This window comes from Halopseudomonas pelagia CL-AP6 (assembly GCF_000410875.1).
Lineage (GTDB): Bacteria > Pseudomonadota > Gammaproteobacteria > Pseudomonadales > Pseudomonadaceae > Halopseudomonas > Halopseudomonas pelagia.
Genome location: NZ_AROI01000004.1, coordinates 1 through 115035 on the forward strand (window position 1 = coordinate 1; position 115035 = coordinate 115035).

Annotated in this window: 114 protein-coding genes, 1 tRNA gene, 1 pseudogene and 1 riboswitch (1 of these 117 only partly in view); of the genes and pseudogenes, 47 read left to right on the plus strand and 69 right to left on the minus strand. The window is 57.9% G+C overall.

What is annotated here, in order from left to right; genetic code table 11:
* Positions 1–139: 139 nt before the first annotated feature.
* From K787_RS0102730 to K787_RS0102790, 13 genes are all read right to left on the minus strand, one after another.
* Positions 140–487: a Na+/H+ antiporter subunit G gene (locus K787_RS0102730; RefSeq protein ID WP_022961253.1), complete on the minus strand. Its 348-nt coding sequence runs from the start codon at positions 485–487 to the stop codon at positions 140–142.
* 39 nt (positions 488–526) lie between these two features.
* Entirely contained in the window at positions 527–796 is a 270-nt protein-coding gene (locus K787_RS0102735) for a K+/H+ antiporter subunit F (protein WP_022961254.1), read from the minus strand.
* Positions 781–1284, minus strand: a complete 504-nt coding sequence (locus K787_RS0102740; RefSeq protein ID WP_022961255.1) for a Na+/H+ antiporter subunit E — start codon at positions 1282–1284, stop codon at positions 781–783. The genes K787_RS0102735 and K787_RS0102740 overlap by 16 nt, the downstream gene beginning before the upstream one ends.
* Entirely contained in the window at positions 1284–2807 is a 1524-nt protein-coding gene (locus K787_RS0102745) for a monovalent cation/H+ antiporter subunit D (protein ID WP_022961256.1), read from the minus strand. Before K787_RS0102745 ends, K787_RS0102740 begins: the two co-directional genes overlap by 1 nt.
* Positions 2804–3133 carry a Na+/H+ antiporter subunit C gene (locus K787_RS0102750; RefSeq protein WP_022961257.1) on the minus strand — a complete coding sequence of 110 codons (330 nt, stop codon included), beginning with the start codon at positions 3131–3133 and terminating at the stop codon, positions 2804–2806. The genes K787_RS0102745 and K787_RS0102750 overlap by 4 nt, the downstream gene beginning before the upstream one ends.
* Positions 3133–5925, minus strand: coding sequence for a monovalent cation/H+ antiporter subunit A (locus K787_RS0102755; RefSeq protein WP_022961258.1), 2793 nt, complete (start codon positions 5923–5925; stop codon positions 3133–3135). Before K787_RS0102755 ends, K787_RS0102750 begins: the two co-directional genes overlap by 1 nt.
* 141 nt (positions 5926–6066) lie before the next feature.
* Positions 6067–6429 (minus strand): monovalent cation/H(+) antiporter subunit G, encoded by a 363-nt coding sequence (mnhG, locus tag K787_RS0102760; protein ID WP_022961259.1) that lies wholly within the window; start codon positions 6427–6429, stop codon positions 6067–6069.
* Positions 6426–6758 (minus strand): MrpF/PhaF family protein, encoded by a 333-nt coding sequence (locus K787_RS0102765; RefSeq protein WP_022961260.1) that lies wholly within the window; start codon positions 6756–6758, stop codon positions 6426–6428. The genes mnhG and K787_RS0102765 overlap by 4 nt, the downstream gene beginning before the upstream one ends.
* The gene (locus tag K787_RS0102770; RefSeq protein WP_022961261.1) at positions 6755–7240 is read right to left on the minus strand and encodes a Na+/H+ antiporter subunit E; all 486 of its coding nucleotides are present in this window, start codon (positions 7238–7240) and stop codon (positions 6755–6757) included. Before K787_RS0102770 ends, K787_RS0102765 begins: the two co-directional genes overlap by 4 nt.
* On the minus strand, positions 7240–8730 hold the full coding sequence (locus K787_RS0102775) for a proton-conducting transporter transmembrane domain-containing protein (RefSeq protein ID WP_022961262.1): 1491 nt from the start codon (positions 8728–8730) through the stop codon (positions 7240–7242). Before K787_RS0102775 ends, K787_RS0102770 begins: the two co-directional genes overlap by 1 nt.
* Entirely contained in the window at positions 8727–9128 is a 402-nt protein-coding gene (locus tag K787_RS0102780) for a sodium:proton antiporter (RefSeq protein WP_022961263.1), read from the minus strand. Before K787_RS0102780 ends, K787_RS0102775 begins: the two co-directional genes overlap by 4 nt.
* Entirely contained in the window at positions 9128–11851 is a 2724-nt protein-coding gene (gene mbhE / locus K787_RS0102785; RefSeq protein WP_022961264.1) for a hydrogen gas-evolving membrane-bound hydrogenase subunit E, read from the minus strand. Before mbhE ends, K787_RS0102780 begins: the two co-directional genes overlap by 1 nt.
* 287 nt (positions 11852–12138) lie before the next feature.
* Complete coding sequence (locus K787_RS0102790; RefSeq protein ID WP_022961265.1) at positions 12139–12600, minus strand: outer membrane lipoprotein; 462 nt, start codon at positions 12598–12600, stop codon at positions 12139–12141.
* A 282-nt stretch (positions 12601–12882) separates the two neighbouring features.
* Between K787_RS0102790 and K787_RS0102795 the strand changes: the two genes are divergently transcribed.
* Positions 12883–13158, plus strand: a complete 276-nt coding sequence (locus tag K787_RS0102795; protein ID WP_022961266.1) for a hypothetical protein — start codon at positions 12883–12885, stop codon at positions 13156–13158.
* On the opposite strand, the gene K787_RS0102800 is transcribed toward K787_RS0102795, so the two are convergent.
* Entirely contained in the window at positions 13126–14295 is a 1170-nt protein-coding gene (locus tag K787_RS0102800; protein WP_022961267.1) for a 1-acyl-sn-glycerol-3-phosphate acyltransferase, read from the minus strand. The two genes, K787_RS0102795 and K787_RS0102800, sit on opposite strands and share 33 nt — an antisense overlap.
* Before the next feature lie 117 nt (positions 14296–14412).
* Here K787_RS0102800 and K787_RS0102805 point away from each other — a divergent pair, with 117 nt between their 5' ends.
* The 3 genes from K787_RS0102805 to K787_RS21970 are packed head-to-tail and all read left to right on the plus strand — an operon-like array spanning position 14413 to position 15500.
* Positions 14413–14607, plus strand: a complete 195-nt coding sequence (locus K787_RS0102805; RefSeq protein ID WP_022961268.1) for a CPXCG motif-containing cysteine-rich protein — start codon at positions 14413–14415, stop codon at positions 14605–14607.
* A complete protein-coding gene (locus K787_RS0102810; protein ID WP_022961269.1) occupies positions 14608–14850 on the plus strand; it encodes a putative signal transducing protein in 243 nt (80 codons plus the stop codon). It abuts the gene before it with no gap.
* Complete coding sequence (locus K787_RS21970) at positions 14850–15500, plus strand: SOS response-associated peptidase (RefSeq protein WP_022961270.1); 651 nt, start codon at positions 14850–14852, stop codon at positions 15498–15500. The genes K787_RS0102810 and K787_RS21970 overlap by 1 nt, the downstream gene beginning before the upstream one ends.
* Here the strand turns inward: K787_RS21970 and K787_RS0102820 are convergent, their stop codons facing one another.
* Positions 15501–17636 (minus strand): methyl-accepting chemotaxis protein, encoded by a 2136-nt coding sequence (locus K787_RS0102820; RefSeq protein WP_022961271.1) that lies wholly within the window; start codon positions 17634–17636, stop codon positions 15501–15503.
* Between the two features lie 168 nt (positions 17637–17804).
* Here K787_RS0102820 and K787_RS0102825 point away from each other — a divergent pair, with 168 nt between their 5' ends.
* From K787_RS0102825 to K787_RS0102835, 3 genes are all read left to right on the plus strand, one after another.
* A complete protein-coding gene (locus tag K787_RS0102825) occupies positions 17805–18611 on the plus strand; it encodes a M48 family metallopeptidase (RefSeq protein ID WP_022961272.1) in 807 nt (268 codons plus the stop codon).
* A gap of 77 nt (positions 18612–18688) precedes the next feature.
* On the plus strand, positions 18689–19003 hold the full coding sequence (locus K787_RS0102830; RefSeq protein WP_022961273.1) for a BON domain-containing protein: 315 nt from the start codon (positions 18689–18691) through the stop codon (positions 19001–19003).
* A 258-nt stretch (positions 19004–19261) separates the two neighbouring features.
* A complete protein-coding gene (locus K787_RS0102835) occupies positions 19262–19525 on the plus strand; it encodes a PepSY domain-containing protein (protein ID WP_028614526.1) in 264 nt (87 codons plus the stop codon).
* Positions 19526–19661: 136 nt separating this feature from the next.
* Here K787_RS0102835 and chrA read toward each other — a convergent pair whose 3' ends face one another.
* The 7 genes from chrA to hrpB form a co-directional block, all read right to left on the minus strand.
* Positions 19662–21023 (minus strand): chromate efflux transporter, encoded by a 1362-nt coding sequence (chrA, locus tag K787_RS0102840; protein ID WP_022961275.1) that lies wholly within the window; start codon positions 21021–21023, stop codon positions 19662–19664.
* Positions 21024–21081: 58 nt separating this feature from the next.
* Complete coding sequence (locus K787_RS21975; protein ID WP_022961276.1) at positions 21082–21897, minus strand: class II glutamine amidotransferase; 816 nt, start codon at positions 21895–21897, stop codon at positions 21082–21084.
* Positions 21898–21903: 6 nt separating this feature from the next.
* On the minus strand, positions 21904–22755 hold the full coding sequence (yghU, locus tag K787_RS0102850; protein WP_022961277.1) for a glutathione-dependent disulfide-bond oxidoreductase: 852 nt from the start codon (positions 22753–22755) through the stop codon (positions 21904–21906).
* Between the two features lie 125 nt (positions 22756–22880).
* The gene (locus tag K787_RS0102855; protein ID WP_022961278.1) at positions 22881–23693 is read right to left on the minus strand and encodes a DODA-type extradiol aromatic ring-opening family dioxygenase; all 813 of its coding nucleotides are present in this window, start codon (positions 23691–23693) and stop codon (positions 22881–22883) included.
* 148 nt (positions 23694–23841) lie between these two features.
* Entirely contained in the window at positions 23842–24423 is a 582-nt protein-coding gene (locus K787_RS0102860) for a TMEM165/GDT1 family protein (RefSeq protein WP_022961279.1), read from the minus strand.
* An 88-nt stretch (positions 24424–24511) separates the two neighbouring features.
* Positions 24512–24635: riboswitch (yybP-ykoY riboswitch) on the minus strand.
* 26 nt (positions 24636–24661) lie between these two features.
* Positions 24662–25681, minus strand: coding sequence for a methyltransferase (locus K787_RS0102865; RefSeq protein WP_022961280.1), 1020 nt, complete (start codon positions 25679–25681; stop codon positions 24662–24664).
* Positions 25682–26401: 720 nt separating this feature from the next.
* Positions 26402–28936 carry an ATP-dependent helicase HrpB gene (gene hrpB / locus K787_RS0102870; RefSeq protein ID WP_022961281.1) on the minus strand — a complete coding sequence of 845 codons (2535 nt, stop codon included), beginning with the start codon at positions 28934–28936 and terminating at the stop codon, positions 26402–26404.
* Positions 28937–29058: 122 nt separating this feature from the next.
* On the opposite strand from hrpB, the gene K787_RS0102875 reads away from it, so the two are divergent.
* The 7 genes from K787_RS0102875 (at position 29059) to K787_RS0102905 (ending at position 34548) form a co-directional block, all read left to right on the plus strand.
* Positions 29059–29469 (plus strand): hypothetical protein, encoded by a 411-nt coding sequence (locus tag K787_RS0102875; RefSeq protein ID WP_022961282.1) that lies wholly within the window; start codon positions 29059–29061, stop codon positions 29467–29469.
* On the plus strand, positions 29469–30353 hold the full coding sequence (locus K787_RS0102880) for a cation diffusion facilitator family transporter (protein WP_022961283.1): 885 nt from the start codon (positions 29469–29471) through the stop codon (positions 30351–30353). Before K787_RS0102875 ends, K787_RS0102880 begins: the two co-directional genes overlap by 1 nt.
* Before the next feature lie 367 nt (positions 30354–30720).
* Positions 30721–31209, plus strand: coding sequence for an Lrp/AsnC family transcriptional regulator (locus K787_RS0102885; RefSeq protein WP_022961284.1), 489 nt, complete (start codon positions 30721–30723; stop codon positions 31207–31209).
* A gap of 82 nt (positions 31210–31291) precedes the next feature.
* Complete coding sequence (locus K787_RS0102890; RefSeq protein ID WP_022961285.1) at positions 31292–31492, plus strand: DUF2788 domain-containing protein; 201 nt, start codon at positions 31292–31294, stop codon at positions 31490–31492.
* Between the two features lie 88 nt (positions 31493–31580).
* Positions 31581–32222, plus strand: coding sequence for a TetR/AcrR family transcriptional regulator (locus K787_RS0102895; RefSeq protein WP_022961286.1), 642 nt, complete (start codon positions 31581–31583; stop codon positions 32220–32222).
* A complete protein-coding gene (locus tag K787_RS0102900) occupies positions 32219–33865 on the plus strand; it encodes an acyl-CoA dehydrogenase family protein (RefSeq protein ID WP_022961287.1) in 1647 nt (548 codons plus the stop codon). Before K787_RS0102895 ends, K787_RS0102900 begins: the two co-directional genes overlap by 4 nt.
* Before the next feature lie 41 nt (positions 33866–33906).
* Positions 33907–34548, plus strand: coding sequence for a pseudouridine synthase (locus tag K787_RS0102905; protein ID WP_022961288.1), 642 nt, complete (start codon positions 33907–33909; stop codon positions 34546–34548).
* A gap of 62 nt (positions 34549–34610) precedes the next feature.
* Here the strand turns inward: K787_RS0102905 and K787_RS0102910 are convergent, their stop codons facing one another.
* On the minus strand, positions 34611–35033 hold the full coding sequence (locus tag K787_RS0102910) for an Mpo1 family 2-hydroxy fatty acid dioxygenase (protein WP_022961289.1): 423 nt from the start codon (positions 35031–35033) through the stop codon (positions 34611–34613).
* A gap of 143 nt (positions 35034–35176) precedes the next feature.
* On the opposite strand from K787_RS0102910, the gene K787_RS0102915 reads away from it, so the two are divergent.
* Genes K787_RS0102915 through K787_RS21985 form a run of 5 tightly spaced genes read left to right on the plus strand, consistent with a single transcriptional unit; the run spans position 35177 to position 39190 of the window.
* Positions 35177–35977 (plus strand): hydroxymethylpyrimidine/phosphomethylpyrimidine kinase, encoded by an 801-nt coding sequence (locus tag K787_RS0102915; RefSeq protein ID WP_022961290.1) that lies wholly within the window; start codon positions 35177–35179, stop codon positions 35975–35977.
* Positions 35974–36609 (plus strand): thiamine phosphate synthase, encoded by a 636-nt coding sequence (thiE, locus tag K787_RS0102920; RefSeq protein WP_022961291.1) that lies wholly within the window; start codon positions 35974–35976, stop codon positions 36607–36609. Before K787_RS0102915 ends, thiE begins: the two co-directional genes overlap by 4 nt.
* 12 nt (positions 36610–36621) lie before the next feature.
* Complete coding sequence (hemL, locus tag K787_RS0102925) at positions 36622–37902, plus strand: glutamate-1-semialdehyde 2,1-aminomutase (RefSeq protein ID WP_022961292.1); 1281 nt, start codon at positions 36622–36624, stop codon at positions 37900–37902.
* On the plus strand, positions 37899–38567 hold the full coding sequence (locus K787_RS24215) for a hypothetical protein (protein WP_022961293.1): 669 nt from the start codon (positions 37899–37901) through the stop codon (positions 38565–38567). Before hemL ends, K787_RS24215 begins: the two co-directional genes overlap by 4 nt.
* Positions 38564–39190, plus strand: a complete 627-nt coding sequence (locus tag K787_RS21985; RefSeq protein ID WP_022961294.1) for a tetratricopeptide repeat protein — start codon at positions 38564–38566, stop codon at positions 39188–39190. The genes K787_RS24215 and K787_RS21985 overlap by 4 nt, the downstream gene beginning before the upstream one ends.
* Positions 39191–39237: 47 nt before the next feature.
* On the opposite strand, the gene K787_RS0102940 is transcribed toward K787_RS21985, so the two are convergent.
* On the minus strand, positions 39238–39564 hold the full coding sequence (locus K787_RS0102940; RefSeq protein WP_022961295.1) for a DUF1820 family protein: 327 nt from the start codon (positions 39562–39564) through the stop codon (positions 39238–39240).
* 138 nt (positions 39565–39702) lie between these two features.
* Between K787_RS0102940 and miaB the strand changes: the two genes are divergently transcribed.
* From miaB to lnt, 5 genes are all read left to right on the plus strand, one after another.
* Entirely contained in the window at positions 39703–41043 is a 1341-nt protein-coding gene (gene miaB, locus K787_RS0102945; RefSeq protein WP_022961296.1) for a tRNA (N6-isopentenyl adenosine(37)-C2)-methylthiotransferase MiaB, read from the plus strand.
* A 128-nt stretch (positions 41044–41171) separates the two neighbouring features.
* Positions 41172–42200, plus strand: coding sequence for a PhoH family protein (locus tag K787_RS0102950; RefSeq protein ID WP_022961297.1), 1029 nt, complete (start codon positions 41172–41174; stop codon positions 42198–42200).
* Positions 42190–42687 (plus strand): rRNA maturation RNase YbeY, encoded by a 498-nt coding sequence (gene ybeY / locus K787_RS0102955; RefSeq protein WP_022961298.1) that lies wholly within the window; start codon positions 42190–42192, stop codon positions 42685–42687. Before K787_RS0102950 ends, ybeY begins: the two co-directional genes overlap by 11 nt.
* Positions 42684–43523: a CorC family transporter gene (locus K787_RS0102960; RefSeq protein WP_022961299.1), complete on the plus strand. Its 840-nt coding sequence runs from the start codon at positions 42684–42686 to the stop codon at positions 43521–43523. The genes ybeY and K787_RS0102960 overlap by 4 nt, the downstream gene beginning before the upstream one ends.
* Before the next feature lie 20 nt (positions 43524–43543).
* Complete coding sequence (gene lnt / locus K787_RS0102965) at positions 43544–45070, plus strand: apolipoprotein N-acyltransferase (RefSeq protein WP_022961300.1); 1527 nt, start codon at positions 43544–43546, stop codon at positions 45068–45070.
* On the opposite strand, the gene K787_RS24985 is transcribed toward lnt, so the two are convergent.
* A complete protein-coding gene (locus K787_RS24985; RefSeq protein ID WP_152486777.1) occupies positions 45005–45289 on the minus strand; it encodes a hypothetical protein in 285 nt (94 codons plus the stop codon). The two genes, lnt and K787_RS24985, sit on opposite strands and share 66 nt — an antisense overlap.
* A 307-nt stretch (positions 45290–45596) precedes the next feature.
* Between K787_RS24985 and leuS the strand changes: the two genes are divergently transcribed.
* Genes leuS through holA form a run of 3 tightly spaced genes read left to right on the plus strand, consistent with a single transcriptional unit; the run spans position 45597 to position 49823 of the window.
* Positions 45597–48203, plus strand: a complete 2607-nt coding sequence (leuS, locus tag K787_RS0102975) for a leucine--tRNA ligase (RefSeq protein ID WP_022961302.1) — start codon at positions 45597–45599, stop codon at positions 48201–48203.
* 19 nt (positions 48204–48222) lie between these two features.
* Positions 48223–48780: an LPS-assembly lipoprotein LptE gene (locus K787_RS21990; RefSeq protein ID WP_022961303.1), complete on the plus strand. Its 558-nt coding sequence runs from the start codon at positions 48223–48225 to the stop codon at positions 48778–48780.
* Positions 48777–49823 (plus strand): DNA polymerase III subunit delta, encoded by a 1047-nt coding sequence (gene holA / locus K787_RS0102985; protein WP_028614532.1) that lies wholly within the window; start codon positions 48777–48779, stop codon positions 49821–49823. The genes K787_RS21990 and holA overlap by 4 nt, the downstream gene beginning before the upstream one ends.
* Before the next feature lie 46 nt (positions 49824–49869).
* Here holA and pmrG read toward each other — a convergent pair whose 3' ends face one another.
* The 8 genes from pmrG to K787_RS25185 form a co-directional block, all read right to left on the minus strand.
* The gene (pmrG, locus tag K787_RS21995) at positions 49870–50472 is read right to left on the minus strand and encodes a lipopolysaccharide core heptose(II)-phosphate phosphatase PmrG (RefSeq protein WP_052185297.1); all 603 of its coding nucleotides are present in this window, start codon (positions 50470–50472) and stop codon (positions 49870–49872) included.
* Between the two features lie 88 nt (positions 50473–50560).
* The gene (locus K787_RS25805; RefSeq protein WP_084671918.1) at positions 50561–50773 is read right to left on the minus strand and encodes a TraR/DksA family transcriptional regulator; all 213 of its coding nucleotides are present in this window, start codon (positions 50771–50773) and stop codon (positions 50561–50563) included.
* Positions 50774–50843: 70 nt separating this feature from the next.
* A complete protein-coding gene (locus K787_RS0102995; protein WP_022961308.1) occupies positions 50844–51701 on the minus strand; it encodes a universal stress protein in 858 nt (285 codons plus the stop codon).
* Positions 51702–51721: 20 nt separating this feature from the next.
* A complete protein-coding gene (locus K787_RS0103000; RefSeq protein WP_040640765.1) occupies positions 51722–53206 on the minus strand; it encodes a SulP family inorganic anion transporter in 1485 nt (494 codons plus the stop codon).
* 49 nt (positions 53207–53255) lie between these two features.
* Positions 53256–54767 carry a sodium/proton antiporter NhaB gene (gene nhaB / locus K787_RS0103005; protein ID WP_022961310.1) on the minus strand — a complete coding sequence of 504 codons (1512 nt, stop codon included), beginning with the start codon at positions 54765–54767 and terminating at the stop codon, positions 53256–53258.
* Positions 54768–55089: 322 nt separating this feature from the next.
* Positions 55090–55692, minus strand: a complete 603-nt coding sequence (locus K787_RS0103010) for a hypothetical protein (protein ID WP_022961311.1) — start codon at positions 55690–55692, stop codon at positions 55090–55092.
* Positions 55689–56984, minus strand: coding sequence for a sialidase family protein (locus K787_RS0103015; RefSeq protein ID WP_028614536.1), 1296 nt, complete (start codon positions 56982–56984; stop codon positions 55689–55691). Before K787_RS0103015 ends, K787_RS0103010 begins: the two co-directional genes overlap by 4 nt.
* A gap of 92 nt (positions 56985–57076) precedes the next feature.
* Positions 57077–57250 (minus strand): hypothetical protein, encoded by a 174-nt coding sequence (locus tag K787_RS25185; RefSeq protein WP_022961313.1) that lies wholly within the window; start codon positions 57248–57250, stop codon positions 57077–57079.
* Between the two features lie 447 nt (positions 57251–57697).
* Here K787_RS25185 and K787_RS0103025 point away from each other — a divergent pair, with 447 nt between their 5' ends.
* Together K787_RS0103025 and lipA are read left to right on the plus strand one after the other, a co-directional pair.
* Positions 57698–58993, plus strand: coding sequence for a lytic murein transglycosylase (locus K787_RS0103025; protein ID WP_022961314.1), 1296 nt, complete (start codon positions 57698–57700; stop codon positions 58991–58993).
* Between the two features lie 214 nt (positions 58994–59207).
* The gene (gene lipA, locus K787_RS0103030; protein WP_022961315.1) at positions 59208–60257 is read left to right on the plus strand and encodes a lipoyl synthase; all 1050 of its coding nucleotides are present in this window, start codon (positions 59208–59210) and stop codon (positions 60255–60257) included.
* 18 nt (positions 60258–60275) lie between these two features.
* On the opposite strand, the gene lipB is transcribed toward lipA, so the two are convergent.
* The 11 genes from lipB to K787_RS0103085 form a co-directional block, all read right to left on the minus strand.
* Positions 60276–60902: a lipoyl(octanoyl) transferase LipB gene (lipB, locus tag K787_RS0103035; RefSeq protein WP_022961316.1), complete on the minus strand. Its 627-nt coding sequence runs from the start codon at positions 60900–60902 to the stop codon at positions 60276–60278.
* Positions 60902–61177, minus strand: coding sequence for a DUF493 family protein (locus K787_RS0103040; RefSeq protein WP_022961317.1), 276 nt, complete (start codon positions 61175–61177; stop codon positions 60902–60904). The genes lipB and K787_RS0103040 overlap by 1 nt, the downstream gene beginning before the upstream one ends.
* 17 nt (positions 61178–61194) lie before the next feature.
* A complete protein-coding gene (locus K787_RS0103045; RefSeq protein ID WP_052185301.1) occupies positions 61195–62346 on the minus strand; it encodes a D-alanyl-D-alanine carboxypeptidase family protein in 1152 nt (383 codons plus the stop codon).
* Between the two features lie 85 nt (positions 62347–62431).
* On the minus strand, positions 62432–63349 hold the full coding sequence (locus K787_RS0103050; protein ID WP_040640757.1) for a septal ring lytic transglycosylase RlpA family protein: 918 nt from the start codon (positions 63347–63349) through the stop codon (positions 62432–62434).
* Positions 63339–64385 (minus strand): lytic murein transglycosylase B, encoded by a 1047-nt coding sequence (mltB, locus tag K787_RS0103055; protein WP_052185298.1) that lies wholly within the window; start codon positions 64383–64385, stop codon positions 63339–63341. The genes K787_RS0103050 and mltB overlap by 11 nt, the downstream gene beginning before the upstream one ends.
* Before the next feature lie 27 nt (positions 64386–64412).
* A complete protein-coding gene (gene rodA / locus K787_RS0103060) occupies positions 64413–65570 on the minus strand; it encodes a rod shape-determining protein RodA (RefSeq protein WP_022961321.1) in 1158 nt (385 codons plus the stop codon).
* Positions 65567–67435, minus strand: coding sequence for a penicillin-binding protein 2 (gene mrdA / locus K787_RS22000; RefSeq protein ID WP_022961322.1), 1869 nt, complete (start codon positions 67433–67435; stop codon positions 65567–65569). Before mrdA ends, rodA begins: the two co-directional genes overlap by 4 nt.
* Before the next feature lie 3 nt (positions 67436–67438).
* Positions 67439–67906, minus strand: a complete 468-nt coding sequence (rlmH, locus tag K787_RS0103070) for a 23S rRNA (pseudouridine(1915)-N(3))-methyltransferase RlmH (protein WP_022961323.1) — start codon at positions 67904–67906, stop codon at positions 67439–67441.
* A 5-nt stretch (positions 67907–67911) separates the two neighbouring features.
* On the minus strand, positions 67912–68271 hold the full coding sequence (gene rsfS / locus K787_RS0103075) for a ribosome silencing factor (protein WP_022961324.1): 360 nt from the start codon (positions 68269–68271) through the stop codon (positions 67912–67914).
* A 22-nt stretch (positions 68272–68293) separates the two neighbouring features.
* Positions 68294–68932 carry a nicotinate-nucleotide adenylyltransferase gene (nadD, locus tag K787_RS0103080; protein ID WP_022961325.1) on the minus strand — a complete coding sequence of 213 codons (639 nt, stop codon included), beginning with the start codon at positions 68930–68932 and terminating at the stop codon, positions 68294–68296.
* Between the two features lie 7 nt (positions 68933–68939).
* Positions 68940–70205 carry a glutamate-5-semialdehyde dehydrogenase gene (locus K787_RS0103085; protein WP_022961326.1) on the minus strand — a complete coding sequence of 422 codons (1266 nt, stop codon included), beginning with the start codon at positions 70203–70205 and terminating at the stop codon, positions 68940–68942.
* Positions 70206–70321: 116 nt separating this feature from the next.
* Here K787_RS0103085 and K787_RS22005 point away from each other — a divergent pair, with 116 nt between their 5' ends.
* Positions 70322–71719 (plus strand): DedA family protein, encoded by a 1398-nt coding sequence (locus K787_RS22005; RefSeq protein ID WP_152486778.1) that lies wholly within the window; start codon positions 70322–70324, stop codon positions 71717–71719.
* Here the strand turns inward: K787_RS22005 and K787_RS0103095 are convergent.
* Positions 71648–72232 carry an LON peptidase substrate-binding domain-containing protein gene (locus tag K787_RS0103095; RefSeq protein WP_022961328.1) on the minus strand — a complete coding sequence of 195 codons (585 nt, stop codon included), beginning with the start codon at positions 72230–72232 and terminating at the stop codon, positions 71648–71650. The two genes, K787_RS22005 and K787_RS0103095, sit on opposite strands and share 72 nt — an antisense overlap.
* Positions 72233–72455: 223 nt before the next feature.
* Here K787_RS0103095 and K787_RS0103100 point away from each other — a divergent pair, with 223 nt between their 5' ends.
* Positions 72456–72914 (plus strand): MaoC family dehydratase, encoded by a 459-nt coding sequence (locus K787_RS0103100; protein ID WP_040640769.1) that lies wholly within the window; start codon positions 72456–72458, stop codon positions 72912–72914.
* 58 nt (positions 72915–72972) lie between these two features.
* Here the strand turns inward: K787_RS0103100 and K787_RS0103105 are convergent, their stop codons facing one another.
* The 3 genes from K787_RS0103105 to mpl are packed head-to-tail and all read right to left on the minus strand — an operon-like array spanning position 72973 to position 75417.
* Positions 72973–73461, minus strand: coding sequence for a hypothetical protein (locus K787_RS0103105; RefSeq protein ID WP_022961330.1), 489 nt, complete (start codon positions 73459–73461; stop codon positions 72973–72975).
* Complete coding sequence (locus tag K787_RS0103110) at positions 73458–74063, minus strand: flavin prenyltransferase UbiX (protein WP_022961331.1); 606 nt, start codon at positions 74061–74063, stop codon at positions 73458–73460. Before K787_RS0103110 ends, K787_RS0103105 begins: the two co-directional genes overlap by 4 nt.
* On the minus strand, positions 74053–75417 hold the full coding sequence (mpl, locus tag K787_RS0103115) for a UDP-N-acetylmuramate:L-alanyl-gamma-D-glutamyl-meso-diaminopimelate ligase (protein WP_022961332.1): 1365 nt from the start codon (positions 75415–75417) through the stop codon (positions 74053–74055). Before mpl ends, K787_RS0103110 begins: the two co-directional genes overlap by 11 nt.
* A 175-nt stretch (positions 75418–75592) precedes the next feature.
* Between mpl and K787_RS0103120 the strand changes: the two genes are divergently transcribed.
* The 3 genes from K787_RS0103120 (at position 75593) to ppa (ending at position 78154) form a co-directional block, all read left to right on the plus strand.
* Positions 75593–76852, plus strand: a complete 1260-nt coding sequence (locus K787_RS0103120) for a 6-phosphofructokinase (RefSeq protein ID WP_022961333.1) — start codon at positions 75593–75595, stop codon at positions 76850–76852.
* A gap of 144 nt (positions 76853–76996) precedes the next feature.
* Entirely contained in the window at positions 76997–77443 is a 447-nt protein-coding gene (locus K787_RS0103125; protein WP_022961334.1) for a GNAT family N-acetyltransferase, read from the plus strand.
* A gap of 183 nt (positions 77444–77626) precedes the next feature.
* Positions 77627–78154: an inorganic diphosphatase gene (gene ppa, locus K787_RS0103130; RefSeq protein ID WP_022961335.1), complete on the plus strand. Its 528-nt coding sequence runs from the start codon at positions 77627–77629 to the stop codon at positions 78152–78154.
* 131 nt (positions 78155–78285) lie between these two features.
* Here the strand turns inward: ppa and K787_RS0103135 are convergent, their stop codons facing one another.
* Complete coding sequence (locus K787_RS0103135) at positions 78286–79038, minus strand: outer membrane beta-barrel protein (protein ID WP_022961336.1); 753 nt, start codon at positions 79036–79038, stop codon at positions 78286–78288.
* 166 nt (positions 79039–79204) lie between these two features.
* Between K787_RS0103135 and K787_RS0103140 the strand changes: the two genes are divergently transcribed.
* Positions 79205–79981, plus strand: a complete 777-nt coding sequence (locus K787_RS0103140; protein ID WP_022961337.1) for a methyltransferase domain-containing protein — start codon at positions 79205–79207, stop codon at positions 79979–79981.
* A 21-nt stretch (positions 79982–80002) separates the two neighbouring features.
* Here K787_RS0103140 and K787_RS0103145 read toward each other — a convergent pair whose 3' ends face one another.
* The 3 genes from K787_RS0103145 to K787_RS0103155 are packed head-to-tail and all read right to left on the minus strand — an operon-like array spanning position 80003 to position 81909.
* Positions 80003–80374, minus strand: a complete 372-nt coding sequence (locus K787_RS0103145) for a translation initiation factor Sui1 (RefSeq protein ID WP_022961338.1) — start codon at positions 80372–80374, stop codon at positions 80003–80005.
* 15 nt (positions 80375–80389) lie between these two features.
* On the minus strand, positions 80390–80911 hold the full coding sequence (locus tag K787_RS0103150) for an NUDIX domain-containing protein (RefSeq protein WP_022961339.1): 522 nt from the start codon (positions 80909–80911) through the stop codon (positions 80390–80392).
* Between the two features lie 2 nt (positions 80912–80913).
* Positions 80914–81909 carry a DUF2333 family protein gene (locus K787_RS0103155; protein ID WP_022961340.1) on the minus strand — a complete coding sequence of 332 codons (996 nt, stop codon included), beginning with the start codon at positions 81907–81909 and terminating at the stop codon, positions 80914–80916.
* Positions 81910–82174: 265 nt separating this feature from the next.
* Between K787_RS0103155 and dsbD the strand changes: the two genes are divergently transcribed.
* From dsbD to K787_RS0103210, 11 genes are all read left to right on the plus strand, one after another.
* Positions 82175–83962 carry a protein-disulfide reductase DsbD gene (gene dsbD / locus K787_RS0103160; RefSeq protein ID WP_028614547.1) on the plus strand — a complete coding sequence of 596 codons (1788 nt, stop codon included), beginning with the start codon at positions 82175–82177 and terminating at the stop codon, positions 83960–83962.
* 134 nt (positions 83963–84096) lie between these two features.
* A complete protein-coding gene (gene aroQ, locus K787_RS0103165; RefSeq protein ID WP_022961342.1) occupies positions 84097–84549 on the plus strand; it encodes a type II 3-dehydroquinate dehydratase in 453 nt (150 codons plus the stop codon).
* 23 nt (positions 84550–84572) lie between these two features.
* Positions 84573–85028, plus strand: coding sequence for an acetyl-CoA carboxylase biotin carboxyl carrier protein (accB, locus tag K787_RS0103170; RefSeq protein WP_022961343.1), 456 nt, complete (start codon positions 84573–84575; stop codon positions 85026–85028).
* Between the two features lie 19 nt (positions 85029–85047).
* Complete coding sequence (gene accC, locus K787_RS0103175) at positions 85048–86388, plus strand: acetyl-CoA carboxylase biotin carboxylase subunit (RefSeq protein ID WP_022961344.1); 1341 nt, start codon at positions 85048–85050, stop codon at positions 86386–86388.
* A 117-nt stretch (positions 86389–86505) separates the two neighbouring features.
* Positions 86506–87393, plus strand: coding sequence for a 50S ribosomal protein L11 methyltransferase (gene prmA, locus K787_RS0103180; RefSeq protein WP_022961345.1), 888 nt, complete (start codon positions 86506–86508; stop codon positions 87391–87393).
* A 69-nt stretch (positions 87394–87462) separates the two neighbouring features.
* Positions 87463–89046, plus strand: a complete 1584-nt coding sequence (locus tag K787_RS24220; RefSeq protein WP_022961346.1) for a DUF3426 domain-containing protein — start codon at positions 87463–87465, stop codon at positions 89044–89046.
* A gap of 174 nt (positions 89047–89220) precedes the next feature.
* Positions 89221–90219: a tRNA dihydrouridine synthase DusB gene (gene dusB / locus K787_RS0103190; RefSeq protein WP_022961347.1), complete on the plus strand. Its 999-nt coding sequence runs from the start codon at positions 89221–89223 to the stop codon at positions 90217–90219.
* Positions 90216–90542 carry a DNA-binding transcriptional regulator Fis gene (gene fis, locus K787_RS0103195; protein ID WP_022961348.1) on the plus strand — a complete coding sequence of 109 codons (327 nt, stop codon included), beginning with the start codon at positions 90216–90218 and terminating at the stop codon, positions 90540–90542. Before dusB ends, fis begins: the two co-directional genes overlap by 4 nt.
* Before the next feature lie 82 nt (positions 90543–90624).
* On the plus strand, positions 90625–92232 hold the full coding sequence (gene purH / locus K787_RS0103200) for a bifunctional phosphoribosylaminoimidazolecarboxamide formyltransferase/IMP cyclohydrolase (RefSeq protein ID WP_022961349.1): 1608 nt from the start codon (positions 90625–90627) through the stop codon (positions 92230–92232).
* A 21-nt stretch (positions 92233–92253) separates the two neighbouring features.
* A complete protein-coding gene (gene purD, locus K787_RS0103205; protein WP_022961350.1) occupies positions 92254–93540 on the plus strand; it encodes a phosphoribosylamine--glycine ligase in 1287 nt (428 codons plus the stop codon).
* Positions 93541–93714: 174 nt separating this feature from the next.
* Positions 93715–96450, plus strand: coding sequence for a hybrid sensor histidine kinase/response regulator family protein (locus tag K787_RS0103210; protein ID WP_022961351.1), 2736 nt, complete (start codon positions 93715–93717; stop codon positions 96448–96450).
* A gap of 381 nt (positions 96451–96831) precedes the next feature.
* On the opposite strand, the pseudogene K787_RS22015 reads toward K787_RS0103210, so the two are convergent.
* The 8 genes and pseudogenes from K787_RS22015 to rnr form a co-directional block, all read right to left on the minus strand.
* A pseudogene (locus K787_RS22015) lies at positions 96832–99012 on the minus strand (YgiQ family radical SAM protein); the annotation flags it as partial.
* Positions 99013–99026: 14 nt separating this feature from the next.
* A complete protein-coding gene (dnaB, locus tag K787_RS0103225; protein ID WP_022961354.1) occupies positions 99027–100430 on the minus strand; it encodes a replicative DNA helicase in 1404 nt (467 codons plus the stop codon).
* 160 nt (positions 100431–100590) lie between these two features.
* Positions 100591–101037 carry a 50S ribosomal protein L9 gene (gene rplI, locus K787_RS0103230; RefSeq protein WP_022961355.1) on the minus strand — a complete coding sequence of 149 codons (447 nt, stop codon included), beginning with the start codon at positions 101035–101037 and terminating at the stop codon, positions 100591–100593.
* A gap of 18 nt (positions 101038–101055) precedes the next feature.
* Positions 101056–101955 carry a YybS family protein gene (locus tag K787_RS0103235; RefSeq protein ID WP_022961356.1) on the minus strand — a complete coding sequence of 300 codons (900 nt, stop codon included), beginning with the start codon at positions 101953–101955 and terminating at the stop codon, positions 101056–101058.
* 38 nt (positions 101956–101993) lie between these two features.
* The gene (gene rpsR, locus K787_RS0103240; protein WP_022961357.1) at positions 101994–102224 is read right to left on the minus strand and encodes a 30S ribosomal protein S18; all 231 of its coding nucleotides are present in this window, start codon (positions 102222–102224) and stop codon (positions 101994–101996) included.
* Positions 102225–102266: 42 nt separating this feature from the next.
* Entirely contained in the window at positions 102267–102701 is a 435-nt protein-coding gene (gene rpsF / locus K787_RS0103245) for a 30S ribosomal protein S6 (RefSeq protein ID WP_022961358.1), read from the minus strand.
* A gap of 283 nt (positions 102702–102984) precedes the next feature.
* Positions 102985–103728 (minus strand): 23S rRNA (guanosine(2251)-2'-O)-methyltransferase RlmB, encoded by a 744-nt coding sequence (rlmB, locus tag K787_RS0103250; RefSeq protein ID WP_022961359.1) that lies wholly within the window; start codon positions 103726–103728, stop codon positions 102985–102987.
* Positions 103729–103737: 9 nt separating this feature from the next.
* Entirely contained in the window at positions 103738–106305 is a 2568-nt protein-coding gene (rnr, locus tag K787_RS0103255) for a ribonuclease R (RefSeq protein WP_022961360.1), read from the minus strand.
* 178 nt (positions 106306–106483) lie between these two features.
* Here rnr and K787_RS0103260 point away from each other — a divergent pair.
* A tRNA-Leu gene (locus K787_RS0103260) sits at positions 106484–106570 on the plus strand.
* Positions 106571–106771: 201 nt separating this feature from the next.
* On the opposite strand, the gene K787_RS0103265 is transcribed toward K787_RS0103260, so the two are convergent.
* The 9 genes from K787_RS0103265 to mutL form a co-directional block, all read right to left on the minus strand.
* Positions 106772–108061 carry an adenylosuccinate synthase gene (locus tag K787_RS0103265; RefSeq protein ID WP_022961361.1) on the minus strand — a complete coding sequence of 430 codons (1290 nt, stop codon included), beginning with the start codon at positions 108059–108061 and terminating at the stop codon, positions 106772–106774.
* A 48-nt stretch (positions 108062–108109) separates the two neighbouring features.
* Entirely contained in the window at positions 108110–109300 is a 1191-nt protein-coding gene (locus tag K787_RS0103270) for an ATP phosphoribosyltransferase regulatory subunit (protein WP_022961362.1), read from the minus strand.
* Positions 109301–109348: 48 nt separating this feature from the next.
* Positions 109349–109534, minus strand: coding sequence for a DUF2065 domain-containing protein (locus tag K787_RS0103275; protein ID WP_022961363.1), 186 nt, complete (start codon positions 109532–109534; stop codon positions 109349–109351).
* A gap of 148 nt (positions 109535–109682) precedes the next feature.
* Positions 109683–110555: a protease modulator HflC gene (gene hflC / locus K787_RS0103280; protein ID WP_022961364.1), complete on the minus strand. Its 873-nt coding sequence runs from the start codon at positions 110553–110555 to the stop codon at positions 109683–109685.
* Positions 110555–111766, minus strand: coding sequence for an FtsH protease activity modulator HflK (hflK, locus tag K787_RS0103285; protein WP_022961365.1), 1212 nt, complete (start codon positions 111764–111766; stop codon positions 110555–110557). Before hflK ends, hflC begins: the two co-directional genes overlap by 1 nt.
* A gap of 114 nt (positions 111767–111880) precedes the next feature.
* Positions 111881–113182 carry a ribosome rescue GTPase HflX gene (hflX, locus tag K787_RS0103290; protein ID WP_022961366.1) on the minus strand — a complete coding sequence of 434 codons (1302 nt, stop codon included), beginning with the start codon at positions 113180–113182 and terminating at the stop codon, positions 111881–111883.
* A 17-nt stretch (positions 113183–113199) separates the two neighbouring features.
* Positions 113200–113454: an RNA chaperone Hfq gene (gene hfq / locus K787_RS0103295; protein WP_022961367.1), complete on the minus strand. Its 255-nt coding sequence runs from the start codon at positions 113452–113454 to the stop codon at positions 113200–113202.
* Positions 113455–113598: 144 nt separating this feature from the next.
* Positions 113599–114537, minus strand: a complete 939-nt coding sequence (gene miaA / locus K787_RS0103300; RefSeq protein ID WP_040640774.1) for a tRNA (adenosine(37)-N6)-dimethylallyltransferase MiaA — start codon at positions 114535–114537, stop codon at positions 113599–113601.
* A gap of 93 nt (positions 114538–114630) precedes the next feature.
* On the minus strand, positions 114631–115035 hold the final stretch of the coding sequence (gene mutL / locus K787_RS0103305; RefSeq protein WP_022961369.1) for a DNA mismatch repair endonuclease MutL. The gene runs 1446 nt beyond the window's last position; only the last 405 of its 1851 coding nucleotides appear in the window; its start codon lies off the right edge, out of view; the stop codon is at positions 114631–114633.

Sequence of the window (115035 nt, forward strand, 5' to 3'; positions counted from 1 at the left end):
ATTCCGGACAGTAGTGCGCGTACGCGGGAATGACTGGTTTTGGGCTGGGAATGACGGGGTTGGGGCTGGGAGTGAAGAGCGCGGAAGTCGGAATGACGCGCGTTGGGGCCGGATACGTTCCGCTACCCTCTGCACAACCTTACTCCCAAGGCTGCCCTTTGGTCCGCTCTACCCGCTTCAAACGTTCGTGCATCGCCGCTTTGGCCAGCATGTTGGCGCTGACCGGGGCGGTCATGAACAGGAAGATGGTGATCAGCAGTTCATGCATACTGAGCCCCTCTCCCCGAGTGCTGAAGTAGATCAGCGAGCCAATCACCAGAGCGCCTACGCCCAGGGTCGTCGCTTTGGTAGGCCCATGCAGGCGCATAAAGAAGTCGGGCAGTTTCCACAGCCCAATGGAGCCGATCAGCGCAAAAACACTGCCCAGCAGAATCAGCGAAGCGACAATCCACTCCACTACTGTAGCGCTTTGAATGGCCTCTAGCATGTCAGCTCCGGTTCTTTGTTCAGCTTCTTATTCCACTTATTACTCAATGATGTCACCCCGCAGCAGGTGCTTGGCGATGGCGACCGTGCCGACAAAGCCCATGACCGCAATCAGCAATGCTGCCTCGAAGAACAGATCCGAACTCAAGTACAGACCCAGCAGAATAATCAGTGCAATCGCATTGATATAAAGAGTATCGAGCGCCAGGATACGGTCCGGCAGGTCCGGCCCCTTGAGCAGGCGCAGCATGTTCAGCACCACTGCCACAGACATGATGCCCAGGCACAGGAGAATTACGGTGTGGAGCATTCGAACACCTCCATGAGCGGCCGCTCGTAACGCTGCTTGATGGTTTCAATCAGTTCCTGCTCATCTGCCACGTCAAGCGCGTGGATCAGTAGCGTTCGGCGATCATCGCTGATGTCCGACGAAACCGTACCCGGCGTCAGCGAGATGGTACTGGCAAGCAAGTGGATGGCAAAATCATGGGTCAGCTCAACCGGGTACTCGACGAAAGCCGGCCGCAGCTTATTGCTGGGTCCGAGGATGAGCTTGGCCACATCCAGATTCGCCGTGAGAATATCGCCCAGCACCCGCAGGGTGAAGCGCAGCAGCACCAGCGGTCGGCGCATGGTTGGCGGGTCCGGCCAGAATACATGGGTAATCAGCGGTATGCCCCAGGCCAGAAAGAACCCCATGATCAAGGAGCCTGGGGACAGATCATTCATGATCAACTGCCAGACCACCACCAGGAACAGGCTCAGCCAGGGGTGAGGCAGCAAAGATTGGCGGTTCATTATGGCTGGCCTCCGGGGGTAAACGGCTGCGTGGTCAGCACCTGCTGAATATACTCGCTTGGGTGGAGTAACTGTGCCGCCGTGGCGTCCAGGTACGCCAGCACAGGCGCGGCAAAGTAGACCAGCAATGGGCTGGTCAGCAACAATACCGTCATGGCCAGCATACGCAGCGGATCGAGCGGTTCACCGGTGTCAGGCGCGGCATCACGCCGCCAGAACAGCGTACTGCCGGCGCGGCTGAGCGCTACCAGGGTAACCAAACTGCTGCCCAATACCACCGCGTAGAGCCAGGCGGCCATCACCCCACTTCCTACGGCGCTGAGCAACAGCAGTTTGCCGATAAAACCCGACAGTGGCGGCATACCTGCCACTGAAACAGCCGCGACAAAGAACAGGCCACTGAGCATCAACGCGCCGGGCATATCAGGCCCGGGCACCAGGCGCGCGGCGAAGCGCGGGCCGCGAGAGCGGCTGATAATGCCGGCAAACAAAAACAGTCCGCCGCTGATCCAGGTGCTATGCATCAGATAATACAGGCTAGCAGCCAGCGCTTCCTGGGTACCCAGCGAGATCCCCGCCAACAAGGTGCCCACCGACACCACCACCAGATAGGCCACCAGGCCGTTCAGGCTACTGGCCGCCAATGCCCCAATCGCGCCCAGTACAATGGTGACCAGGGCAATCGGCCAGAGCCAGTCCTGGGCCATAGATGCGAGCATACCGGCGTCGTCACCGAACATCAGGGTATAAACGCGCAAAATCGAATACAGCCCGACCTTGGTCATCACCGCAAACAATGCGGCAACTGGCGCGCTGGCGGCCGAGTAAGCTTTGGGCAACCAGAAATACAGCGGAAAGATCGCCGCCTTGAGCCCGAACACCACCAGCAGCAACATGCCCGCCGCTCCGACCAGAGGCGCATCGGCTACGGGTACCTCAGCGATCTTGACCGCCAGATCAGCCATGTTCAGCGTGCCGGTCACGCCATACAAGGTGCCCACAGCAATCAAAAACAATGCCGAGCCGAACAGATTGAGCAGCACATAATGCAACCCGGCCCTGACCCGTGCAGACCCCGCGCCATGCAGCAACAAGGCATAGGAAGCGATCAACAGAATCTCAAAGAACACGAACAGGTTAAACAGGTCGCCGGTCAGAAAAGCGCCGTTAATGCCCATCAACTGAAACTGGAACAACGCATGGAAATTGCGCCCCAGACCGTCATCACCGCGCATTGCGTACAGAACCGCAGCACCGGCAAGCACAGCAGTGACCAACAACATCAAGGCGGCCAAGCGGTCGACTACCAGCACAATACCAAAGGGCGGCACCCAGTTACCGGCAGCATAGACGCCGATACCTTCGCCCGCCTGGCTCATCAGGATCAAGGCCAGCGGTATCTGCAAGATAGTCGCGCCAAGCGACAGACTGCGCTTGACCGACATCTGGCTGCGCGCGATCAACAATAGCAAGGCACCCATAAACATCGGCAGCAGTATAGGAAGCACCGGGAGATGATTCATTCGCGATCTCCCTTGCCATCAACATGGTCGTTGTCCAACTCGCCCTGGCCGCGCAACGCCAGCACCAACGCAAAGGCGGTCATCGCAAAGCCAATCACGATGGCCGTCAACACCAGCGCCTGCGGCAACGGGTCAGCGTGTTCGGCGGCGCGGCCGATCACCGCGGGCATACCGGTATTCAGCCGGCCCATGGCAAACAGGAACAGATTGACCGCATAGCCGATCAAGGTCAGCCCGACCACCACCGGAAAGGTGCGCGCCCGCAATAGCAGATAAACACCGCAGGTCGTCAGCAGGCCCAGGGTCAAAGCGAAAAGCAGCTCCATTAGTTGGCCTCCTGGGTCGCGCGGCCGGACGAGAGTTTGCCCAGGTTAGCCAGAATCAACAGTGTCGCTCCTACTACCGTTAGATAGACCCCGAGATCGAAGAGCATGGCCGTAGCCAGCTCGGTCTTGCCGATCAGCGGAATATCGAAATAACCGAAAGCGCTGGTCAGGAACGGATAGCCCCAGAACAAGCTACCCAAACCAGTCAAGCCAGCGATAATCACGCCCCAACCGGCAAGGTGGTGATAGTTCACACCCCAGCGCGCGGTGGTCCATTTCTCGCCGCTGGCCACGTACTGCAGGATCAGCGCCACAGCGGTGATCAAGCCGGCGATAAAGCCACCGCCCGGCAGATTGTGGCCACGCAGGAAGATATACGCAGAGACCATCAACGCCAGCGGCAGAATCACCTGTGACAGGTTGACCAGCATGAACGGATGGGAATCCCTGTTCCAGGCTCGGCCCAGCGCATCGGTCTGAGGTATGCGCAGGCGCAAACCGTCAATCAGCGCATAAATCGCTACGCCAGCAATCGCCAGTACGGTGACCTCACCCAGGGTGTCGAAGCCACGGAAATCCACCAGGATCACATTGACCACGTTGGTACCGCCGCCGCCGGAGACGCTGTTCTCGAGAAAATAGCCGGCAATGGTTTCATACGGCCGGGTCATTACCGCAAAGGACAGACCCGTGACCAACAGGCCGGCCATACCTGCCAGGCCCAAATCACGAGTGCGCCTTAGCCCGGAAGACTCTGCCGGGGTCAACCGGGGCAAGAAGAACAGGGCCAGCATCAGCAGAATGATGGTCACCACCTCGACCGACAGCTGGGTCAAGGCCAGATCCGGAGCCGAAAAGCGCGCAAAGGCCAGCGCCACAAACAGCCCCACCACGCTGAGCATCACCAGCGCGACAAGCCGCTGCTTGTGCCAAATCACCGTGGCCACCGCCGCGATCATCAGCATCAAGGCACCGACTGCCGTGACCGCGTCGACCGGGCTCAGCGCCAGCTCGCCGCGCAACGACGGCAAACGCAACAGCCAATAACCGCTAACCACCAGTGCAGCAGCCAACATCCAAGCCAGGTAGCGTTGCAGCGAGGCGTTCTCCAGCAGCAGGGTAAACTGCCCGGCCCGGCGCACAAGGCTTTGCACTAGCCTCTCAAAGACCAATTTGCCATCCAGCTCGGGCAGACGCTCGTACAAATCAAAGATGCGGCCGCGCCCCGCATAGACCAGCACACCTAGTACCAGTGCCACGATGCTCATGATCAATGGCAGATTGAAGCCATGCCAGATGGCCAGACTGTAATAAGGCAACTCGCCGCCAATGGTCGCACTGGCGGCGACCGCCAATAGGCTGGCGACGGTAATGGCCGGCAGCAGGCCGACCAGCAGGCACAGTGCAACCAGAATTTCGACCGGCACCTTCATGTAGCGCGGCGGCTCATGCGGCGGGTACTTGGGCAGATTGCGCGGTTTGCCGTTAAAGAACACGTCGTGAATAAAGCGCACCGAATAGGCCACCGAGAAGATCCCCGCCAGGGTCGCGACCAGCGGAATCACCCAGCTGAAATCACCAAACTGATTGCGCACCAGCGTTTCGGTAAAAAACATTTCCTTGCTCAGGAAACCATTCAACAAGGGCACGCCGGCCATCGCTGACGCCGCCACCATCGCCAGTGTCGCGGTATGCGGCATAAATCGCCACAGACCGTTGATGCGGCGCATGTCCCGCGTGCCGGTTTCGTGATCGATGATGCCTGCCGCCATAAACAGTGACGCTTTGAAGGTCGCGTGATTGATGATGTGGAATACGGCAGCGACTGCGGCCAATGGCGTACTCAGACCAAACAGCAGGGTAATCAGCCCCAGATGGCTGATGGTCGAATAGGCCAGCAGACCCTTGAGATCGTGTTTGAACAGCGCAGTACAGGCACCCAGCAGCAGAGTGATCATGCCGGTGATACTGACCAGAAAGAACCACAAATCGGTATCCGCCAGCGCCGGATAGAAGCGCGCGAGCAGAAACACGCCGGCCTTGACCATGGTCGCCGAGTGCAGATACGCCGAGACGGGCGTGGGCGCCGCCATCGCATGCGGCAACCAGAAATGGAACGGAAACTGTGCCGACTTGGTAAAAGCGCCGAGCAATACCAGCACCAGCACCACCGGATACAACGCATGACTGCGGATCAGATCGCCCGCCGCCAGCACATCGGTGAGCTCGTAACTGCCGACAATCTGACCCAGCAGCAGCACGCCAGCCAACAGTGCCAAGCCGCCGCCGCCGGTTACCGCCAGGGCCATACGCGCGCCCTTGCGCGCATCCGTGGAATGCGACCAGTAACCGATCAGCAGGAAGGAAGACAGGCTGGTGAGTTCCCAGAAGAACATCATCAGCAGCATGTTTTCCGACAGCACTACACCCAGCATCGCGGCCATAAACAACAGCAGGAACGCAAAGAAGCGGCCCATCGGGTCGCGTTTGGAAAGGTAATAGCGCGCGTAGAGGATCACCAGAATGCCGATCCCCTGGATCAGCAAGGCAAACAGAAAGCCCAGGCCATCAAGGCGGAAGCTCAGATTCAAGCCAATCTGCGTCAGCCAGGGCCAGCTCTGGACCACGACGCCACCATCGAACACCACTGGCGCCAGTTGCCATAGCAAAAACAGACCGATGACAGGTGCCAGCATAGTCGCCAGCGCGCACAATGAACGGCCATAACGAACCGTCATTAAAGGTAACAAGCTCCCCAACAAGGGAAGCAACACAATCAGCGCCAGGGTCATGCAGGACTCACTCCGTCAATGGCCTTTCAGGCTTCTTACATGCTGTTATTCCGGGCTTACGGCCCGGACAAGCCATCCATTATCCACACACAGCCTTGCACTGTCATGAATTCAGCCGATTGATTGAATAAGAGTGATCTATTATTGCGGGTCCTTGGGCTGATCCAAGCCGCGATCCTTGGCCCGCTCCAACGCATCCCCCAATGGGCCGACCTTGGGTCTGACGCCAGCCATGTGCCCAGCGCGTGAGATCGCATGAGCGGCCATGGGCGCGGTGACCAATAGCACCGCAATCGCCAGTAGCGTCTCCAGCCATGCCATGCCGGAGGTTGCGAACAGCACCCCGAGCAGTACCAATATCGCGCCCAACGCACCCGCTTTACTGGCCGAGTGCATGCGCGTATAGGCGTCGGGTAGGCGCCAGACGCCCAGCGCGCCAAGCAGACTGAACACCGCGCCGAGCAAAACCAGCGCCGAACCGGCTATTGCGAGAAAGTCGTTCATGGCTCGCCTCCTTCTTCCCGGCGCTCAGGCTGCCCATGGGGGTTGTCGCTGCTATGAGTACCGGTGAACAACAGGGCGAAGGCGACACTACCGAGAAAGCTGACAATCGCCAACACGATGGCCACGTCCAATAGCACGGCCTGCTCACTCATCAGCGCCAGTACCGACACCCCGGCCACGCCAATCATGGTCAAGGCATCTACCGCGACCGCGCGATCCGGCCTACTCGGCCCCACCAACAGGCGCCACATGATCAGCAGCGTGCTGATCACCAGCATGCCGCCCGCCAGCGGCAATACCCAGTCAGCTCCAGCCAATGTCACGTTCATTTTTCACCTCCCAGCGGCTGCACCCAGCGCATCAGACGCCGCTCGATATTGCCAATGGCAGCGGTGACTGAGTCCACCGAACGGGTATCCAATACATGTACGAACATTTCCCCGGTGCGCGAACGATAGTCCAGTGCCAGGGTCCCCGGCGTTAACGTCAGCAGACAACCGAGCAGCGTAATCAAGCGTTTGTCGCGGGTATGCACCGGAACGCGCACCACGGCGGATTCGACCTGGTAGCGCGGGTTCAGGACAATCTTCGCCACGTCCAGCGAGGCGCTGAATACCTGCCAGGTAAACCAGGGAACGAATACCAGCCCGGCCTCTATGCGCAACGCATACACACGGCTGGGGTGATGAAACAACCCACCTAGCCTGAACAACGGGTAAAGCGCGGCAAACGCGATCAGCCAGTACAGCGGGCTGAGCGACGCCAGAACCGCGGCCAGTACGCTAGCGAGCAGCAAATGCACATACACCATCACTCGCCCCTCCCATTCAGCAGTTGTAGGTAGGCGGGCGCTTCGATCAACTGCAGAGATGCTGCCATGGCGTAATTCATCACCGGCCCTGCGCCCAGGCCAATGGCGACCGTAATCAGCGCCAAAGCGGTCACCGTGATCCAGGCACCCCGCGGCCCGCTCCCCGCGGCACCCAGCAGCTCGGGTTGCGGGTGAGCCTTGAGAAAGCTCTCATTCCAGATCTTGCTCATCGATAGCAAGGTAAATATCCCGGTAAACAGGGCGAAGAACGCAGCCACCCAGACTCCGGCGTCCAGACTCGCCTTGACCAGCACAAACTTGGCCCAGAAGCCCGACAACGGCGGTATACCTGCCAACGACAAGGCCGGTATGGCAAACAGAATGGCCAGCATTGGGGTACGGGCATACAGCCCGCCCATTCCCGCCAGGCGCTCGGACCCGGTAATCCGCGCAGCGATCCCGCCGACAAAGAACAGGTTAGCTTTGACTACGATATGGTGGATCAGATAAAACACCGCGCCCGCCAGCGCCAGCGGCGTGGCCAAAGCCAAGCCCAATATCATGTAGCCGACCTGACTGACGATATGAAAGGACAGTATGCGCCTCACCTCGGTCTGCGCAGCCGCTCCCAGCACGCCGATAATCATGGTCGCGCAGGCCACCCATAACAACACCGAATGCACTATGCCCGGTTCAGGCCAAAGCAGCGTCACCAAGCGGATCAGCGCATACACCCCAACTTTGGTCAGCAAGCCGGCAAAGAGAGCCGAGACCGGAGTCCAGGCGACGTGATAGCTGGCCGGCAGCCAACCGAACAAGGGGAATAGTGCGGCCTTGATCGAGAAGGATACCAGCATCAGAATCACGCCTAGCCAGGCGCCATCGCTGGCTTCATCAGCGCGGAACAGCAGCGCCAGTTCACCCATGTTCAAGGTGCCAGTGGCGCCATAGACCAACCCCGCGGCAAGCAGAAACAGCAGAGTCGCGAGCATGTTCAAGACCAGGTAGGTCATGGCCCCGGACAACCGCCGCTCACCACCACCCAGCGCTATCAGCGCAAAGGAGCCAATCAACAGCACCTCGAACCAGACGTACAGGTTGAATACATCAGCGGTAATGAAGGCCCCGCAGATACCGGCCAGCAGCCCGTGCACAAACAGATGCGTATCACGCAGAAAATCAGCAGGCATCGGTTGGCGAAAGCAGTAGATCAATGTAGCGAAGCCGATGACCCCGGTAATCGCGACCATCACCGCCGACAAGCGATCGATCACCAGGCTGATACCGTAAGGCGCGGCCCAGCCGCCCATCTGCGCGCTCAGCACCGTACCCTCAGCAGCGATGAGGACCAGATAAACACCGGTCAGCAGCAGCAGGAGTGCGCCCGTCAGGCTGATGGCCGTGACCCAGGCATGATGGCGCTTGACCAGTAACGCCAGCAACAGCGTGGCAAGCGGAATGAGGATCGGCAAGACGATCAACGTATTCATGCTTTACCCTCCTCGGCCGGCGGATGCGCGTGCTCTTCATCCTTGTCCGGGGCCGGCTGCTCGGTCACCTGACTAACCCGGTCGGTGTCCTTGTCGCCGTGCAATTCATGGGTGCGCTTGAGCACCGAGAGGGCAAATACGAAGAGTGCAAAGCCGATGACAATGGCGGTCAAGACCAATGCCTGGGGCAAGGGGTTGGCCGCGTCCTGCGCGCTCTGACCGGCAAAGGTGAAGGCGGCTTGGCTGCCGGAAAAGCGGCCTGCAGTGAGCACCCCGAGGTTGATAGCGTTACCCAGCACCGCGATGCCGAGCACCACCCGCATCAGATGCCGATCAAGCATCATCCATACCCCCAGCGCAGCCATGATGCCTGCGGTAATGGCGCCTATCCATTCCATCAGGCAGCCCTCCCGATCAGATTGCGCAGCATGTGCATGACCGAACCAAAGACTGTCAGAAAGACCCCCACATCAAAGAGTAATGGCGTGCCCAGCTTCAGACCAAAGGGCTCAATCCAGAGACCGGTCATGAACGACACCTGTGAGACCAGCCCGAACAGACCGGCGCCTACCGCGCAAGCCAAACCCAAGCCGATTATGGTGGGCGGCGCGATACGCGCCAGCCCACGTTGAATACCGCGCCCGAAGGTGACCACCATCAAGGTGAAGCCCGTCGCCGCGACCAAACCACCGATAAAACCGCCGCCAGGCAAATTATGCCCGCGCCAGAGAAGCGCCAGCGATACCACCAGCAAAATGGTCGCTAACGGACGCATGCCCTGGCGTAGCAGCAACGAACCGAACTCAGGCAGGCCCCGCGGTTTCTCCTGCTGCAACTGGCCTGCGCCGAGCAGCGTCGAAGCCGCCAGCGCGGCAATCGCCACCACCAGAATTTCGCCCAGGGTATCTACCGCACGGAAGTCCACCAGAATGACGTTAACCACATTGCTGCCGTGACCGCCGGGCAGGCTGTTGGCCAGGAACCAGTCAGCCAGATCGCCGGGCAGAGGTTGGCTCACCGCCGTCATGATCAGCAAGCTGACGGCCAGTCCGAAGAGGATCGCCACCCCGGCGTGCCAGAGATTCAGAGCCTGGGTTCTAGCGCCGCTGGCCGGTACCATCGGCATGCGCCGCAGCACCATCGCCAGGAATACCACCGTCAGGGTCTCGACCATTAATTGCGTCAATGCCACATCCGGCGCATTGATTGACACGAAGAACAACGCCAGGCCTAGGCCACTGGCGCCCAGCGAGGCCACCAGGGCCAGGCGACCGGCCATAAAGGCTGCGCCCGCTGCACCGCCCAGCGCCAACAGACAGCCAATCACACCCGGCAAAGTCACCTCGGACAGCGCATGGCCATCGAAAGGCTGCGCATTCAACAACAGCAGCCCGCCAAGTACGCTGACGCTCACTACCAGTGTCATCAACGCCATATGCAGGCGCAAGGATCCATGCTGGAACAACGCCGCCACTGCGCCAGCGAATTGGAACAGGCGCTTGAGAAATCTGTCCCAGAGCAGATCACCACCGAACTCCCACACGCTACCCAGGCGTTTTGCCAAGGTGCGCACCGCATCGGCATGGAAGTAGAAAAACGTACCCAGCCCCAACGTCAGGGCACTGGCGATAACTGCAGGGGTGATGCCACCCCACAGGTACAGGTTGACGTCCACCTCACCACTGGCCACCGCCTGCACAGCCGTATTGACCAACCAGGTCTCCGGCCACTTGTTCCACGCGCCCAGGCCAAAGCCGCCGATCGCCAGCAACAACGGACCAGCCCACATAAAGGGGCTGACCTCGTGCGCTTTTTTGCTCCAGGTACCACGTGCGCCAAAGAAGGTCTTAAAGAAAATCAGGCCTGCGGCAGCTACCAACAACGCATTGGTCAGCACCATCACTAGCGTCACCGTCCAGCCAATCGTGCCCATTTCAATGAGCCCGGCGTACTTGAATTCCTTGGCAATAAAACCGAAAAAGGGCGGCAAGCCCGCATTGGAAAAGGCCGCCAGCCCGACGGCAATACCGGTGAGAGGCATCAGTGCAAAGAGCCCTCCGAGCCGGCGGATATCACGCGTGCCGGTGGAGTGATCGATAGCCCCCACGGCCATAAATAGCGCGCCCTTGTAAAACGAGTGCGCCACCAGGTAGAGCACAAACGCCTGCAGACCATAACTGGTATTGGTGCCTATCAGCATGGTCAACTGGCCGAGTACCGTTACCGTGGTGTAAGCCAACATGCGCTTGAGGTCATATTGCCGGATAGCCAGAATCGCCCCCAGCAACGCCGTCACCGCGCCCAGGGTAATCAGTATCGTACTCCAGCCAGTGCCGCCGCCCAGCGTCGGGTTAAGCCGCGCCAGCAGATAGATACCGGCCTTGACCATGGTCGCGGAATGCAGGTACGCCGATACCGGCGTAGGCGCATTCATGGCGTTGGGCAACCAGAGATGAAACGGAAATTGCGCCGACTTGGTGAAGCAGCCGATCAGCACCAACACCATGATTGCCGGAAACAATGCATGCGCCTGCACCAACTCAGCCTGCAACTGGGAGAATTGCCAGGTGTCAGCAGCAATACCCAGCAGCACCAAACCGGCGAGCAAAGCCAGACCGCCGCCGCCAGTGATCAGCAACGCCTGCAGGGCGGCACGGCGTGATTCTGGCTTTTCATGGTTGAAACTGATCAACAGATAACTGGCTATGCTGGTCAGCTCCCAGAACACGAACATGGCAATCAGGTCATCCGCCAGTACCAGTCCGAGCATGGCCATCATAAACACCAGCAGGTAGGCGTAAAAACGGCCAAGCTGCGGATGATCGTGCAGGTAAGCACCGGAATAGAGCACAATCAGTGCGCCAATACCGGTAATCAGCAGCGCAAACAGCAACGCCAAACCATCCAGCCGCAAGCCCAGCGCCACATCCAGCATGGGCACCCAGGCAAAGCTCTCAAAAAGCGCAGTTCCCCCGGCCACCTCAGGGATCTGCAAGGCAAACCAGGTAAAACAAGCAGCAGGCACAATCGCCAGTAGCAGGCCCGCGTGGCGCCGGGAAAGCCGCCATATAAAGGGCGCGCACAAGCCGTTGATAAGGATGGCTAACAGGCTGGCCAACATATCAGTGCGGTCCTGTCAGAGGGTGAACTGGCATTGAAATCTGCACTCCGTCAAATCGTAGACGGTCCAATTTACACATTTAGCCGGTGCAGTAACATCTTGACAGAGTCAGGCGAACTAATAGCCCTGACCTATTGGAAGGGACCTATAAATAAGAAGGAGAACCCCAAAGCTCTGTAGCAATTTGAATCATATTGCCCGGCAAAGACGACTGGAGGTCATGCCGCCGCCCCAGGTCAGACAAGCACAGGAGTACTTATCTGACGCCGAGGCCGTCAGGATGAGGATTATTTACTGACGCGCGACTCACCATTTACTGTGAGCACGCGCACACGATCACCAGGGGCAAAGGTGACATTATCAACCGCTTGCTGGACAAAGGCTCGGGTCTGACCGTCGTCTTCTCTGACGGTAATCTCAACGCCCTGTCTACGGGTAACTCCCTCTTCAGTGGCTGCGCCCGCCATACCACCGGCGACAGCACCAATAACCCCAGCAATCATGCTGCCACGGCCGCCACCTACGGTGCTACCGGCGATACCACCGACGGCGGCACCCGCTGCCGGCCCAATGATCGTTTTGGTGCCCTCAATCTGAACCGGGCGTACCGCTTCAACCGTACCCATGCGAACCGTCTGCGGGGCGCGTGCTTCATCCCGGCTGTAGGTGTCTCCGGTCAGTTTGGACGCGCAGCCACCCAGCACCAGCAATGAGCCGAGCAGGCAGGTAAGAACAATGTGTTTTCTCATAATGAACCCCGTTTAAGTAAACTCATGATATTGGACGCCGTTTCGGCGTAAATGTTGCGTTGAATCCCTCGACCCGTTCCGTGTGTTAAAGGGATTTTCAGACAGAATGTATCGGTCAGGCTCGAAAAGCCAAGTGCGCGGCGCTATAATAGCGCCCGTTTTCAGTCGGGATTGGTATAGGCCGATACCCTGTCTTTCCATTTTATGTTTTGACGTCACCCAGTCAGAAAAACAATAAAACCACGCCGGTTGCCCGAACAAACAGTGCCCGGAGATACACGCATGCCCGTTTTGCAGGCAGCCTGGATGTTTTATTTGCACCACAGCGCCCTGGTCATCAACGCTCTGGGGCTGTTCTACGCGCTGAGCGGCAGTTGGCTGCTGATTGCCACGCAGATCAGGGTCAGCCGCAGTATAAGCCAGTTAGCCACCAGCCCGACGGCCACTGAAGAAGAACCAGCCCCGGCAAGCCAACGCATCAACCGCCTGTTCAATCGCGTTGGTGCCATCTGCCTTGGCGCTGGCCTACTGCTCAGCCTGATCAGCACTCAGTTGTAACGTTCGCGCACGACTGATCACCGGATTAGCGTATTGCAGCAGCCACCACGGCCGTTGCGCCTCCGGGCAGGCGGCCAAGCGCTGCTCAAAGCGGTGCTGCTCCATAGCCAGGGTTGCGGAATCGAACTCTTCTCGCCACGGGCCGATATCGATCTGCGGCGCGTTCGGCAGTTGTTCAAACGCCAGATAGTTGCTCGGATACAGTCGGTAGTTGGACAGAATTTGCCGATCCACCTCTCTGGCCACCGCCTTGGCATCAACCATGGGTTCCTCCAGCGGTGACCCGAAGGCCACGTGCACGCGGCCCTTATAGCCGGTCAGCCCCATGGCGATGGAGCGATCATCTTCACCGGGTTCCTTGCTGTAACTGCCTGTACGCTCACGCTGTTCCAGCTCACGCGCCTTCATCTGGTCGCAGGGATCCCATTCGTAGGCAATGGACACCGGCACCAGGTTCAGCGACGCCAAGACCTCACTGAAGGGCTCAGCCTTGCGGCTCATGCACAGCATCTTGATGATCGCGGTATCCGTTTCATCCTGCCCGTCCTTGGCTCGCCCTTCCGCCTGCGCGATCCAGACCGAATGGCCGGTGGCAATCGAATGATTGATATAAGCCGACAAAGACTGGTACACCGCGAGCTTCTCCCGGCGCCCGCTAACCGAACGGTGCACGATAAAGCTCTTGTTAAGACGCATCAGGTCGCTCACGAAGGGCTTTTGCAGCAGGTTATCGCCAATCGCAATGCGTGGTGTCGGGTGCCCGGCATGATAGAGCGCATAATTGACAAACGCCGGATCCATGACGATATCGCGGTGATTGGCCAGAAACAGATGCGGGCGATCCTTGCTCAGATGCTCCAGACCACTGTAGGTAACCTGGATGGCACTGCGCTCGATCAGCCGGGTCATATAGGGCTCGAGCTTATGCTGCAGCGCATCGACGCTGGCAATGCCCCTGGCTTCGCGGCGCAACCCTAAGCCGACCAGCTTCGCCATCAACGCCGGCATCCAGCGATTCAGTAGCGGAAAGCGATACCGCGCCAGCATCTCAAGCAGCTCACGATCATGCAGCAGGCGCTGCAGTACGGCGGGCACCTCTGCATCGGAGTAGGGTCGTATCGAGTCAAACTCGCCCATAGGGTCCTCATTTACACCGGATTGAGCCGCGCATTATGCGGCCCTACGGACAGTTTCGCCAGATTGACGATGAGGCTACACTGACAGTCACACTCCCGGCAGCTAACAGGCACCCCCATGCAGGCCATCGAAGAAGCCGTTCTAGAATGCCCCCACTGCGGCGAACCCATCAGTCTGCTGCTGGATTTGACCGGCGGCACCCAGTCTTACGTGGAGGACTGTCAGGTTTGCTGCCAGCCCATTCTAGTCAGTCTTCGGATCGACCCCAACGAAGACGATTACCGTGTCGATTTGCGTCGGGAGCAGGACTGAATGCTCTGCGCCTACCACCCGCAAGACATGGCCGAAGGCCAACTGATCAGTCAGTTACTCAAGGACCATCATATTGGTTGCCATATGAGCGGCCAATACCTGCAGGGCGCCATAGGTGAGCTGCCGGCGCTGGACCTGCTGGGCATCTGGGTCACACCCGAGGATCTGGGCCTGGCCCGCGAACTGATCAATGACTGGCAAAATGCGACACCGATCATGCCTGACATGGACTTGGAAGACTGATGAGCGGCCGTCTCGCCCAATTCACCGCCCCAATAACCGCTGTGCCCGAAGGTTGGCAACCCTGCTGGAACCTCGCACCCGGCAAACGAATATTGATTCTGCGCAAGGCTGAAGGCCGATTGGAATGCGCCAGCGTGTTGTGGAATCTGACCCCAGCCTGGCTCAGACAACTGGATAGGGCCGCCTTCAGCGCCAAAGCCGAGCACCTGCACGAGAAGCCCATGTTCGGCCAAGCGCTGGCGCAGCGGCGCTGCCTGATTCCGGTAGATGGCTTCTTCGTGTGGCAGACCCAGGGCAAGCGCAAGCAGCCCTGGTATCTGCGCAACCAGAAAGGCGGATTGGCCCTGGCTGGACTATGGGAGAGATACAGCCTTGATGACGGCAGCTACTGGGACAGTTGTGCGCTGATTACCGTGCCAGCCAAGGGTTTGCCCGCCCGACTCGGTGAACGTATGCCGGTCACCCTCAATAGCGGCGAACAGGCGATATGGCTGGCCGCCGCGACCGCCGCCAGCCATCTGCAGCCGCTGTTGCTCAATGCCAGTTCACAGGCGAGCATGATGCACCCGGTCAACCCAGCGATGAGCAGCCCGACCACCCAGGGTGCGCAGTGCTGCACGCCCAGTGGCAGGGTTGTAGTCGAAGACTGATCAGACCTTGAACTGATTGATCAGACGACGCTGGTGCTCGGCCAGCTTGGTCAAGCCAGCACTGGCCTCGGACGCTTCCTGAGCGCCTCCGGCAACTGACTTGGCCACCTGGTCAATCGTCGACACGTTACGGTTCACGTCTTCGGCCACCGCACTTTGCTGCTCTGCTGCGCTGGCGATTTGGGTATTCATCTCGGTAATGATCGACACCGCCTGGGTGATCGAGGTCAAAGCGGCATCCGCTTCCTCAGCCTGCAGCACGCTCTGCTCTGTGCGAGCACGGCTCTGCTCCATCACCTTAACCGTATCGCGCGTGCCTTTTTGCAGTTGTTCGATCATGGTCTGAATTTCTTCCGTCGAACGCTGGGTTTTTTGCGCCAGATTACGCACCTCATCCGCGACAACGGCAAAACCGCGACCCTGCTCACCCGCCCTGGCAGCTTCAATTGCGGCATTCAGCGCCAGCAGATTGGTTTGCTCGGCAATGCCGCGGATGGTTTCCAGAATACCGGTGATGTTGTCGCTATCCCGGGCCAGGGACTGCACGCTGGCCACGGCTTGCTGGATATCCCCGGACAGTGCCTGAATCGCCGTCGCAGTGGATTTGACCACCTCGCGACCATGATGCGCCGAACCATCGGCATTGTTCGCCGCCTCCGCCGCCTGCGCAGCATTGCGTGCCACATCCTGGGCGGTGGCGGTCATTTCGGTGACCGCAGTGGCGACCATATCGATTTCGCTGAGCTGACGCTGGATACCGTCATTGGTACGCATGGCGATGTCTGCGGTATTTTCTGAGGCGTCGGTGACCTGCTGCACTGAGCTGACCACCTCGCGAATCATCCCCTGCAGCTTGTCCAGAAAGGCATTGAAACCGCGGGCGATATCGCCTAGTTCGTCGTTTCGATCAACCGCCAGGCGCTTGGTCAAATCACCATCGCCCCGGGCGATATCATCCAACATGGCCACCAGGCGGCGTGCCGGCCGCGACAGACCCAGACCCACCAGTACCATCACCAGCAACCCGATCAGAGCCACTACCAAACCAATAATGGTCATCATCACGGCATCGGCAGACTGGCGCTGCTCCATCTCCGCACCCAGGACGTTCAGCTCCTGCATCACCACGTCGATCGGCAAGGTGATCATCAGAACCCAGCGGCTGCCGGTATCACCTATCGGTATAGGCATTATCAACTCAATGTGCCCGCCCGCCTCATCAAGGTCATATAACAAGCTATCGCCCAGGCTGGCAATATTCGCCACCTCATTGGCATCCAGTATCTGGCTAGCCGGGTCGCCTGCCCCGGCGTTACTCCCGGTATAAGCCACAATGCGATTGTTGCTGCTGATCAGCGCCTGCTCGCCCTGGCCGCCAAACAAATTGGCGTTGCTCTTAACCAGCATGTCCTGAATGAAATCCAGAGACAGATCAGCGCCGACAATACCCTTGAAAACACCATCGGAAATAATCGGCACCGTGAAAGCAGACAGCATGACCTCGGTATCGCCCAGCTCATAGGGCGCCGGATCACTGACACAGGGGGCCAGGGTGTCGCGAGGGCAGAGGTAATATTCGCCCATACGCACCCCGGTTTCGCTGATGGTTTCACTTTCCAGATCACTCAGCGAGTCAAGCTGCAGACTGCCATCGGCGCTGCGAAACCACCAGGGCATAAAGCGGCCGGTGCCATCATAGCCGTCGGTTTCCACACCCTCGAAATATTGGTCAAGGTCATCGAATGCTTCAGGCTCCCAGCCAACATACACGCCGAGCAAATCCTCGTTCTCGACCAGGGTCTTGCGGATCACCCGATTCATTTCTTCCCGGCTCATCATCAAGCTGGGCAGCCCGTCGTCCTGGAGCTCATCCAGCAATTGGTTCAACTGCGCCAACTGCTGGGCGACCACAAAAGGATACTCCAGCCGCCGACGGATACGCTCGCTCTCCCCGGAGGCCAGTTGCGTCAAGCGCCGCTCGACCTGAGCCTCGAGCAACTGCTGGCTTCTGACCTGCATGAAATCCTGGCTGCGCTCGGCCGCATAGAGGCTATACAGCGTCATGATGCCAACAGCTATAAACAGACTAGCGCCTGCCAGTGTTGCAATGGCGAACTGGATAGACTTGAATTTCATACATGACCTCAGTTTGATATTTTGCGACATCTCGCTATCGGCAGATTGCACAAAATCTGCAGGGCAAATTGGCAAATCGTGAATACTTTTACCGAAGCAGCAATCAAAGCGTGCTACCCACGCCGCAACAAGCAATACTGACAGCAATGACTCAAAGGACTAAACACCATGCGTACTCGTTTTCTGATGTGCTTGCCTCTACTCTTCCTGGTCGGCTGTGAAACGGTCCAGACCACTCAGGGAGGCGCAGTTGGCGTCGATCGGGAGCAGCGGATGTTCAGCGCGCTATCCAGCGCCGAAGTCGACAAAATGGCCGCCGACTCCTACAACAAGATGCTTGCCGAGGCGCGCAGCAAAAACCTGCTTAACACCGACGCCGCAATGATTCAGCGCCTGCGCAGGATTTCTAACGACTTGATCCCTCAGGTCAGTCACTTTCGGCAGGATGCACGGGCCTGGAACTGGGAGGTCAACCTGATCAAGAGCGATCAAATCAATGCCAGCTGCGCCCCTGGTGGCAAGATCATATTCTACAGCGGCATCGTTACCAAATTGAAACTGACCGATGATGAAATCGCCCAGATCATGGGCCATGAAATTGCCCACGCGTTGCGTGAACACGGCCGCGAGGCCATCTCGCGAGCCTACGTCACTCAAACTGGCACGCAGTTGGCCGGGGCATTATTTGGTTTGGGCCAGGCTGGCCAGCAAATGGCTGACCAGGCAGTACAAGTCGGCTTGATGCTGCCCAACAGCCGCTCGAACGAGTCGGAAGCTGATCTGATCGGTCTGGAATTGGCCGCGCGCGCGGGCTATAAACCGGAGGCAGCAGTTACCCTATGGCAGAAAATGGCCAGTGCGTCCAATGGTGGGCCGCCGGAGTTTCTCAGCACTCACCCGAACTCCGGAGGGCGCATCCAGGCTTTGCAAGCAGCTATCCCCAGGGTGCAACCGCTGTACGAAGCGGCAAAATAACAATAGTCCGGGCCCGTAATTTAGCGTTCCCGGCTAATCTTACTTGAACAACTGAATGCTCTAACAGGGATACGATCATGACTGCCTTACACAAATATGTTTCCACGCTGTTTATGGCTTTTGCTCTCTTGGCCCTGGTGGGCTGTTCAGTCGCTTCGGGGCAGAAGTCGGCAGGCGAGTTTGTTGATGACAGCGTTATTACCACACGCATCAAGGCCGCCTTTATTGAAGACCCTGAACTGAAAGTCACCGAAATACAGGTAGAGACATTCAAAGGCGTGGTGCAGCTGAGCGGCTTTGTCAGCTCGAATGCCATGGCGCAGCGGGCGGTTGAAGTCGCTCGTGGCATCAATGGCGTAAAGTCGGTCAAAAATGATATGCGCTTGCGCTGACCGCGTCCGTTCTGGTCCGGCAGCCCTGTCGGACCAGGTTGTATCCCTCTCCCCCGCTGTTTGTGTTGTACACCGCCTCACCTGTGCTGATCTTTCTCCGGGCAAGCGGCCGGGAACCACCGTCAAATCAGATCCATTGCAGGCCCGGTGCACCGCCAGCATGACCAAGCACTGAAAAAGCGCACAGAGGGAGCAAAAATGAACCTTGCCTGCCTTTTTGGCTCTATAACGTTACTCATATTGATAACAGGAGTTCCAATCATGAAAAAATCGTTTAGCGCCGCTCTCGCCACTGCCACTCTCCTTGCCGCTGGCACTGTTATGGCTGATAGCCCCAAGGCTGACTGGATCAGCATTGAACAGGCTATCGAAACCGCTAAAGCAGCTGGCTATACCGAAATTCACAAGGTTGAAGCCGACGATGAGTACTGGGAAGGCGAAGGCATGAAAGCCGATGGCAACAAGTACGAATTCAAGATCAATGGCCAAACCGGCACCATTGAGAAAGATAAAAAGGACTGATCATCGTCCTGACTGATTTGGTTAGAAGCCGTATCAGCGAAAGCCCACCTTCAAGGTGGGCTTTTTTGTGGGTGCTCGCTCTGCCCGTCCTGGCTGAATTCAAGGAATCCGAGCGGTAACGCCAGCATTACTTTATCTACATCAACCACTGCACCAGCAACCCCGCCAACGCACATAGCCCCAGTGTTTTCATCACGGACAGCTTCAAGCCGAACAGTGCACCTGCCGCGCCTAGAGCGATCATTGCCGAGGGCCAATCCATTTCCCCGTCAAATCCCTCAGGCCAGAGCACGTGGTAGCCGAAGAACAGTGCCAGATTGACTATCACGCCGACGACCGCGGCGGTAACGCCAGTTAGGGGGGCGGTGAAGCCCAATTGCCCGTGGGTGGACTCAACCAAAGGACCGCCACCGAGAATAAACAAAAAAGACGGCAGGAAAGTAAACCAGGTAACCAATATGGCCGCCATTGCACCGGCGAGAAAAGCCTGGTCCGGACCGAATATCTCAAGCACATAACCGCCGATAAAGGCCACAAAGGCAACGACCATGATCAGCGGGCCCGGCGTAGTTTCGCCCAGCGCCAGACCATCCATCATATGCCCCGGCGTCACCCAGCCGTAGTCGCTCACTGCACCTTGGTAAACGTAGGGCAGTACCGCGTAAGCGCCGCCAAACGTCAGCAACGCGGCCTTGGTGAAGAACCAGCCCATTTGCGTCAGGGTGCCGTCCCAACCAAAGAACAGATACAGCGCCAGCATTGGCACCAGCCAGAGTACGGCACCTACCATCAGCAATAGAGCCAGGCGAGCCCAGGTGAACCGGGCATGTTCCGGTGTGGGGCTATGGTCATCTACCAGCGCGGGGCCGTAGGACTTTCCTTCAGCGCCATGCCCACCACCCGGTTGAAAGTACTGCGGCACCCACCGCCCGCCCAGATAGCCCGCCAAGCCTGCGCCAAGCACAATCAGCGGAAACGGCAGACTAAAAAAGAAAATGCCGATAAAGGCCACCACCGCTATCGCCCACAGCCATTTGTTCTTCAGCACCTTGCCGCCAATTCGCCAGGCAGCCTGAAACACGATGGCGGTGACCGCCGGTTTAATACCGTAAAAAATGCCCGCTATCACTGGCACCTCACCGTAGGCTATATACACCCAGGCCAACCCAATCAGTATCAGCAGCGAAGGCAGCACGAAGAGCACACCAGCCACTACCCCACCCCAGGTGCGGTGCAGTAGCCAACCGATGTAGATAGCCAACTGCTGGGCCTCCGGGCCCGGCAGCAACATGCAATAATTCAGCGCATGGAGAAAACGCCGCTCGGAAATCCAACGGCGTTTTTCTACCAACTCCTGATGCATGATTGCAATCTGCCCGGCTGGCCCGCCAAAACTGATCAATCCCAGCTTGAGCCAGAATAGCAGCGCTTCGTAGAAAGGTATCGAGCCTGAATGGGCCGATGTGGCGCCAGTTAACTGCGGACGTTTGGGTCTCATAAGCTCGGGGTCTGTTGTGTCATGATCACGGTATATCACAGATCACCCATACGTTTAATTAACCACCTGGGATCAAACGCGCGGCCTCTCCATCGCACTGTATAACAATACCTTGCAACAGCGTTTCACCGCCCTGCCAGAGACGCCACTCACCGGGCGCATAAGTGTGCCAGGACTCATTACGGGTCAGCGGCGCCGTGGCAATCACCGTAACTACATCATTCGGCGTGGTGTGCTCCTTGAAATCGACCGCCAGCTCTACGTCACTCAACTGCGCGGGACCGAAGGGCGCACGCCGGGTGATCCAGGCCAGCTTGCTGGTGCACAGGGTGAATAGCCACTCGCCGTTGCTGATCAGCAGGTTGCATACACCCTGCCTGGCATACAGCGCACAAGCCCTGGTGATGTAATCCATCAGTTGTTCCAGCGGGGGTCGCTGCTCGAACTCAGCGCGCAGCCGGTTCAATAGATCACAGAAAATCGCTTCGCTATCGGTACTACCCACTGGCTGAAAAGGACCCGCCTGAGGAATGAAAGCGTGCATCTGGCCGTTGTGGGCGAAGGTCCAGTACTGCCCCCACAGCTCGCGGCTAAACGGGTGGGTGTTGGCCAGGCTGACCCGCCCAACATTGGCCTGACGGATATGGCAGATAACGTTTTCGGACTTGATCGGATAGCTCTCGATCAATTGGGCGATGGCCGAGCTGTGACAGGGCTGCGGGTCGTGAAAGCAGCGTAGCCCTCCGCCTTCATAGAAAGCCACACCCCAGCCATCACAATGCGGCCCGGTCCGGCCGCCGCGTTGCATCAGCCCGGAAAAGCTGAAGCAGATATCCGTTGGCACATTGGCGCTCATGCCCATCAATTCACACATTGTTGCTCACTTTTCCGCCGCGTCGAAGTCACTGGCGTCGTGGCGTTCCGGCAACTGCTCGGCCGCATCGCCCCAGGTGCGATTGACCATGCGCCCCCGTTTGACCGCCGGGCGCTGGCCAACCTGTTCTACCCAGCGCAGCACATGGGTATAGGTATGCGCTTCGAGAAACTCTGCGGCGCCGTATACCTGGTTGGTTACCACGCCGCCATACCAGGGCCAGATGGCCATATCGGCAATGCTGTATTCGTCGCCGGCAATATAAGGGTGGTCGGCCAATTGCCGATTGAGCACATCCAACTGCCGCTTCACTTCCATGGTGTAACGGTTGATCGGGTACTCGAACTTCTCCGGCGCATAAGCGTAGAAGTGGCCAAAGCCGCCACCCAGAAAGGGCGCGCTGCCCATCTGCCAGAACAACCAGTTCAAGCATTCAGCACGCCCGGCCACGTCCTGAGGAATAAAGGCGCCAAACTTGTCTGCCAGGTAGAGCATGATCGAACCCGATTCGAACAAGCGCAGCGGCGGGTCCATGCTTCGATCCATCAGCGCAGGAATCTTCGAGTTTGGGTTGATGTCGACAAAACCGCTACCAAACTGATCGCCCTCGCCGATGTTGATCAGGTACGCGTCGTACTCCGCCTCTTTAATACCCAAGGCCAGCAATTCCTCAAGCAAAATGGTGACCTTGACGCCGTTCGGCGTAGCCAACGAATAAAGCTGCAGTGGATGCTTGCCTACCGGCAGTTCCTGATCATGGGTCGGGCCGGCAATCGGCCGATTGATATTGGCAAACTTGCCACCACTAGCCTGATCCCAGGTCCAGACTGTCGGTGGCGTATAGGCTTGATCGGTCATCATAATCCCCTGTCCGGCTGATCTTATTTAACGATATTAACCGGCTCATAGTGGACTATTTGCTGGCAAATGTTTACCCACCGTTGCACGCGAATGCAGCGTGCGGGCTTCTGGCAGCAAAGCGTTCAATCCCACCAATAACAACTACCGTGACGGTTGAGCGCGGTGAAACGCCACTCCTGCGTGACCGGTTTACCAGCAGCGGCGGCGCAGACATGAATTGGCAGCAGGTGTTCTTCTCGTGGATGGCAGAAAGCGGCACCGGGCGCTTGCTTCCACTTCAGCAAACAGCGCTCGCGTTCCCGCTCATCCTCGAGGCGCAAGGTGACTTCCAACCAGTTTTCAAAGGCAAGATTCAACGCCGCCTCCTGCTGCGTAACCGGGTCGAAAAAAGCGCGCATATTGTGAAAGGAAAAGCCCGAGCCGATGATCAGCACATTCTCGTTTCGTAGCGCACGCAATGCGTGCCCCAGCTGCAAATGTGCAGCGGCATCCAGCGAATCAAACAGTGACAGTTGCAGGCAAGGGATGTCCGCCCGTGGAAACAGCAACATGCCAGGCACAAAAACGCCATGGTCCAAACCGCGCTCGCTATCAAGATGGGCTGTCCATCCCCATTTTCCGAGCTGCTCGGCCAGGGTTACGGCCAGTTCCGGTGCGCCAACTACCGGGTAACGCAATTGGTAGCTTTGCGGTGGGAAGCCGTAATAATCAAACAACAATGAGGGCTGGGCAGCAGCGGTCAGCGTCGGCTCTCTGGTTTCCCAGTGGGCACTAATAAACAGCAAGGCCGACGGCGAGTGTGGCAAAGCATCGAGCTTATGGCGGATCAACGCATAGGTCAGCAATAACTCGGCGTGCGCGGGATCATCAAGCAGAGGTAACGGACCTCCCCCATGGGAAAGAAAAAGCACCGGTTGGATGGCAAGGACCTGCATCGGCATCTCCAATAACGTGGCTCACTACTCAGCCTACAGCATAGCCCGCGCTTACCCACCGGGATACGCTACTGTGGACCACCGGACAACTGCGATGGCAGACGATCGGCGTCCAGTCCGGCTACAGTACTGCACGGAGCAGGTCCGATCATCCGCCCTGAAAAGCCAGGAAGGCCAGCCACGCGGCATACAGACCCATCAACAGGAAAGCGCCGGAGGCAACGCGTCGAATAAGATCCAGCGGCAGCTTGCCGGCCGCAGCGTTGCCCATAAAGACCACCGGCACGTTGGCCAGCATCATGCCTAGCGTCGTGCCCATCACCACCCACAGGTACGCATCGAACTGCGCCGCCAGCACCACCGTGGCTATCTGGGTCTTATCGCCCATTTCAGCGATAAAAAAGGCAACCAGTGTCGCGAAAAAAGCACCATACCGGCTGATGGCAGGGGTTTCATCCTCGTCGAGCTTGTCAGGAATCAACGTCCAGCCAGCGACAGCAATAAAGGAAATGGCCAGAAGGCTGTAGAGCCAGGTATCACTGAGGAAATTGCTGACCAGTTGGCCCAGAGCGCCAGCCAGCGCGTGGTTAGCCACGGTGGCAACAAAAATACCCAGCACGATAGGCCAGGGGCGACGGAAACGCAGGACGAGCAGTAAGGCAAGGAGTTGGGTTTTGTCGCCGATCTCTGCCAGCGCAACAATACCGGTTGAAACAAGAAAAGCTTCCACGGAGGTTCCATAAGAGGGCGGATCAACAAACCAATGACATACGTCCACCTCCGCCCTCGGCTGGTGTGCGTATGTCATAGGTCTCGTCAAACCGGAGCCGCTGACGCGGCCGCAGGTCGCAAACGCCATGGTCTGTGGACCAAGTATGTTGACGTTTGCCAGTGCAGGCAGCGGTGGCCTGCATAGAGAGACTACTCCCCTAAGACGGGCGGGAATATACCCTGCAGTTCTAGCTTGGTCAACCTGGTGCGATGGCCGAATAGACCTTGAAGCGATTATTCTCGCGCAGCACCTCGCAGGGGCCGATATGCGTCTCAATCAAGGCCGGGTACTTGAGAAAACCGTTGGCGACAATGCGCAATTCGCCGCGCGGCAACAGGTTACGCGTGACCTGCTCGAAGAAGCGTTCGGCGATGCTGGTGTCATGTTTGATACCGGTATGGAACGGCGGGTTGCTGACCACTGCAACCAATCGACCATGCACGTCACTCAGGCCATCGGAAGGGTAGACCTCAGCTTCGACCTTATTCCGCTGCAAGGTCTGCGTTGCGCAATACAGCGCCAGCGCATCCACGTCCACCAGCTCAAATTGACTGCCTGGATTACGCCGCGACAACACGGTAGCCAGTACCCCTGCCCCACAACCGAAATCCAGTACCTTGCCCTTCGGCAGCGACTTGGTCTCTTCCAGCAGCAACTGACTGCCTTCATCCAGCCGGCCATGGCTGAAGACCCCAGGCAAGCTTACCAACTCGACCGATTGGTCGTTGAATTCGAGGGTGAACTGCTTTTGCCAGTCGGCCAGGGCGAAGGGGGCCGATTGACCACTTACCTGCGCACGCCACAGCTGACAATGCCTGGCCGAGTCGAGCTTTTCTGCGTGGTCCGCGTATGGCTGTACGAGTTTTTCCGCGCGGGTAATGCCGCCCTTCTTTTCCCCAACCAGGTACAGCGGGCAACCGGCCCGCAACAACGGCGCGATTTGCGCCAGCGCATACTCGGCACGCTCCAGCGCCTTGGGCATGACCAGCACCGCCGCATCCAGATCGCTGACCGCCGGACACAGGTGCGAGAAGCTCAGATGCGCTTCATCCAGTTGCCCGTTAAGACTGCGCCACACCGCATAATCCCAGGTCCAGAGGTGCCATTGCGCAGGCAACTGCACTGTAAGGCTATCTGCGGTCGGATTGACCAGCAGCACACGCTTGCCGGCAAACAGCTCGGCGCTGCGTTCGAGAATCTGACTGGTATTGTCCATCGACGGTTCCGGGTGGTGGGCGGGGTGAGGATTGTACGTTCTCCCTCCCGCCCTGCAAAGCGCGCACGCTACCTCGCCCCGGGAAGACCGAGCTTCACCCCGACCAGCGGCGCTGCGGCGGGCGCTGTTGTGTCGAGATGAAACTCGACACTCCCGGTAAACACGACCCCTGGGAAGGCCGAGTTCCACCTCGGCCAGCGGCGCTGCGGCGGACACTGTTGTGTCGAGATGGAACTCGACACTCCCGGCAAACACCACCCCTGGGAAGGCCGAGTTCCACCTCGGCCAGCGGTGCTGCGGCGGACACTGTTGTGTCGAGATGGAACTCGACACTCCCGGCAAACACAACCCCTGGGAAGGCCGAGTTCCACCTCGGCCAGCGGCGCTACGGCGGGCACTGTTGGGTCAAGGTGGAACTCGACTCTCCCGGCAAACACGACCCCTGGGAAGGCCGAGTTCCACCTCGGCCAGCGGCGCTGCGGCGGGCACTGTTGTGTCGAGATGAAACTCGACACACCCGGCAAACACAACCCCTGGGAAGGCCGAGTTCCACCTCGGCCAGCGGTGCTGCGGCGGGCGCTGTTGTGTCGAGATGGAACTCGACACTCCCGGCAAACACGACCCCTGGGAAGGCCGAGTTCCATCTCGGCCAGCGGTGCTACGGCGGGCACTGTTGGGTCAAGGTGGGCCTCGACACTCCCAAATGAGCACTTCGAGCACTCAAGCTTTGCGTGGCTTGGCCCGGCGCGTCGGCTCGGCCTGCAGCGGATCATCCGGCCAGTAGTGTTTGGGGTAGCGACCCTTCATATCCTTCTTGACCTCGGCATAGCTGCCGCGCCAGAAGCCGGCCAGATCCTGGGTGATCTGCACCGGACGCTGGGCCGGGGATAGCAGATGCAGTTGCAGCGCCTGGCGGTTCTGTGCGATGCGCGGGTTGTCGGTGCTGCCGAACATTTCCTGTAGCCGCACGGCCAGTACTGGCGGTGTTTCGCTGTAATCGATGCGGATCTGCGAGCCGGTGGGGACGCTCCAGTGGGTCGGCGCCTGCTCGTCAAGCTGCCGCGGCAAGGGCCAGGGCAGAAGCCCGGCGAGGATCGAAGACAAATCCAGATTGGCAAAATGCGCCAGGCGCCGGACCTTGCCCAGATAAGGAGCCAGCCAACTTTCCAGCGTGTCCAGCAAGGCCACATCGCTGATGTCAGGCCAATCACTGCTGCAGGCCGTATTCATATCCAACTGCCGCAGCAAGACGACCCGCGCCTGCCACTGCCGCAACGCTGGCGTCCAGGGCAGCAGATTCAACCCCTGCCTGCGCACTACTTCGCAGAGCGCTCGATTGCGCGCCTCCGGATCCATGTCCGGCAGGGGCTGACGGCTGAAGACCAATGCACCCAAGCGCTGCTGACGCTCGGCAATCAGGCTTTCACTGCGCGCATCCCATTCCAGGGTGTCCTGTTGGCTAAGCAGTTCAGGCACATACCTGGCCAGTAAAGACGCGTCCAATGCGGCGGCCATAAAGATTCTGACGTTGCGCTGCGCGGCATGGCCGCCCAACGCTGACACCACCAACCACTCATGCTTTTGCAGGGCATCGGTTTCGCCGAAAGCCGCCGAACGGCCGTTGGCCAGGCGATACTCCATGCCCTCGGCGCGCCGCTGGGCAATGCGATCCGGATAGGCCATGGCCAGCAGCACACCTTGCCAGACCTCATCATCGGGGTTGTTGACCGGGTTGTCCGCTGCAGTACCCAGCAGGCGCTGCCACTGGCCGGCCAGTTGCCTGGCACGCTGCAAGGCGCCGCGATCAACGCCCGCATCCTCCTTGGGATGGTCAAACAGGGCAATCCGCCTGGCTACATCAGCATCTTGCACGCCGCGCAGCAGATCCCGCTCGCCGGCAATCGCCGCCAGCCGACAGGCCAACAGCCCCAACCCCATGGCTTGCCCACGCAACAGCATGTGCGCCAGTCGCGGATGCATGGGCAAGGTAGTCAGGGCCAGGCCATGCTCGGTCAGCCGCCAGCCGTCGTCGCTACGCTGCAGCGCGCCCAACATCTCGAGCAATTCCCGACCCTGCTCTAATGCCGCAGCAGGGGGCTGATCAAGCCAGCTGAGCTCGCTCGCCTGCTGAATACCCCACTGCGCCAATTGCAATGCCAGGGGTGCGAGATCAGCTTGCAGGATTTCCGGTTGATCCTGCGCCGCCATCTGCTCCTGCTGCGTAGCCGACCACAATCGATAACATACACCGGCCTCCAGGCGCCCCGCACGCCCGGCCCGCTGCTCGGCAGCAGCCTGTGAAACTCGACAGGTCTGCAGCCGAGTCAGACCGGAAACCGGATCAAATAGCGGCTGACGGATCAGTCCCGCATCGATGACCACGCGAATACCTTCAATGGTCAGCGACGTTTGAGCAATTGAGGTGGCCAGCACGATCTTGCGCTGCCCCTGCGGCGCGGGGCTGATGGCCCGGCGCTGGGCGGCCAGATCCAGCTCTCCGTAAAGGGGTGTGACGAGCACGTCGGCTCGCTGCTCGAGTTGCGCCTCAAGCTGGGTCTGCACGCGGCGGATTTCCGCCACCCCGGGCAGGAAAACAAGCTGACTGCCGCCTTGATCAGCCAGCGCCTGCAGTGCAGCCTGCACCACCCTCGGCTCAATCGGCTGCCGCGGTTCAGCCGTACCCACATAACGCACATCCACCGGATACTGCCGGCCCTGGCTGCTGATCATCGGCGCGTTGTCCAGCAACTGGCTGACCGCTTGTGCGTCCAGTGTTGCAGACATCACCAGCAAGCGCAGTGGCGGATCCTCTCGCAGGTATTGTTGAGTCTGGCGACACAGCGCCAAACCCAGATCGGCATCCAGGCTACGCTCGTGAAACTCATCGAAGATGACCAGGCCGATTCCCGGCAGCTCGGGGTCATCCTGCAGCAATCGCTGCAAAATACCCTCGGTCACCACCTCGATGCGCGTTGCTGAGCTGACCCGGCTTTCCAGGCGTATGCGGTAGCCAACCCGCTGCCCAACAGGCTCACCCAGCAGTTGGGCCAGACGCTCTGCCGCAGCCCGTGCAGCCAAACGGCGCGGCTCAAGCAGGATGATTTTCTGCCCTGCCAGCCAAGCGCTATTCAACAGTGCCAGTGGTACCAGCGTGGTCTTGCCGGCACCGGGCGGCGCCTGCAGCACCGCGCAGGGATGGTTGGCCAACGCCTGATCGAGCTCATTCAACACGCTGGCAACAGGTAAATCCATCATGGTATTCAAGCACTCGGAGCAAAGGCGCTATTATAGCCGCTCTGCTATGCTCAGCACCTAACCGAGCTGGCCAGCAAGCCCATGCTCAACGCAGTTCTTTAAACCGGAATGAGACCTTAACCATGCGCCTGAAACCCCTAGCTGCCATTCTGCTGACCACCGCTCTAACCACCCAGCTGGCCGCCTGTGGCACTATTTTCTACCCAGAACGCCGCGGTCAAATCACCGGTGAAATTGATTCTGGCGTCGCCATACTCAATGCCATCGGTCTGCTGTTTTATGTCATTCCGGGCGTAATCGCCTTTGCTGTCGACTTCGCGACTGGTGCCATCTATCTGCCAGACGCTCGCTACACGCTGGCCCCCGAACGTCTGAACGACGCACTCGACGCGCAGGGCCAGGTAGACCCGCTGAAACTCAAGGCGATTCTCAAACAGGATCTGAACCTGGACCTGCCGCTGGAGCAGGCTCGGCAAATCAACCAGCCTGATCATCAGCAACTGGCCTCGCTGGGTTTGCCGCCGAGGGCGTAATGAACAATTCAACACCATTGAAGCCCGCTGAACGTGATCGACTGCTGAAGCTGGCCACGTACGCTTCAGTGGCGGTGGCGCTAGTACTGATCGCATTGAAAAGTAGCGTCTGGCTAATGTCGGGCTCGGTCAGCCTGCTTGCCTCGCTGATCGACTCACTGATGGATGCTGGCGCATCCATTATCAATCTGTTCGCGGTACGCTATGCGTTGAAGCCAGCCGACCATGAACACCGTTTTGGCCATGGCAAAGCCGAGGCCCTGGCGGGGCTTGCGCAATCAGCGTTTATTAGCGGATCTGCAGTACTGGTACTGCTGCAGGGCATTGATCGCCTACTGCACCCCAGGCCACTGGACAGCGCCTGGCTAGGCATTGCCGTCATGGTCTTTGCCATCGTCGCAACCCTCGCCCTGCTCATGATTCAGCGCCACGTCATCAAACGCACGGGCTCCACCGCGATTCGCGCAGATTCGCTACACTACCGCTCCGATTTGCTGCTCAATGCCAGCATCATCGTGGCCTTGCTGCTGGCGGCTTATGGTATTCATCGGGCCGATGCGTTCTTCGGCTTGGCCATTGCGCTGTATATCGCCTACAGCGCCGTACAGATCGGCCGCGATGCAATACAAATTCTGATGGACCGAGAACTCTCTGATGAGGTGCGCGACGAGGCGCTCAGCCTTGCTCGATCGGTAGAGGGTGTGGTCAATGTGCATGATTTTCGCAGCCGCCAATCGGGCCACGACTGGTTTATCCAGATGCATCTGGAAATACCCGCACAAACACCACTGCTGCAAGCGCATGACCTGGGAGAACGGGTGCGGGCCCGCATCGTCGAACGCTTTCCCCAGGCCGACGTCTTGATTCACACCGATCCGGTCTGAACCGTTAGCCCGTGACACCTCGTCGGCCGCACCTAGCCGGTCGCACCTAGCCGGCCGCACACAAAAACGGCCGAGCCCTGTTGAGCTCAGCCGCTTTTGTATGTCTCTGGCGCATCCGGATGGGAGCGTGCCTTACCCCTGGGCTTTGTGAGCTGGGTGACCGGTTGGCGACAAATCCGGTAGGATCAGTGGCCGCCTGCTCCCCTTGTGGGGGGGCGGGCTGGACAAGCCGGCCTTGGCTTCGAACGTGGAACCATCATAGCCTGCTCGCCCCGCCATTTCTTGCCTAAGATTGCAGATATAGCGCACAGTAATGCAATAATATCCTGAAAATAAGTGTATTTGAGCAATTAAACAGGAGCGCTTCATGAATGAGCACAATCTGGACCGCTATGATCTGAAAATTCTCGCGGCACTGCAGCACGACGCCACCGTCAGCAACCAGGAGCTGGCCGAATACATCGGCCTGTCACCATCACCCTGTTCCAGACGCGTCAAGCAGCTGGAAGACAGTGGCTATATCAGCCGTCAGGTCGCCCTGCTCAATCCGAAAAAAATCGGTCTGACACTGACTGCCTTTGTCATGATTGGTATGGATCGTCATACCCCAGAGCGTTTTGCCGGCTTTGAAAGCGCCATTCGCGACTGCCCCGAAGTACTCGATTGCTACCTGGTCACGGGCATGGACGCCGACTATCAACTGCGTGTTGTGGTGCCGGACATGGAACACTACCAGCAATTTCTATTGGGTCATCTGACCCGAATCGACGGCGTATCCAGCGTAAGGTCCAGCTTCGTGCTGAATCAAATCATCAGCAGCACCGAGCTACCGTTAGGGCATCTGCACCGAAGCTGAGCAGTACCACTGCGACGACCTGTCACACGGCGGCGAGTGTGTAGCAGGTATAATGACGCCACAAACACACTTGGAGAACTCCTTGGATTACCAGCAATTTGAAGCTCTCGCCATGCCGCTGATGATTTTCGCTCTGGTGGCTTTTATGGGTTACATCGTCTGGGATCTGGCAAAAAGATCCAAAGCCGGACGCTACGGCACCATGGTGCTGTTTTTTGGATTGGGCCTGGGTGTTGTCGGCTTTGTGATCAAAGCGATTATCATCGGTAATGTCGAAGGCTGAAAAAGCCTTATCTGTGACCGTTTTACCCCCTGCGTCAAGATCTGAATCCTGATTCACTGATCTTATAGTGGATATCAGGACTCAAACAATGGCCTATCGCACCACCCATGCCCGCCTGGAACGCGACCAGGTATTACGCGAGCATATTCTCGGCTGCGCCCTGGAAATGGTCGCCGAAGGCGGCTTTTCCACGCTTAGCATGAACCGCCTGGCAAGTACCGCAGGTATCGCCACGGGCAGCCTGTATCGCTATTTCCCAGGCAAAGGTGCGCTGGCTACAGAAGTATTTACCCGCGCAACGCGTATAGAAATCGATGCACTGAAAGAGCAATTCTTCGGCCAAGGCAGCGCCGCCGAGCGTTTGCGTCAGGGTATTGCTCAATTCGCCGCTCGCGCCTGGCATAGCCGCCAGCTCGCTCACGCGCTGATTGCCGAACCCCTCGAACCTGACGTCGATACCGCACGCCTGCGTTACCGGGCAGCCTATGCTGAACTCTTCCACAAGCTGATCAAGCAGGGCAATGAGGACGGCAGCTTTCAGGTTGATAACATCCCTATCACCTCCGCTTGCCTGGTCGGGGCGATCGCCGAATCCTTGATCGGCCCCTTGTCGCCCCAGGCTCGCGCATTACGCGCCAGCGGGCTGCCCAGTGAAAGCCTGGAAAGCTATACCCGCGCCCTCACCCGATTCTGTCTGCGCGCCCTTGGCGCCAAGGAACCTACATCATGAAGTTGCATCAATACGCGGAAACACATGAAGTGACCAACCAGGTACCGCCCCTGGACGGCATCAATCTGTACCACACGGATCTACCGCTGAAACAATGGGTACATCGATTCAAAGGCGACTGGGCTGACGCCGAACTGGCCGCTTACGGTCAGTTGGCAGGTGGTCCACTGATGGCGGCGGGCTTTCTGGCCAATGAAAACAAACCGCTATTCAAGAGCCATGATCGCGCTGGCAACCGTATCGATCTGGTTGAGTTTCATCCGGCTTATCACCAGTTGATGAGTGCCGGCATTGCCCATGGAATAACCTCTGCGCCCTGGACCAAGCCCGGCCCAGGTGCCCATGTGGCGCGCGCGGCGAGCATGTACCTGCACAACCAGATCGAAGCAGGCACCTGCTGCCCGATGACCATGACCTACGCGTGCGTTCCAGCGCTCAAGCTACAGCCCGATCTGGCCGAGAAATGGCTGCCGAAAATTCTCTCGCGCCAATACGACCCACGCAATCTACCCATAGAACAAAAAACCGGTGCCACCATCGGTATGGCCATGACCGAAAAGCAAGGCGGCACTGATGTACGCGCGAACTCCACCCGCGCCTATGCCGTGGGCCTCGGAGGCCCCGGCCAAGCCTATGAATTGGTGGGTCACAAATGGTTCTGCTCAGCGCCCATGTGCGATGCTTTTCTGACCCTGGCGCAGACGGATAAAGGGCTAACCTGTTTCCTGCTGCCGCGCCATCGCCCCGACGGCACCCGCAACCAGTTCTATATCCAGCGCCTGAAAAACAAGCTGGGCAACCAGGCCAACGCCTCCAGCGAAGTCGAGTTTCGCGGCGCACTGGCATGGATGGTCGGTGAGGAAGGTCGCGGGGTGCCGACGATCATCGAAATGGTCGCCATGACCCGCTTTGACTGCATGATTGGCTCCAGCTCTTTGATGCGCCAGGCCCTGACCCAGGCCAGTCATCATTGCGCCTATCGCAAGGTCGGTGGCCGAGTGCTCGCCGACCAGCCACTGATGCAGAACGTACTGGCCGATCTGGCCCTGGAAAGCGAAGCCGCGCTGGCCTTGACCATGCGCATGGGCAAGGCGATCGACAATACCCATGACGAGCATGAAGAAAAATTTGCCCGGCTGGTCACGGCCATTGGCAAATACTGGATCTGCAAGCGCGCGCCAGCCATGATCAATGAGGCTCAGGAGTGCCTGGGTGGCGCTGGCTATGTGGAGGAAAGCATTTTGCCGCGCCTATACCGGGAGGCTCCGGTCAATTCCATATGGGAAGGCTCGGGCAATGTGCAGTGCCTGGATGTACTACGCGCGCTGTCCAAAGAGCCGGGCGTACTGGAGGTACTGTTCAGCGAATTAGGCGACGGTCACGCAAACGCCCATCTGAAAGCGCAAATCGAGCGGATCAAAACCGACTTCCGGGATACCGATGATATCCAGTATCGCGCACGCCAGTTGACCGAAGATGTGGCTGTCGCGCTGCAGGCGAAATTGTTGCTGGAAGCGGGCAATGAGCTAGTGTCCGACGCCTTTATCGCCAGCCGTATCGTCGGACGCGGCCGGGTCTATGGCACGCTGCCACGCGGCATTGATGTGGCTGCGCTGGTCGCCCGCTCCACACCCAATAGCTAAACGGCTATTATCAGCCGCCAGCCACCACCTCAGGCCCCAGCATGAAAGCAACCAGACCCCGCGCCCTAACGGGCAAACCGCCACGTGCGCAGAGCGCCAGGCCCCGTCGCCAGCCGGCTGCAGCACCAGCCAATCCGAGATTGATTGCACTGAATAAGCCATTCGATGTACTCACACAGTTCACTGACGACCAGGGCCGCGCCACTCTCAAGGACTTTGTCGACCTACCCGGCATCTACCCGGCCGGCCGGCTGGACAGGGACAGCGAAGGACTGCTGTTACTGACCAACGATGGGCGTCTACAGGCGCGCATTACCGATCCACGGCACAAACTGGCCAAGACCTACTGGGTTCAGGTGGAGGGTACGCCGACGCCAGAGCAGTTGGCGCAATTACGTGCCGGGCCGACGCTCAACGATGGCCCTACCCGGCCAGCCGAAGTAGACCATATGGGCGAGCCGAGCCTCTGGCCGCGGCATCCTCCCGTACGTTTTCGCGCCAGCATTCCGACCCATTGGCTGAGCATTACCATTCGCGAAGGCAGAAACCGACAGGTAAGACGTATGACCGCCGCCGTAGGCCTGCCCACACTACGTTTGATTCGTGTGCGCATTGGTGACTGGACCCTGGCCGACCTGCAACCGGGGCAGTGGCGAGAGCTGGAGATCCAGGCGCCCGACTAGGCAGCTATCTGCCGGCGCCTGCCACAGCGCCTGGCTATCTATGCCTGCCTATGCAGCCAAGCCTAGTAGCGCATGCCGAGCAGGCGAAATACAAAACCGAGCAGCCAGATGGGGCCTATCAGCAAAAACTGCAGATCCTTGAAAAAGGAAGGCTTTTTCCCCTCCAGGTGATGACCGATAAACTGACCAACCCAGGCCAGAATGAAGATCGCCACGCAGGGAATCAAGACGTAGGTCATCATGCTCAATATCAACAGCATAATCAGACTCAGCACCAACATCGCGGCGGTGATACGCCAGGACAAAGTCGCATAGAACGCCAACGCCAGGGCGACGGCCAGAACCGACACCCAAGGATGAATGGCCCACAGGATACCCAACACGCTAAACGTGATCAGCGGCACACAGATCCAATGCAGCAATTTGTTGGTCGGGTTGCGATGGCTTTCACCGTACTCATCGAACCATTGATCGATCGCTTTCATGCCTGACACCTCTGGTATTGTCTTTTTAGAAAAATCGTTTTTAACCAACAGACAGTATCCTCCGCCCTTTACGGCTATGCCATAGCTTTGAAAGCCAGACGAGTCCCCTGCCGGTGCGCAGCGCTTAATGTTAAGCTTAGCGCATGAAAACACTACTTCCTTTTCGTCCCGTTGTACTCTGCCTCTCGGGGCACGACCCGAGCGGCGGGGCTGGCCTGCAGGCCGATATAGAAGCGTTGATTGCCCAGGGTTGCCACGCGGCCCCGACGGTTACCGCGCTGACCGTGCAAAACACCGTGGATGTCAGCGATTTCAGGGTACTGGACCGCGACTGGGTGATGGCCCAGGCCAACGCCGTGTTAACCGATATGCCGGTCTCAGCCGTCAAGCTCGGCATGCTCGGCAATCTGGCGATGGTTGATACCGTTGTCGAGCTGATGCAAGCACACCCCGAGCTGCCATTGATTTGCGACCCGGTGTTACGGGCTGGCGGTGGTGGCTCGCTGGGCAAGGATGACGTGGCCTTCGCCATGCGTGAGAAACTGCTGCCCCTGGCACTGATTGCCACACCCAACCTGCCCGAGGCGCGTCTGCTGGCCGAGCTGCCTGACGGCAGTGCCGACGAGTGTGCGGCCAAACTATTACCCTATTGCCGCAACGTGCTGATTACCGGCGGCCACGGCGAAGAACGCGAGATTCACAACCGGCTATATTGCCGCAGCGGTGAGGAACACACCTTTATCTGCCAGCGCCTGCCTGGCAGTTACCACGGCTCCGGCTGTACCCTGGCCAGCGCGCTGGCCGGCCGGTTGGCGCTCGGGGAAGAACTGGTCAGTGCAGTGAAATCCGCGCTGGATTACACTTGGCGCACCCTGCGCGATGCCGAGCAACCCGGGCTCGGCCAGTATGTACCCAGACGCCTGCCTTTGGATTTTTGCTCTTGAGCGCCCTGCCGCGCGGCTTGTACGCGATCACCGACAGCCAGCTGTTGGCCGGTGATCGCCTGCTGCCCTGGGTCGATGCGGCACTGGCAGGTGGAGCACGCCTGCTGCAGTACCGTGACAAGTCTGCCGACCCGGGGCGCCGCCGAGATGAAGCCCTGCAATTGAAATCCATTTGTGATTATTACGCGGCGCAGCTAGTCATCAATGACGACTTGGCCCTCGCTAGCGAACTGCATGCCGGCCTGCATTTAGGCCGTGATGACGGCAGCCTGCGCGAGGCTCGCCAGCAACTGGGCGAACAGGCGATTATCGGCGCTACCTGCCACGCCAGCCTGGCGTTTGCCAGCGAGGCGCAAGAGGCGGGCGCCAGCTATATTGCCTTCGGCCGCTTCTTCCAGTCGGTGACCAAACCCGGCACACCGGCCGCAACGCCGCTGTTGCTAGAGCAGGCCAGCAAGCAATTCAACTTACCGATTGTCGCCATCGGTGGCGTCACCCTGCACAACGCACCGCAACTGATCAGCTCCGGCGCCAGCCTGCTAGCCGTAGTCAATGGTCTGTTTGCCGCGCCCTCGCCTGCCGAAGTCGAACGACGCGCGCGCGGCTTCAGCGAATTGTTCCAAATCCTTTGAGAGAATGCCTTTATGTCCCGCTCTGAAATGCTCTTTGCCAATGCTCAAAAACACATCCCAGGCGGCGTCAATTCGCCGGTTCGCGCGTTCCGCAGCGTGGGCGGCACTCCGCTGTTTTTCAAGCATGCCGAAGGCGCCTACGTGACCGATGAAGACGACAATCGCTATGTCGATTACGTCGGTTCCTGGGGTCCGATGATTCTCGGCCACAGCCATCCGGCCGTTCTCGACGCGGTGCGCAATCAACTACAGCACGGCCTGTCCTATGGCGCTCCAACGTCAATGGAAACCGACATGGCGGATCTGGTCTGCGAGCTAGTACCCTCCATGCAAATGGTGCGCATGACCAGCTCCGGCACCGAAGCGACCATGAGTGCGATTCGCCTGGCGCGCGGCTACACCGGTCGGGACAACATCATCAAATTCGAGGGCTGTTACCACGGGCATTCCGATAGTTTGCTGGTCAAGGCCGGTTCAGGCGCACTGACCCAGGGAGTACCCAGTTCAGCCGGCGTACCGGCCGACTTCGCCAAACACACCCTGACCCTGCCATTCAACGATATTGACGCGGTAAAAGAGCTGCTGGCTAAGGCCGGCAAGGATGTAGCCTGCATCATCGTCGAACCCGTGGCCGGCAACATGAACTGCGTGCCGCCGGCGCCGGGATTTCTCCAGGGGCTGCGCGAGCTGTGCGACGAGCACGGCGTAGTGCTTATTTTCGACGAGGTCATGACCGGCTTCCGGGTGGCCTTGGGCGGCGCGCAGGCTTACTACGGCGTGACCCCTGACTTGACTACCTTCGGCAAGATCATTGGTGGCGGCATGCCAGTGGGCTGCTTCGGTGGCAAACGCGAGATCATGCAAGTCATCGCCCCGCTCGGCCCGGTTTATCAGGCGGGCACCCTGTCAGGCAATCCGCTGGCTATGGCCGCAGGCCTGACCACGCTGAAACTGATCAGCCGCCCCGGCTTCCATGACGAACTGACCGACTACACCAGCCGCTTGCTGGCCGGCTTGCAGGAGCGCGCCGACGCGGCCAGTGTGCCCTTTGTCACCACCCAGGCAGGCGGCATGTTCGGTCTGTATTTTTCCGGTGCCGATGACATCGTCACCTTCGACGACGTGATGGCCAGTGACGTAGAACGCTTCAAAGGTTTTTTCCATGGCATGCTGAATAACGGCGTGTATCTAGCTCCGAGCGCCTTTGAAGCCGGGTTCACTTCGATCGCGCATGGCGAAGCAGAGCTAAAACTGACGCTGAACGCGGCGGAAAAAGCGTTCTCCGCGCTATGACCGCCCTGAGCTACCTGCTGCTCAGCGTCGCTGCCGCAGGCCTGTGTTACTGGCTTTGGCAGCGCAAACCGCGGCTGCATGCCGAAGCCCAGGGCGCGCTCAAAGCCAGCCTGGTGGCACTGCTACTGACCGCCAGCAGCGCGCTGTTACTCGGCCTGGCCAATTGGGGAGCAAGCCATGCCAGCGTTGAGCACGCCCAGCGGATCATGGGGCTGGCCGCGCAACATATGAGCCTGCCCCTACTTGGCCTGGCTTGCCTGCTGTTGGGCCGGGGGCTGCGCTGGAAGCCAGTAATCTGGAGCCAGATCATTCTCGGCCTGCTGGCCTTCTATGAGCTGTCACGTTATCTGGAATGGCAGGCCGGCTATCAATGGCTGGTGAACCTGATCGGTGCCGCATGCCTGGCCCTGATCGCATTCCTTTATCGGCGCCAGGACTTGCGCGTCAGCGTACTGTGTCTGATAGGGTTGGTCAGCCTGCTAACCCCGGCACTGATCAACAGTACGTTACCCTTGGCCAGCCTGCTCAACAGCAGCCTGCAAGCCAGTTGGCTGTTACCCGGTTTTGTCGCCTGCGCGCTGGCAGTTGGCCTGCTGGCAGAACAGGCGCACAATAGCCAAACTGACAGCCATCGTAGCGGACCCAAGGCCGCCTCAGACTCATGAATATTCGACTGCCTAGCCGTATAACCCGTTATTGCCTGCTGGCGACACTGCTCTGCCCTGCACTGGTTAGCGCCCAAACCGGTAGCAACCCGTTGTTGGTCAGTACGGAAGAACGTTGCGCCATTAATAGGGTAGACGATGAAAGCCTCGCACTGGCGATCGAAGCCTGTGAAGCCGCGGCCACCAGCGGGGATCTGCAAGCGCAGTTCGAGATGGGCGAGCTGTATTACCGCGGCGAACGAGTGGAGAAGGACGTCGAACAGGCGTTGAACTGGTTTGAGCAAGCATCCGTTCAAGGCCATCCCGCAGCGCAGTATCAGTTGGGCTTGATGCACTACCAGGGCGAGGGCGTTACACGCAATTTGCCTCAAGCCTATATCATCCTCAAGATGGCCGCGGTCAACGGCAAGGATGAAGCAATGGATGCCAGCGATCAGGTCGCGCTGCAGATGAATGCCGATGAGCTGGATGTCGCTACCCAGGTACTGGGCACCTTGTTTCGCAATTATCTGGCGCAAATTCGGGAGGAACAACTAAAAGGCACGCCTGCCCTGTCGCCGAACAATGAACCGCGAGACCCGCAACTGGACTCCACCTTCGGGCCGGTCCAGTCGCTCGACTGAACAGGCTAGCCCCAGATCACGCTAGTCATTTTCAGCCCGGCTAGTCTTCAGCTCGGCTGCGGCGGCATCGGAAAATTCATCACGTTACCGCCGCCCTTGGCCTCGCTGATCTTCGCTTGGCCGATCCGCTCGACTTCATCAATCCGCACGATCGACTGCAACGGAATGAAGCTGCGCTCTACCCCTTCAAACTGGGTTTTGAGCTTTTCCTCGGCGGGATCGACAAGAACCTGCGAGCGCTCGCCAAACAATAGCTCCTCTATTTCCAGAAAGCCCCAGAGATCACTCTGGAAGATATGCCGAGCATAGAGCTCGTATACCTGACCCTGGTTGAGGAAAATAACGCGGAAAATAGGCTGCTTGTCTTTGCTCATCGTGGAACCATCAAACCTGTATCTTGGGCGAGCCGAACAGGCAGGTTCGGCGGTCGCGGATGATAGCACAGCACGGGACACGCGCTGCCCCATCCGTGTATAATTCCGCTTTTCACAAGGTTACGCTTAGCACATCCCATGGCCAAGAAACTCTTTATTCAGACCCACGGTTGCCAGATGAACGAGTATGACAGCTCGCGTATGGCTGACCTGCTCGGCGAAAATCAGGCAATGGAGCTGACCGACCGCCCCGACGAGGCGGACGTTATTCTGCTCAACACCTGCTCAATTCGTGAAAAGGCCCAGGAAAAGGTCTTCTCCGAGCTGGGTCGCTGGCGGCCGCTGAAAGACAAGAACCCCGATCTTATTATTGGCGTGGGCGGGTGTGTGGCCAGCCAGGAAGGCGCCGCCATCCGCGACCGCGCACCTTACGTGGATGTGGTGTTTGGCCCGCAGACCCTGCATCGCTTGCCGGAAATGATCAACGCCGCACGCACCACGAATAAACCCCAAGTCGACGTATCATTCCCGGAAATCGAGAAATTTGACCGCTTACCTGAGCCGCGAGTTGATGGCCCTACCGCGTTTGTATCGATCATGGAAGGCTGCAGCAAGTACTGCAGCTTCTGCGTGGTGCCTTACACCCGCGGTGAAGAGGTCAGTCGCCCATTCGATGATGTACTGGCTGAATGCATTCATCTGGCTGAAAATGGCGTGCGTGAAGTGACTCTGTTAGGTCAGAACGTCAACGGCTATCGTGGCCAGACCCACGATGGCCAGGTTGCCGATCTGGCTGACCTGATCCGCGTGATTGCCGAGATCGACGGCATTGACCGCATCCGCTACACCACATCGCACCCGCTGGAGTTCTCCGACAGCCTGATTCTGGCCCATGCCGAAGTCCCCGAACTGGTCAAATACCTGCACCTGCCGGTGCAGTCGGGCTCGGACCGCGTCCTGGCCGGCATGAAGCGCAATCACACGGCATTGGAATACAAATCGCGCGTACGCAAACTGCGCGCTGCCGTGCCGGATATGATTCTCAGCTCGGACTTCATCATCGGCTTCCCGGGTGAAACCGATAAGGATTTTGAGCAGACCATGAAGCTGGTAGAAGATGTAGGCTTTGATTTCTCCTACTCGTTTATCTACAGCGCACGGCCTGGCACCCCAGCCTCCGACCTGGCAGACAACACGCCCACCGAGGTCAAGAAACAACGCCTGCAGATCCTTCAGGCCCGTTTGAACCAGCAAGGTTTCGACAATAGCCGACGCATGGTGGGGACCACGCAGCGAATTCTGGTTACCGATTATTCGAAAAAGGACCCCGGCATGCTTCAGGGTCGTACCGAGCATAATCGCATTGTCAATTTCCGTTGCGACAACCCGCGGTTGATTGGGCAATTCGTCGATGTGCTGGTCGATGAAGCACTCCCCCATTCCTTGCGTGGCAGCCTGTTAGCGGACACTGTTCACTAAGCGATGCAGCACAAGCTTTCGCACGGCCGTCTGGCCGTGCATTTCAACTCATCTGCCTTCTTTGCATCGCGCGCTTTGCGCGCTATGCTGTTATTTCCTGAATGCCACGAGGCGACTGACAGATCACTTTGAACGCTCCCCTGCACATACATCGTTTTACTATCGAACCCGTTGATTCCCGCCGCTTTGCCAGCCTCTGCGGCCAGTTTGACGAACACTTGCTACTGATCGAACAGCGGCTGGGCATTGAAGTGCGCAACCGGGGTAACCAGTTCGAATTGATTGGTGATGCCGAACTAACCCGCTCCGCCGAAGCGGTGTTGCGTCAGCTGTACCGTGAGACCCGCGATAATGGTGAGCTGACGCCCGATACCGTACATCTGTTTTTGCAGGAATCGGGACTGGAAAACCTCAGCGCCGCGCTGCACCAGGAAGGCACCGGCAAGCCGGTCATACTGCGCACTCGGCGCTTGACCATTCAGCCGCGCGGGCCTAACCAGCAAAGTTATGTGCGCTCAATTCAAGAGCACGATATCAATTTCGGTATCGGCCCTGCCGGTACGGGCAAAACCTATCTGGCGGTAGCCTGCGCGGTAGACGCCCTGGAACGCGAGCAGATCCGCCGTATCCTGCTGGTACGCCCGGCAGTTGAAGCCGGCGAGAAACTCGGCTTTCTACCCGGCGACCTGTCACAGAAAATCGACCCCTATCTGCGCCCACTGTATGACGCACTCTATGAAATGCTCGGCTTCGAAAACGTCGCCAAACTGATCGAGCGTCAGGTGATCGAAGTTGCGCCGCTGGCCTATATGCGCGGCCGCACGCTGAACAACAGCTTTATCATTCTGGATGAAAGCCAGAACACCACACTGGAACAGATGAAGATGTTCCTGACCCGTATCGGCTTTGGCTCCACCGCGGTGATTACCGGCGACGTGACCCAGGTCGATCTGCCGCGCGGCACCAAGTCCGGCCTGGCCCACGTGGTCGAGGTGCTGAAAGACGTCAAGGGTATCGGCTTTACCCACTTCAAATCCAAGGACGTGGTACGCCACCCCTTGGTGCAGCGCATTGTCGAGGCCTATGACATGTTCGAGCTGCGCCAGGAAGGTCAGCGTCAGGAAAGCCAGCGCCGGGAAAACAAGAATGAATCCTGACACCGGCATCGAACTGGATTTGCAGCAAGCCAGCAGCGCCTCCAATCTGCCTGACGAAGAGAGCTTCAGGCGTTGGGCCGGGTTGGCCCTGCAGGACAAACCCGGCCATGAACTGACTATCCGCGTGGTCGATGAGGCCGAAAGCCAAAGCCTTAATCAGCAATATCGTGGCAAGGATTACCCTACCAACGTCCTCTCCTTCCCGGCCGACCTGCCGCCCGAGCTGAATATTCCACTGCTGGGCGACCTAGTAATTTGCGCCCAAGTGGTCGCGCGCGAAGCACAAGAACAGCACAAAGCCCTTCAAGCCCATTGGGCGCATATGGTCATTCATGGCTGTCTGCATCTGATTGGCTACGATCATATCGAAGACACCGAAGCCGAGCAGATGGAATCCCTGGAGCGTCAGTTACTGGCGCAACTGGGGATCGCCGACCCCTACGCTGCCGATTTCATTCCAGCAAGCAACGAGTATAAGGAACCATGAGCGAAGATCGATCGACCAACGGACACAAGACCTGGCTGGACAAACTGGTCCAGGCTTTTGTCCACGAACCCAAGAACCGCCAGGAACTGCTGGAGCTGCTGCGCGAAGCGCACGCCAATGAAGTCCTGGATATCGAAGCGTTGTCGATCATCGAAGGAGCACTGCAGGTCTCAGACATGCAGGTACGGGACATCATGATCCCGCGTTCGCAGATGATCACTATCAAGTCCAGCCAGTCACCCCGCGAGTTCCTCCCGGACGTGATTGAAGCTGCGCACTCGCGCTTTCCGGTCATCGGTGACAGTGTCGACGATGTGCTCGGGGTTCTGCTGGCCAAGGATCTGCTACCCTTGCTGCTGGAGGACAATACCGAGCGCTTCAATATCAAGGATATCCTCCGCCCGGCCACCTGCGTGCCCGAATCCAAGCGGCTGAATGTGCTGCTCAAGGAGTTCCGCGCCACGCGTAACCATATGGCGATTGTCATCGATGAATATGGTGGAGTATCCGGCTTGGTCACCATTGAAGACGTACTCGAGCAGATCGTTGGCGACATCGAGGATGAGCATGACGTCGATGAAGACAGCCACATCAAGCCATTGCCCAGCGGCGATTTCCTGGTCAAAGGTCTGACGCCGATCGAGGACTTCAACGAACATTTCGATACCGAGTTCTCCGATGAGGAGTTCGATACCGTCGGCGGACTGGTCATGAACGCCTTCGGTCACCTGCCCAAGCGCAATGAGGTGGCTGAACTGGAAGGCTTCCGGGTGCGCGTGCTGAACGCCGACAGCCGCCGCGTGCACCTGCTCAGGGTTACCCTGGCCAAACCCTGAGGAAGCGTTATAACGTGTTGATGCAATGGATTGACCGGCTCCGTGGCCCGGGCTGGATGGGTAACCTGTTGGCGATAGTTGCCGGCGGGTTGACGACCCTGGCGCTTGCGCCGTTTGACCTGTGGCCGCTAGGCCTGGCGTCCATCGCCCTGCTGTATCAGGTATTACAGCCACTAACGCCGCGTCAGGCAGCCCTGCGGGGCTGGTGTTGGGGCTTGGGGTTATTCGCCAGTGGCGTCTCCTGGGTCTATATCAGCATTCATGTACATGGTTATGCCTCTCCCGTACTGGCTGGCCTGCTGACCGGATTGTTCGTCGCCGGATTGGCTTTGGTCATCGCATTGACCGCCTGGCTTTGGGCTGGCTGGTTACGGCCGATCAAGGCTGGCTGGTGGTCATGTATCGGCTTTGCCTGCCTCTGGGTCGCCCAGGAAATCTTTCGCGGCTGGTTTCTGACCGGCTTTCCCTGGCTGTACCAGGGCTATATGCATACCGACACCTGGTTGAGCGGCTTTGCACCTGTCGGCGGCGTCTGGTTACTGAGTCTACTGACGGTGCTTACTGCCTGCCTGCTAGCCGAACCCGCAGTGTGGAAACGCCTGCCCCAGGCAGCCTGCGCTAGCGCACTGCTGCTCGCCATCTGGCTGGGCGGCTTGGGACTGCGGCATATCGAATGGACACAGCCAGCGGGCGATCCGCTGTCTGTCGCGCTGATTCAGGCCGATATCCCCCAATCGCGCAAATGGGATCCCGATCATATTCAACACACCTTGAGCCTCTACCGGGATATGAGTTATGCCCAGGGCCCAGTGGATCTGATCGTCTGGCCGGAAACCGCCATCCCGGTGCTACAAACCCAGGCCCAGGGATTTGCCGACGCCATGGCGGCCAACTTTGCCGAACAGGGTACGACCTTGATTACCGGCATACCGGTAGACAATTACGACACCGGCGAACTGCGTATTTATAACGGCATCATGGTGGCTGGCAGCGCCGGCAACCACTACCTGAAAAACAAACTGGTACCCTTTGGCGAGTACGTACCTATGGAGCAGGTCCTACGCGGCCTGATCGCCTTCTTTGACCTGCCAATGTCGAGTTTTTCACGTGGCCCGGCGGTGCAGGCGCCGCTGGAAGCAGCAGGCTACCAACTGGCACCTTTCATCTGTTATGAAGCCGTTTACCCCGACTTCGCCGCCAGGCTGGCAGCCAAGAGTGAATTACTGATCACTATCAGTAACGACAGCTGGTTTGGCGAATCGATAGGCCCGCTCCAGCATCTACAGATGGCCCGTATGCGGGCCATGGAAAGCGGCCGCTGGATGATTCGCGGCACCAATAATGGCGTCACTGCATTGATTGATCATCAGGGCCGGATCACCGCCAGCATTCCCCAGTTCGAGCAACTGGCACTCAATGGCTGGGTGCAGCCGCGAGAAGGCCTTGGTCCTTACCTGCGCTGGCGCAGCTGGCCACTGAGTCTAGCGGTGCTGGTGGTGTTGCTGGCATGTGTCATACGCCGTCGGCGTTATCGACAGCCGACCTGAGGTAGCGGAGACCTGTATTTCTTCGATAATCCGCCATAGCAACTGCTGATCCTCGGCACTTAGCCCGCTGAGCTCCAACTCGGTGACCGGCGGCGCCCGACCGGCCATCCACTCACGAGTGCGGGCCATATCCATGGCCTGGTCGAGGCGGCGCAATAGCCGCCCATAGGAAGAGTCACGAGGCCAGTCGCTGAGTGGTGCGGGCGAACTGCCTTTCATCTAGCCAACCTCCTTCACTTATGGCTGCGGCCCGAATGGCCCCAGCCGTTACTCTGAGCATAGCTGCCAACGCTGAGCACGCAGCGTCCGGCGACGAATGGTGGCGGCCGGCAAGAGAGGCATCCTTGGGCTACCTGCAATCTGCCCGGTGGTGTATCCTGCGCTATTGATTTGCAAAGACATCCTGCTGCTGCGCACCGCAGCGCCGAGCACGCTGGCGGCCCAGCGGCTGGCGACCCAGCGGCGCACTGCGCCGGATCGATGTTTGCGCAACTAACCAGCCAAACGAGCTCAGATAGCCCATACCATGCAAGAACAGTATTCCCCCCGCGATATCGAACGCAGCGCCCAGACCGAATGGGACAAAAGCGACGCCTTCAAGGTGACTGAAACCCCTGATCGCGAAACCTTCTACTGCCTGTCCATGTTTCCCTACCCCAGCGGCAAGCTGCACATGGGCCACGTGCGCAACTATACGATTGGCGATGTGATTGCCCGCTATCAGCGCATGCAGGGCAAGAATGTGCTGCAGCCCATGGGCTGGGACGCCTTCGGCATGCCAGCAGAAAACGCGGCGATGAAGAACAAGGTCGCGCCGGCCAAGTGGACCTACGACAATATCGACTACATGCGCACCCAGCTGAAAAGCCTGGGCCTGGCAATGGACTGGTCGCGGGAGTTTGCCACTTGTACGCCTGAGTACTATCGCTGGGAACAATGGCTGTTCACCAAGCTGTTTGAGCAGGGCGTGATCTACCGCAAGAACGGTACGGTCAATTGGGATCCGGTCGACCAGACCGTACTCGCCAACGAACAGGTTATCGACGGCAAGGGCTGGCGTTCCGGCGCCGTAATCGAGAAGCGCGAAATCCCGATGTACTACTTCCGCATCACCGATTACGCGGAAGAGTTATTGAGCTCGCTGGACGAGCTGACCGGCTGGCCGGAACAGGTCAAGACCATGCAGCGCAACTGGATCGGCAAGTCGGTCGGCATGGAAGTGCATTTTCCCTATGACCAGGCGAGCATCGGCGAAAGCGGAAAACTGAAGGTGTTTACCACCCGGCCGGACACCCTGATGGGCGTAACTTATATGGCCGTGGCCGCCGAGCACCCGCTGGCGACCATTGCCGCGCAGGATGATCCGGCGCTGCAGGCGTTTATCGACGAATGCAAACGCGGCGGCGTGGCTGAGGCCGATATCGCCACGCAGGAAAAGAAGGGCCGCCCCACGCGTCTGCTGGTAACCCATCCGCTAACCGGCGAAAAGCTGCCGGTGTGGGTCGCCAACTATGTATTGATGACCTACGGCGAAGGCGCGGTCATGGCCGTACCCGCCCATGATGAACGCGATTTCCACTTTGCCAGCCAGTACGATCTGCCGATCAAGCCAGTGGTACGTACCTCAGCAGGCGACGAAACACCCGCGCCCTGGCAGGATGCCTACGGTGAAAAGGGCACGCTGATCAACTCGGAAGAACTGAACGGCCTGGATTATGCCAGTGCGCTGACCACTATTGGCGAGGTATTGCAGCAGAAAGACCTGGGCGCCCCGCGCACCCAGTTCCGCCTGCGCGATTGGGGTATTAGCCGCCAACGCTACTGGGGTTGCCCGATTCCGATCATTCACTGTGACAACTGCGGTGATGTACCGGTGCCGGAAGATCAGTTGCCGGTGGCGTTGCCTGAAGATGTAGTACCCGATGGTGCCGGCAGCCCGCTGGCGAGAATGCCGGAGTTCTACCAGTGCATCTGCCCCACCTGTGGCAGCCAGGCCAAGCGCGAAACCGATACCATGGATACCTTCGTCGAAAGCTCCTGGTATTTCGCCCGTTATGCCTCGCCGCACTACGAGCAGGGTATGGTTGATCCGAAAGCAGCCAATCATTGGCTGCCAGTGGATCAGTATATCGGTGGCATCGAACACGCGATTCTGCACCTGCTCTACGCGCGCTTCTTTCACAAACTGATGCGCGATCAGGGTTTGCTTGATTCAAACGAACCGTTCAAGAATCTGCTGACCCAAGGCATGGTCATAGCCGAGACCTACTTCCGCCTGGAAGCTAACGGCAGCAAGACCTGGTTCAACCCCGCCGACGTTGAGGTCAAGCGCGACGGCAAGGGCAAGATTATCGCCGCACACCTGGCCAGTGATGGTCAACCGGTGGAGATTGGCGGCATCGAGAAGATGTCCAAGTCGAAGAACAACGGTGTAGACCCACAGTCGATGATCGACCAGTACGGTGCCGACACCTGCCGGCTGTTCATGATGTTTGCCTCGCCACCGGATATGAGCCTGGAATGGTCAGACACTGGCGTGGAAGGTGCCCACCGCTTCTTGCGTCGGGTCTGGCGTCTGGCCCATCAGCATAGCGCAGCTGGCACGACCAGCAAGCTGGTGATCGGCACACTCAGCGATGAGCAGAAAGCTGTACGCCGCTCCATTCACCTGGCCATTCGCCAAGCCAGCCAGGACATTGGCCAGCATCACAAATTCAACACCGCCATTGCCGCGGTAATGACGCTGATGAATGTGCTGGAAAAAGTGCCACAGAACAGTAATCAGGACCGCGCCCTGTTGCAGGAAGGGCTGGAAAGCGTCTGCCTGCTGCTGGCGCCCATCACCCCGCACATCAGCCACGCGCTATGGCAGGCGCTCGGCCATGCCGATCTGGCAATTGATGCACCCTGGCCGGTCCTGGATGAATCCGCGCTGGTGCAAGACACGCTGCAGCTGGTCATTCAGGTTAACGGTAAACTGCGCGGGCATATCGAGGTCGCCGCAAACGCCAGCCGTGATGACATTGAAGCCGCCGCACGCGACAACGAAAACGTAATACGTTTTACCGAAGGCCTGAGTATCCGCAAGGTGATCGTGGTCCCCGGCAAGCTGGTCAATATTGTCGCCAATTGATATGCAATGGAGAGCCAAGATGTTACTGAATCGTCCTCATCAGCTAGTCGGCTGCGCTGTACTCGGGCTTAGCCTGCTATTGGCCGGCTGCGGCTTCCAATTGCGCGGCATGGGTACCGATATGGTCAACCTGCAAGAGCTGCGGATCGAGTCCCGCGATAACTACAGCGAGTTGCATCAGGGCGTAGCGCAGGCACTGGAAGACAACGGCGTACGTATTACCGCCAGCGCCCCCTTCCGGCTACAACTGCTGAGCGAGCAGCGTGAGCGCGTTGCAGTGAGTTACACCAGCCGCTCGGCGCCAGCGGAATACGAACTGACCAATAATCTGAGGTTTCAGATCAGCGATACTCAGGGCCGTGCCCTGGTCGGGCCCGAAACACTGACGGCGCGGCGTATTTTTGTCAGCGATCGAGACAACATTACCGGTAGCAACGAAGAGGAAGCGCTGCTTCAGGTGGAAATACGTCGCGACCTGATCAGGCAAATGCTGTTCCGCCTGTCGAGCCTCAGCGAAAGCGAACTGGCCGCCCGTGCCCAGGCGCTTGATCAGCAGGCCAGCCCCAGCGCACCATGAAGCTCAACGCTGCGCAGCTGTCACGCCAGTTGCAGGATCAACTGGCGCCAGTCTATGTCGTCAGCGGTGACGATCCGCTGCTGACCGCTGAGGTGGCGGACCAGATCCGCGCTGCCTGTCGCCAGGCCGGTAGCGAGGAGCGTCAGGTTTATCATGTGGAGCGCAGCTTCGATTGGGCTCAGTTGCATGATGCCAGCCACAGCCTGTCGCTGTTTGCGCAAAAGCGCCTGATCGAGTTGCGCATCCCTGGCGGCAAGCCGGGCGATGAAGGTGGCAAGGCCATACTCGCCTGGCTCGACATGCCGCCCGAAGACACTACCCTGCTGATCAGTCTGCCCAAACTCGATGGCGCGAGCCAGCGCACCAAATGGGCGAAGGCGTTGACTGATCACCCGCAAAGCCGTTTTATCCAGATCTGGCCGATTGAAGCACAGCAGCTCCCCGGCTGGATGCGCGACCGCTTGGCCAGCGCGGGCCTGCATGCGAGCCCCGAGGCGCTGGACCTGCTGAGCGCCCGAGTAGAAGGCAATTTGCTCGCTGCAGCGCAAGAGATCGAAAAGCTCAAGCTGTATTGTCAAAATGGCCAACTGGATCTGCAGACAGTGCAGCAGGTCGTGGCCGATAGCGCGCGCTTCGATGTATTCAATCTGGTCGATGCGATGCTCAAGGCTCAGCCCGAGCAGGCGCTGCGTATACTGCAGGGGCTGCGCAGCGAAGGGGTCGAAGCGCCCATCGTACTCTGGTCGCTGGCCCGGGAAGTTCGCGCGCTGGCTAATATGGCGCAGGATATCCGCCGCAACATTCCCTTGGACCGCATTTTCGCCAGCCAGCGCCCACCCGTATGGGACAAGCGCAAACCGCTGCTGACCCAAGCGTTACAACGCCATCCCGTGCAGGCCTGGGAGCAGTGGTTACGGGATGCACAGATCATTGATGAGCAGATTAAAGGCCAGCATCCAGGCTCGGCCTGGGATGGTCTGGGGGCTATGGTGGTCGGTGTAGCCGGTCTAAGGCTAGCCCTGATGGCCGCACCCGCTAGCTAAGGCACGCCCAAGCGCGCTGAACATGACGCCGGCAAGCACCGCGCCCCTAGTAGGAGAGCCGGCTGAAATGGAACACACGGTCCCAATCTTCCGCATCGACAAAGCCCAGCAAGCGCAATGCCTTGGGTCTCGGTTCTGCCGAAAGAAAGATGGCTGTCCCGTACTCCGGGATATCGCTGGAAAACCCCAAGTCATCTTCAAAGCGGGCGATGCAGGTACTATGGGTAATCAGCACCAGATTTCTGCCTGGTTTCTTGGAACTGAGCGCATCGCGCAACAGCGTATCTTCCTTGCGACAATCATACAGCCACTGCTTGTCGGTGCTGCGGGTACTGAACAGCAGATCAGCGGTCTGATCGGTACGCGGCAAAGGGCTGTTGTAAATATCAGCGTTTCCCAAACCTAACTGAAAAAAATCATCCGACAGCTCGCTGGCAACCAAGGTGGAGCGTGCCGTGAGGCCGTCCTTGCCAACCAGGCAAGGCACATCAGCCCGGTCGCAGCGCTCGAGATGTCTGAGGATGACGATGGAGTCTCCCTCGGTCCAACTCTCGAAGAGAAACTGTCGTTCATGTTCTGCACTTTCGGACAGATCCGGCATCGACGGCGGCATCAGCATCAACGCCAGCAAAAGTACCGGAATGGACATAACCGCCAGAACAATCGCATGTCGTTTACGTCCTTTCCATCTGTCCTCTGTTGGTTTTCCGCTATTGGTGCCGGCATTCTGTTTCATTTTAACTAGCAGCCCCATTATTCGTTACATGCATTTCCACCCTGCACGGCACATCATTTCGAAGCGCCGTGGCGCAGCCAATACAATAAGAAGCTACCGGATCTATCTTCAGTCGCCCACGCGCAATCGGCTCCCCACATTCAATGCAAATACCGTAATCGTCATCATCTATATGGGCTAATGCCTGCCTGAGACGTTGCCTCCCATCTGACACTCGAGCTCAGCAATCAGTTCAAGCATGATCGCTCTCAGCTCTTCGCGCACAGCAGGCAGCATCGCCAAAGTTAGCGCAACAACAACAGCGGACGCTTGGTTCGGGTCAATATAGTGGTCGTGGTACTGCCAACGAAGAACTGGCGGATACGCGAATGGCCGTAAGCGCCCATCACGATCATATCGATGTCATGCTCCTCCTCGTAACCCAGCAGCACTTCTTCAACATTACCGGCACGAATACACGCCTGAACCTGATGCCCCACTTTCTCCAAGGCTTGCTTCGCCACATTAACTGACTCCCAGGCGTCCTTGGTATCTGCACCCACCATCACCAGGTGAATTGGCAAACCTTTGAACAACGGGCTTGCAGCAATCATCTCGATACCCTTGCGGGTACTCGGACCATTATCGAACGCCAACATGACACTACGTGGTTGACGAAAATCACCGGCAGTCACCAATGTCGGCCTGTGCACTGTGCGGATAACACTTTCCAGATGGCTGCCGACGTGGCCACCGACCGTGTCGCCCTCTTCTCCTTCTCTGCCAATCACCAGCAGGCGGATATCCTTCTCAAGTTCCGCGAGGGTCTCAACCAGATCCCCATGCCGTTGGCGCACAGCGGGATCAGCTACGCCGCCAGCCTTGACGCGGGCAACCGCCGCCTCAAGCATCAGGCGGCCTTGCTCGCGCATCAGTTTGCCGCGTTTCTCGTCCAGTTCGGCCAACTCGGTCAGCAAATGCTCGCGACTGCCCAGACCGATATTGCCCGACAAATTAGTTTCGGTCGGGTACTGGGAGTGATCCAGCACATGCAAAAAGGTCAGGGGCGCATCCAGGCGCAGACTCGCCCAAGCGGCATAATCACACACGGCGGGGGATGACTTGGAGCCATCGACACATGCCAGTACGGTCTGGGTGGTCACAGTATTCTCCTTGTTCATTATCAGTGGCCCATCAGCTTTTCAACGGCGTCTGGCTTGTCATGCACACCAAACCGGTCAACGATAGTTGTACTGGCCTCGTTCATGCCGATGATCTCGACTTCTGTGCCCTCGCGGCGGAACTTGATCACCACCTTATCCAGCGCTGCTACCGCGGTAATATCCCAGAAATGCGCGCGGCAAAGATCGATCACTACCTTATCAACCGCTTCTTTGAAGTCAAAGGCTCCTACAAACTTGTCAGAGGAGCTGAAAAACACCTGGCCTACGACCCGATAGGTGCGCTGATTACCTGATTCATCCAGGTCACTGCCGATGTGCATGTAATGGCCCATCTTGTTAGCAAAGAACATCGCAGCGAGCAGCACGCCAACAAACACGCCATAAGCCAGGTTATGCGTTGCCACCACGACAATCACCGTGGCCACCATAACGATATTGGTCGACAACGGATGCTGCTTGAGGTTGCGCAGCGAATCCCAGCTGAAAGTACCAATAGACACCATGATCATCACCGCGACCAGCGCCGCCATGGGAATCAATGATAGGTAATCGCCGAGAAACACCACCATCACCAACAGAAAGATACCAGCACAGAAACACGACAGCCGGGTACGACCACCGGACTTGACGTTGATAATCGACTGGCCAATCATGGCGCAGCCCGCCATACCACCGATCAGACCAGAGCCTATGTTGGCAATACCCTGGCCCTTGCATTCACGATTCTTGTCGCTGGAAGTGTCGGTCAGATCGTCGACAATGGTCGCGGTCATCATCGATTCCAGCAGGCCGACAATTGCCAGTGCTGCCGAATACGGAAAGATGATCATCAGGGTTTCAAAGTTCAACGGCACCTGCGGCCAAAGAAAAATCGGCAAGGTGTCTGGCAGCTCGCCCATATCGCCAACGCTGCGAATGTCCAGCCCCATATAGACTGCCAGCACCGTCAGTACCACGATGCACACCAACGGCGAAGGAATCAGCTTGCCAATCTTGGGCAGGTAAGGAAACAGATAGATAATTGCCAGGCCGCCTGCGGTCATCGCATACACGTGCCAGGTTACGTTGGTCAGTTCGGGTAGCTGGGCCATAAAAATCAGAATCGCTAGTGCGTTGACGAAGCCGGTGACCACCGAGCGCGATACGAATCGCATCAGTGAGCCCAACTTCAGATAACCAGCGCCTATCTGCAACAAACCGCAGAGGATGGTAGCGGCCAATAGATATTCCAGCCCGTGCTCGCGTACCAGAGTGACCATCAACAGCGCCATGGCACCGGTAGCAGCAGATATCATGCCAGGCCGCCCGCCGGTGAAGGCAATCACTACGGCAATGCAGAAGGAGGCATAGAGGCCAACCTTGGGGTCTACCCCAGCAATGATCGAAAAGGCGATAGCCTCAGGGATCAGCGCCAATGCCACTACGAGTCCAGCAAGGATGTCGCCACGTATGTTGGAAAACCATTCCTGCTTTACTGATTGCATCCGGGTCATACCAAGTCCATCCAGTCCAAGTAAAAATACAAGTGAGGGCTCAGACCCAATTCACTACAGCAAACAACCCGACAGCGCCCATTACCAGCGTATACGGGAAGGCCATGACAACCATGCGGCCATAGGAAAGACGCACCAGAGGCGCAATGGCAGAGGTCAACAAAAACAGAAAGGCTGCCTGCCCGTTGGGCGTCGCCACGCTGGGCAAGTTGGTGCCGGTATTGATGGATACCGCGAGCAGCTCGAAATGTTCGCGGCTGATGCTGCCCGCATCCAGCGCCTGCTTGATTTCGCTGATATACACGGTCGCGACAAAGACGTTGTCGCTGATCATCGATAGCAAGCCGTTGGCAACGAAGAACATCCCCGGTTGAGCCGACTCCGGCTGCAATAACACCCAGGCGATAATCGGGCTGAACAGATGCTGCTGGTGTATCACCGCAACCACGGCAAAAAACACCACCAACAACGAGGTGAAGGGCAGCGCCTCCTGAAAGGCTTTACCGATCTGGTGCTCGTCAGTCACGCCGTTAAAGGTGGCCATCAGAATGATCGCCAGCAAGCCTATCAGGCCCACTTCCGCAACATGAAAGGCCAGCCCCAGTACCAGCAGCACTGCTACCAGCGCCTGCACTATCAATTGCGCGAGCTGTATCGTTGTTCTTTTTTGCCGTTCCTCTTCAGCGAAGTCCTCAAGTACGCGCCTGACGTTACGCGGCAGCTTGGCGCCATAACCGAACATCGAGGTTTTCTCCAGCAACAAACAGGTCACCAGCCCCGCGGCCAACACCGGCATACTCACCGGCGCCATGCGTATAAAGAACTCGGCAAAGTCCCAACCGGCAATGCGCGCAATCAACAGGTTCTGTGGCTCACCGACCAAGGTGGCAACGCCGCCGAGCGCGGTACCAATGGCACCGTGCATCAGCAGGCTACGCAGAAAGGCCCGAAACACTTCCAGATCATGGCGGTGCAATTCCAGAGGTTCATCATCGGCATTGACCGCCAGCTTTGGCTCCCCAGTGCTCTTGGGTGGAGCCGAGACAACCTTGTGATAAACCGAATAGAAGCCTACCGCCACGCTGATAATGACGGCGGTGACCGTCAAGGCATCCAGGAAGGCCGACAGAACCGCCGCCGTGAAACAAAACAGCAAGGATAGGGCCGACTTCGAACGAACACCCAGCAGAATTTTGGTAAATACCAGCAGCAGCAGGCTTTTCATAAAGTAGATGCCTGCCACCATAAACATCAATAGCAGAATCACCGGGAAATTCACCAGCATCTCGGCATACAGCGCTTCTGGTGTGGTCATGCCAATCAGCAGCGCCTGGATGGCAAGCAGCCCGCCGGGCAGCAAGGGGTAGCATTTAAGCGCCATCGCCAAGGTGAAAATAAATTCGACCACCAGCAACCAACCGGTCAGATAAGGACCGGCAAGCCAAAGACACAGCGGGTTGAGTATCAAAAAAGCAACAATGGTCTGCTTATACCAAACAGGCGCCTGGCCCATAAAGTTTTGCAAAAAAGCACGCGATAAAGAGGTTTTCATATGGTTTTAAACTTCCCTTCCCAGGAACCCTGGGCCAATTCCCGAGATGCAAAAATCCTTGTTCGCCCGCAACGAAAACAGTGGGCGTCACTAGAGGCTTGTTATTCTGATAATGGTTCGAGCACAAGCGTGCTAAGACATGCACATAGCAGATAAATCTGCTTTAGCAGGAGGCGGAAGTAAAACCTATGGTGGCGTGGCGCCGGAAAAGCAGATCATCGACATTCCGCTGAGGGTCTAATCACGGGGGCATACATTAGCACAGCGCCTAGTGCCGGGCTATGGATAAAACGCCCCCCCAATCTACAAAACCGACCAGGAATCAGCCTGCTTTGACTCCCCTGCTGGCACGCACAACGGCCTTTACTAAGGCTATGATAATTGCCCCGAACGAGTACAGCACGATAAACGGATCGAGCAGATAATCCCAATAGTTATCAGATGCCTTCAACCCCAGCACAAAGCCAGCCGTCGCCAGCACCAGCATTGCCACCCCCAGACTGCTACGTAACCACACCAGCAGCAAAGTCAGCACGCCGATAAAGACGATCAAATAGCGCGCGTTGTAGCCCCAGCGGTAGGTATCAATCATGCCTATGCCCAGCGCAGCGGGATAGAGCACCAAGCCCAACACTGCGAAGCAGAGCCAGAGCGGCCATTTCTGCGCGACGGGCATGGGTGGCATGTACCCCAACTTTACCAAGGCGGCGCCGGCCATCCAGATCAGCGAGGTCAACGCCAGGTCATCGGTCAAACCACGCAGCAGCCCGGCGAGTGTCAGCCCGGTTGACAGCGGGATCAACGCAATCAAGATCAACGCCAAGAGCGTGGCTAGCCGGTAGCCAATCGACAGCCTGCCGAGGGGTAATAGTAAAAACACAACCAAGGCAAAAGTAAGCACCGCTTGCCAGTTAGCAATAATCATTCTTGCTCCTCCACCCAGGCCCGATTGAAGGTGACATGCTTGATAAAACTGTTATTCCAGGAGTACACCATATGAAAACGGCCGTCATCAGAACGCACGATGTAAGGATACTCGTACTCAAAGTCGCAAAGACCTCTCTTGCACACCCGGCCTTCAAGGCCCTGAACATACTCGTCGAGCAACACCTGGCGCCGGGGGCCGCTGGCCTCAATGAATTGTTCACGCAGCTGTGGGACATACTTTTCCATCGGTATAGGGTCGCCCTCGGCGTCGGTCGACTCATCCAGCGTCTTGACCAGTGACCAGGTGCTGAGGCTGAAGGTCGATTCATCGAGCGTCAGCCGGAAGCGCCCGTCGGCCAGATTATTTTGTGCCACCAGCAGGGTATCTCGATGCGAGCGAATGGCCGCCAGGGAGGAATTCGGGTTCCAGGGTTCAATCGCACGCTCCTCGCTCCAGGTTTGCCCGGCATCAGCGGTCACTGTAGCCAGTACATGCCCTTCCCTGCCGGCGTAGCGCAACAGTGCGATGGCCCGCCGATCATCCAGAGTGACTACCGTTGGCTGCAAGGAGGTATCGCCATCGGCCATACGAAATTTATCCACGACCCGGGCATGCGAATCGAGATAAAGATATTCGGGAAATTTACCCAAAAACTCGTGATAGACCGGCAACCCTATCGAGCCGTCCTGATGAAACACTGGCGCACTGCGCACCAGCGTACTGATATTGATAAAAGGTGAGGTGATCAGCTGACGCGGCACCGACCAAGTCGTGCCCAGATCCTCGGACACCATCACGTTGATGGCGCTACCGGCCCAGCCGCCCAACGACACGGACACGTAGAACAGCCAGAGCCTATCATCTGGAGCCAGGGCAATGACCGGGTTACCCAGCTTGCGGATCGGCTTACCTACCGCCTGGCGGGTCAGCTCGCGGGTTGCGAGCACCTCCTCATCGCCCCACTCGCCACTGGCCGCATCAAAACGCGCCGCGCGGATCTGCACATCAGCCGCCCCCTCGCGCGAACCAGCAAACCAGACACTCATCAGGTTGCCGCCGGGTAACGCGGTGATTGATGAAGAATGCACAAAATCGTCGAGATCGCTGGATACGAAGCGCCGAGACATCTCCGGTTCAGCAACGATATCGCTGTCGTCGTCCCATTTGGTTTCAGTCACAAATCCCGACATCTCATAGGCCGGATTCATCCACCACGCCAGACCATAAACGCCAATCACCAGAGCCGCAGCCCACCATCTGACACGCAATAACCATGACCGCACAAACATCCGAATCCCCATATCAGCCTGAAGTTATAAACCGTTTATAAGCTGCTAGTTTTTTGCAAACCGAGCACTGAAGCCGCGGTTCACTGGCAAGCTCAGCGAAAAAAAGGGTGCTGGATCATGGCCGGTTCGCTCAAGGTGTTCAGCCACTCGGCGAAACGCTGGATCGGCATAAGATCCTCGGGCCTGTCCTGGGGCCACTGACTCAAAACCCGAGCCTGGACATCCGCCCGATGCGCCTCGACCAGCCAGGGACCCAACCTTGGCATCAGCAACTTATTCTCCTTTTTCCGCCGGTGCTTAGCCGCGTATTCTTACCCACGTAGCTATCTTCAACCGAACGAGAGCCCGCTTGCTGGACCAGCGGCCAAGTGTCAGGGAGCAATCATCGCAACCGGAACAGCGCCGGCAGACCAGCGCGCCATAGCCCCGCGAACGCTGGCCAGATGATGCGAAGAACGCTGCACTGGAACTATGCAGGAACCACTTAGACACTAGTCAGGAACTATTCAGGGCCTAATAAGTAGGGCCATGTTGCAACCATGTTGCAACTATGCCGCCCGGCAATACTCCATACTAGTGAGCAGCGCTGATCGCGAGCGGGATAATAGCATTCTGACCTTCGCACATCCATTCGCTGAATATCGCCTAGCAATCACCTTGTCCGGAGCTAGCATGCTAGAGTTAAGCCGCCTTTTATTTGCTGGGAACGATCAATGTTAATCAAGTTTTTGCGCCAGGGTTCACCCCATCGTTACCTGACTACCGCAAGCGTGGCTGTGTTGTTGCTGGCCGCTTGCGCTGACACGCCGATTAAAGCGCATGCCAATACCAGCGTTTCCGAACCTGTTGTCGAAATACAGCGGATCGAAGAGCAGATGACCTTCGCGCAATGGCGCCAGCTATTTCGCGCCGAGGCATTGGCGGCGGGTATAGAGCCGGCGCTGTTTGACCGCGCCTTTTCCGGCATAACTCCTGATCCGGCAATATTAAGAGCCGACCAGAGCCAGCCCGAATTCACCCGGCCGGTGTGGGAGTACCTGGATGGCGCTATTTCGCCACAACGTCTGGCCAGCGGTCGGCGGCTGCTGGAACAGCACGAGCAAACGCTCGGCGCTATCGAACAGCGCTACGGGGTAGACCGGAATATTCTGGTCGCTATCTGGGGGCTTGAGAGTAATTTCGGCGCAAATATGGGCAATAACCTGGTCGTACGCGCCCTGGCTACACTCGCCCACGAAGGCCGCCGGCCCGATTTCGCCCACACCCAGTTGCTTGCAGCGCTGGAGATATTACAACGTGGCGACATTACCCCCGAAGGCATGCTCGGCTCCTGGGCCGGCGCGATGGGCCAAACCCAGTTCATCCCCACCACCTACAACAGCCATGCCGTCGACTTCGACGGCAGCGGCAAGCGTGATATCTGGAATTCATCGGCTGATGCGTTAGCGTCGGCGGCCAATTACCTCAAAGCCTCCAACTGGCAAGCCGGACAACCCTGGGGGATGGAAGTCAGCCTGCCAGCCGGGTTTGACTATGCCTTGGCCGACATGGCGATCCGCAAGCCCCTCGGCGAATGGAGTGATCTGGGTGTAAAAACCACACGCGGCGCGGCCATTAGCCCCGAGCATATCGAACTGAGCGGATCGCTATTATTGCCTGCAGGCCACCGAGGCCCAGCGTTTATCGTTATGGACAACTTCCGTAGCATTCTGCGTTATAACAACTCCACCAGCTATGCATTGGCCATTGGTCTGTTGTCGCAACGCTTTCACGGCGGCGGCCAGATCAGCGCCAATTGGCCTACCGAAGACAAGCCCCTGTCACGCACGGAACGCCTGGAGTTGCAGGAACGCCTTGAAGCAGGTGGTTTTGAGCCAGGCGGCATAGATGGCATTATCGGTGCGAACACCCGCAAGGCGATCCGCCGCCTGCAGTTAGCCATAGGTACGCCAGCCGACGGCTATCCGGACCATGATTTGCTGGAGGCGCTGCGCCGCTGGGCTGAGTAAGCTGTGCCAGCGGCGGCAGGCGCTCGCACTGGTCCGCCTGCTCCCATAGACCACCGCCCCTGCGCTTTTACTGCAGTGGCAGCCGCGCCTTTACGGCGGTCTATGGTAAACTGGCGCACAGCCAAGCCTGCGCTGCCCGCCCTGGCTGGTAGGCGCCGCCCAAGCAAACAAGCTAGCCGCACGCGCTCGAACGCTAACAGGAGCCCATACGCAGATGACTGACCAACCCTCGAAACCGGTTGCCAGCGGTGAAAAATTTCGCAATGCGCAAGGCATTGCAGCGATCAAGGATGGTCAGAAAAGGCGTGCCAACGCGACACCCGTCACCTTTGAGCCCAAGCCCAGATGGTTGCGTGCTCGCGTCCCGACCGGCGAACGCTTCGAGGCGGTCAAAAAAAACGTCGCATCGCATAACCTGAGTACTGTATGCCAGGAATCGCACTGCCCGAACATGGGTGAGTGCTGGGCCAACGGTACGGCGACAATCATGCTGATGGGCTCTGTCTGCACCCGAGCCTGCCGTTTCTGCGCTGTGGATACCGGTAACCCCAACGGTTGGCTGGATCAGGACGAACCGGAAAACACCGCCAAGTCGGTTGAGCTGATGGGCCTGCGTTATATCGTCTTGACCTCGGTAGACCGGGACGACCTGCCTGACGGCGGAGCTGAGCATTACGCGGCGTCGGTCAGGGCCATCAAGCGCCGCACCCCTAATGTGGTGGTCGAAGCCCTCACCCCGGATTTCGACGGCGACCATTCAGCCATCGAACGGGTCGTCGACTCGGGCCTGGAAGTCTTCGCGCAGAACGTCGAAACGGTAAAACGTCTGACCCACGAGGTACGTGACCCCCGTGCCGGCTACGAGAAAACCTTGCAGGTGCTGGCCCACGCCAAGCAACATCGTCCATCGCTCATCACTAAAACTAGTCTGATGCTGGGCCTGGGCGAGACCGATGAAGAAATTCTGGCGACCCTCGACGACCTGCGTGCCATTGGCGTTGATATTGTGACGCTAGGTCAATACTTGCAGCCAACCAAGAACCACCTGCCGGTAAAGCGCTGGGTGACGCCGGACGAATTCAATCGTTATCGGGATATTGGTCTGGCGAAAGGCTTTATGGAGGTACCCTCAGGGCCGCTGGTGCGCTCCAGCTACCGCGCGGACCGCGTATTCGAAAAGAACAATCTCGGCCTGGCTGAGCCGGCGGCAGTGCCGGGCCAAGCAGCAAACGAAAACCTGATTCCAACGTTGTCTGTCAGCTAAAGCAGAATCCCTCCATTGTCAGGCATTGGGATAACCCAGCGCCTGACGCAGGGCCAGCTCTAGCCGATCCATCACCTGCGTCATCGGCAACTCCGCAGACACATGATCGCACAGCTGGGTCATAGCCAAGCCAGCATAACCGCACGGATTAATGCGCTGAAACGGCTGCATATCCATATCCACATTCAACGCCAAGCCGTGGAATGAACAACCGCGTCGTATACGCAACCCCAAAGATGCAATTTTAGCTGCCCCCACGTACACGCCCGGCGCGTCGGAGCGCGGAGCGGCGTCAACACCGTAACCTGCGAGCAGACTGACCAGCGCACGCTCCATGGCGGTCACCAGGTCGCGCACGCCGATATCCAACCGGCGAATATCCAACATCAGATACGCCACCAGTTGGCCAGGACCGTGGTAGGTCACTTGCCCCCCACGCTCAACCTGCACCACCGGAATATCACCCGCAGCCAGTACATGTTCGGCTTTGCCTGCCTGCCCTTGGGTAAAGACTGGCGGGTGTTCCAACAACCAGATCTCATCGGCGCTGGCGCTATCGCGCTCGGCTGTCAGCTTGCGCATGGCTTCCAGGGTCGGCAGGTACTCCACCTGCCCCAGTCGCCGGACATTCAGCGGTGTTGGCATCAGAGCACCATATGAACCTTGCCCGTTGCTTTCAGATCGGCATGTAGCGCCTGGAGCTGCTCCGGGCCGGTCGCGGTAATCTGCAGCCGGACCGACAGAAAGCGCCCGTTCTTGCTATCAATTACCTCGATCACCCGCGTATCGGAACCCGGTGCATGCTGCTCGGCGATACGCACCACCATATCGGCAAAACCGTCCCCCGCCTCCCCTATTACCTTGATTGGGTACAGGCAGGGAAACTCAATACGCGGCGCATCGGTAGGCACATCACTCATATGGCTGCCTCAGTGTATTAGTTGAAAAGACCGTAAAAAAACAGGCGGATGCTATCCCACAGCCGACCAAAGATACCGGCCTCTTCTACCCCGGCCAACGCAACCAGCGGCGCAGTATGAACGACCTCGTCACCCAGCCTGACCTCAACCTGGCCGAGCACGTCGCCAGCGGCGATAGGTGCCTTGATCGGCGCTTCCAGGGTAATGCTGGCATCCAGTTTTTCCGCCTGACCCTTGGGCAGGGTCAAGGTCAAACCGTCAGCAAGACCGATTTGCACCTGATCGCTGACGCCAGCCCACACCCGCGAGGTAGACAATACCTGGCCGGGTGCGTAGAAGGATTTGGTCTCGAAGAAACGGAAACCCCAGGTCAGCATCTTCTGTGTTTCCGCGGCCCGGGCCTGCTCGCTGGCGGTACCCATCACCACCGCAATCAAGCGCATACCGTCACGTTCGGCAGAGGTAACCATGCAATAACCTGCCTCTTCGGTATGACCGGTTTTAAGGCCATCTACCGTGCTGTCACGCCAGAGCATCAGGTTGCGATTGGGCTGGCGGATGCCATTCCAGAAAAATTCCTTTTCCTTGTAGATTTTGTAGTGCTCAGGATCATCGCGAATGATCGCCTTGGCCATGATCGCCATGTCACGGGCACTCGACAAATGCCCTTCGGCGGGCCAGCCTGTGGAGTTTTCAAAATGGGTGGAGTTCATCCCCAGACGCGCCGCATGGCTGTTCATCAAATCGGCAAAGGCTTCTTCACTGCCGGCAATATGCTCGGCCATGGCAATGCTCGCATCATTGCCGGATTGGATGATGATACCGCGCAACAGGTCGATCACCTTGACCTGGTTACCCACCTCGATAAACATCTTCGAGCCGCCCTTGCGCCAGGCCTTCTCGCTGACCAGCACCAGATCTTCTTCCTTGACCTGCCCGCGCAGAATTTCCAGGCTGGCGATGTAGCTGGTCATCATCTTGGTCAGGCTGGCCGGGGGTAGCGCCTCATCGGCGTTGTGCTCGATCAGCACTTCACCGCTATTGGCATCCAGCAGAATATAGCTGGACGCTGCCAGTTGCGGGGCACTGGGCACAATAGGGGCGGCCGCAGCAGGCAGGTTCGGTGTGGGCGTAGGTGTTGGCGTCTGTGCATACGCTACAGCAGTCATGACAATGGAGCCGGACACCAGCAGATTCAGCAGTATTTTTTTAAACATGTGACTCACTGTAAAGAAATAAAGGGTTGATTGAGTTTCAGTTTGCGCCGACCAGGGTGGCATCACCCATGTTGGCCAAGCGCAATTGTTCGATAAGACGTCGTGCTTCATCCTGACTGGCGAGCGGACCGACCCGGACTCGATGCAAAGTCCCTGCATTGTGCTGCACCGGGGTCACTACCACCGCTGCGGCCAAGGTGTTTTGCAGCCGTTGACGCAACTGCTGGGCGGCCAGATCCGTTGAGAAGGCACCTACCTGCAAATAGTACTGGCCCTGGCTGGCTGGATTACTTGGTGCTGCCGCAGGAGTAACCACAGGCGTAACCTGAGCGGCGCTGGGCGCCTCCGACCTGGAGCGGGCACTGACCAGATAGGTAGGGTCATTCTGCTGCTGCCAGACCACCGGATCTATACCCTCCACCAAAACCCGGGCCACACCGCGCTCAGCAAAGCCGAGCTTTTTCGCCGCAGCGTAGGACAGATCAATAATGCGTGAGGAATAGAAAGGCCCGCGGTCATTCACTCGCACAATGATCTTGCGCTGATTGTCCAGATTGGTCACCTGCACGTAGGTTGGCAAGGGTAACGTCTTGTGTGCGGCGGTCATGCCGTAGAGATCGTACTCTTCCCCGTTGGCAGTCGCCTGGCCATGAAATTTGGTACCGTACCACGAGGCCTCGCCCTCTTCGCGATAGCGTCGGCCATCCTGCATCGGCTGATAACTTTTACCCAGCACGGTATAGGGTGTGGCCTTGTACGGCCCGGTATGGGGGGTGGGCACCGCATCCGGGATAGTGGATACATCTTTCATATAAGCGGGTGCGCCATCGGTCGACGGCCGCGATCCCGAACTGGCAGCGGGGCTCTTGTGCGACGTCGAGGAGCAGCCAGCCAGTAAAGCTATGGCTGCAGCCCATACCACTGGATGAATAGCTGCAGCGAGTTTAGCTGTCATTTTGCCGAGCCTCGCGAATCAGGTCCGCCAACTGGTGCACCACCATGGCGTACATCACACTGTGATTGTAGCGGGTAATGGCGTAAAGATTATTCCGCCCTATCCAGTATTGCATGCTGTCTCCGGCATCGAACTCGAAAGCCATTACCTGCTCTGCCGCATCCAGTTCGCCCTGGGGCTGCCAACCCAGATCCGTTAACTCAGCAACGCTGATCCGGGCATTCAGGCCTTTTTCCATCGGCAGAGTCAAACCCTCGGCAGAACGCTCCCCAGACACCTTGGCCGGAACGGCTACTCCAGCACCATGCTGCCAACCGTGCTCACGGAAATAGTTTGCCACGCTACCGATGGCATCGACCGGATTATTCCAGATATCAGCCTTGCCATCATCATCAAAGTCGACCGCAAAGGCCTGATAGCTGGTCGGGATAAATTGAGGATAACCCATGGCGCCCGCGTAGGATCCGGTCAACTCCAGCGGGTTCATCTGCTGTTCCCGAGCCACCACCAGAAAGGACTTGAGCTGCCGGCGGAAAAATTCTGCTCTGGGCGGATAATCAAACCCCAATGTCGTCAGCGCATCAATCACGCGATGGCTGCCTTTGTTTCCACCATAATAGGTTTCGACCCCGATGATGGCGACAATAACGTCCGCTTCTACCCCGTACTGCTCCTCGGCGCGGCTGAGTGCATCGGCGTATTTCTCGGCGAAGGCCAGCCCGCGCTCGACCCGCTGATCGGTAATGAAAATCGCCCGGTACTCATGCCAGGGCCGGACTCTCTCTGCTGGCGTGGAAATAGCCTTGAGGATGGGCTCCTTGCGCTCGGCATTGGCCAGCAGGCTTTCTACATATGCCGGTGCGAAACCATGCTCTACCTGCATTTCTTCAACAAAGGGGCGTACTGCCGGATGCTCTGCCGTGTAATTTGCTGCGCTGACGATAGGCGTAAAGCCGGTGAAAGCGGCAAGTATGCCGAAGGTTTTAGCGCGGCAGAAAAAGGCTGACAGCATCATTTGTCCTGTTTTGTTATCCATTGGGTGTTGCCCGGAGATTCTGCCCCATTAGCGCTGAACCATCCACTTTCGGTGCGTATGTATTGACATCAGAATACCGAAACCGGAGAGCAGTGTTACCAACGACGTCCCGCCATAACTGATTAACGGCAATGGCACACCCACCACCGGCAATAAACCACTGACCATTCCGATATTGACCAACACGTAGATGAAAAAGGTCAGCGTAATACTGCCGGCGAGCAATTTGCTGAAGGTATCCTGAGCCTGCAGGGTGATATAGAAACCTCTGGCTATCACCAACAGATAAACCACTAGTAACAAGCATACGCCGACCAGGCCGAACTCCTCTGCCAACACCGCAATGATGAAGTCGGTATGACCTTCCGGCAAAAAATCCAGGTGCGACTGCGTCCCTTGCAACCAACCCTTACCGAATACGCCGCCGGACCCGATTGCGGCCTTGGACTGGATAATATTCCAGCCAGCGCCTAACGGATCACTCTCCGGATTCATGAACGTCAGCACCCGGCGCTTCTGGTACTCGTGCAGAACAAAAAACCACATAGCCGCTGCCAAGGGCACCAGCAGTACCAGTGCGCCGATGATATAGCGCCAGCGCAAGCCAGCCATTAACAGGGCGAAGAGCCCGGCAATGGCCACCAACAATGAGGTACCCAGATCCGGCTGTTTAACGATCAACACCACCGGGACAAGAATAATGATCAGCGTGATGCAGATGGACTTAAAGCTGGGGGGCAGCGCATGCCGCGCCAGGTACCAGGCGACCACCATAGGCATCACCAGCTTGACGATCTCCGAGGGCTGAAAACGCATCAAGCCGGGTATATTCAGCCAGCGCTGCGCGCCCTTGGACTGCACCCCGATCAGCTCGACCGCTATCAGTAGGATCAGGCAACCTATATAGGCGGCGGGCACCCAACGTTCCATGAAACGTGGCTGGAACTGAGCGATCGTCAACATCACCGCCAAACCCACGCAGTAAGCGGCCGCCTGACGATAAAGCAACGCCATGTTCATACTGCTGGCGGAATACAGCACGAACCCTGCCACCGTGGCCAACACCATAATCAGCAGCAGTAGCCAGGGATCGACATGAATGCGTTGCCAGAAAGGGGCACGGCGCCCGAAGGCTGGCGGGTTACCGACCCGGTTACCGGTGATGGAGGCAATCAGGCTTTTCATGGTTTGACCTCAACGGTAAAGCCTTCCGGATCCGGATCAGGCAAGAGCCAGGCATCGAACAGTGCTCGGGCCACCGGAGCTGCAACCCGCCCACCGGATTCGCCGTTCTCAACCATGACCGCCACAGCAATGCGCGGCGCCTCTACCGGCGCAAAACCAACAAACAAGGCATGATCACGATGCCGCTCACGCAATGCAGCAGAGTCGTATCTTTCCCCCTGGGCAATGGCGACGACCTGGGCAGTACCGGTTTTGCCGGCCATTCGATAGGGCGCGTTGAGCGCGGCAGCCCGCGATGTGCCGCGCTCACCGTGCATCACATCCTCCAATGCCGCAGTAATGAAGTTCCAGTCGTCGTCATTCTTGAGCTGTATATTGTCGGGTGTGTCATTTTCTTCCGGAGGGGTGCCTTCCGCATGCATCAATAGCCGTGGACGCTGCCACACGCCACGGTTGGCGACCAGCGCGATCGACTGCGCCAACTGTAATGGCGAGGTCAGCATATAACCCTGGCCGATCCCGGTAATCAGTGTTTCCCCGGGATACCAGGGTTGCCGCCGAGCAGTACGCTTCCAATCACGCGACGGCATCAAACCCGCCGACTCCTCGAACAGATCCAGCGAAACCCGAGTACCCAGCCCAAACTGGCTCATGAACTCATGCATCCGATCGATGCCCAGCTTGTGCGCCAGATCATAAAAATAGGTGTCATTGGAGCGGGCGATCGCCAGGCGCATATCCACCCAACCGTCTCCCTGTCGGTTCCAGTTACGATAACGATGACTGTGATTGGGCAACTGATAAAAACCCGGATCATAGACTCGACTGGTGCGGCTGGTCACGCCACTGTCCAGCCCGGCCAACGCTACCATCTGCTTGATGGTCGAGCCCGGCGGATACAACCCGCGCAACACGCGATTGAACAGCGGCTGATCCAAGGAGTCGCGCAGTGCACCGTAATCGGTGTGGCTGATACCGGTAACGAACAGGTTGGGATCAAACCCCGGCTGACTGACAAACGCCAATACGCCACCAGTTTCAGGTTCGATAGCAATAATGGCTCCGCGACGATTGCCTAGCGCTTGCTCGGCGACCGCCTGCAAGCGGCTGTCAATATGCAAGGTCAGATCCTTGCCCGGCAAGGGATCCACCCGCTTAAGAACGCGCAATACCCTGCCGCGAGCGTTCGTCTCAACCTCTTCATAGCCTACGGTGCCGTGCAGCAATTCTTCGTAATAACGCTCGATACCGGTCTTACCTATATAGTGGGTACCGGCATAGGCTACCTGGTCAATTCGCGCCATCTCCTGCTCATTGATTCGCCCCACGTAACCCACTGCATGGGCAAAATGCTCAGCCAACGGATAATGCCGAACAAAACTGGCCTGCACCTCGACACCTGGCAGACGAAATTGATTGATAGCCACCTGGGCAATCTGCTCATCGGTCAAGCCGAACATGACCGGCACCGCCTCAAACGGACGTCGCGCCTGTGCTAGGCGCCGCTCCGCCCGCTCGACATCCTCGGGCGTAAGAACCAGCAACGACTTGAGCAAAGCAAAATGCTGCTGCACATCCGGCACCCGCTCGCGGGTAATGCTCAAGCTAAAACTGGGACGATTTTCCGCCAGCACCACACCATTGCGATCATAGATACGCCCACGGGCGGGGGGCACAGGCTGCACGTGAACCCGGTTATTCTCCGACAAGGTCGTGTGATGTTGAAACTGTATCACCTGCAGGTGATACAGACGCGCCACCAATACCGCCGTGAGGGCAAGCACGACCAAAGCCGCGAGCACCACGCGGCTCTGTACTATCCGGGCATCATTGGAGTGATCTTTAAGCTGGATCGGTCTGGCCATGAATCACTTGTGGTAAGGATGACGGTTGAGAATAGTCCAGGCTCTGTACAACTGTTCGGCCAGCAGTATCCTTACCAGTGGATGGGGCAATGTTAGCGCGGAGAGTGACCAGCGTTGTTCGCTACGCGCGCTGACCTCGTCAGCCAGCCCCTCTGGCCCGCCCACCATCAAGTTGACGTTGCGCGCTTCAAGCCTCCAGGTCTCGAGCTGCCCGGCCAACTCTTCGGTAGACCAGTTACGGCCATTGACCTCCAGGGTCACAATTCGTTCACCCGGCTGGGTAGCGGCCAACATCTGCTCACCTTCACGGCGCATCAGCCGCGCGACGTCCGCATTCTTGCCGCGGGTAGCCAGTGGAATCTCCACCAGCTCAACCGGCAGCTCGGGCGGCATGCGCTTGGCATATTCCTGATAACCCTGTTCAACCCAGCCGGGCATACGCGATGCGACGCTGATCAGCCGTATCCGCACAACAGTTACTCGTTGGGGATTTGCTGCTGGGCACGCCGGGATTCCGCGCTCTGCCAGAGGCGTTCAAGGTCATAGAACTGGCGTGTGGCCGGCTGCATTACATGAACGACGATGTCGCCCAGGTCAACCAGCACCCACTCACCGGAATCCTTGCCCTCGACACCTAACGGACAGCAGCCAGCGGCCTTGGCCTTTTCCAGCACGTTGTCGCTCAAGGAGCTGACATGCCGCGACGAAGTGCCGCTGGCGATAACCATATAATCGGTCACGCTGGTCAGCTCACTGACGTCAATACGGACAACGTCCTTGGCCTTGAGTTCTTCAAGTGCGTCTTCCACCAGTTTGATAAGGTCATCAATCTGCATATCGGATTCTAATCCTTCGGTATCAGGGCCGGTACAGCCCATTGGTTTCAATATAGTCGAGCACGGCATCAGGCAATAAAAAACGTGGCGACTGGCCGGCAGCCACCAACGAGCGTATATGCGTCGCCGAGATAGCCAATGGCGTCTGCGACAAACACAAAATTTGCCCATGCCGGGCGTCAGCCTGACGCGGATCACTGATGCTACGCGCGGCCAGCAAATCCTTGAGGACCTCCGGCAGATCCTGATTCTGCTCCGGTCTTTGCAACACTACCAGGTTGGCGAGCTCGAGCAGCTCATCCCAGCGGTGCCAGCCGGGCAAGCCACAAAAGGCATCCCAGCCGAGAATCAGGAACAGGGTAACAGTATTGCCCAGCTCATCTCGCAATGATTCAAGCGTCTCGACCGTGTAAGACGGCCTATCACGCCGCAACTCGCAATCATCGACTAAAAACCCGCTGTGCTCGCCGATCGCCAGACGCACCATATCCAGGCGTTGCGCCGCCGTCGCACCGGGTTGGTCTCTATGCGGCGGACGTGCACTCGGGATCAGCCGCAGCTCATCCAGCTGCAGGCTATCACGCACCTCCAGCGCACCGCGCAGGTGGCCGTAATGCACCGGATCAAAGGTGCCGCCCAACAAGCCAATACGACGGTTCATTGGTGCGTCACTGACGGATATGCCCATCGCCAAAAACAACGTATTTTTCGCTGGTCAGGCCTTCTAGCCCAACCGGACCACGGGCATGAATCTTATCCGTAGAAATGCCAATCTCCGCACCCAGCCCATACTCGAAGCCATCGGCAAAGCGCGTTGAGGCGTTGATCATCACCGAACTGGAGTCCACTTCCGCAAGGAAACGTCTGGCCCGCGTGAAGTCCTCCGAAACCATGGCATCGGTATGCTGGGAGCTGTAGGTGTTTATGTGTTCAATCGCGGCGTCCATATCACTGACCACCCGGACAGCCAGTATCGGCGCCAGATATTCAGTACTCCAATCCTGCTCCGTAGCCGCAATAGCCTGCGGAATGATGGCGCAGGTGGCGGGACAGCCTCGCAGCTCAACTTCTTTGCTGGCGTACAGGTCAGCCATGCGCGGCAAAAACTGCTCGGCAACAGCCTGATGGACCAACAAGGTTTCCATCGCATTACACACACCATAACGATGGGTCTTGGCATTCAGCGCTATAGCCTCGGCTTTGCCGAGATCCGCTCGGTCATCGACATAAACGTGACAGATTCCATCCAGATGCTTGATGACCGGTACTTTGGCATCGCGGCTAATACGCTCGATCAACCCTTTGCCGCCACGCGGGACAATGACATCAACAAACTCAGGCATGGTGATCAACTCGCCGACGGCCTGACGATCCGTCGTTTCAACGACTTGCACCACATTGGCCGGCAACCCGGCCTGAGCCAGGCCCTGCGCCAGACACAAGGCAATAGCACGATTGGAATGAATTGACTCGGAGCCGCCGCGCAAGATGCATGCATTACCCGACTTCAGGCACAAGCTCGCCGCCTCGACCGTCACATTGGGTCGAGATTCATAGATAATCCCGATGACACCCAGAGGCACACGCATTTTGCCGACTTGAATGCCCGACGGCAAAAATTTCATATCGCGAATCACGCCGACCGGATCGTCCAGCCCGGCCACCTGCCGCAGTCCTTCGACCATCGCCGTCAAACGCTCTGGAGTGAGCGCAAGACGGTCAAGCATGGCGGCATCCAGGCCGTTGTCACGAGCCGCTTGCAGGTCCAACTGATTGGCGTCCATAAGCTGGCTATGGGCCGCTTCAATGGCCGCTGCAGTGGCCAGCAACGCCTGGTTTTTTACCGCAGTCGTGGTCCGAGCGATGATTCGCGAAGCCTGGCGCGCCTCGCGCCCAAGCCGGTGCATATATTCCGTAAGCTGTTCAGCGCGCATGCCTTCACCTATACCAGCCACCTGGCCAAAAGGCGCATTATAACTGTCCCTCCCGTTAGTGGACAGCGCAGACCTGCTATGATCGGGAATATGTACCCATATTACGGTCATCCGGCGTGGCCATCCACCTATGGCCCTCTGAACAATGGCTCCTCCGCGCCGGAATCATCCACCTTCGGCTCGCCCTCAGCCAGCTCGCACTGGAACACGTATTGATTATGGTCGACATGATTACCGGGGATTTGCTCAGCTGGTTAGGTGAACATCGCCAATGGCTGGGCTGGTGCATATTCCTGATTGCCATGCTCGAATCCCTGGCCATTGCCGGCTTGTTGGTTCCCGGGGTGGTGTTATTGGTCGCCACTACGGCCATGGCGGGGGCCTGGGGCATGCCGGTAATCAGCGTGATTGGCTGGGCATTCGCTGGCGCGGTGGTCGGCGATATGTTGAGCTTCGCTCTAGGGCGCCTGTTTCACCAGGACATTCGGCGCCTGGGACTGTTCCGACGCAACCCCCACTGGATCGCCCGCGGCGAAACCTTTTTCCTCCGTTATGGCATGCTGAGCATCATCCTCGGCCGTTTCGTCGGGCCGATCAGACCGGTTATTCCAATGATTGCCGGCATGCTGGACATGCCTACCTGGCGTTTTGTACTGGTCAACCTGGCGTCCGCGCTGGCCTGGGCACCTATTTACGTCATCCCGGGCTATATGGCTGGCCACGCTGCAAGCTGGGCCGTGCCAGAATCTTTCTGGCAGCAGGCATTCGGCCTATTGGCAACCATGGTTGCCGTCGCCGGGGTGGCATTCTATTGTCTGTGGAAACAAGAACGCTGGAGCGGCCTGGTTGCGGCCAGCGCCTGCCTGGCAGGTCTTGTCGGCTTGTCATTTGCAAGCCCTTGGCTGGCAGTCCTGGATAGTACCCAAGGGCAGTGGGCGAGCCAAATGGCCAACCAAACCGACACACTGCTGACGCTCTGCGTGCCATTGGCAGGCGCTGGGTTCACGCTGCTGCTGGGTCTGCTCATTCTGCCCGGACTGCTGATGGGCGCCTGGAAAAGACAGGCTCTGCTGCTCAGCTTGGCAGTGCTTTTCAACCTGCTAGCCGGATTTGCTCTGCAACTGAGCAGCGGCTATCTGGCCGCGTCCACCAGCCTGACTCTGCTGATCGGCTTGCTGCTTGCCTGCAGCAGAAACTTTAGTTTCTGGGTGCGCGCGCTATGGATATGCGCGGCACTGCCCGCTGCCGGCTTGATCACTACTGGCCTGCTCCTCAGCGAGCCCGTCGCGCTAACCAGCTTGCTGATCAGTTGGCTGAACGTGGCCGCGGCCTGCCTGTTCAGTCTGTGGCTGCTGGAGCGAGCCGGGCCGCTGACGCCGGTAGCGCCCCGATGGATCGCCATCCTTATGGCGCTCCCCGTGCTCGCCGCACTGCTGAGCCTATCAGGCCTGCATCAGTTCCAGCCACTCACTGATCTGCTGCAAACGCTCGCCGGGGGACTCGGTGGCCAATAAAGCCGATTTCTGCTCCAGTGAAAAAGGCAGTAAAAAGACTAATTCGTAGCTCAACTGCTGCTGGCTATCCATCAGCGCAGGCAGCCCAAGACCTTCCGCTATTGGGTGATCCAGCAACGCCGCATGCAGGGCTTTGAGGTCCTCGTGCTGGCTATCCAGCACCTGATCAGGCTGCTCCTCTAGCCACAGCACCTGCCCCGTCACCAGACCGTCAGTTGCCACCTTTACCGCGCTGACATGCCCGCGCCTGCAACCTTCAACACGTAATCCCAAAAGCCCGTTGTCGCGCTGCTGCCAATCAACAATTCTTGCTTCGCAGCCAATAGCTGCGAAGCGCAGATCGCCCAGGCCCGTCTCGGGACCGGACTCCAACGGCATAATCAGAAAGCTCTCATCACGCTTGAAGCACCGGCTGACCATATCCAGATAACGCGCTTCAAATATTTGCAGGTCCATTACGCAACCAGGCAACAGGATGCTCTTCAATGGGAAAAGGGCGCGTCTGTCGATCATGCTTACCTCTGCTGTCTATTCGTCTATCCGTCGAAGATCCAGCGGCCCTAGGGTCAGTGCATTCAGCATACCTATTTCGCTGCCATACACGTTGACCCCGCACACTGCTCTTGTAACCATGACAAAAGAGCAGGAGTTATGTCTATATTCCTACTATGATTCATTGTGAATGATCATTTCACAGGCCTTAGGCCACAACAATAACAGAGCCATGGAGAACGTCATGACGGCAGCCGTACCCGCATCCGAATTAAAATCTTTTATTGGCAAAGATATGGGGCATTCCGAGTGGATGACCATTGACCAGGAGCGCGTCAACCAATTTGCAGAATGTACCGGCGACCACCAGTTCATCCATCTTGACGAGGAAAAAGCCAAGCAAACACCCTTCGGCGGCACCATTGCCCACGGATTCCTGTCGCTGTCATTGCTTCCGGTACTGTCGAGCGGCTTGCTGATTCGCCCAGAAGGCCTGAAAATGGCTGTTAACTACGGTATGGATAGCCTGCGCTTTATTCAGCCTGTGCGCGTCGGTTCGCGCGTTCGCCTGCATGTCAGCGTCGCTGATGTCACTGAGAAGAACCCCGGTCAATGGCTGGTCAAAGCCAAGTCCACGCTGGAAATTGAAGGCAGTGAAAAGCCGGCCCTTATCGCTGAAGGTTTAACCCTGTACTTCGTCTGATCTAGCGTAATAGCCGCTGTTATCGGGGCAACTTCCCTCAGGAGCGCCCCGATAGCATCTACAGACGTACACCGACTGTCACCATAGCTGCCGCCGCGCCCAGCAGTACCAGCTCGGCAGACAGACGGTTATGGCTCGCGCCCACTGAAGGCACTATGGCCGGTGCAACGCCGAGCCGATTCAGCGGTATCTTGTCTTGATACTCTCCTTTGTAACCCTCAAGCAAGCCTCCGGTCAGCTTCAGGTAAAAAGCCGACTCACCCAGCGCAAAACGCTTGCCGTAGTAAAGGTAATTGGCACGCTCGCCAAACGAATGCTTGAACGTGGCCGCACCCCACAGTGAAGCATCCGGCAGATGACGTTCGATCCCAATCAGCCGCTGATGGTTATTATGGTCTGGCTCTGGAGAATAGTGCTGCGTATACACGCTGGTCTGCAGATACCAGCTATCCTGCGTCCGATCTACCGCTGTAGCAGAAAAGCTGAACATCAGCAGGCTCGCCAAAAGCCAGCCCGGGCGTTTGCCAAGCATAGCTGCCGACCTCATTCGCCCCACCTGGTGAGTAGTTGCTGAGGGATTTCCAACTGATTCAAGATCCGTGCAACAACGAAGTCCAGCAGATCCTGAATTGATGCTGGCTGATGATAAAACCCCGGACTGGCTGGCAAAATAATCGCGCCCATCTGACTCAGCTTCAGCATGTTTTCCAGATGAATAGTTGAGTAAGGTGCCTCGCGGGGCACCAGAATCAACTTGCGACGCTCCTTCAGAGCCACGTCTGCAGCGCGCTCAATCAGATTATTGCTGGCGCCGGTAGCGATTGCCGAGAGACTTCCGGTCGAACAGGGGCAAACCACCATCGCACTTGGCGCACCGGAGCCGGAAGCGACCGGAGCCATCCAGTCCTGCTTGCCAAATACACGAATCTGCCCAGACCGGGCAGCGTAGTGCTCCGTCAAAAAACTTTCCAGGGCCTGTGGCTTGGGTGGCAAGGTGAGGCTGGTCTCGGTAGCCACGACCAACTGAGCGGCTTGGGAAATCATGAAAAACACCTCAACATCTGCCTTGACCAGGCACTCCAGCAATCTCAGCGCATACTGTGCGCCTGAGGCACCAGTCATCGCCAGCGTGACACGCTCAATCGTCACATTGCACCTCCAGCGCCTGAATCAGGCGCTGATGAATACCACCAAAGCCACCGTTGCTCATAAACACGATACGGGTTCCAGGTTTGGCTTCAGCCAACAGACTGCTGATAATGCCATCAATATCCGTATCGATACTGGCAGGCACCCGACTCTGCTCGACGACCGCCTGCAGTGACCAGTCCAGCCCTGGCGGCTGGAACCAGATGACCTGGGTAGCATCGCTGACACTGGCGGCCAGTGCCTGGCTATGACTACCCAGGCGCATGGTATTGGAGCGAGGCTCGATGACGGCGATCAAGGGTGCGTCGCCTATGCTTGCACGCAGACCCGCCAAGGTAGTTGAAATAGCCGTAGGATGATGGGCGAAATCATCGTAGACACTGACACCGTTGATCAGCGCCAGCAATTCCATCCGCCGTTTGGCACTCTGGAACTGCGCCAACGCGGCAATACCTTGCGCCGGAGTAACCCCCACATGGCGTGCGGCGGCCAGCGCCGTCAGCGCATTGGCAACGCTGTGATCACCCGTCTGCGACCATCTGGCTTCGCCTTGGCAAACACCATCCAGCCAGACTTCAAAGCGCGAACCATCGGCAGCCAGCAAACGCGCCTGCCACTGCCCGCCTTCTCCGGTGGTCTGGCAAGGCGTCCAGCAACCCATCGCAATAACGCGCTCAAGTGCTGCCTCAGCCTTCGGGTAAATAATCAGGCCGCTGGCGGGCACCGTGCGCACCAAGTGGTGAAATTGCCGCTCGATGGCCGCCAGGTCCGGGAAAATATCCGCGTGATCGTATTCAAGATTGTTCAGCACGGCGGTGCGTGGCCGGTAGTGAACAAACTTGGACCGCTTGTCGAAGAAGGCGCTATCGTACTCGTCAGCCTCCACGACAAAGAAAGGCGTTGTACCCAAACGGGCTGACACGCCAAAATTCTGCGGCACGCCACCAATCAAAAACCCGGGTGCCATGCCAGCGCACTCAAGAATCCAAGCCAACAGACTCGAGGTGGTGGTCTTGCCATGGGTACCCGCCACAGCCAGCACCCACCGCTCCGGCAACACATAACGCGACAGCCATTCAGGGCCGGAAACATAAGGCAGCCCCTGATCCAGCACATACTCAACCGCAGGATTGCCGCGTGACAACGCATTGCCAATCACCACCAGATCAGGTGCCGGCTGCAAATGGGCTGGATAATAACCTTCCATCAAGGCAATGCCCTGGGCCTCAAGCTGAGTGCTCATTGGCGGATAGACATTAGCGTCTGACCCGCTGACCTGATGCCCGAGCTCCCGCGCCAGCAGCGCCAGAGAGCCCATAAAAGTGCCGCAGATTCCTAAAATATGCAGATGCATGCTCTAGCCTTGAGTCGGTCCGGATTTGGTTGCCCGAATGTTAACACGGGCAACCCGCCAGCAGGACCACCCGCCAGACGGCCATGCATTGGTCGCCAGTTTCAGCTATCATTTCGCGCCATCAGGCTTTCCGCCCTTTACCATTCGGTATTCAGAATCCAAACAGGGAGTTCGCATGTCCGTCAAAAATGCCTTTTATGCTCAATCAGGCGGTGTTACTGCGGTTATTAACGCGTCTGCGGCAGGGGTTATCGAAACCGCCCGCCAACACCCCGAGCAGATTGGCACCGTTTACGCCGGCCATAATGGCATCATTGGCGCCCTGACCGAGGACCTGATCGATACCAGCCAGGAGCCCGCCGACAATATTGCAGCACTGCGTCATACCCCCTCAGGTGCTTTCGGCTCGTGCCGTTACAAGCTCAAGAGCCTGGAGGCCAACCGCGCCGAATACGAGCGCCTGATCGAAGTCTTTCGCGCACACAATATTGGCTATTTTTTCTACAACGGTGGCGGTGATTCGGCCGATACCTGCCTGAAGATCTCTCAACTGGCAGAAACCATGGGCTACCCGATCCAGGCCATCCATGTACCCAAGACCGTAGACAACGACCTGCCGATTACCGATTGCTGCCCAGGATTCGGTTCAGTCGCCAAGTATGTGGCAACCTCTATTCGAGAGGCCGGTTTTGATGTGGCTTCCATGGCCGCCACCTCTACCAAGGTCTTTATCCTTGAGGTCATGGGTCGTCATGCTGGCTGGATCACCGCCGCTTGTGGCCTGGCCAGCGAAGGCGAGGGCCAACCGCCGCACATCCTGCTGTTTCCCGAAGTCAATTTTGATCAGGAAGCGTTTCTGGCACGGGTTCAGCAATGCGTAGAAACCTATGGCTACTGCGTGATCGGCGTATCCGAAGGCATCAAGAACAGTGAAGGAAAATTTCTTTCTGAAACCGGTTTGACCGACGCCTTCGGTCACGCCCAGCTCGGCGGCGTGGCGCCTACCATTGCCAACCTGGTCAAGGACAAGCTCGGCTACAAGTACCATTGGGCGGTAGCCGACTACCTGCAACGGGCTGCGCGGCACATTGCTTCAAAAGTCGATGTGGAACAGGCTTATGCTCTGGGACAAGCAGCAGTTCGTATGGCACTGGACGGCAAAAATGCGGTTATGCCGGCCATTCGCCGCCTGCAGGACAGCCCCTATGAATGGGATATTGTCGAAGCGCCGCTGAAGGACGTTGCCAACGTCGAAAAATTCATGCCTGCGCACTTCATTACCGATGACGGCTTCCATATCACCGACGCGTGCCGCCGCTACTTGTCACCACTGATCCAGGGCGAAGACTATCCGCCGTTCAGCAATGGCTTGCCGCAATATGTTCGCCTGAAAAACGTGACCGTCGCGCGTAAACTTCCAGAATTCAAAATCTGAAGCCATATGCACATCTCCAGACCCGCCTGCCCGGCGGGTTTTTTTTGCGCTGCGGATTGAAGATTTCCAATCACTGGGGCAGGATGAAGCAACTGACTCACCGCCGACTGCGGACCATAATCTGACCATTTCCGGGGAATACGTATGCGTATAGTGCAGGCCGACATCAGCCGTCTGGACGAAGTAACGCCGCTGTTTATCAAATACCGCGAATTCTATGGGCATCTGCCCAAGCCAGAAGCATCCCGGCGCTTTCTAGAGGACCGCTTGAAAAACGAGCAAGCGGTCATCCTGGTGGCTGAAGATGAAGACACCGGTAAAGTGCTTGGCTTCTGCCAATTTATTCCGAGCTTCTCCGCCTTGACGCTCTCGGCGAGCTGGGTACTCAAAGGCATCTATGTCATTGAAGAGGCCCGGCGCCAGTTGGTAGCAGACAACATGATTAACCAGGCCAAGGTTATGGCGCGCGCGGAAGGCATACAGCGCATGACCGTGATGACCGGTGAAAATAACACTACCGCGCACAGCCTCTACCGCTCCCTAGGTTTCAGCGATGACGCCGAGTTTCACTACTTTTCGCTAAAACTCTGAGCTGCCTGCACGCCACTCAAGATCAGGGTGCCCACCGCCAGGGCACCGTATAAGCAAAAACCCGTTGCCTGTCTGTCTACGACCAAGGTTTTACATGATTAGCCCGGTTATTACTTGGTATCCCACCCCTTAAGCCCTATAATTCGGGCCAGAATTTTCCACCATGGCCGAATCAGGTACCCCATGAGCTACGACCAGATCCCCGCAGGCAAAGATGTTCCCAACGACATTTATGTCGCCATCGAAATCCCGGCCAATCACGCGCCGATCAAGTACGAGATCGACAAGGACAGTAATACGCTGTTCGTTGACCGGTTCATGGCCACGCCGATGTTCTACCCGGCCAACTATGGATTCATCCCCAATACCTTGGCTGACGATGGCGATCCACTGGATGTACTGGTCGTCACGCCCCATCCGGTAGCACCAGGCGCGGTAATCCGTTGCCGCCCGGTTGGCGTTTTGCATATGACCGATGATGGCGGCGGTGACGCTAAGCTGATCGCAGTACCCCACGACAAGCTCAGCGTGTTGTACCGTGACATCAAGGAATACACCGATTTGCCCGAGCTGCTGATGCAGCAAATCCAGCATTTCTTTGAAAATTACAAGGATCTGGAAGCCGGCAAATGGGTCAAGATTGACCGCTGGGGCAGTGCTGAAGAAGCCCGCGCGGAAATTGTAAAGGCAGTGAACGCTTACCAAAAATAAGCGTTCTGCCCCCGTAAAAGCCGGCCACAAGCTGGCTTTTTTTATGCCTGAAATTCAGGCCTGCCAGCGAAGTAAAAAAAACGGATATGAGCCAAGGCCACATATCCGCGTATAGACCAACTATTGGAAAATTAGAACATCATACCCAACTTGAGGCCCACTTCATCGCTTTGCAGCTTGGTGTTGGCGGTCAACTGATCGGCATCAGCCAGCTCATAGTTGGTGCGCTCGTAATACAGCGACGCCGAGACCGGCAGAGCACCTTCGCGCTGGTTCCATAGGAACGTCAGCTCTGCATAGGGGTTAGCTTTGTCCTTCATGTCCAGCGTCTCGCTACCCACATTCTCGACGCGGAGCTTGGTTTCCGCATCCAGGCTGTAGCGGGTACCTGCTTCAAAACGAGTGGTCATCGACTGACCCTGGTGAGTCAGGCCCAAACCCAGCTTGGCAAAGGGGCTCTTGTTGGTGGTACGGGTTTCCAGACCGTTTCCGGCATCCGGCTCGAAACGACTCCAGTCATAGCCGCCACCCACGATGAAATCGGCATAGAGATTATTGTCCAGCGGCGCACGCAGCCCCAGATCGATCTCGCCCCGCGCGTCGCGCAGTTCGTTATCGTCCTTTTCGCCGTAATTGGCCTCAATACCCGCCTGATAGATAAACCCGCCCTGACTGGTCAGCTTGTTGCCGTAGTTGTAGAAGGCACCGACCGTGGGCAAACGTTCCTTGGAGTCGTCAATCTGACTAATATCCGAATCGTAGCTATATTCGTTGTAGCTGCCCTTGATCCCCACCTGGGAGACAGGCCCTTGAGCAAAGGCGAAAGCAGGAACCAGCAATACGCCGACAGTGGATGCTTTGATCAACGAGAAGCGTGACCGCATGAAATACTCCTTTCTTTATGGATAGTTTACGCACACACCTCGGACCGACCCACCCTGAGGAAGTTCTACTTATTTAGATCTAATGTGCGAGACAGAGCGGTTTGCTATAAAATTGCAAGCACCGCTGCAATGCATCATTTGCTCACAGACCCGCCAGAGATTTCCCATGACTGATCGCTACTTCGACCAGATGGGTGCACATTTTGCCCGCAAGATATACACCAGCCCCAAGGGCAGCATCCGCCTGGCTGTGCTAACCCGTGACCTGCAGGAATGGCTGCCGGACATCCAGCAGCCGGAGCAGTCATTGCGTATTCTCGATGCCGGGGCGGGCCTGGGGCATATCAGCGAATGGCTGCTGGCCCAGGGGCACCGGCTAACCCTGTGCGAGCCCTCGATAGAGATGTTGGAAGCCGCCCGAGCGCACCTGGATGCGCTACCTTCAGCCTACCCGGTCGAATACCTGCAACTGCCCCTGCAAGCACTGCCCGCCCGTGGCGAGCAATATGACCTGGTTATTTGCCATGCCGTATTGGAGTGGCTGGCCGACCCAGCTGCAGCATTGAAAGCATTGCAGCAGTTATGCCTGCCCAGCGGCGCACTGTCTCTGGCGTTCTATAACCGAGACGCACTGGTTTACAAGAACCTGATTAAAGGGCAGTTTCGCAAATTGGAGAAGAATCAACTGGCTGGCAGCAAACGCAGCCTGACCCCCCAGCAACCCCTGGACCCTCGCGAGGTACAGCAATGGATAAACCAGGCGGGCCTGACAACCCACAAGCTGAGCGGAATCCGGGTATTTTATGACTACATGCCGGTCGAGTTTCAGGCGCAAGCTACAGAAGCACAGATTATAGAAGCAGAATTGCAGTACAGCCGTCATCCCGCCTACGCTGCCCTGGGCCGCTACCTGCACCACTGGCTGCGGCCCACACAAGATTAGCCGCGCCTAATGCAGGTGCGTTCAACCGCCGGCGCGCTTGGTCTGGTAGCCCTGGCCAATCAGCCAGTTGCACACAAAGTCTGCCTTATCTCCCTGAATCTCAATCACCCCCTCCTTCACACCCCCGCCGCAGCCGCAGCGGGCCTTAAGCTCTTTCGCCAGGCGTTTCAGGTCATCAGGCGCCAGGCAGAGTCCACTGACCGTCGTCACGGTTTTGCCACCCCGGCCCTTGGTCTCGCGGCGCACCCTGGCAATGCCATCACCCTCGGGAATCCCGGGCTGCGCGCAAACGCAGTCGGCAATAGCCGCTCGACATCGGGGGCAGGTACGACCGCTTTCAGTTGAATAAACCAGGCCACCCAGACCAGCCAATCCCTGTGTGGATTTCACCATCTCTTCACTCCGGGGCTAAACCGCCACCAACAACAACGCCTGCAGGGAATCCGGGGTATAGCACTCACCCTCACGGCGCCAGGACGAGGCCGTATCAATCCAGCGCAGATCCATTACCTCCTCCGGCTGCATGCGGATCGGCCCATCCCAGCGGCAGCTGTAAACGCCGCCCCAGAGCCTGCTCTCAGGCGACTGATAGAAGAACCGCCCATGCGACTTCAGCGGTACGCCAGAAATACCCAGCTCTTCTTCGAGTTCACGCTCGGCGCCTTCCCGGTAGGTTTCACCAGCCGCCACCAAGCCGCCAGCAGCCAAATCCCAGAAACCTGGATAAAGGCGCTTGTGCGCTGTACGCCGGTGCATGCACAACAAAGCAGCGCTGTTGTAGACAAAAATATAGGTACAGCGCGTAATCAGTCCTTCTCGCTGCACCCGCTCTCTTTTAACGATGCCCAATGGTCGATCATGCTCGTCGACCTGAATCACTTGCTCTTGGGCCGAAGCCGCCAGATAGTCGGCAATCCATTGCTCGCTCACGCTCAGCCCTGCTCCAACAATCGGCGCAAATCAATCAGCGCCGCATTCGCCCGCGAAAGATAATTGGCCATGACCAGAGAATGATTGGCGAGCATGCCAAATCCACCACCATTAAGAATAACCGGGCTCCACAGCGGCTCCTGGGTCGCCTCCAGCTCACGGATGATCTGCTGCAAGCTGGCCTGAGCATTCTTGCGCCCGATCACCTCGGCAAAGTCTACCTCTACCGCGCGCAACAGATGCACCAGAGCCCAGGCCGAGCCACGGGCTTCAAAGAAAACATCATCAAGCTCGGTCCACGGCGTCTTTTCACGCGGACGACTACCGTCGGTGATCACACCCTGGTCGACACTGGCAGACAGCCTTTGGGACAGGGATCCGAGCCGGGTATTCACATCCCCCATCCAACTGGCGAGGTTATCCGCGCGGGCGTAAAAGTCGGCTTCCCCGCGGCGCAGGCGCTCGGTGTACTTCTCCAGCGCGTCAAGGCCGGTCGCGTATTCACTCTCGGTCGCGGGGAAAGCCCAGCTGGTGTTGTCGAAATGAAACAGCGGTTCGGCCCGGGCCAGATCGCGATCCTCCGCCGACTGTGACTGCGAACGCGCCATATCCCGGCGCATCGCCCGGGTCATGTCACGTATCTGCACCAGCACCCCAAACTCCCAGTGCGGCATATTGTCCAGCCACAGCCCAGGGGGCGTAACGTCATTGGTAATGAAGCCGCCGGGCTTGTTTAGCAACGTTGACATCATATGCGCCACGGTGGTGGCGGTGAGCTCACCGACCACCGGCACCGTCTGAGCATCCCGAACCATACTGACAGGCTGCAAATCCGGCTCACGACTCCAATACCAGCCGATCACGACACAGATCAACAAGTAAACCACCAACAGCCCAATCAGCGCTCGAGCCACAAGAGAGCCTACCGGGCCAGACGCTGCCGACCCGCGCGCAGAACGAGCAGAGCCTTCACCTATCGACCATTTTCCAATTCTCATCGTCTACTCCTGTGGTTGTCCGATTTCCAGCATATCACCCCCGGCAGCATGATCACACGGGGCGCTAGCACTGCGGACTTAACCGGGTATCAGCTAACAGACAGACCAATGACCTGACAGTTCACGCCCAGGGCACCAGGCCGGCAACTCCGGCTGCCAGCGTGTTATGCAGGTTACGCGGAGCGCAACCCATGACATTTTGTCGCTCGGCAAAGACGCTATCAGCGTTTATAGTGGCAATCCCCATTCTGTTCAATATAAGCGGATGACCGATTTGTTGTTACGTCTTGCATTAGTGCTGTTCCTGCTGCTCCCGGTCGCATCTCAAGCCGGGCTGCTTGACGACCGCCCCTCCTCTTCCTCGTTTTCCGGCTTGCTTGAAGGCAGCGGCGGCCAGGCCAATTTCCTGCCCGTGGGAGAAGCCTTTCGTCCCGGGTTGCTGGCTGCCGACGAACGACAAATCCGCATCCAGTTTGACATTACGCCCGAGTATTACTTATACCGGCACCGCTTTGATTTCCGCCTTTCCGAGGGCAACAGCCGTATTGATTCGGTGGTACTACCCGACGGCATCGCCAAACAGGATGAGTTTTTCGGTGATGTGGAAGTCTATTACAACAGTGTCGAGATCATCCTCGAACTGCAAGGAGGAGCGCCCGCCGGCCAGCAATTACTGATCGACTTTCAGGGTTGTGCTGACGCGGGTCTGTGTTACCCCCCGGAAACTGTAGAGCTGCAAATACCCGGCGCCGCCGGTAACAGCCTTGACAACCAAGCGACCGCAAAAGGGGTCTCAGGCTGGGCCTTGGCATTATTCTTTATTGCCGGACTGGGTCTGACCTTTACTCCCTGCGTGCTACCCATGCTGCCGATCCTGTCCAGCCTGGTGGTTGGTCGCAAGGATATTGACCGGCCCCGAGCCCTGGCGCTTGCCGGCAGCTATGTCATGGCCATGGCCCTCACCTTCGCCCTGGTAGGAGCACTGATAGGCTTGTTCGGCGCCGCACTGAATATACAAGCCCGGCTACAGTCCCCTGCGGTGCTGATCACCTTCGCCGCGTTCTTCGGGCTCTTTGCACTGGCCATGTTCGGCGCATTCAATCTGCGCTTGCCGGCCTTCGTGCGCGACCCGCTGGAGCGGCTCGGCAGTCGCACCCGCGGCGGCTCGATTCCAGGCGCCGCGCTCATGGGCGCGCTCTCAACGCTGGTCGTATCACCCTGTATTTCCGCACCGCTGGCAGGCGCGCTAGTGTATATCAGCAGCACTGGCGACGCCGTGGGCGGTGCATTGCAACTCTTCGCTCTAGCGCTGGGAATGGGATTACCCTTGCTGCTGATCGCCGTGTTCGGCAATGCACTGCTACCCCGCTCCGGCCCCTGGCTCAATTCGGTCAAGCAACTGTTCGGCCTGGGGTTACTAGGCGTGGCGATCTGGCTGCTTGAGCGCGTACTGCCTGGGCCTGTCAGCCTGGCGCTTTGGGCTGTTCTGGCCGCAGGCCTGGCCGTACAGCTAGGGGTTTTCGACCGCAGCCCACGCCAGGCGTGGGGCCGGGTAGCACATGTCCTGGCGCTACTCGCGGCCATCTATGCCGCAGTGGCGTTAGCCGGGGCGCTGGCTGGCGGCTCTGATCCGCTGCGGCCGCTGGCACCGTTGACCTCCAGCAGCCTCACGGGCCAGGCGGACAATGCCTTTTTTACCTCGGTGAGCAGCCAGGCTGACCTGCAACGCGAGCTGGATCGTGCGCGCCAGGAGCAGCGTCCTGCACTGGTGGAGCTTTACGCCGACTGGTGCATCAGTTGCAAGATCATGGAACGCACTATTCTGGCCACGCCCGAGGTGCGCCAGGAGCTGGGGCAGTTTGCGCGGATCAAGTTCGATCTTACGAACAACACCGCTGATCAGCGTGAATGGCTTACCAGCGAAAACCTCTTTGGCCCCCCAGCCTTTCTGTTTATCGACGCCGAAGGACAGGAGGTACCGCAGCTTCGCCTGGTCGGCGAGACGGACAAAGAGACTTTTCTGCGCCGCATCCGAGCAGCCAGCGCCAGGTGATTTTCGGCGTTAATGCGGCAATCATGCTGGTATCTGAAGGGAATGCTCGAATTCTGGACAGCCACCTCAGTTTCCGGCAGACTGGCACCCATGACTGATGAGTCAAACTTTCAAAAGCCTGTGGAACGACAATCATGGCCAGCATTCTGGTTCTCAACGGACCTAATCTGAATTTACTTGGCACTCGCGAACCCGGCGTTTACGGGGCCGTCACCCTGGATCAGATCATCAAGCAGCTGCGCGAGCAGGCCGCCCATCAGGGGCATCACCTGCTGACCCTGCAAAGCAATGCCGAACACGAGCTGATTGAGCGTATCCATGCCGCTCGGGACGAGGCAATTGATTTCATCATCATCAATCCCGCCGCATTTACGCATACCAGCGTGGCAATACGTGACGCATTGCTAGCGGTGAGCATCCCATTTATCGAAGTGCATTTATCCAACGTGTACAAACGTGAGCCTTTTCGCCGCCATTCCTATTTCTCGGATGTCGCTGTAGGCGTCATTTGCGGGCTGGGCGCCAAGGGTTATCAATTAGCGCTGGACGCCGCCGTACACCATATTGAACAAACCGAACAAGATTAAACTGCTCTGGAGTGCAAGCACCAATGGATATCCGTAAAGTAAAAAAACTGATCGAGCTTCTGGAAGAATCCGGCATCGACGAACTGGAAATTCACGAAGGCGAAGAGTCTGTTCGCATCAGCCGCCACAGCAAGCAAATCGCTGCGCCGCAACACTATTACGCTCCACCGCCCTCAGCCCCTGCGCCCGCTGCCGCGCCCGTTGCGGCTGCGCCGATGATCGAGCCAGCCGCTGCCGAGCCTAGCGGCCACCTGGTGCGCTCGCCGATGGTCGGCACCTTCTACCGTTCACCCTCGCCTGCAGCAGGCTCCTTCGTTGAAGTAGGCCACGCGGTCAAGGTCGGCGACGTGCTTTGCATTGTGGAAGCCATGAAGATGATGAACCACATTGAAGCCGATAAAAGCGGCGTGATTCAGGCCATCCTGGCGGACAATGGTCAGCCAGTAGAATTCGATCAACCCCTGTTCAGCATCGCCTGAGCCCGACCCGGAGGCCACGATGCAAAAAGTCCTAATTGCCAACCGCGGTGAAATTGCTCTGCGCGTGATCCGTGCCTGCAAGGAACTCGGATTGAAGACTGTCGCCGTGCATTCCACGGCCGACCGTGAATTGATGCACCTGGCGCTGGCCGACGAGACCGTCTGTATCGGTCCGGCCAATGCTACCGAGTCCTATCTGAACATCCCGGCAATCATCAGTGCCGCTGAAGTCACTGGCGCCGATGGCATCCACCCAGGCTATGGTTTCCTCGCCGAAAACGCTGACTTTGCCGAACAGATCGAGCGCTCCGGCTTTACCTTTATCGGCCCCAGTGCCGAGGTCATCCGCCTGATGGGTGACAAGGTGTCGGCCATCGCCGCGATGATCAAAGCCGGCGTTCCCACCGTTCCGGGTTCAGACGGCCCCTTGCCTGAGGATGAAGCCGAATGCCTGGCCATCGGCCGGCGCGTCGGTTATCCGGTTATTATCAAAGCCTCGGGTGGCGGTGGCGGACGCGGTATGCGCGTTGTCCATGAAGAAGCCGAGCTGATCAAATCCATCCACCTGACTCGCACCGAAGCCGGTGCTGCCTTTGGCAACCCGGTGGTGTATCTGGAAAAGTTTCTGACCAATCCACGCCATGTGGAAGTTCAGGTGCTCTCCGACGGCCAGGGTCACGCAGTACACCTGGGCGATCGTGACTGCTCACTGCAGCGTCGCCACCAGAAAATCATCGAAGAGGCGCCTGCTCCGGGCATCGATGAAGAGGCCCGCGCCATGGTTCAGGCACGCTGCGTCAAGGCCTGTATCGACCTTGGCTACCGCGGCGCAGGGACCTTCGAGTTCCTTTATGAGAATGGCGATTTCTTCTTTATCGAGATGAATACCCGTGTTCAGGTAGAGCATCCCGTGTCGGAAATGGTTACCGGAATCGACATCGTCAAGGAACAGATCCTGGTTGCTTCAGGCCAACCCTTGAGCATTACCCAGGAAGACGTCGTTATTCGCGGCCATTCTATTGAATGCCGGATCAATGCCGAAGACCCCAAGACCTTTATGCCCAGCCCTGGCACGGTGAGTTTCTTCCATGCACCCGGTGGCAACGGTGTGCGGGTGGATTCGCATTTATACAGTGGCTATAAGGTGCCGCCGAACTACGATTCACTGGTTGGCAAGCTCATTACCTACGGCGCCACCCGTGACGAGGCCCTGGCGCGTATGCGCAACGCACTGGACGAACTGGTGGTCGACGGCATCAAGACCAACACGCCTCTGCATCGCGAACTGGTTCGTGATCCGGGCTTTTGCAAGGGCGGCGTCAATATCCACTATCTTGAGCACAAGCTGGGTATCAAGTAAGCCCTACCCGCAGGCTTGACGAGTATGATCCATCCCACGGGAGCGGCCAGTCCGCTCCCGTGCTTTGTCCTGTTGCTTGAAGCTTGCCGCTTGAAGCCCGTTTCCCAAGGAACTCACATGCCCTGGTTGCAACTTCGCCTCGCGATCACGCCGGAACAGGCTGATCCGCTGGAAGAGACCCTGCTCGCGTTAGGCGCTACCTCCGTCACCTTTATGGACGGTGAAGACCAGCCGATTTTCGAGCCCGACCTGGGCACCACGCCATTGTGGTCGCACACACACCTGCTGGCCTTGTTCGAAGCCGAGACTGATACTGCCGAGCTGCTGGCCAATCTAAAACAGCTCTCCGGCGGCCAGCTGCCCGAGCATCAGCTTGAACAGATAGCCGATCAGGACTGGGAGCGCAGCTGGATGGAGCATTTCCAGCCGATGCGATTCGGTCAACGGTTATGGATTGTGCCCAGTTGGCACAGCGCGCCAGAACCCGATGCCGTTAATCTGTTGCTTGATCCCGGACTGGCGTTTGGTACCGGCACCCATCCCACTACCGCACTCTGCCTGGAATGGCTGGACGGCCAGGATCTGCACGCCAGAAGCCTGATCGACTTCGGTTGCGGGTCCGGCATTCTGGCCATCGCCGGTTTATTGCTGGGCGCTGACCGGGTTTGCGCGACAGACATCGATATCCAGGCACTGGAAGCCTCGCGCGACAATGCCCAGCGCAACCAGATCGCCGACGACCGCCTGACCTTGCACCTGCCCGAGCAGATGCCCCAGGAACCGGCAGACATTCTGGTGGCCAATATATTAGCGGGCCCACTGGTTAGTCTTGCGCCCCAGCTAAGCAGGCTGATCAAACCCGGCGGGCTGATTGCTTTGTCAGGCATTCTCGCCGAGCAGACTGAAGATATCCTCAGCGCCTATCAGGATGACTTTGAACTGGACCCGGTGGCCGAGCGCGACGGCTGGATTCGCGTCAGCGGTCGCCGGCACTTGGCGCCCTAACCTGGTTCACGGCACAATGAAGGTAACAGCAACACGAATGCCCCAGCCATACAGGAACTGCAGTCAACCATGAGCGACATGCTGGTAGCGCAATGCCCACACTGTCAAACGCGTTTTCGGCTGTCGCAGGAACACCTGCAGGCCGCCGCCGGCAATGTACGTTGCGGTGCCTGCCTCAAGGTGTTCGACGCTAGCGCTCAGGCGCAGCCCGAACGCCGAACCGGATCTGCCGCCACCTCGAGTGCAGAGCCAGCGCCGCAACCCAGCGGCCCTGAAGCTCAGATCCCGCATCAAGGCGCATTGTTAATTCACGATGATCTGGATCTGGATGATCTGGATCTGGAAGCGCTCGGGCTGGATGAGTCCATCCTTGAAGAAATCAACCCGGACGCCAGAACGGCGCATCCCGCTGTGGATCTGACCGCAATCGATAAGCTGACGGACACGCCCCTGGCGTCGGAGCAGCCTAGCTCTGAATATGACCCAGGAACAGACGCCCTTACTCGCCACGACGCGGCCGAGGCATCTCCCCTTGAAAAGGCAAACAACCCTCCAGACCCCGTGAAAAAACACCAGTCCGATCAGGCCATACGGTCAGAACTGACTACAGAGCCCGCCACTGAATCTCCTCTAACGGGCACAGAACAAAGTGCTCGGGGCCCGACAGATGACGAGATAGACCGAGCCTTCGACTTTGACTCCGACCCGGAAAGCGCAGCCGCTTGGGACCTTGAGTTCAATCTGGATAACGATTTGGAGAGCGAGACGGCACGTTTGGCGCAGGACCCCGATGCGCTGGATGATATGGAACTCCACGACGCATTCAAGGCAGCAGCCAGATCACGGGATTTCGAGCCGCGCCCGGATCCCATCGAGCCTACTATTACCTCGCCTGGGGCAGAGGATAAAACACGGCTGTTCGGTATGCACATGCCTGAGCCCATGCGTCCGCTAACAGCGGCCCGCGATCGCGGAATTTTTCTGCGCGATCAACCAGCCGGCTTTGCAGCAGGCAAACCTGACGCGCCTCTCCCCTCCACCTTCGGTGACAGCGCCTATACAGAATCGCAAAGACCAACTGATAAGCGTCGCGAGCCTAGCTTTGCTGATCACCTCAGCCTGCCGGATGTGGTCGACGAACCGCTCTACCTGGATGATCGCCCCCTAGCCAGACGCCCCCGCCATCAATGGCTATGGGGTGTACTCAGCGCCCTGGCTGCGCTGGCCCTGCTCAGCCAGGCGCTGATCTACAATTATGCCTCCCTTGCTCACGACGCGCGTAGCCGCCCTATGATGGAGCAGATCTGCTTTCTGGCAGGCTGCGAGTTGCCGGCCAGGGTCAATATCGAGCTTATCCGCAGTAGCAATCTGGTGGTCAGGCCGCATGCCGATTTCCCCAACGCGCTGGCCATCGATGTCATTCTTTACAACCGAGCCGACTTCGCGCAGCCATTTCCAGTACTGCGCATGATTTTCACCGATTTAAGCGGCCGCGAACTGAGCAGCAAACTGTTCCGCCCAGCCGAGTACCTGGGTGGCGAGCTGGCTGGTTCGACTCTGATGCCACCGCAAACACCGGTCCATGTCGGGCTCAGCATGCTCGACCCTGGGCCGCAAGCGGCCAGTTATAACCTGGATTTTCTCAGCCCCTGAGCCGTTCAGCCGATCTGCTCAAAAATCATCCAACGCAGTCTTTATATGGTCATCCATAGCGGGTATCATTACTGCCCTTTTCACATTACTTGACCCTGACTCCTTGCGTCTTTACCCCCGCGCAGGGACCTCAGACGTGCCAGCGAACAGCAGCGATCACAGAAGAGTACAGGGATGGACCAGGCAGTGACTCGTATCGGACCTTACCAACTCGCCAACCCGGTCATTTTGGCCCCTATGGCTGGCGTTACCGATTTGCCTTTCCGGCAATTGTGCCGTCGCCTGGGCGCCGGGCTGGTGGTATCGGAGATGGTCACCAGCGACGTGCGCCTCTGGAACAGTCGCAAATCCCGTCAGCGTCTGGATCACACCGGCGAAAGCGAACCGCGCTCCGTACAGATCGCTGGCGCGGATGCCGAGATGATGGCCGAAGCCGCGCGCATGAACGAACAGCTTGGGGCCCAGATTATTGACATCAATATGGGCTGCCCGGCGAAAAAAGTCTGCAACAAGGCGGCTGGATCGGCCCTGATGCGTGACGAGAAACTGGTGGGCGAAATACTTGAGGCCGTAGTCAAGGCCGTCAACCTGCCGGTTACGCTGAAAATCCGTACCGGTTGGTGCGAGCAGCAGCGCAACGGTCTGCAGATTGCAAAAATAGCCGAGGCCGCAGGCATTCAAGCCCTCGCCGTACATGGACGCACCCGCACCCAGTTGTATACCGGTCACGCAGAATACGACAGCATTGCCGCGATCAAACAAGCGATCGACATACCCGTGTTTGCCAACGGCGACATCGATTCCCCACAGAAAGCCCTGGCGGTACTCAAACACACCGGAGCCGACGCCGTCATGATCGGCCGGGCAGCGCAGGGCCGCCCATGGATCTTCAACGAAATAAATCATTTTCTTAAGACTGGCGAGCTCCTGCCTGCTCCAGCACTGGACTGGCAGCGCGACATCCTGCAGGACCACCTACAGGCACTGCATACCTTCTACGGAGAGCATCAGGGCCTGCGCATTGCGCGCAAGCATGTTGGTTGGTACTTGCAGACGCTGCCTGGCGCAGAGGATTTCCGACGCCAGTTCAATCGGCTTGAATGCCCCGAACGGCAGCGTCATAGCATTCAGACTTTTTTTACCCGCTTGTTGGAAGGAGACCTTGCGGCATGAGCCTTTTAAACGCCTCAGACATTATTGGAACAGACCCCGTGAGCGACCTAGCTGAAAAGAACCTTTATATTGCCCCTGACAAACTCAGCCAGAGTAGCCGCACCCTGCGCAACAGTGTCGAACAAGCGCTGAAAAATTACTTTGAACATCTGGATGGACAGGACGTCACCGACGTTTACGACATGGTCCTTTGCGAAGTGGAGGCGCCGCTGCTGGAAAGCGTGATGGAACACGTTAAAGGCAATCAGACGCGCGCCTCAGAAATTCTCGGCCTCAACCGCGGCACCCTGCGCAAAAAGCTCAAGCAATACGGATTGCTCTGAGCCAAGCCGGCAAAACCCCGCTCTCGGTTTCTGGTTTACACCCCGAAGCTGTACACAACCCATTATCTGATCTGGAATGAAGATGACCGACCAAACTTCTCGCCTGCCGATACGTCGTGCGTTAATCAGCGTTTCCGACAAGACCGGCATCGTCGAATTTGCCCGTGAACTCAGCACCCAAGGTGTAGAGATCCTCTCCACGGGTGGCACCTTCAAGTTATTACGCGAGCAAGGCATTGCCGCCGTGGAAGTGGCCGACTACACCGGCTTCCCGGAAATGATGGATGGCCGGGTAAAGACCCTGCACCCGAAGATTCATGGCGGCATACTGGGCCGGCGGGATATCGACGGTCCGGTAATGCAGGAGCATGGCATTCAGCCGATCGACATGGTGGTGGTCAACCTGTATCCGTTCGCGGCTACCGTTGCCAAGCCAGGCTGCAGCCTGCCGGATGCAATCGAAAACATTGATATCGGCGGCCCCACCATGGTTCGCTCGGCAGCGAAGAACCACAAGGACGTCGCGATCGTGGTTAACGCCAGCGACTATACCGCTATTGCCGACGCCCTCAAGCACGGCGGGCTAACCTATGCGCAACGCTTTGACCTAGCGCTCAAGGCGTTCGAGCATACCGCTGCTTATGACGGCATGATTGCCAACTACCTAGGCACCATCGACCAGCAGCGCGACACCCTGAGCACCGCTGAACGCGCAAACTTCCCACGTACATTCAACACCCAGTTTACCAAAGTGCAGGACATGCGCTACGGCGAGAACCCGCACCAAGCGGCAGCCTTCTATCGCGAAGCCAGTCCGACTCAGGCGTGCATAGCAACCGCAGTGCAATTACAGGGCAAGGAGCTGTCTTACAATAATGTTGCCGACACCGACGCCGCACTTGAATGCGTAAAGAGCTTCACCAAGCCAGCCTGCGTGATCGTCAAGCACGCCAATCCCTGCGGTGTGGCTGTTGTGCCAGAGAATGAAGGCGGTATTCGTCAGGCCTATGAGCTAGCGTATGCGACCGACGCCGAATCTGCTTTTGGCGGCATCATCGCCTTTAACCGAGAACTCGATGCCGCTACCGCACAGGCCATCGTTGATCGCCAGTTCGTCGAAGTCATTATTGCCCCACGGATCAGCGCCGCTGCCCGCGAGATCGTCGCCGCCAAAGCCAATGTGCGCCTGCTGGAATGCGGTGAATGGTCTGCCACCAGCCATGCAGACCTGGATTTCAAGCGGGTGAATGGCGGATTGCTGGTGCAGAGCCGCGATACCGGCATGATTACCGCGGCAGATCTGAAGATCGTGACGCAGCGCGCCCCTACCGAGCAGGAAATCCACGACCTGATTTTCGCCTGGAAAGTGGCCAAATTCGTCAAATCCAACGCCATTGTCTACGCCAGCCAGCGCCAAACCGTGGGCATTGGTGCCGGACAAATGAGCCGCGTCAATTCCGCGCGTATCGCGGCTATCAAGGCCGAACATGCTGGCTTGCAGGTACAGGGCGCAGTCATGGCGTCCGACGCCTTTTTTCCGTTCCGCGACGGTATCGATAACGCTGCCGCCAATGGCATCAGCGCGGTAATCCAACCCGGCGGCTCGATGCGCGATGCTGAAGTCATCGCCGCCGCCGATGAAGCGGGCATAGCCATGGTATTTACCGGCATGCGGCATTTCAGACACTGATAGAGCTGCAAAGGAGATTGCATGAACGTTTTGATTATCGGTAGTGGCGGGCGCGAACACGCGCTGGCCTGGAAGGTCGCTCAGGACGCCAGAGTCGAGACTGTTTTCGTCGCCCCTGGCAACGCCGGCACAGCCACCGAAGCTAAGTGCGAAAACGTCGCCATAGACGTACTTGAACTGGATAAACTGGCTGACTTTGCCGCAGCCAACGTACAACTGACTATCGTCGGGCCGGAAGCGCCCTTGGTCGCTGGCGTAGTCGATCTGTTTCGCACGCGCGATCTGCCCTGTTTCGGCCCAACCGCTGGCGCCGCGCAGCTGGAGGGCTCAAAGGCCTTCACCAAGGACTTTCTTGCCCGGCACCAGATTCCTACCGCCGACTACCAGAACTTTACTGAAGTCGAACCGGCGCTGGCCTATCTGCATGAAAAAGGCGCACCCATTGTCATCAAGGCTGACGGTTTGGCCGCTGGCAAGGGTGTCATTGTCGCGATGACGCTACAGGAAGCCGAGAATGCCGTGCGTGACATGCTCGCAGGCAATGCCTTTGGCGCGGCCGGCTCCAGGGTCGTAATCGAGGAGTTTCTCGACGGTGAAGAAGCCAGCTTTATCGTCATGGTCGATGGCGAGCACGTACTGGCCATGGCGACCAGTCAGGACCACAAACGAGTCGGCGATGGCGACAGCGGCCCGAACACTGGCGGTATGGGCGCCTATTCCCCGGCGCCAGTGGTGACTGATAGCGTGCATCAGCGCGTCATGGATGAAGTGATCTGGCCGACCGTTCGCGGGATGGCAGCCGAGGGCAACATCTATACCGGCTTCCTGTATGCCGGACTGATGATTGATACCCTGGGTAACCCCAAGGTGATCGAGTTCAATTGTCGTTTCGGCGATCCGGAAACTCAACCGATCATGCTGAGATTGCAATCCAGCCTAGTAGAGCTTATCGAATCAGCCTTGGCCGGCCAGTTGGACCAGGCAGAAGCGAACTGGGACGCCCGGCCTAGTCTGGGTGTGGTGATTGCCGCAGGCGGCTATCCTGCGGACTATGCCAAAGGCGATACCATCGAAGGCCTGGAACAAGCCGTGAGTGCCCAGGGCAAGATTTTCCATGCGGGTACTGCGCTAAATAAGGATGGAGCCGTCGTCAGCAGTGGCGGCAGAGTGCTCTGCGCTACCGCACTGGGCGACAGCATCCTTGAAGCCCAGCAAAATGCCTACGCGTTGGCGAACAAGGTGAACTGGAAGGGCAGCTTTTGCCGCTCGGATATTGGTTATCGCGCCATCGCCAGGGACCAGCATTGAGCCATCGCGCATCAAGCATTTTGATACTGCCTCAGCGTGGATGCACTGGCCAGTCATAACCCGTATTCAGACTGGCCCGTGCAGGTTGGCAGCCTTGTGCATTAAGCTATACTTCTTATCGATTCGATACCCGACGCTGGTCGTCAATTGCCCATGGACAGGACACACGTCATAGTGAAGCAAGCAAGCTGGTTGATCCTCACCCTGCTGGCAGGGATCATTATGCTGGCGACCAACTGGGTGGCTGCAACCGAATCACCCGCGCCAACCCATTACAGCCTTGTCGATACAACAGGCGTCCTGGGTCTGGCCGATATTACCTCCAATCGCTACGCCAACCGCTTTATTCCCAGCCCGCCCGGAGCACTGAAAATATCGGGCGCTGGCACTGCGTTATGGGTAAAAATCCCGATGACTCGCAGCGGCGCCCAACAGATACGGCTTGATAACCCGGCAATTGAGCGAATCAGCTTGTACCTCCTGCGCGGCGATGCCGTGGCGGCCGACTACCAAAGTGGTTCCGAGGCCCCGGCGGACCCGCGTCTATTGCAGCAGCCTGGCTTTGCCTTTGCGGTGGATATTACTCCCGGTGCAGAGTACACCCTGTATTTGCGCCTGCAGAATGATTATCCAACCAGCACTTTTTTGACGGTAATGGACGCCCATGAAGCGGCGGCCATTCATGGCGCCCATCAAGCGCTGCAGGGCATTCTGGTTGGTTTGCTGTTGGCATTGGCCCTGCACGGGCTACTGCACGGCAGTATCAATCGCGACCCATTTCACCTGCTCTTGGCTGGCGCGGCGCTGATCCTCTGCTTAGCTAATCTCAGCGCAATCAGTTGGGTCTCTAGCCAGGCGCCTTTACTGCATGGCAACAGCGCCGAACTGCTGCAGCTCGCCGCTTATCCGTTATTGGCGCTACTATTGCTGAGCCTGCTGCCCGGCCCGGATCTGCGCGTTCACCAGCGGCTGACTCTGATCATCAGCTTGATGAGTGCGGCACTGGCGATATTGGTGGTGGTGGCGGCATTGCGCTCATCTCTGTTTGCCGGCATTGCCGTGGTCATCCAGCTCTGTCTTGCGCTGATGATTATCATCCTGCTGGCATTTCTGCGGCTGCGTCGGCAACCCATCAACAAGCCCTTCCTGGCGGGCGCTGCACTGCTGTTGTGCGCGGTCGCCCTGAGTTGGATCGACGACCAACGTCTAATCGCCGACCATCTGTTTGACACCTTGGTCTGGCTGGCTATGGTGTGCTTCGCCTGGAGCCTGCACAACCGCGCCCAGAGACTGCTCGCCCAGCGCGTCAGCCAGCGCCAGACCCAGGCCACCCGGCAAGCCGAACGACGGGCTAAAGCGGAGTTTCTTGGCCGCATCAGCCATGAAATTCGCACGCCAATGAACGGTGTACTGGGGATGTCCGAGCTGCTTCTGGATACCGCGCTCTCCGCTAAACAGCGCGACTACGTGCAAACCATCCACGGCTCAGGCAATGACCTGCTAAATCTGATCAACGAGATCCTCGACATGTCGCGCCTGGAGTCGGGCCAGATGACCCTGGAAACCGTGCAGTTCGATCTGCATGCACTGGTCAACGATTGTCTGGATATCTTCCGCAACCGGGCTGACAATCAGGCCATTGAGCTGATCAGCTTCGTCCATGCTGATGTGCCGCGCACCATTAGCGGCGATCCCACCCGGCTGCGTCAGGTACTGATGAACCTGCTAGGCAACGCACTGCGATTCACCAAGCAAGGCGAAATCCTACTGACTGTAGGCGTTGAGCCGCAGGGGACCAGCCAGCAATTGCGTTTCGCGGTACAGGATTCCGGCACCCCAATGCCGGAAGAGGCGCGCGACTGCCTGATCAAGGTACTACCAAAGTCCTCCAGACTGCTTGATCAAGCGGATAGCAATGGACATCTCGGCCTGCTCATCGCCAGCCAACTCATTCATATGATGTCGGGGCAGGTGGGCATCAAATACGCATCGGATCAGGGCAATTCAATCTGGTTCGCTCTGCCCCTGGATGAAACCCACGCATTTATCGAACCCGATGCCGAAGGGCGCTGTCTACTCGATCGACGGGTCCTGATCGTGGATGACAACGCCACTTGTCGCAAGGTACTGCAGCAACAGTGTAATGCCTGGGGCATGCAAGCCCAGTGCGTTGCCGGCGGGAAAGAAGCCCTGGCGTTGCTGCGAACGCAAACGAACCTGGGCACCCCGTTTGATATCCTGCTCGTTGACCACAACATGCCAGGCATGAGCGGGCTTGAGCTGGCCAGTCGGATCAAGGAAGATGCCGCCCTGCGAGACCAACTGCTGATTATCATGCTCACGGGGATCAACCAGGCGCCCAGCCGGATCATAGCGCGCAACGCCGGGATCCGCCGAATACTCAGCAAGCCTGTGGCTGGTTACACCTTGCGTACCACACTGATTGACGAATGGCTGCAACACAGTCAACACAGTGAAACGCCAGCAGACGAAGCGCTATCCGAGCTTCGCCAGGAACCGCTTCATGAAGGTTTCAGGGTGTTGGTTGCAGAAGATAACACCATATCGACCAAGGTCATTCGCGGAATGCTGGGCAAACTCAACATCCAGGTGCATTCGGTTCAAAACGGTCAACAGGCCGTGCTGCAGGCGCAGACCGGTAACTATGATCTGATTCTGATGGACTGTGAAATGCCGGAGATGGACGGCTTTACCGCTGCCGAGCTGATCCGTCAATGGGAGCGCGCCTGCGCTCGGGAGCCGATCCCCATTATCGCGCTTACCGCACACATCCTTCCAGAACACCGCGAACGTTCAAGGCTGGCAGGTATGAACGGGCACATTTCCAAGCCGGTTGAGCTAGCGCAACTACGCGATCAACTGAACTTCTGGATTGAGCAAAAAAGCTAGGGGCCAGGGCAAGACTCGCCGGCCTGATAATCGACGAATTCGCCTGGCAGCCCGCCAGCGACTGCCGCATATGTCGCGGCATAGATTGCACAATAGGACCCCAGTATTTTGCTCGCCGCGATTAACCCCTTCACCTTCGCCACGCTCTCCGACATTGCCCGTCTCCTGTTGTTGGTACAGGTAACTTAAACGGAAATGCTCAAGCGCACGATTAGGTAAATATTATCGTGTCGATAGCCGAGTGCTGGGTCGACCGGCTTTCTTCCGGGTAGTTTTCTTTCCTGCTACCGGACGGCCTGCACCGGGCTTGCCAATAGATGGATGACTAATCCCGCCACTGGCGGCCACAGGTCGGCCTGTTCCAGGATGGCCTGCCCCAGCTCCGGCTGCCCCACCCTTGCCCTTGCCGGTATCGCGCGGAGGCAAACCTGTATGCTGCGTTAACAGAGCGCCCTGACGCGGTCCTTTCGCCGGTGTCGACTGCTTTTTCCTGGCACTGGTGTAGCCTTCGACGGCAGGTTGGTACGTAGGAATCAGATGCTGCTTGCTATTCCCGATCAGATCACCCCGTCCCATCTCCTGCAATGCTTCGCGCAATAGCGGCCAGTTCTTTGCGTCGTGATAACGCAGGAAAGCCTTGTGTAGCCGCCGCTGCCGCTCGCCTTTAACGCTGTTGACGGTATCGCTCTTGTAAGTAACCCGGCGTAGCGGGTTCTTGCCCGAATGATACATGGCCGTCGCGGTCGCCATCGGCGAGGGATAGAAGGCCTGTACCTGGTCAGCGCGAAAATCATTGGTTTTCAGCCACAACGCCAGGTTCATCATGTCCTCGTCAGAGGTGCCTGGGTGCGCAGCGATGAAATAGGGAATCAGGTACTGCTTCTTGCCCGCTTCCTTGGTGTACTTCTCGAACAGGCGCTTGAAGGTATCGTAACTGCCGATACCCGGCTTCATCATCTTGGTCAGCGGACCCTGCTCGGTATGTTCGGGGGCGATCTTCAGATAACCGCCGACATGGTGCGTGACCAGTTCCTTGACGTACTCGGGGGACTCAACAGCCAGGTCATAACGCAGCCCGGAAGCGATCAGAATCTTTTTCACACCCGGTAGTTCGCGCGCCTTGCGGTACAAACCTATCAGCGACGAATGGTCGGTATTGAGGTTTTCACAAATACCGGGGTATACGCAGGAGGGCTTGCGGCAAGCTGCTTCAATTGCGGGACTCTTGCAGGCGATGCGATACATGTTCGCCGTCGGCCCACCCAGATCGGAAATCACGCCAGTAAAGCCTGGCACCTTGTCGCGTATCTCTTCAATCTCGCGAATGATCGATTCATGCGAGCGGTTCTGGATAATCCGCCCCTCATGTTCGGTAATCGAACAGAAGGTACAACCGCCAAAACAGCCGCGCATGATATTCACTGAAAAGCGAATCATCTCGTAGGCCGGAATCTTGGCATCGCCATAGGCGGGGTGCGGTATCCGCGCGTAAGGCAGCCCGAACACGTAATCCATTTCCTCGGTGGTTAGCGGAATCGGCGGAGGATTGAACCACACATCCTTCTCAGCGTGCCGCTGCACCAGTGCGCGCGCATTGCCCGGGTTGGTTTCCAGGTGCAGTACGCGGTTGGCATGCGCATAAAGCACCGGATCACTTTTGACCTTCTCGTAAGATGGCAGGCGGATGACCGTCTTGTCCCGCTCCAGACGCGGGTGCGGCAGCAGTTGCACTACCTGAACGCCCTCCTCCAGACCGTCCTCGGCCGGCCCTTTCTCCTGCTCAACCGCGCAGGCACTGGTATCCTGGGTATTCACATAGGGGTTGATGATTTTGTCGACCTTGCCCGGCCGATCAATACGCGTCGAATCCAGCTCGAACCAACCCTGCGGCGTGTCGCGGCGCATGAAAGCGGTGCCACGAATATCGGTGATGGACTGAATATCTTCCCCGCGGCTCAGGCGCTGGGCAATCTCGACTACAGCCCGTTCGGCGTTGCCGTACAGCAGAATATCGGCCTTGGCATCTAGCAGCAGCGAGTGGCGCACTTTGTCCTGCCAGTAGTCATAATGCGCGATGCGGCGTAGCGAGGCTTCGATGCCGCCGAGCACCACAGGCACATCATTAAAGGCCTCACGGCAGCGCTGGCTGTAGACCAGGCTGGCGCGATCCGGCCGACTGCCGGCCTTGCCGCCGGGCGTGTAGGCGTCATCCGAACGGATCTTGCGATCCGCCGTATAGCGATTGATCATCGAATCCATATTGCCGGCAGCCACACCGAAGAACAGGTTCGGCTTGCCCAGCTGCATAAATGCTTCTTTGCTCTGCCAGTCCGGCTGGCTGATGATCCCGACCCGGAACCCCTGGGCCTCCAGCAAACGGCCAATGATCGCCATGCCGAAGGACGGGTGATCAACATAGGCGTCGCCAGTGACGATGATGATGTCGCAGCTGTCCCAACCAAGCAGGTCCATCTCGTCCCGGCTCATGGGCAAAAAAGGTGCCGGGCCGAAACACTCGGCCCAGTACTTAGGATAATCAAACAGCGGCTTCGCAGCCGGCATGCTGATGGACATGCTTACTCCATATCGCCGTACCCGGAATAGGAACCGGGTGCGAGATTTTCAAAACGGGTGAATTTGCCGAGAAAGGCCAATCGAATGCTGCCGATAGGTCCGTTCCGCTGCTTGCCAATAATAATTTCGGCGATACCCTGATCCTGGGTATCCGGATGATAAACCTCATCCCGATAAACGAACATGATCACATCCGCGTCCTGCTCGATCGCACCGGACTCACGCAAGTCGGAGTTGATCGGGCGCTTGTTTGGGCGCTGCTCCAGTGAGCGGTTCAGCTGCGACAAGGCAACCACGGGCGCGTTGAATTCTTTTGCCAGCGCTTTAAGCGAGCGCGAAATCTCCGAGATCTCGTTGGTCCGGTTCTCCGAGGTACCGCCGATCTGCATCAACTGCAGATAGTCGATCATGATCATGCCGATCTCGCCGTGCTCACGTACTACGCGGCGAGCGCGGGCGCGCATCTCCATAGGTGACAGCCCGGCGGTATCGTCGATAAAGAGTTTGCGGTCGTTAAGCAGGTTGACCGCCGAGGTCAGCCTTGGCCAGTCATCATCTTCAAGCCGCCCTGCCCTGACCTTGCTCTGATCAATCCGGCCCAGGGACGACAACATACGCATGACCAGTGAATCACCTGGCATCTCCAGGGAGAACACCAGCACGGCCTTGTCGTAACGCATAACCACGTTCTCGACCAGGTTCATCGCAAAGGTGGTTTTGCCCATCGACGGACGGCCAGCAATAATCACCAGGTCAGAGGGCTGCAAACCCGAGGTCATTTCATCCAGATCGGCAAAGCCGGTGGACAGGCCGGTAATCGCCCCATCACTGTTAAACAGGGTATCGATACGGTCAATCGCCTTGGTCAGCAAGGTATTCACCGATTCCGGTCCACCGGTTTTCGGGCGGCTCTCGGCAATCGCAAAAATTTGCCGTTCGGCGTCATCGAGAATCTGGTTGGCTTGTTTGCCCTTGGTGTTGAAGGCGCTATCGGCGATATCCGAACTGGTGCTGATCAGTTTACGCAGCGTCGAGCGCTCGCGAATGATGTGCGTATAAGCGCTGATGTTGGCGACCGACGGCGTGTTTTTCGCCAACTGCCCCAGGTAGGCCAGACCGCCGACCTGATCGATCAGCCCGTCACGATCCAGCTCTTCTGCCAGGGTGACCACGTCAAAGGGTTGATTACGCGAGGCCAGGCTGGCTAAGGCGCGGAAGATCAGACGGTGATCGTGGCGATAAAAATCCGGCTCACTGAGCAGCTCAACCACTCGCTCCCAAGTCGTGTTCTCCAGCATGACACCGCCGAGCACGGCCTGCTCAGCTTCGATCGAGTGCGGCGGAATCTTCAGTGCAGAGGTTTGCAGGTCAAGTTCCGCAGTGTTGGTGTAGTTCGACTCGTTCATCGGTACAGGCTCAGGACAAAAACCGGGGAGATAAAATAACAACACGGCGCCTGTCCAGGACAGGCACCGTGTTGACTAGTCTAACTGGAAAGCCCGACGAACTCATCTACCGACGACCTTGGGTTATCGGCAACCAGCCTGTCGGGCCTGTGCAGCGGTATTAACCGGCTACAACGACCAGCTTGACGGTAGCTTCTACATCTGTGTGCAGGTGCAGAGCAACGTCGAACTCACCAACGTTGCGCAGCGGACCTTCAGGCAGACGTACTTCGCTTTTCTCGATGTTGACGCCAGCAGCGGTCACAGCATCGGCGATGTCGCGAGTACCGATGGAACCGAACAGCTTGCCTTCTTCGCCAGCGTTGGCGGAGAGGGTCACAGTCAGACCTTCCAGCTTGGCCGCACGGGCTTCAGCTTCGGCTTTCTTCTCATCAGCGATACGCTCTAGTTCAGCGCGGCGAGCTTCGAAGGCTTCCAGGTTGGAAGCAGTGGCCGGAGTGGCTTTGCCAAAAGGCAGGAGAAAATTACGTGCGTAACCGGCGCTGACAGCAACCTTGTCGCCAAGGTTACCCAGATTCGCGATCTTTTCGAGCAGGATAACTTCCATTGCGATGACCTCTAAAATTCAAACTTGGCCATTCGAATCGTCATCGTCGCGCGGCCCTTGGGCCGGTGCAATACGAGCACGAAAATCGAACAGACTATCTATAAATGCCAAAAACATAATCAGGGGATACATAATCTGAGCGGCAAAAACAAACACCGCATAGAGTATCACCAGCCATACCAAAGCCAGCTTCTTAATGCCGACCAAGCCGTGCAGCAACGCCAACCCGGCAATCAGCAACGGTAGGCTGGCAACGGGTGCCAACAGCGCCATCTGCCCGAACTGCGGACTGAACAGCGTCAACACCAACAGGGCACCGGCTACCAAAGGCGACAAGCGCAGCCGATGAAACTCGGCGCGAAACCCGCCTGGGTTATACAGGCCCGCTTGCCAGGAGCGACCAATCATCAGACTGACCAACGCCATCAGCGCGTGCACCGCACCCGTCAAACCCGCCAGAACCGGCACCAGCAGCGCCTCGAGCCGAGCCATGCTGGCCTCGTCAACGGAGCCACCCATGTCAGCCATCAGTTGTGGCAAGCGCTCTTGAATCTGCACTGCCAGCGCCTGTAGCGGCTCTCCCAGTACACTCATGAGCAGCAACGCATAGGCTACGCCCAGCGGCACCACAACCAGCAAGACATTGGACCACTCTTGCTTCTCACGCAGCAGCGCCGCCATACCGGCAGCACCAAGAATCACCAACAAGGGCGTCAGATCACCCATCAACGCCCAGGCCAAGGCCGGTAAAGCACCCCAGATGATAACCGGGAGCGCTTCATTCAAGCCGCGGCGCAAGATGACCAACGCCAGTGCCGCAGCACTGACCCAGAACAACAGGGGTATAGCCGCTGCAATAGCCACTACCAGAGTGGCTTGCTTGCGACCGCGCATGATGTATTCCGCTAACCCACGCATGCTGGTTCGGTTTCCCTGATTACGTCATTACCTGCTTATCAGCGACTATGACTGTCGGTGAAAGGCAGCAGCGCCAGGTAACGGGCGCGCTTGATAGCAACACCCAGCTGACGCTGGTATCTGGCTTTAGTACCGGTAATACGGCTAGGAACAATCTTGCCGGTTTCGGTGATGTAAGCCTTGAGGGTGTTCAGATCTTTGTAATCGATCTCTTTAACGCCTTCAGCGGTGAAACGGCAGAACTTTCTGCGGCGGAAAAAACGTGCCATGGCAGCGTCTCCTTAGATACTGGAAAGTGGGAGCGGGATGACTTACTCGTCGTCGCCGTCGTTGTCGTTGTCGTCAGCGTTGTCGCTGTCGTTTTCCGAATCGTTGTCGTCGCCTTCGGTGCGCTCACGACGCTCACGACGCTCGCCACGACCGGTATCTTCCGGCTTGAGCATGTCGGACTGCTCGGTGATGGCTTCGTCACGACGGATGACCATGTTACGGATAACGGCATCGTTGTAACGGAAGTTCTCAGTCAACTCTTCCAGTGCCTTAGCGCTGCACTCGACGTTGATCATGATGTAGTGGGCTTTGTGGATCTTGTCGATTGGGTAAGCCAGTTGACGACGGCCCCAATCTTCCAGGCGGTGAATCTTGCCGCCATCTTCTTCAATAAGCTTGGTGTAGCGCTCAATCATGCCGCCGACCTGCTCACTTTGATCCGGGTGAACCAAAAATACGATTTCGTAATGACGCATAAGTGCTCCTTACGGGTTGTAGCCAGCCACCCAACATGGTCTGGCAAGGAGTAGAACTCTAGTTTGGGGCGCATATTCTAGGGGAGAGAGGGGGAAGAGGCAAGCTTTAAGCTGGAAGCGGCAAGCTACAAACCGGAGGAATAACGCGATTCTGAAGAACGTCGGTCCCCTGCTCGATAAATATCAGGCCAAAATGGATTCCCGCTTTCGCGGGAACGGCGCCAAGACTGGAGATCGGCTTGGGTTTTGGTTTTGGCTTTAGCCCTGCCTTGCCGCTTATCGCTTAGCCCTGCGTCCGTTGCCGAACCGCTTCAAACAGACAGATGCCACTGGCCACCGATACGTTAAGACTACTCACACTGCCCGCCATTGGTAGCTTAGCCAAATAATCGCAATGCTCGCGCGTCAAGCGGCGCATACCACTACCCTCAGCGCCCATCACAATAATACTGGGGACTTTGAGGTCTACCTGGTAAATCAACTGCTCAGCCTCTCCTGCCGTGCCGACAATCCATAGCCCACGCTGCTGCAGTTGCTTCAATGTGCGCGCAAGATTGGTCACGGCAACCAGCGGAACGGTCTCAGCAGCCCCACAAGCGACCTTGCGCACCGTTGGCGACAAACTGGCGGAACGGTCCCGCGGGATAATCACGGCGTGCGCACCCGCCGCATCGGCGCTGCGCAGACAGGCGCCGAGGTTATGCGGGTCGGTCACACCATCCAGCACCAATAGCAAGGCCGGACCCTCGAGCTTATCGAGCAGATTGTCGAGCATATCCTCCGACCACATCTGACTCGGCGTCACCGACGCGACGACCCCCTGATGCACTCCTTCGGCGACCTTATCCAGATCGTCTGGTGACACCCGCTGCACGCCAACCCCTGCAGCTTCCGCGAGATCTAGCAGAGCCTGCACGCGGCTATCCAACCTGCCACGCACCAACATAAGCTGCTTGACCCGCTTGGGCGAGCGCTGCAGCATCGCTTGTACGGCGTGCACACCGTAGACGTATTCGTTATCACTCATATATCAAACTCACGCTCTCGGCTTGCGCGGAGCGCGGGGTGCACGCGGAGCCCGCGGCGCACGTGGTAGCCCTGCAGGGCCAGCCGCTTTGTCAGCCGGTTTTTTGCCACCAGCAGACTTGGGCTTGCCTGAAGACGCTTTTGAGCGGGGCGCACGCCCCTTGCTCGCCGCACCACCGGCCTTTTTCGCATCATCCATCAACTTCTGGCGCACCGCGCGACTGGCATCGACATTGGCATTCGCCGCTTGCGGCTGCGTCTTATCCATCTCGAAGTCGATCTTGCGCTCATCCAGGTCCACCCGTGCCACCATAACCCTGACGGTATCGCCCAGACGGAAACTCTTGCCTGCGCGCTCACCAGTCAAACGATGATGCACCGCATCGAAATGATAGTAGTCAGCCGGCAATGCAGTGATATGCACCAGACCTTCTACATAAATATCCGTCAGCTCGACAAACAGACCAAAGCCCGTGACGGCCGTGACCAGACCGTCGAAGCTCTCACCCACCCGGTCTTTCATAAACTCGCATTTGAGCCAGCTCACCACGTCACGCGTGGCTTCATCGGCCCGCCGCTCGTTTTGCGAACACTGCTGGCCCAGATTTTCCAGCGCCGCCAGATCATAGGGATAGATAGACGCCTTGGGCAGCACCCCGGCACCAGCGCGCTGCACCCGATCGGTTTTTTTCCGCGAGCGGATGACACTGCGAATGGCCCGGTGGGTCAGCAGGTCGGGATAGCGGCGAATCGGCGAGGTGAAATGCGTATAAGCCTCATAATTCAAACCGAAGTGGCCAGCATTATGCGGACTGTAGACAGCCTGACTCAGCGAACGCAGCATGACCGTCTGAATTAACTGAGCATCCGTACGCCCCTGCACCTTCTGCAACACCGCACTGTAATCTTCGGGTGTTGGCGTGCCTTTCTTGCGCGTCAGGGTCATACCCATCGCACCGAGGAACTGACGGAGGCGTTCGACCTTTTCATCCTTGGGGGCATCGTGCACACGATACAGCCCAGGCAATTCCAGATCCTGAAGGAAGCGCGCAGTGGCGACGTTGGCGCAAAGCATGCATTCTTCAACAATCTTGTGCGCATCGTTACGGGTAGTGGGGCGAATTTCCGAGATCTTGCGGTTCTCGCCAAAAATAATGCGCGTTTCCGTGGTCTCGAAGTCGATCGCTCCGCGGCCCTGCCGCGCTTTTGCCAAAGCCTTGTATAGCTCGTACAGGTTTTTCAGTGCCGGCTGCAAATCGGCGTGCTCTTCAATCAACGCCTGCCCTTCGCGGCTGCGTGGATGCTCAAGCATGCTCGAAACCATGTTATAGGTCAGCCGCGCATGGGAGTGAATAACCCCTTCATAGAATTCATAATCCGTCAGCTCACCGCTCTTCGACACGGTCATCTCGCAGACCAACGCCAAGCGGTCAACCTTGGGCATCAAGGAGCACAAGCCGTTAGAAATCGCTTCTGGCAACATCGGCACGACTTCGCTAGGGAAGTAAACCGAAGTGCCACGCAACTCAGCCTCCCGATCCAGCGCCGAGCCTACTGGAACGTAATGCGATACATCAGCAATCGCTACATACAACTTCCAGCCGCCGGCAAACAAGCGCCACCCGCTGGCTTTCTGTGGCTCGCAATAAAGCGCATCGTCAAAATCACGCGCATCTTCGCCATCGATGGTCACCAACGGCAGGTGACGCAGATCGACGCGCTTGAGCTTGTCCTTGTCTTCCACGTGACCCTTCAGGCGTGCCGCTTCATCAAGCACCTCCTGAGGCCATACGCTGGGGATATCGTAACTGCGCAGCGCCACTTCGATCTCAACGCCAGCAGCCATGTAATCGCCTACCACCTCGATCACTTCGCCCTGCGACTGACGATGAATACTTGGCCACTGGGTAATCTTTACTTCCACATACTGGCCGTTCTGTGCGCCGCCCTCGGCGCCCGGCTGAATCAAGACCTCATGGTTGATCTTGGCGTTATCTGCGACCACGTAGGCAATACCGTTCTCGGTATAGTAACGGCCGACCAGCACCTCATGGGCGCGCTCAAGAATCTCGACAATGGTGCCTTCACTGCGGCCGCGGCGATCGACGCCGGTAATACGACCGAGGACACGGTCACCATCGAACACCAGGCGCATCTGCGCCGGACTGAGGAACAGATCATCGCCGCCGCCGTCAGGCACCAGGAAACCAAAGCCATCACGGTGACCCTGGACACGGCCCTTGATCAGATCCAGCTTATCGACCGGCGCATAGGCACCGCGGCGGGTATAGATGAGCTGCCCATCACGCTCCATGGCGCGCAAGCGTCGGCGAAGCGCCTCAATGCCATCTTCGTCGCTGATCGCAAACTCGTCTTGCAGCTGAGCGCGCGTAGCAGGCGCACCGCGTTCTTCAAGCAGCTTGAGGATCAACTCACGACTGGGGATAGGGTTATCGTAATTCTGAGCTTCGCGATGAGCCTCTGGGTCTATTGCTGCCCAGTTGGCCGGTGATGCGGAAGTACGTTTGGAGTTGCTCGACGCAGGCGCCGAGTCTTGGGATATTAGTTTTTTCGTCATAGCTCTCTATTGAACCGCGAATTGCGTCCAGATGCACCTATTTCTCGTGTTTCTGCACTTTTTTTCACAAGGGGGTTTACAAGCTCTGGGGCGCTACGTATTATTCGCGCCGTCAACACAACAACGGTTGCAACGCGAAACCTAGACGGTCAGCTTAGCACCAACGTTGCGAAAAGACGCCCAGGTGGTGAAATTGGTAGACACGCCAGCTTCAGGTGCTGGTGGCCGCAAGGCCGTGGAAGTTCGAGTCTTCTCCTGGGCACCATTTTTTTTCTGACGCAACCGCGCCAGATCCGCATCAACCCCCCCATTATTTCTGTAAAGCGCGCGCTCATTAGATTAGGCTTGCGCGACTGCCCTGCGGGCCAAATCCGGCACCTACTCGCATAAAATACAGCACCTAACCAAGCAACTGAATCAAGCCAGTGCATGGACATTAAAAAGGCGCCTTGCGGCGCCTTTTTAATCAGAATATCTTTCGCAAGATAATCGTCTCGTTTCTATCCGGACCTGTAGAAATGATATCCACCGGCGCACCTACCAACTCTTCGATACGCTTGATATAAGAGCGGGCATTGGCCGGTAGCTGCTCCAGCGTCTGCGCTCCCAGGGTCGACTCACTCCAACCCGGAACATCCTCATAGACCGGTTCCAGCCCCAAGTAGCTGTCAGCATCAGTAGGCGCTTCAATCACTGCGCCATCCTCATTGCGGTAACCAATGCAGATACGGATTACGTCCAGACCATCCAGCACATCCAGCTTGGTCAGACACAGGCCGCTGATGCTGTTGATTTCCATAGCCCGACGCAGAATCACCGCATCGAACCAGCCACAGCGACGCGCACGACCCGTGGTCGAACCAAACTCATGACCACGCTCGGCAAGGCGCGCACCGACGTCGTCAAACAACTCAGTAGGGAAAGGGCCGGAGCCGACGCGAGTAGTGTAAGCCTTGGTAATACCCAGCACGTAATCCAGGTATAACGGACCAAAACCAGAGCCAGTTGCAGTGCCCCCAGCCGTGGTGTTGGAGCTGGTGACAAAGGGATAGGTACCGTGATCAATATCCAGCAGCGAGCCTTGAGCCCCCTCGAACATGATATTGGCACTCTCGCGGCGCAGCTCATGCAGACGCGCTGTGACGTCAGTCATCAGCGGGCGCAACCACTCGGCGTAGCCCATGGCCTCGTCCAGGGTCTTCTGGAAATCGACCGGATCGACCTTGTAATAGTGCTGCAGGGCAAAGTTGTGGTAATCCAACACCTCGCCCAGCTTGGCGGCAAAGCGTTCGCGGTGGAACAGATCTGCCACGCGCAGGCCACGACGAGACACTTTGTCTTCATAGGCTGGCCCGATACCACGACCAGTAGTACCAATCTTGGCTTCGCCCCGCGCTTTTTCGCGTGCTTGGTCTAGAGCCACGTGATAAGGCAGAATCAATGGACACGCCGGACTGATGCGCAAGCGCTCACGCACAGGCACACCCTTGGCTTCCAGCTCTTTGAGCTCTTTCATCAGCGCTTCCGGCGATAGCACTACGCCGTTGCCGATGAAACACTGCACATTTTCCCGAAGAATGCCCGAGGGTATCAGGTGCAATACGGTTTTCTCGCCATCGATGACAAGCGTGTGGCCGGCATTGTGACCGCCCTGGTAACGCACCACGGCGGCTACCTGATCGGTGAGCAGATCAACGATCTTGCCCTTGCCTTCATCGCCCCATTGGGTACCCAGGATGACTACGTTCTTACCCATTTCAGCTCTTGCCTCATTCAAATTTGAACGGCCTGCACAGCCATCGAATCAATTGTTCAGTTCAGCAACCTGCCAAGCGTTATCACGCCAACGCAGAATGCGGTCACACCCATACTCAAGCGCCTCGGAATCCATCTGGCCGGGCAACGCGACGACCACCCTCTCCCCGCGCCGACGCAGAGCCATGACCTCCAGCTGCAGACCAGGCTCATTAGCGTAGGTAGCCCATATGCCGCGAATACGCTCACCACCGGTGATCACCCCCCGTTCTACCAGCAAACGCAGATCAGTAGAAAACCCGGTAGCCGGGCGTGCTCGGCCAAAGTACTGACCGATATCATCGTACCGGCCGCCCTGAGCTATGCTCTGACCAACACCCGCCACATACGCCGAGAACACCACGCCCGTGTGATAGTGATAGCCGCGCAGCTCACCGAGGTCAAAATACAACGGAATATTCGGATACTGACGACCCAGAGTCTGGGCTATTTCAACCAGATCATCCAGCGCAGCCATGACCGACTCAGGCGCACCGTCAAGCAACACGTGAGCCCGATCCAGCACCTCTATCCCACCGGATAACTCAGCAAGACTACACAGCATTGCCGCCAGCGAAGACTGACTCAGCGGCTCGGTTAACTGCCGTACTTCATCAACCGCCTTGCGCTGGAGTGCGTCGAATAATGCCCGTTCGGTGCTCTCTTCCAGGTCGGCTGCCTGGGTTAAGCCGCGAAAGATGCCCACATGCCCTATATCAAGATGCACGCCTTTGACCTGGCAACTGTTCAGGCTCTCAAGCATCAGGCTGATGATTTCGATATCGCTTGCGCTTGACGCATCACCATACAGCTCCGCACCCAACTGGATCACGCTGCGCGCGGTAGACAGCGCACGGGGCCGGGTATGCATGACACTGCCACAATAACAAAGCCGACTAGGCCCCTCGGCACCGAGGGTATGCGCATCAATGCGCGCCACCTGCGGCGTGATATCTGCGCGCAGACCGAGCATGCGCCCGGAGAGCTGATCAATCATCTTGAACGTTTGCAGTTCAAGATCATGACCGGCGCCAGTCAACAGGGATTCAACGTATTCGATATGGGGCGTAATGACCAGGTCATACCCCCAGGAGACAAACAGATCCAGCAGCCGCCTACGGGCAGCTTCGATACGCGCCGCCTCTTCAGGCAACACCTCTTCTATACCATCAGGCAACAGCCAGCTATCAACAGTCGGCATTATCACAACCTTTCCTAAGCGTGGAATGCGGGCAAAACCGGCACTCTGCTAGCGAATCAGATAGAGAAACAGGGTACCCGTAAGCATGCAGGACAGCCCGATCAGCCGCAGAGGTGTATCACCTATCTGCGCCACCTCAGCCAACATGCGCTTCCAGCGTGCTGGTGCCAGAAAAGGCATCAAACCCTCGATCACCAGCACTAAACAGAGCGCAGTCGCCAGACTTTGCCACATGCACTGTTTCCCCTCGATCAGACCAGAACTATAGCCAGAACAGCCAAGCACTGGTCACAAAAAAGCCGGGATTTCCCCGGCTGCGCGATTGTATCACGTTTTTGCCTGGCCACACCTGCAAAGGCAGCAGCTGTGGCCAGTTGACCGCCTACCTCACGCTATTACCTTGAAGGTAGCGGAAAAACTCACTATCAGGATCAAGCACCAAAATATCGGACTTGCTTGAGAAGCTTTCACGGTAAGCCTGGAGGCTACGGTAGAACGAGTAGAATTCAGGATCCTTGTTGTAAGCTTCCGAATAAATCGCAGCGGACTGCGCATCCCCATCACCGCGAATCTGCTCGGCTTCCCGGAACGCTTCGGCCAGGATCACGCGCTGCTGACGATCAGCGTCTGCACGAATACCTTCACCCAGCTCCCGACCCTTGGCTCGATGCTCACGCGCCTCACGCTCACGCTCGGTGCTCATACGCTCAAAGACGCTGCGATTCACCTCGCGCGGCAGATCGATCGCCTTGACCCGCACATCCAGCACCTCAATACCCAGCTCGCGACGCGCACTGGTATCCAGGGTGCTGGTGATATCGGCCATCAACTGATCGCGCTCACCGGACACCACTTCATTGAGGGTACGGCGCGCCACTTCGTTGCGCAGACCCGACTCCAGCTGGCGCGACAAGCGCTCTTCAGCAATGGACCGCATACCCGAAGTTGCCGTGTAGAAGCGCTCAACATTGGCGATACGCCATTTGGCATAGGAGTCGACCATCAGCGCCTTCTTCTCCAGCGTCAGATAGCGCTGGGTAGCGGTATCAAGCGTTAGAAGCCGGCCATCAAACAGGCGATGCTCTTGCACAAACGGCAGCTTGAAGTGCAGACCTGGCTGAACATCATCTTTAACAACCTTACCGAACTGCAACACGATGCCGCGTTCGATCTGACTGACAACGAAGAAGCTGTTCCAGCCAACCACCACTACTATCAGCGCCAGAATCAGGCCGAAAACCGTTTTATTGCTCATCAGCGGGACTCCCTTGCACGCAGATCACGCTGCTGGATTTCAAGCGGTATACGCGCCTGACTATCGCTAGCACCGGCTGCTGCATTTGAAGAAGATGAGGAGGAGGACGAGCCACCACCTTGTTGCATCAGCTTGTCCAACGGCAGATACAACAGGTTGTTGTTACCGTCACCACCTGACACCAGGATCTTGCTGGTATTGGTCATCACTTCCTGCAAGGTTTCGATGTACATGCGCTCACGCATTACCTGCGGAGAGGCTTGGTACTGAACATACAGCTGATTAAAGCGCTGCGCTTCACCGTCGGCGCGAGCGACAACTTCATCACGGTAACCGTTGGCTTCTTCGAGAAGGCGCTGGGCACGACCACGGGCCTCAGGGATAACCCCATTAGCATAGGATTCAGCCTGATTGCGCTCGCGAACCTCGTCCTCGCGCGCTCGAATCACGTCATCAAACGCATCCTGCACTTCGGCCGGTGCCTGAGCGCTTTCGATGTTCACCTGAACCACGGTAATACCCGTGTTGTAGGTATCCAGATAACGCTGCAAGCGCTCGGTAGTCTCAACCCCCATCTGCTCACGACCTTCGGTCAGCACCTGGTGCATTGACGTAGAACCGACCACGTGGCGCAAGGCGCTTTCAGTAGCATGCCTCAAGCTGGTTTCAGGATCTTCGACCTTGAGTACAAAGTTCTCAAGATTGGAAATGCGGTACTGAATGGCGACCGGCACCTCAACAATATTCTCGTCTTCGGTCAACATCTGGCCTTGCTGACGATAGGAACGTACCTGGGTCACGTTACGCTGAAACTTCCGCTCGATCGGCGGAAAATACAGATGCAAGCCGGATTCCACTGTGCGGTGATATTCACCAAAACGCAGAATAATGGCCTGCTCTTGCTCATCAACGGTATACACCGCACTGAACAACCAGAACGCGATAACAACCAGACCGGCAATGGCCCACACGGCCTTCGGAATACCTGCCCCGCCACCGCTGTTGCGACCACTGCCACCGCTATTGTTACCACTGCCTTTTTTACCACCAAACAGACCGTTAAGACTGTCTTGGAGTTTTTTCAGCGCCTCATCAAGGTCCGGTGGACCCTGCTTGCCACCGCGATTGCCGTTATTGCCGCTGTTGTTGCCGCCACTACCCCAAGGGTCTTGGTTGTTATTTTTACCACCACCAGGCTCATTCCAGGCCATAGCGTTCTCCGTTATTCGTAAACCTGCCAGACCAGGATGACTCTCAAGCCACCCCAGATACTTGTTCAATCCTACAGCAATTGGCTCGCCCTAAGCGAACCGTAGGGCAACCCATTATTGCAAAGTATGTTGCTGCAAAAACACATCGGGCAACCAACCTTCGCGCTTAAGCAGCCGATGAAAATCAGCGCGCTGCAGGCGCAGGTCCAACTGCTGCCGGCCATCGTCCGCAATGCGTTCTTCTACCACCGCCCCCACTGCATAAAACTGTGCGCGCAATCGGGCCTCCGCATGCTCCAGCAGTATCGACTCCTGAATCACATCCTGACCGAGCCTTTCCGCCATGGCCTGCTGAACCAGTTCCAACCCTAACCCTTGCTGAGCAGAGACCCAGACGCGCACGGGCAGCCCGGATTCATCTCGCTGAATATGCGGCTCAACGCCCTCAAGAAGATCAATCTTGTTGTACACCTCAAGAATGGGCAGCTCTATGGCATCGATTTCAGTCAATACCTTGACCACCTGCTCAATGTGCGAAGTGCGATCTGGATCAGCCGCATCAATCACATGCAGCAGCAGATCAGCCTGACTGGATTCCTCCAATGTGGCGCGGAAAGCTTCGACCAACTTGTGCGGCAGGTGGCGGATGAAACCGACTGTATCAGCCAGAATCGCCGGACCTATATCGTCCAGTTCAATGCGCCGGAGTGTTGGATCCAGGGTAGCAAACAACTGATCTGCGGCGTACACCGTTGAACTGGTCAACACATTGAACAACGTCGACTTGCCCGCATTGGTATAGCCTACCAAGGACACAACCGGGATTTCAGCACGCCGGCGTGAACGGCGGGCCTGTTCGCGTTGACTGCGAACCTTTGCCAAACGCCGGGTGATCTGCTTGATGCGCTCGCGTAACAGGCGCCGGTCCGTTTCAAGCTGGGTTTCACCCGGCCCGCGCAGACCTATACCGCCCTTCTGGCGCTCAAGGTGGGTCCAACCGCGCACTAGCCGCGTGCTCAGATGGTCAAGCTGCGCCAGTTCGACTTGCAGCTTGCCCTCATGGGTACGGGCTCGTTGGGCGAAGATATCGAGGATCAAACCGGTCCGGTCTATCACCCGGCATTTGAGCTCACCTTCAAGGTTTCGCTCCTGACTGGGTGTCAGCACGTGATTGAAGATGACCAGATCAGCTTCATGCTCGGCAACGCTAGCCTGCAATTCCTCCACTTTCCCAGCGCCAATCAAAAAGCGCGGGCTGGGTTGGTGGCGATTGACGGTGAGGAAGGCTGCTATATCGGCGCCGGCCGAATTGGCCAGCTCGACAAACTCCTGAGGATCTTCTCGGGTGCGCTCATCCTGACTTTCAAGGTGAACGAGAATCGCACGTTCACCCCCTTCATGGCGCTCAAAAAACAATCAGACCTCCCCAAAAATCAAGGTGTTTCCATCTCTGCTTCATCGCCGCTGCCCTGGACAGGCAAGCGCACCGGACGACCCGGCACGACAGTAGAAATAGCGTGCTTATAAACCATCTGACTGACGGTATTCTTCAACAGGATGACAAACTGATCGAAAGACTCGATCTGACCCTGCAGTTTAATGCCGTTGACCAGGTAAATAGATACCGGAACCCGTTCCTTGCGCAGAACGTTCAGGTAAGGGTCTTGTAGTGAATGCCCTTTTGACATTGCCTCACTCCTTATGGCTTATGGAAAGCCTATTTGTAAGCATTGAATAATGCGTTTTAACCGAACTGTCCATAATCCTTCAGGAGAGTCGGTGCCAATTTTCTAACCACCATCTGAAATCAAGACTAGCAGAACACTGGAAACTTATATTGTGGCCGGTTCAAGCGCTTTCAAGGCCTGGTCAAATCTTTTCGGATCAAGGCTATCGAACCACTCAATCTCCGCCTTCCAACCCCGCAACCAGGTAAGCTGTCGCTTGGCTAGCTGCCGCGTAGCGATAACTCCCTTTTCGACCGCCTCATCGCGTGAGAGTTTCCCCTCCAGGTAATCCCATATTTGCCGGTAACCCACTGCCCGAATCGACGGCAGCCCAGCATGCAAATCGGACCTGGAGTACAAAGCTTGGACCTCTTCTACCAGACCCTGCTGCATCATCAATTCAAAGCGCTGAGCAATCCGTTGATGCAGAATCTGGCGCTCGACAGGAGCTATAGATAGATAACGCATAGTATAAGGCAAAAAAGACGAGCCGGGCGTCTGGCCCAAGGCTTTTTCTGACGCTTGCCGCAGGTGCCAGTCAGTCAGGCTGATCCCCGATAGCAGATAGACCTCATAGGCTCGCTGGATTCTCTGCGGATCATTCGGATGAATGCGTTCAGCCGCCTGCGGGTCAACTTCAGCCAGCCTGCCGTGGACAGCCTGCCAACCTTCGGTCACGGCTATCGCCTCAATACCCGCGCGGATCGCAGGGTCTGCTGGAGGCATGCTGGCAAGCCCATCCGAGAGCGCTTTGAAGTACATCATGGTGCCACCCACCAGCAACGGAATACGGCCACGGGCGTGGATATCGCTGATTAGCGACTGGGCGTCTGAACAAAACCGCGCGGCAGAATAAGCTTCGGCAGGGTCAAGAATATCAATCAGGTGATGAGGGAATCGGGCCAGCGTGTCGGCATCTGGTTTAGCTGTGCCAATGTCCATACCGCGATAGACCAGCGCAGAATCAACACTGACCAGCTCACACGGCAAGTGCTCGGCCAGGTACAACGCAAGATCAGTTTTGCCCGATGCAGTAGGCCCCATCAGACAGATGACCGGAGGTTTGACAACGGTATTCACGCAACACTCCGATACACTTTATAGACCAGATGACGCTTGGAAAAAGAACGCCAGGGCTCAGCGACCACGTAGAAATAACTTATCCAGTTCGACCATACCCATCTGTGTCCAGGTGGGTCGTCCATGATTGCACTGTCCGCTGCGCTCGGTCTGCTCCATATCACGCAGCAATGCATTCATTTCCGTCAAGGTCAGCCGGCGGTTGGCCCTGACCGAGCCGTGACAGGCCATGGTCGATAGTAATTCATTGCGGTGGGCCTCGATACGGTCACTGGTGCCGTACTCCAGCAGATCACTGAGTACATCCCGGACCAATTGCACCGCATCGGCCTGACGCAGCAGCGCAGGTATCTCACGAATACCCAACATTTCCGGCCCCAGACGCTGCAGCTCAAAGCCCAGGCGAGCGAACCAATCGGCATGTTCCTCGGCGCAGTCGGCCTCGCGCTGACTCACCGCAAG

Bases quoted from the DNA above. Each gene is read 5' to 3' on its own strand.
- K787_RS0102730 (WP_022961253.1), bottom strand. From the start codon at position 487: ATGCTAGAGGCCATTCAAAGCGCTACAGTAGTGGAGTGGATTGTCGCT.
- K787_RS0102735 (WP_022961254.1), bottom strand. From the start codon at position 796: ATGCTCCACACCGTAATTCTCCTGTGCCTGGGCATCATGTCTGTGGCA.
- K787_RS0102740 (WP_022961255.1), bottom strand. From the start codon at position 1,284: ATGAACCGCCAATCTTTGCTGCCTCACCCCTGGCTGAGCCTGTTCCTG.
- K787_RS0102745 (WP_022961256.1), bottom strand. From the start codon at position 2,807: ATGAATCATCTCCCGGTGCTTCCTATACTGCTGCCGATGTTTATGGGT.
- K787_RS0102750 (WP_022961257.1), bottom strand. From the start codon at position 3,133: ATGGAGCTGCTTTTCGCTTTGACCCTGGGCCTGCTGACGACCTGCGGT.
- K787_RS0102755 (WP_022961258.1), bottom strand. From the start codon at position 5,925: ATGACCCTGGCGCTGATTGTGTTGCTTCCCTTGTTGGGGAGCTTGTTA.
- mnhG (WP_022961259.1), bottom strand. From the start codon at position 6,429: ATGAACGACTTTCTCGCAATAGCCGGTTCGGCGCTGGTTTTGCTCGGC.
- K787_RS0102765 (WP_022961260.1), bottom strand. From the start codon at position 6,758: ATGAACGTGACATTGGCTGGAGCTGACTGGGTATTGCCGCTGGCGGGC.
- K787_RS0102770 (WP_022961261.1), bottom strand. From the start codon at position 7,240: ATGGTGTATGTGCATTTGCTGCTCGCTAGCGTACTGGCCGCGGTTCTG.
- K787_RS0102775 (WP_022961262.1), bottom strand. From the start codon at position 8,730: ATGAATACGTTGATCGTCTTGCCGATCCTCATTCCGCTTGCCACGCTG.
- K787_RS0102780 (WP_022961263.1), bottom strand. From the start codon at position 9,128: ATGGAATGGATAGGCGCCATTACCGCAGGCATCATGGCTGCGCTGGGG.
- mbhE (WP_022961264.1), bottom strand. From the start codon at position 11,851: ATGTTGGCCAGCCTGTTAGCCATCCTTATCAACGGCTTGTGCGCGCCC.
- K787_RS0102790 (WP_022961265.1), bottom strand. From the start codon at position 12,600: ATGAGAAAACACATTGTTCTTACCTGCCTGCTCGGCTCATTGCTGGTG.
- K787_RS0102795 (WP_022961266.1), top strand. From the start codon at position 12,883: ATGCCCGTTTTGCAGGCAGCCTGGATGTTTTATTTGCACCACAGCGCC.
- K787_RS0102800 (WP_022961267.1), bottom strand. From the start codon at position 14,295: ATGGGCGAGTTTGACTCGATACGACCCTACTCCGATGCAGAGGTGCCC.
- K787_RS0102805 (WP_022961268.1), top strand. From the start codon at position 14,413: ATGCAGGCCATCGAAGAAGCCGTTCTAGAATGCCCCCACTGCGGCGAA.
- K787_RS0102810 (WP_022961269.1), top strand. From the start codon at position 14,608: ATGCTCTGCGCCTACCACCCGCAAGACATGGCCGAAGGCCAACTGATC.
- K787_RS21970 (WP_022961270.1), top strand. From the start codon at position 14,850: ATGAGCGGCCGTCTCGCCCAATTCACCGCCCCAATAACCGCTGTGCCC.
- K787_RS0102820 (WP_022961271.1), bottom strand. From the start codon at position 17,636: ATGAAATTCAAGTCTATCCAGTTCGCCATTGCAACACTGGCAGGCGCT.
- K787_RS0102825 (WP_022961272.1), top strand. From the start codon at position 17,805: ATGCGTACTCGTTTTCTGATGTGCTTGCCTCTACTCTTCCTGGTCGGC.
- K787_RS0102830 (WP_022961273.1), top strand. From the start codon at position 18,689: ATGACTGCCTTACACAAATATGTTTCCACGCTGTTTATGGCTTTTGCT.
- chrA (WP_022961275.1), bottom strand. From the start codon at position 21,023: ATGAGACCCAAACGTCCGCAGTTAACTGGCGCCACATCGGCCCATTCA.
- K787_RS21975 (WP_022961276.1), bottom strand. From the start codon at position 21,897: ATGTGTGAATTGATGGGCATGAGCGCCAATGTGCCAACGGATATCTGC.
- yghU (WP_022961277.1), bottom strand. From the start codon at position 22,755: ATGACCGATCAAGCCTATACGCCACCGACAGTCTGGACCTGGGATCAG.
- K787_RS0102855 (WP_022961278.1), bottom strand. From the start codon at position 23,693: ATGCAGGTCCTTGCCATCCAACCGGTGCTTTTTCTTTCCCATGGGGGA.
- K787_RS0102865 (WP_022961280.1), bottom strand. From the start codon at position 25,681: ATGGACAATACCAGTCAGATTCTCGAACGCAGCGCCGAGCTGTTTGCC.
- hrpB (WP_022961281.1), bottom strand. From the start codon at position 28,936: ATGATGGATTTACCTGTTGCCAGCGTGTTGAATGAGCTCGATCAGGCG.
- K787_RS0102875 (WP_022961282.1), top strand. From the start codon at position 29,059: ATGCGCCTGAAACCCCTAGCTGCCATTCTGCTGACCACCGCTCTAACC.
- K787_RS0102880 (WP_022961283.1), top strand. From the start codon at position 29,469: ATGAACAATTCAACACCATTGAAGCCCGCTGAACGTGATCGACTGCTG.
- K787_RS0102885 (WP_022961284.1), top strand. From the start codon at position 30,721: ATGAATGAGCACAATCTGGACCGCTATGATCTGAAAATTCTCGCGGCA.
- K787_RS0102895 (WP_022961286.1), top strand. From the start codon at position 31,581: ATGGCCTATCGCACCACCCATGCCCGCCTGGAACGCGACCAGGTATTA.
- K787_RS0102900 (WP_022961287.1), top strand. From the start codon at position 32,219: ATGAAGTTGCATCAATACGCGGAAACACATGAAGTGACCAACCAGGTA.
- K787_RS0102905 (WP_022961288.1), top strand. From the start codon at position 33,907: ATGAAAGCAACCAGACCCCGCGCCCTAACGGGCAAACCGCCACGTGCG.
- K787_RS0102910 (WP_022961289.1), bottom strand. From the start codon at position 35,033: ATGAAAGCGATCGATCAATGGTTCGATGAGTACGGTGAAAGCCATCGC.
- K787_RS0102915 (WP_022961290.1), top strand. From the start codon at position 35,177: ATGAAAACACTACTTCCTTTTCGTCCCGTTGTACTCTGCCTCTCGGGG.
- hemL (WP_022961292.1), top strand. From the start codon at position 36,622: ATGTCCCGCTCTGAAATGCTCTTTGCCAATGCTCAAAAACACATCCCA.
- K787_RS24215 (WP_022961293.1), top strand. From the start codon at position 37,899: ATGACCGCCCTGAGCTACCTGCTGCTCAGCGTCGCTGCCGCAGGCCTG.
- K787_RS21985 (WP_022961294.1), top strand. From the start codon at position 38,564: ATGAATATTCGACTGCCTAGCCGTATAACCCGTTATTGCCTGCTGGCG.
- K787_RS0102940 (WP_022961295.1), bottom strand. From the start codon at position 39,564: ATGAGCAAAGACAAGCAGCCTATTTTCCGCGTTATTTTCCTCAACCAG.
- miaB (WP_022961296.1), top strand. From the start codon at position 39,703: ATGGCCAAGAAACTCTTTATTCAGACCCACGGTTGCCAGATGAACGAG.
- ybeY (WP_022961298.1), top strand. From the start codon at position 42,190: ATGAATCCTGACACCGGCATCGAACTGGATTTGCAGCAAGCCAGCAGC.
- K787_RS0102960 (WP_022961299.1), top strand. From the start codon at position 42,684: ATGAGCGAAGATCGATCGACCAACGGACACAAGACCTGGCTGGACAAA.
- lnt (WP_022961300.1), top strand. From the start codon at position 43,544: ATGCAATGGATTGACCGGCTCCGTGGCCCGGGCTGGATGGGTAACCTG.
- K787_RS24985 (WP_152486777.1), bottom strand. From the start codon at position 45,289: ATGAAAGGCAGTTCGCCCGCACCACTCAGCGACTGGCCTCGTGACTCT.
- leuS (WP_022961302.1), top strand. From the start codon at position 45,597: ATGCAAGAACAGTATTCCCCCCGCGATATCGAACGCAGCGCCCAGACC.
- K787_RS21990 (WP_022961303.1), top strand. From the start codon at position 48,223: ATGTTACTGAATCGTCCTCATCAGCTAGTCGGCTGCGCTGTACTCGGG.
- holA (WP_028614532.1), top strand. From the start codon at position 48,777: ATGAAGCTCAACGCTGCGCAGCTGTCACGCCAGTTGCAGGATCAACTG.
- pmrG (WP_052185297.1), bottom strand. From the start codon at position 50,472: ATGTCCATTCCGGTACTTTTGCTGGCGTTGATGCTGATGCCGCCGTCG.
- K787_RS0103000 (WP_040640765.1), bottom strand. From the start codon at position 53,206: ATGCAATCAGTAAAGCAGGAATGGTTTTCCAACATACGTGGCGACATC.
- nhaB (WP_022961310.1), bottom strand. From the start codon at position 54,767: ATGAAAACCTCTTTATCGCGTGCTTTTTTGCAAAACTTTATGGGCCAG.
- K787_RS0103010 (WP_022961311.1), bottom strand. From the start codon at position 55,692: ATGATTATTGCTAACTGGCAAGCGGTGCTTACTTTTGCCTTGGTTGTG.
- K787_RS0103015 (WP_028614536.1), bottom strand. From the start codon at position 56,984: ATGTTTGTGCGGTCATGGTTATTGCGTGTCAGATGGTGGGCTGCGGCT.
- K787_RS25185 (WP_022961313.1), bottom strand. From the start codon at position 57,250: ATGCCAAGGTTGGGTCCCTGGCTGGTCGAGGCGCATCGGGCGGATGTC.
- K787_RS0103025 (WP_022961314.1), top strand. From the start codon at position 57,698: ATGTTAATCAAGTTTTTGCGCCAGGGTTCACCCCATCGTTACCTGACT.
- lipA (WP_022961315.1), top strand. From the start codon at position 59,208: ATGACTGACCAACCCTCGAAACCGGTTGCCAGCGGTGAAAAATTTCGC.
- lipB (WP_022961316.1), bottom strand. From the start codon at position 60,902: ATGCCAACACCGCTGAATGTCCGGCGACTGGGGCAGGTGGAGTACCTG.
- K787_RS0103040 (WP_022961317.1), bottom strand. From the start codon at position 61,177: ATGAGTGATGTGCCTACCGATGCGCCGCGTATTGAGTTTCCCTGCCTG.
- K787_RS0103045 (WP_052185301.1), bottom strand. From the start codon at position 62,346: ATGACTGCTGTAGCGTATGCACAGACGCCAACACCTACGCCCACACCG.
- K787_RS0103050 (WP_040640757.1), bottom strand. From the start codon at position 63,349: ATGACAGCTAAACTCGCTGCAGCTATTCATCCAGTGGTATGGGCTGCA.
- mltB (WP_052185298.1), bottom strand. From the start codon at position 64,385: ATGGATAACAAAACAGGACAAATGATGCTGTCAGCCTTTTTCTGCCGC.
- rodA (WP_022961321.1), bottom strand. From the start codon at position 65,570: ATGAAAAGCCTGATTGCCTCCATCACCGGTAACCGGGTCGGTAACCCG.
- mrdA (WP_022961322.1), bottom strand. From the start codon at position 67,435: ATGGCCAGACCGATCCAGCTTAAAGATCACTCCAATGATGCCCGGATA.
- rsfS (WP_022961324.1), bottom strand. From the start codon at position 68,271: ATGCAGATTGATGACCTTATCAAACTGGTGGAAGACGCACTTGAAGAA.
- nadD (WP_022961325.1), bottom strand. From the start codon at position 68,932: ATGAACCGTCGTATTGGCTTGTTGGGCGGCACCTTTGATCCGGTGCAT.
- K787_RS0103085 (WP_022961326.1), bottom strand. From the start codon at position 70,205: ATGCGCGCTGAACAGCTTACGGAATATATGCACCGGCTTGGGCGCGAG.
- K787_RS0103095 (WP_022961328.1), bottom strand. From the start codon at position 72,232: ATGATCGACAGACGCGCCCTTTTCCCATTGAAGAGCATCCTGTTGCCT.
- K787_RS0103100 (WP_040640769.1), top strand. From the start codon at position 72,456: ATGACGGCAGCCGTACCCGCATCCGAATTAAAATCTTTTATTGGCAAA.
- K787_RS0103105 (WP_022961330.1), bottom strand. From the start codon at position 73,461: ATGAGGTCGGCAGCTATGCTTGGCAAACGCCCGGGCTGGCTTTTGGCG.
- mpl (WP_022961332.1), bottom strand. From the start codon at position 75,417: ATGCATCTGCATATTTTAGGAATCTGCGGCACTTTTATGGGCTCTCTG.
- K787_RS0103120 (WP_022961333.1), top strand. From the start codon at position 75,593: ATGTCCGTCAAAAATGCCTTTTATGCTCAATCAGGCGGTGTTACTGCG.
- K787_RS0103125 (WP_022961334.1), top strand. From the start codon at position 76,997: ATGCGTATAGTGCAGGCCGACATCAGCCGTCTGGACGAAGTAACGCCG.
- ppa (WP_022961335.1), top strand. From the start codon at position 77,627: ATGAGCTACGACCAGATCCCCGCAGGCAAAGATGTTCCCAACGACATT.
- K787_RS0103135 (WP_022961336.1), bottom strand. From the start codon at position 79,038: ATGCGGTCACGCTTCTCGTTGATCAAAGCATCCACTGTCGGCGTATTG.
- K787_RS0103140 (WP_022961337.1), top strand. From the start codon at position 79,205: ATGACTGATCGCTACTTCGACCAGATGGGTGCACATTTTGCCCGCAAG.
- K787_RS0103145 (WP_022961338.1), bottom strand. From the start codon at position 80,374: ATGGTGAAATCCACACAGGGATTGGCTGGTCTGGGTGGCCTGGTTTAT.
- K787_RS0103155 (WP_022961340.1), bottom strand. From the start codon at position 81,909: ATGAGAATTGGAAAATGGTCGATAGGTGAAGGCTCTGCTCGTTCTGCG.
- dsbD (WP_028614547.1), top strand. From the start codon at position 82,175: ATGACCGATTTGTTGTTACGTCTTGCATTAGTGCTGTTCCTGCTGCTC.
- aroQ (WP_022961342.1), top strand. From the start codon at position 84,097: ATGGCCAGCATTCTGGTTCTCAACGGACCTAATCTGAATTTACTTGGC.
- accB (WP_022961343.1), top strand. From the start codon at position 84,573: ATGGATATCCGTAAAGTAAAAAAACTGATCGAGCTTCTGGAAGAATCC.
- accC (WP_022961344.1), top strand. From the start codon at position 85,048: ATGCAAAAAGTCCTAATTGCCAACCGCGGTGAAATTGCTCTGCGCGTG.
- prmA (WP_022961345.1), top strand. From the start codon at position 86,506: ATGCCCTGGTTGCAACTTCGCCTCGCGATCACGCCGGAACAGGCTGAT.
- K787_RS24220 (WP_022961346.1), top strand. From the start codon at position 87,463: ATGAGCGACATGCTGGTAGCGCAATGCCCACACTGTCAAACGCGTTTT.
- dusB (WP_022961347.1), top strand. From the start codon at position 89,221: ATGGACCAGGCAGTGACTCGTATCGGACCTTACCAACTCGCCAACCCG.
- fis (WP_022961348.1), top strand. From the start codon at position 90,216: ATGAGCCTTTTAAACGCCTCAGACATTATTGGAACAGACCCCGTGAGC.
- purH (WP_022961349.1), top strand. From the start codon at position 90,625: ATGACCGACCAAACTTCTCGCCTGCCGATACGTCGTGCGTTAATCAGC.
- purD (WP_022961350.1), top strand. From the start codon at position 92,254: ATGAACGTTTTGATTATCGGTAGTGGCGGGCGCGAACACGCGCTGGCC.
- dnaB (WP_022961354.1), bottom strand. From the start codon at position 100,430: ATGAACGAGTCGAACTACACCAACACTGCGGAACTTGACCTGCAAACC.
- rplI (WP_022961355.1), bottom strand. From the start codon at position 101,037: ATGGAAGTTATCCTGCTCGAAAAGATCGCGAATCTGGGTAACCTTGGC.
- K787_RS0103235 (WP_022961356.1), bottom strand. From the start codon at position 101,955: ATGCGTGGGTTAGCGGAATACATCATGCGCGGTCGCAAGCAAGCCACT.
- rpsR (WP_022961357.1), bottom strand. From the start codon at position 102,224: ATGGCACGTTTTTTCCGCCGCAGAAAGTTCTGCCGTTTCACCGCTGAA.
- rpsF (WP_022961358.1), bottom strand. From the start codon at position 102,701: ATGCGTCATTACGAAATCGTATTTTTGGTTCACCCGGATCAAAGTGAG.
- rlmB (WP_022961359.1), bottom strand. From the start codon at position 103,728: ATGAGTGATAACGAATACGTCTACGGTGTGCACGCCGTACAAGCGATG.
- rnr (WP_022961360.1), bottom strand. From the start codon at position 106,305: ATGACGAAAAAACTAATATCCCAAGACTCGGCGCCTGCGTCGAGCAAC.
- K787_RS0103265 (WP_022961361.1), bottom strand. From the start codon at position 108,061: ATGGGTAAGAACGTAGTCATCCTGGGTACCCAATGGGGCGATGAAGGC.
- K787_RS0103270 (WP_022961362.1), bottom strand. From the start codon at position 109,300: ATGCCGACTGTTGATAGCTGGCTGTTGCCTGATGGTATAGAAGAGGTG.
- K787_RS0103275 (WP_022961363.1), bottom strand. From the start codon at position 109,534: ATGTGGCAAAGTCTGGCGACTGCGCTCTGTTTAGTGCTGGTGATCGAG.
- hflC (WP_022961364.1), bottom strand. From the start codon at position 110,555: ATGAGCAATAAAACGGTTTTCGGCCTGATTCTGGCGCTGATAGTAGTG.
- hflK (WP_022961365.1), bottom strand. From the start codon at position 111,766: ATGGCCTGGAATGAGCCTGGTGGTGGTAAAAATAACAACCAAGACCCT.
- hfq (WP_022961367.1), bottom strand. From the start codon at position 113,454: ATGTCAAAAGGGCATTCACTACAAGACCCTTACCTGAACGTTCTGCGC.
- miaA (WP_040640774.1), bottom strand. From the start codon at position 114,537: ATGGGGCCTACTGCATCGGGCAAAACTGATCTTGCGTTGTACCTGGCC.